A 114,650-nucleotide genomic window follows, 5' to 3' on the forward strand; every position below is an offset into this window, starting at 1 on the left:
TCCGCAAAACCGCAGGTCAGATGGGGTTTCCCGAGGTCTCCCCTGAGGCTCGCAGCAAGATCCATTTAGAGGCGTCATAGCAGTAGATTGGGGTTGCCACTGCCGGTACCGCCGCTGACCAGGAAGGACAGCCGTGCCCGCAGCAGGTCGCGCAGCACCTGGTCACCGCCCGGCGGCACCGTGCCCGCGGTCACCAGTTCGTCGAGCGTGAACGCTCGTGGCCGGACCACCCGCAGCGCCAGGCAGGTGCAGCCGACGGCGACCGGGGGCAGCACCGCGTGCAGGCGCGTTCCGTCGGGCAGCCGGGCATCGGCCCACGGACGGGCGTCGTCCAGGCGTCGTCCGGCCACCGCGGCCAGGCGCTGCGCGAGGCGTCGTACGGCTGCCGCGTCCGGGAAGGAGACCGTGGTCAGCTCCAGGCCCCCGCCGCGGTCGACCCACACCCGGTCCGGGGCGGACACCAGCACGTCGGTCACCGACGGGTCGGCGAGCAGCGGTTCCAGGGGTCCGCTGCCGACCAGTTCCGACCGCAGTTGCTCGGCCGCGCCGAGGACCTCCGCGTCCCCGAGGACCCGGCCCTGCTCCCTGAGCGCCTGCGCCACGCGCGCGGGGGTCGGCTCGGCGCCGCTCTCGGCGAGCCACTGCCGTACGCCGTCGAGCAGGGTTCCCGTGCCCTGCGGCCGTTCGGGTCCGGGCACCGTGCTCATGCGGCACCCGCCTCGGCCAGCGCACGCTCCCAGAAGGCCGTGCAGAACCGGGCGAGGGGTCCGCGCGGGGCCGCGCCGGGCGGCGCCTTGCCGCCGTCCGGGCGCAGCAGTGCCGACTCGACGGGCACCTCGCCGACCAGCGGGAGCCCGAGGAGGCGGGCCACCTCGCGGTCGTCGAGTCCGGGCGCGTACGGACCGCGCACCGCCACCCGCAGGTCGGGCAGGACCATGCCGACGGCGGAGGCCACCCGTCCGGCCGCCGCGACGGCGCGCAGTTCGGCGGGGACGACGAGGAGGCCGACGTCGATCTGGACGAGTGCCTCGGCGACGCCGTCGTCGATGCGGCGCGGCAGGTCGACGACGACCGTGCCGCCTCGGCGGCGTGCGGCGGCGAGCACCGCGCGCACCGCCTGGGGCGGGACGGCGACGCAGTCGCCGCGGTCCCAGCTGAGCACCCGCAACTGGTGCAGCTCGGGCAGTGACTCCTCCAGCGCACCGCCCCCGACCCTGCCGCGCGAGGCGGCGAAGGCGGGCCAGCGCAGCCCTCCGGCGGTCTCACCGCCGAGGAGTACGTCGAGACCGCCGCCCAGCGGATCCGCGTCCACGAGGAGCGTGCGCAACCCCTCACGCGCGGAGGTGACGGCGAGGGCGCACGCGAGCGTGGACGCTCCGGCCCCGCCGCGCCCGCCGACGACGCCGACGGTGAGGGCGGGCCGGCCGACGCCCTCCACGACGTCGGCGATGCGGTCCACGAGCCACTGCTCGCCGTCGGGCAGCACCAGCACGTGGTCGGCGCCGATCTCGACGGCCCTGCGCCACACCCCGGAGTCGTCCTGGTCGCATCCGACGAGGACCACTCCGCGTCGGCGGGCCACCCCACGGACACGGCGCGCGGCGTCGTCCCCGACCAGGACGAGGGGCGCCGACTCCCATCCGCCCCGGTGCTCCGGCACCGACGGGTGCACCTCCGGTGTGGCGCCCGCCGCGGCGCACAGCCTCAGCAGGTCGTCGAGGAGCTCGGCGTTCTCGGTGACGATCAGCGGCCTGCCCCGCCCTCCTCCGGCGGCGGGCGGCGGGTCGTGTGTGACGGCTCCGGTCACGGTTTCCATCCCCCTTCGCTTGCGTGGCGCGCACCCTCTCGGCGGCCCCGCGATTCCTCTGCGTGTGAAGAACCGGCGAGCGGTCTCCATATGAACGGCCGGCGGAAACCGGCCTCCGCGTGCGGCAAACGCAACCGGTCATGAACTCGGCCCCGAGCGGACGCGTGGGAATCACGGTGCAGCGAACCCGGAAATCGTGTGGATCTTGGTGGATAACTGTGGACGAGCCGGTGGTTGTGAATATCGCCTTCACCCGTCCCGGTGACCGTCCCACCACTCCCTGTGCTACTTCCGCAGAGGAGTCCGACAACTACGCACCGTGATGAACGGCGGGCACGCGAAGAGGGCGGCCGCAGCCGCCTCGGCACGGCGCCACGGCCGCTGGAAGGGGAGAAAAACCCACCCGGACATGCGACGACCCCCGCCGGGGGGGAGAGCGGGGGTCGTCTCCACGGCCGACTCGGGGGGGGAGGAGCCGGACCGGGTTAGCACGGTCGCGAACGATCCGTGACTTCCATGGTGTACCCGAGAGCCCTCTCAGGCAAACCCACGCGCCCACCTTACGCCGAATGGGCTGCCCCTATGCTCTCCGTTGTGGAAAACCACTCCTTGCCCCGCACAGCGGCCTTCTTTGACCTGGACAAGACGGTCATTGCGAAGTCGAGCACGCTCACCTTCAGCAAGTCCTTCTACCAGGGCGGTCTGATCAACCGCAGGGCGGCCTTGCGCACCGCATACGCCCAGTTCGTCTTCCTCGTGGGCGGTATGGACCACGACCAGATGGAGCGGACGCGCGAGTACCTGTCCGCGCTCGTGCGCGGCTGGAACGTCCAGCAGGTGAAGGAGATCGTGGCCGAGACCCTGCACGACCTGATCGACCCGCTCATCTACGACGAAGCCGCCTCCCTGATCGAGGAGCACCACACCGCCGGGCGCGACGTCGTGATCGTGTCGACCTCGGGTGCCGAGGTGGTCGAGCCGATCGGCGAGCTGCTCGGCGCGGACCGCGTGGTGGCCACCCGCATGGTCGTGGGCGAGGACGGCTGCTTCACCGGCGAGGTGGAGTACTACGCCTACGGCCCGACCAAGGCGGAGGCGATCAAGGGGCTGGCGGAGTCGGAGGGGTACGACCTCGCGCGGTGTTACGCCTACAGCGATTCGGCCACCGACCTGCCGATGCTCGAGGCGGTGGGTCATCCGCACGCCGTGAACCCGGACCGCGCCCTGCGCCGCGAGGCCCTCGCGCGCGGGTGGCCGATCCTCGACTTCCACCGGCCGGTGCGGCTGAAGAAGCGCATCCCGTCGTTCAGGGTCCCGCCCCGCCCGGCCCTGGTCGCCGCGGCCGCCGTAGGGGCCGCGGCCGCCACCGCCGGCCTCGTCTGGTACGCCAGTCGGCGCAGAGCGGCGACGGCCGCCTGACCCCTCCGCGACCACCCTCGCCAGGGGTGTCCGTTTCGCTCCTGTTTGAGAGTGAAAGTAAAGAAGTGGCGGCAGGACTTCCGCTTGCCGGGGTCCTGGAGTACAAAGGACTCAACGGCCCGCGAGACCAAGGACATCCGAGAGGATCACCTTAATAACGCATTTGGCCCCACGGACCGACGCATGAACACCGGGCACCCACGCGACGTCGACCCGTCGATTACGGGCCAGCCGCACCAGGAGACGGGCAAAGAACCCGACCTGATGGGCGACACATCGAGGACGCCTGGTAACTCGGTGAGCATGCCAGCGGCGGTACGAGCACTCGTACCGCCGCATTTTCGTGCGGACCGCCGGACGGGACCCCGCCCGTCACGCCGCCCCGCGCTGCAACGCCTCGCACACCGCCGTCGACTCGCGGGCGCCCAGTTCGACCGCCCGGCCGCAGTGCGCGATCCAGGCCCCCATGCCCTCCGGGGTCCCGGAGACGTAACCGTCCAGCGCGGCCAGGTAGGCCGCCCGGCCCAGCTCGGCGTGACCCACCTCGGCCGGGCAGACCGACTTCGGGTCGAGACCGCTGCCGATCAGGACGATGCGCTCGGCCGCGCGCGCGACCAGGCCGTTGTGGGAGGCGAAGGGGCGCAGCGCGAGCAGTTCACCGTGCACGACGGCGGCCGTCACCAGGGCGGGAGCGGAGCTGCCCGCCACGATCAGTCCGGACAGGCCCTCCAGCCGGCCGGAGACCTCGTCCGCGCTCGGCAGCGGCAGTTCGACCAGCGGCTCGTCGACGGGTTCGCCGGCCTGCCGCGGGCGCCCGACCTCGTCCCCCTGGCTCGCCGCGGCCACCAGGTGCAGCCGCGCCAGCACCCGCAGGGGCGACTGCCGCCAGATGGACAGCAACTGGCCCGCCTCGGCGGTCAGCCGCAGCGCGGCACCGACGACGCGCGCCTCGTCGTCGACGCCGAAGTCACTGCGCCGGCGCACCTCCTCCAAGGCCCAGTCGGCGCCGGACAGCGCCGCCGAGCCGCGGGACCCGCGCAGGGCCGCCTCGGAGGTGATCTCGGTGCTGCGGCGTCGCATGACGCGGTGGCCGTAGACCCGGTCCACGGCCTTGCGGACGGTCTCCACGGACTCGGCCACGCCGGGCAGCGAACCCAGGGCCGCGAGCGGATCGGCGGTAGCGCCTGTCGTACTCATGAGTACGAGGCTACGCAACCAGGGCGCCCGCCCCTCGAAGGAGTGGTCTTCTTCACGCACCCTGCCACTCCCGGTCACCGGGACACTACGCTTGGTGAACATGAAAATTGCTTTCGTCGGGAAGGGCGGCAGCGGCAAGACCACCCTGTCCTCCCTGTTCATCCGCCATCTCGCGGCCACCGGCGCACCCGTCATCGCGATCGACGCGGACATCAACCAGCATCTGGCAGCCGCGCTGGGCCTCGACGAGGCGGAGGCCGCCGCGCTGCCCGCGATGGGTGACCGACTGCCGCTGATCAAGGACTATCTGCGCGGTTCCAACCCCCGCATCGCCTCGGCCGAGAGGATGATCAAGACCACCCCGCCCGGCGACGGCTCCCGACTGCTGCGGGTGCGCGAGGACAACCCGGTGTACGACGCCTGTGCGACAGCCGTGGAACTCGACGGCGGCGCCGTCCGTCTGATGGTCACGGGCCCCTTCACGGACGCCGACCTGGGGGTCGCCTGCTACCACTCCAAGACGGGAGCGGTGGAGCTGTGCCTGAACCACCTGGTGGACGGCCGTGACGAGTACGTCGTGGTCGACATGACGGCGGGCTCGGACTCCTTCGCCTCCGGCATGTTCACCCGCTTCGACATGACGTTCCTCGTCGCCGAGCCGACCCGGAAGGGGGTCTCCGTCTATCGCCAGTACAAGGAGTACGCCCGTGACTTCGGCGTCGAGCTGAGGGTCGTCGGCAACAAGGTGCAGGGCCGGGACGACCTCGACTTCCTCCGCGCCGAGGTCGGGGACGACCTGCTCGTGACCGTCGGGCACTCGGACTGGGTGCGCTCCATGGAGAAGGGCCGGCCGCCCCGGTTCGACCTCCTGGAGGACGTCAACCGCCACGCCCTGGACCGCCTGCGGACGGCCGTCGACTCGGCGTACGAGCGGCGCGACTGGAAGCACTACACGCGCCAGATGGTGCACTTCCACTTGAAGAACGCCCAGTCGTGGGGCAACGAGCGGACCGGGGCCGACCTGGCCGCGCAGGTCGACCCCGGCTTCGTCCTCGGCGAGAGCGTCACCGCCTCCGTGTGACCGTACCGGAACGGCCGCCCGGGGCGGGTGTCCGCCGCCGGCCGGCCCTCCACCCCTACCTCCGGGCCGCCGGCGCGCCGGGCACGCCCTTCGGGGCCGGGGCGGGACGTCCGGAGAGGAAGGACGTCCAGCCCTGCTTCGGGGCCTCGCCGACCTCGAGGGTGCGCAGCTTGTCCAGCGTCTTCGGGTCCTGGGCGTCCAGCCAGTCGGCGAGTTGCCGGAAGGACACGCAGCGCACGTCTTCCTTGGTGCAGACCCGCTCGATGACCTCCTCGACCGCGCGCATGTAGGTGCCGCCGTTCCAGGACTCGAAGTGGTTGCCGATGATCAGTGGCGCGCGGTTGCCGTCATAGGCCCGCTGGAAGCCCCGGAGCAGGCCGTCGCGCATCTGGTCGCCCCAGTACCCGTGCTGGGCGGGATCCCCCTGGGTGGCGGTGCCGGACTGGTTGACCATGAAGTTGTAGTCCATGGTGAGCTGCTCGTAGGAGTGCCCGGGGAAGGGCACGAGCTGCATGGACAGGTCCCACAGGCCCTCCTTGCGCGTGGGCCAGACCTGGTTGTTGACGCCGCTGGTGTCGTAGCGGAAGCCGAGTTCACGGGCGGCCTTGGTGAAGTTGTCCCGTCCCTCGAGGCAGGGGGTGCGGGCGCCGATGAGCTCCTTGTCGTAGTCGAAGGGCAGCGGGGCCGCCTCCCGCGTTCCGGTGTTGGTCTTCCAGGTCTTCACGAACTGCTTGGCCTGGACGATCTCGTCCTTCCATTCCTCCACCGACCACTCGCCGACACCGCCGCCCTTGCCGCAGAAGTGACCGTTGAAGTGGGTGCCGATCTCGTTGCCCTCCAGCCACGCCAGGCGCAGTTGCCTCACGGTGGCGGTGATGCCCTCCACGTCGTTGAAGCCGATGTCGGAGCGTCCCGGTGAGTGCTGCGGCGGCTTGTAGAGGTCGCGCTTCTCCTCCGGCAGCAGGTACACACCGCTGAGGAAGTACGTCATCGTGGCGTTGTTGGCCTTGGCCACCTCGCGGAAGTGGGAGAACAGCCGCTGGCTGTCCTCGCCGGCGCCGTCCCAGGAGAAGACGACGAACTGCGGGGGTTTTCGGCCCGGTTCGAGGCGTTCGGGGCGGGGCAGGTGCGGCTGGGGGCCGGTGAAGGCGGTGGAGCCGTCGCCGATCAGGCGGATCGCGCTCTCGGGAGCCGGGGCCGGCTTCCCCTTCTGCGGACCCGGTGCCCCTTGCCCGGCACCACCGGACCCGTCGGCCCCCGTCGTACAACCCGCGAGCGATGCGGCGACAGCCGCGGCGGCCACGGCGCCCGCGGCGATCCTCTGGGTGGCGGCCATCTTCCGCCCACCTTCTTCCTTCTCTCGGGCCAACGCCGGCAAGGGCGTTGGCGGGTGGCGTGCCGGACGAGCCGACAGCGCCGCCAAGGTCGCACGGGACCGAGAAGGAATTAGTACGACAAGCCGATGAAACGACCGCATCACCCCTATGGGTGATCTATTGACCCATTTGCCCGGAAAATCCAGGCACGGCCTTTACTCTGCATTACGATCCATTTACCGAGCGTTGATTTTTCATCCCGCCGCTGCACGCCGTGACCCACGGCCGCGACCACCCCCGCCACCGGCGGGGGACCACCTGTTCCGCGACCGCGCTGCCCCGGAGGAGACGGGAAACATGTCAGCCTGCGTCCCCACCCGCACGTCCGACTCGACACACACCCGACGCGTCCACCCGCCCCACAGCCCACCGCCGTCCCGCCGCCGCTTCCATGTCGCGGGCGCCGACGTGTCCGCCGCCGTCGCGGTCTTCCTGATCGCCCTGCCCCTGTCCCTCGGCATCGCCCTCGCCACGGGCGCGCCCCTCCAGGCCGGCCTCGTCGCCGCCGCCGTCGGCGGGATCGTCGTCGGACGGCTCGGCGGCTCACCGCTCCAGGTCAGCGGCCCCGCCGCCGGGCTGACCGTCGTCACCGCCGACCTCATCCACCGCTACGGCTGGCGGACGACGTGTGCCATCACCGTCCTCGCCGGACTCGCCCAACTCGGACTCGGCTGCCTGCGCGTGGCACGCAACGCGCTCGCCGTCAGCCCCGCCATCGTGCACGGCATGCTCGCCGGTATCGGCGTCACCATCGCCGTCGCCCAGCTGCACATCGTCCTCGGCGGCAGCCCGCAGAGCTCCGTCCTCGACAACCTCCGCGCCCTGCCCGCCCAGTTGGCGGCAGTGCACCCCGCCGCCGTGGCGGTGAGCGCACTGACCCTCTTCCTGTTGCTGCTCTGGCCCCGCCTGCCCGGCCGGGTGGGCCGTCTGTTGCGCACGGTGCCCGCGGCGCTCGTCGCCGTCGCCGGAGCCACCGCGATCGCCACGCTGGCCGGCCTGACCCAGCCCAAGGTCGAGCTGCCGTCCTGGAGCAGTCACGCCCTGGCCGGATTGCCGGAGGGGCCGGCGCTCGGCCTCGCCGCGGCCGTGCTCACCACCACGCTGGTGTGCAGCGTGCAGTCGCTGCTCGGCGCCGTCGCCGTGGACAAGCTGATCGCCTCCCGGCCCGGCCTGCCCGCCCGCGTCGGACGCTCCGACCTGGACCGCGAGCTGCTCGGACAGGGGGCCGCCAACATCGCCTCGGGAGCGCTCGGCGGACTGCCCGTCGCGGGGGTGGCCGTGCGCAGTTCCGCGAATGTGCAAGCGGGTGCCGTCAGCCGGAACTCCACGATGCTGCACGGCGTTCTCGTAGTGGTCGCCGCGCTGCTGATGGTCCCGGTCCTGGAGTTCATCCCGCTCGCCTCACTCGCGGCCCTGGTGATGGCCGTCGGGATCCAGATGGTGTCCCTGCACCACATTCGCACGGTGACCCGCCACCGCGAGGTGCTGGTGTACGCCGTCACCACCCTCGGCGTGGTGTTGTTCGGCGTCCTCGAGGGCGTGGCCCTGGGGATCGCCGTGGCCGTCGCCGTCTCCCTGCGCCGCCTCACCCGTACCCGCATCACCCACACGGAGCAGAAAGGAGTCCATCACGTACGTGTACGAGGACAGTTGACGTTCCTCGCGGTGCCGCGGCTCAGCCGCGCCCTGCACCTCGTACCCCAGGGCACCTCGGTCGTGGTCGAGTTGGACGGTTCCTTCATGGACCACGCGGCGTACGAGACCTTGCAGGACTGGCAGAAGACGCACACCGCGCAGGGCGGCTCCGTCGAGCTGACCGGCCGGTGCTCCGGTACCGGGGTCAGGACCGACGAACCCACCGCCATCACCGCTCCCGACCCCACCCAGGAGCCGGGCGCCTCCCTCGCCGGCTGCCGCTGCGGTCCCTGGACGCCTTGGCGCAACCACCGGTGCGGGGGCCCGCGATCGGCGCCTCCGTCCGCCGGTGCCCACGCCGACGGACCCCCCCGGGGCGGGCTGTCCACCGGAGAGCCGGGCGGGGAGCCGGGCGAGCCTGCTGCCGGGCCCGCCGGAGACCGGAGGCCTGCCGGATCCGACCGGCTCGGCGAAGCCGACGGGACCGTCGGGTTCGGCGGGGCCCACAGGGATCTGCCAGGCCGAACCAGCGAGCCCAACGGGTCCAGCGGGTCGAGCAGGGCCCACGCGTCCAGCAGGGCCCACTCGTCCGGTGGCGCCGACGGGTCCGGTGGTGCCGGTGAGTCCGGCGCGTCCGGGAGACCAGGCCCGCTCCCCCTGGCTGTCGAGTCAGGCGGGCCCGCCGGTCCGGTCGGCGCGGCTGACCCGGTCGGTGCTGCCGGCTCGGCCGACTCGCCGGACTCGGGCTCGGCGAGCTCGGCAAAGTCGACGGACCCTGCCCACTCACCCGGCTCCGCCCACTCACCCGGCTCCGCCCGCCCGACGGACTCTGCCCACCCGACCGCCTTTGCCCACTCGGCGGGCCCGGCCCGTTCGGCCGGCCCCGCGGACCCAGTCGGCCGGTCCGACTCGCCCCGCTCGGCCGTCCCCGGCGGATCCCCTGGCACCGAGCCCAGCGCCCGCCAGCTCGTCCGTGGGATCAGCGCGTTCCAGCGCAACACCGCGCCGCTGGTGCGGGGTGAGCTGGCGCGGTTGGCCAGGGAGGGACAGCAGCCCTCCCAGCTCTTCCTCACCTGCGCCGACTCACGGCTGGTGACGTCGATGATCACCTCCAGTGGTCCCGGCGACCTGTTCGTGGTGCGCAACGTCGGCAACCTCGTGCCGCCCCCCGGTGTGGAGAGCGGGGACGACTCGGTGGCGGCCGCCATCGAGTACGCGGTGGACGTGTTGCGGGTCCGGTCCATCACGGTGTGCGGACACTCCGGGTGCGGGGCCATGCAGGCGCTGCTCAGTTCCGAACCCGGTGGCACGCAGACCCCGCTCAAGCGGTGGCTGCGGCACGGCCTGCCGAGCCTGGAGCGGATGGCCGACGACGGCCGCCCGTGGACGCGGCTGGCCGGGCGGGCGCCGGCGGACGCGGCCGAGCAGCTCTGCCTGACCAACGTCGTCCAGCAGCTCGACCATCTGCGCGCCCACGAGTCGGTGGCCCGGGCGCTGCGGGCCGGGGCCTTGGAGCTGCACGGGATGTACTTCCACGTGGGCGAGGCGCAGGCGTACCTGCTGGGCGAGGCGAGCGGGGAGGACGGCGAGGTGTTCGACCACATCGGGGTGGCGGACGTGCCGGCCTGAGCCGGATGCCGGTGCGGGTCCCGTCGGGACGGGTCCCCGCACCGGCGCCGTCCCGGCGGGCTCGGGGAACGAGGCGACCCGCGAGCCCGCGCAGCCCCCTCTCGTCGTCCCTCTCCGTCGCTCTTCGCCGGTGCCCACGTGGGGATCGGCACCGACCCGGGAAGATCCCGGCGTCCGCGTCACTCCCCTGGATCCCCCGGGCTCCCCCGGTCCCCATGGACTCCCCCGATCCCCACGGGCTTCCCTCCCCCAAGTGCACCCCACAGGCGCCGCTCCCCGGGCACCGCACCGCAGAAGGCGCTCCGAAGCCCCGCGTTCACGGATGGCGCTCCCCGGGTGGCGCTTCACCTGCGCCCGGGCGGGGATGTGAAAGGCGTGACCAGCGCTGAACTCCACCCGGCCGGCGTCCGTGGGTACGGATGACCGCAGCCGACGGCCGGACGGCGGAAGCGAGCCGGAACAGGGCCCCAACAGGTCTAAACCAATTATCCGTCGCCCCTTGTCACCGGGCCCCCGGGTCTGATGAGCTGTGGCCTGGGACACAACGGACACCCTTCGAGAGGGAGATGTCGTGAGCAACGAGAGCCTGGCCAACCTGCTCAAGGAAGAACGCAGGTTCGCGCCCCCCGCCGACCTGGCCGCGAACGCCAACGTCACGGCGGAGGCGTATGAACAGGCCAAGGCTGACAGGCTCGGCTTCTGGGCCGAGCAGGCCCGCCGACTGACCTGGGCCAAGGAGCCGACGGAGACGCTGGACTGGTCGAACCCGCCGTTCGCCAAGTGGTTCAAGGACGGCGAGCTCAACGTCGCGTACAACTGCGTGGACCGGCACGTGGAGGCCGGGCACGGCGACCGGGTCGCGATCCACTTCGAGGGTGAGCCCGGCGACAGCCGCGCCCTCACCTATGCCGAGCTCAAGGACGAGGTCTCCCGGGCCGCCAACGCCCTGCTGGAGCTCGGCGTCCGCAAGGGCGACCGGGTCGCGGTCTACATGCCGATGATCCCGGAGACGGCGATCGCGATGCTGGCGTGCGCCCGGATCGGCGCCGCGCACTCCGTCGTCTTCGGCGGCTTCTCGGCGGACGCGCTGGCGACACGGATCCAGGACGCCGACGCCAAGGTCGTGATCACCTCCGACGGCGGCTACCGGCGCGGCAAGCCGTCCGCGCTCAAGCCGGCCGTCGACGAGGCGATCGGCAAGGTGGACAACGTCGAGCACGTCCTCGTGGTGCGCCGTACCGGCCAGGACGTCGCCTGGGACGACAGCCGTGACCTCTGGTGGCACGAGACCGTCGGACGGCAGTCCGCCGAGCACACCCCCGAGGCCGTCGACGCCGAGCACCCGCTGTTCATCCTCTACACGTCCGGCACGACGGGGAAGCCGAAGGGCATCCTGCACACCTCCGGCGGCTACCTCACCCAGACCGCCTACACCCACCACGCCGTCTTCGACCTCAAGCCGGAGACGGACGTGTACTGGTGCACGGCCGACGTCGGCTGGGTCACCGGCCACTCCTACATCGTGTACGGGCCGCTGGCGAACGGCGCGACCCAGGTCATGTACGAGGGCACGCCCGACACCCCGCACCAGGGCCGGTTCTGGGAGATCGTGCAGAAGTACGGGGTGACGATCCTCTACACCGCCCCGACCGCGATCCGCACGTTCATGAAGTGGGGCGACGACATCCCCGCCAAGTTCGACCTCAGCAGCCTGCGGATCCTCGGATCCGTGGGCGAGCCGATCAATCCCGAGGCCTGGGTCTGGTACCGCAAGCACATCGGGGCGGACCGCACCCCCGTCGTCGACACCTGGTGGCAGACCGAGACCGGCGCGATGATGATCTCCCCGCTGCCGGGGGTCACCGAGACCAAGCCGGGGTCGGCCCAGCGCCCACTGCCCGGCATCTCGGCCACCGTCGTCGACGACGAGGCGAACGAGGTCCCCGACGGCGGTGGCGGCTACCTGGTCCTCACCGAGCCGTGGCCGTCGATGCTGCGCACCATCTGGGGCGACGACCAGCGCTTCATCGACACGTACTGGTCGCGCTTCGAGGGCAGGTACTTCGCCGGCGACGGCGCGAAGAAGGACGACGACGGGGACATCTGGCTGCTGGGCCGGGTCGACGACGTGATGCTCGTGTCGGGCCACAACATCTCCACCACCGAGGTGGAGTCGGCGCTCGTGTCGCACCCGTCCGTCGCCGAGGCGGCGGTCGTCGGCGCGGCGGACGAGACGACGGGCCAGGCGATCGTCGCCTTCGTCATCCTGCGGGGCACGGCGGCCGAGAGCGAGGACCTGGTGGCCGAGCTGCGAGGCCACGTGGGCGCCACCCTCGGCCCGATCGCCAAGCCCCAGCGGATCCTTCCGGTGGCCGAGCTGCCGAAGACCCGCTCCGGCAAGATCATGCGCCGGCTGCTGCGGGACGTCGCCGAGAACCGCCAGCTCGGTGACGTGACCACGCTGACCGACTCCACGGTCATGGACCTCATCCAGACGAAGCTCCCGTCGTCGCCGGGCGAGGACTGAGCCCGGCCGGTCCCCGGAGGGGGCGCCCGGGGCGAGGACGCGCCGGGCACCCCTCTTGGGTAGGCTCGACACGACAGCGTGACCCTCGAGGTGTGCCGGGAAGTCTGGTCGGCGAAGAGTTCCGTCCTGCCCACCGACCGGAGGTCCCCGCCTTGGCCGCGCCCCGCACCACCCCCGTCCGCAAGGTCCTCGACCGGCTCAGCCTCCCCGAGCGGACCTACGTGGCGGACGCGCTGCGCACCGAGACCGTCGGCGGGGTCCTGCTGCTCGTGGCCGCCGTCGCCGCTCTGGTCTGGGCGAACGTACCCGGGCTGCACGACAGCTACGAGACCGTCGGCCACTACCACCTCGGCCCCGAGGCGCTCGGCCTGAACCTGTCGATCGAGCACTGGGCCGCCGACGGCCTCCTCGCCGTCTTCTTCTTCGTCGCCGGCATCGAACTCAAGCGGGAGCTGGTCGCCGGGGACCTCCGGGACCCCAGGGCCGCCGTCCTGCCCGTGGTGGCCGCCCTGTGCGGCATGGCCGTACCGGCGCTCGTCTACACGCTCACCTCCCTCTCCGGCGGCGGCTCCACGGCCGGCTGGGCCGTGCCCACCGCCACCGACATCGCCTTCGCGCTCGCCGTGCTCGCCGTCATCGGCACCTCCCTGCCGAGCGCCCTGCGCGCCTTCCTGCTCACGCTCGCCGTCGTCGACGACCTGTGCGCGATCCTGATCATCGCCGTCTTCTTCACCGACACCCTGAACTTCGCCGCGCTCGGCGGCGCCGCCGCCGGCCTCGCCGTGTTCTGGCTGCTGCTGCGCAAGGGCGTCCGCGGCTGGTACGTGTACGTGCCGCTCGCGGTCGTCGTCTGGGCGCTGATGTACAACAGCGGCGTCCACGCCACCATCGCCGGCGTCGCGATGGGCCTGATGCTGCGCTGCACCACCCGGGCGGACGAGGAGCACTCCCCCGGCGAGCGCATCGAGCACCTCGTGCGCCCCCTGTCGGCGGGCCTCGCGGTGCCGCTGTTCGCCCTCTTCAGCGCCGGGGTGGCGATCTCGGGCGGCGCGCTCGCGGACGTGTTCACCCGGCCGGAGACCCTCGGCATCGTCCTCGGCCTGATCGTCGGCAAGACGATCGGCATCTTCGGCGGGACCTGGCTGACCGTCCGCTTCACCCGCGCCTCGCTCAGCGACGACCTCGCCTGGGCGGACGTCTTCGCCGTCGCGACGCTGGCCGGCATCGGCTTCACCGTCTCGCTGCTCATCGGGGAACTGGCCTTCGAGGGCGACCCGGCCCTCACCGACGAGGTCAAGGCCGCCGTGCTCACGGGTTCGCTGATCGCGGCGATCCTGGCGACCGTCCTGCTCAAGCTGCGCAACGCCGAGTACCGGCGGCTGTGGGAGGCCGAGGAGCGCGACGAGGACCTCGACGGCATCCCGGACGTCTACGAGCAGGACGACCCGGAGTACCACCTGCGCATGGCCGCGATCCACGACGGCAAGGCCGCCGAGCACCGGCGGATCGCCGCGGAGAAGGCCGCCGCGCGGCACGGCCGGACCGAAGTGGCGGGCGGGGCGGGCGAGGAGGGCGACCGTCCGGCATGATCTGACGGGACGGTACAAAAGACGGGACCGTACGCAGTCAGGCAGAAGACGGCGGAACCGTACGACACGAGGGAGACCGCGATGAGCGCACCCGACGGCAGCCCGGTCGGCGCCGAACGCAGCATCGGCCAGTTGTTCGCCTCGGCGACGACCGAGATGTCGGCGCTGGTGCACGACGAGATCGCGCTGGCGAAGGCGCAGCTCAAGCAGGACGTCAAGCGCGGCGCGACGAGCGGCGGCGCGTTCACGCTGGCCGGCGCCGTCCTGATCTTCTCCCTGCCGATGCTGAACTTCGCCCTCGCGTACGGCATCCGCACCTGGAGCGGCTGGAACCTCGCGATCTGCTTCCTGCTGTCCTTCGCGGCGAACGTCCTCGTCGCGCTCGTCCTCGTGCTGATCGGCGTCGTCTTCGCGAAGAAGGCCAAGAAGGGCAAGGGCCCGCAGAAGGTCGCCGCCTCCATGAAGGAGTCCGCGGGCGTCCTGCAGAACGCCAAGCCGCACCCGCGGCCCGAGCTCGCGGAGGACCGGGGACCGAAGGCCATCGAGGCTGTGGCACGCTCGTCCTCATGACGGACCCCGCCACGCCTTCGGCGTACCCTGCCTCGGTCGTACGACCCGATCGCGTCGACGGCAGACAGGTGACCCACCGGGAGGTCGCGGCGAACGGCGCGCGCTTCCACATCGCCGAGCTGGGCGACGGCCCCCTGGTCATGCTGGTGCACGGCTTCCCCCAGTTCTGGTGGACCTGGCGGCACCAGCTGACCGCGCTGGCCGACGCGGGCTTCCGGGCCGTCGCGATGGACCTGCGGGGCGTCGGCGGCAGCGACCGCACGCCCCGCGGCTACGACCCGGCCAACCTCGCCCTCGACATCACCGGCGTGATCCGCTCCCTCGGCGAGCCGGACGCCGCCCTGGTCGGCCACGACCTGGGCGGCTACCTGGCGTGGACGGCGGCCGTCATGCGCCCCAAGCTGGTACGGCGGCTCGCGGTCGCCTCGATGCCGCACCCCCGGCGCTGGCGTTCGGCGATGCTCACCGACGTCCGGCAGACCGGCGCCGGCTCCCACATCTGGGGCTTCCAGCGGCCCTGGATCCCGGAACGGCAGCTGACCGCCGACGACGGGCACCTCGTGGGCCGGCTGATCCAGGAGTGGTCGGGGCCGCGTCCGCCGCGGGACGAGGTGCTGGAGACGTACCGGCGCGCGATGTGCATCCCGTCCACCGCGCACTGCTCGGTGGAGCCGTACCGGTGGCTGGTGCGGTCGCTGGCCCGGCCGGACGGCATCCAGTTCTACCGGCGCATGAAGCGGCCCGTGCGCGTGCCGACGCTGCACCTGCACGGCTCCCTCGACCCGGTCATGCGCACCCGCAGCGCGGCCGGTTCGGGCCAGTACGTGGAAGCGCCGTACCGCTGGCGGCTGTTCGACGGGCTCGGGCACTTCCCGCACGAAGAGGATCCGGCCGCCTTCTCCACCGAACTGGTCAACTGGCTGAAGGATCCCGAACCCGATCGGTGACCGAGCCATCGCGCCCGGTATCCGGAGACTGAACACCTGTACTACGAACAGCCAATTGCCCGGCGCATAGGCCAATTGGCGGGCCCGAGGGCGGTTATCGACCTTGGGGCAGGGGCAGACGTCGGGGTATGGGCTGGACGCACGACTACAGTGACGTAGCACGCAACCGCCGCTCGGCCGCCGGGCCGGGCTCCCGCCAACGAGGGACCGCGCCGCAAGCCGGCAGCGACCTCCGGGTGGGCATTCCGCGCATCCTGCGCCGCCGCGCCCGCTGGGTCTCGGTACGCCTGCGTCACCCGCGCGGCTGACCCGCTCCCCTTCTCCCCCCGGCGCGTCCACCCGGAGCAGCACCTGCGCACGTCACAGCGCGCAGGTGTCGCTGTCCACTTCCTGGTTCGCGGTGCGGCCGCGGGTGATGTCCTGTCGGATCTCGTCCGCGGTGAGCGCGTAGCCGGTGTCGGCGTCGTCGAGGGACTTCGCGAAGACCACGCCGTACACCTTGCCGTCGGGCGTGAGCAGCGGGCCGCCGGAGTTGCCCTGGCGGACCGTCGTGTACAGCGAGTAGACGTCACGGCGGACGGTGCCCCGGTGGTAGATGTCCGGACCGTTGGCCGTGATGCGCCCGCGCACGCGCGCGGCGCGCACGTCGTACGCCCCGTTCTCCGGGAAGCCCGCGACGATCGCGCTGTCGCCGCTCGCGGCGTCCTCGGTGGTGAACCGCAGGACGGGCGCGTCGAGATCCGGTACGTCGAGGACGGCGATGTCGCGCTTCCAGTCGTACAGCACGACGGTGGCGTCGTACTTGCGGCCCTCGCCGCCTATCTGGACGACGGGCTCGTCGACGCCGCCCACGACGTGCGCGTTGGTCATGACGCGGCGCTCGCCGAAGACGAACCCGGTGCCCTCCAGGACCTTGCCGCAACTCTCCGCGGTGCCCGTGACCTTGACGATGGAGCGCTGCGCGCGGGTGGCGACCGCGCTGCCCGCGAGGGCGGGGTCGGGTGGCCGGACGTCGGTGATGGGCTCGTTGGAGAACGGGCTGAAGACCTGCGGGAAGCCGTTCTGGGCGAGCACGGAGGAGAAGTCGGCGAACCAGGTGTCGGCCTGGTCGGGCAGGGCCCGGGACACCCCTTGCAGCACCTCGGAGTTACGGACCTCCTTGCCCAGGGTGGGCAGGGTGGTGCCGGCGAGGGCGGATCCGATCAGCCACGCCACGAGCAGCATGGCGACGACGTTGACCAGGGCGCCGCCCGTCGCGTCCAGGGCGCGCGCCGGGGACCAGGTGATGTACCGGCGCAGTTTGTTGCCGAGATGGGTGGTGAGGGCCTGGCCGACGGAGGCACAGACGATCACGACGACGACCGCGACGACGGCGGCCGTCGTGCTCACCTCCGAGTTGTCGGTCAGGACGTCCCAGAGCACGGGCAGCAGATAGACGGCCACCAGGCCGCCGCCCAGGAACCCGATCACCGACAGGATGCCGACGACGAAGCCCTGTCGGTAACCCACCACCGCGAACCAGACGGCCGCGAGCAGCAACAGGATGTCCAGCACGTTCACCGTTTCAGGCCTCGCCTCTTTCTTCCCCGGCCGGGGCAGGCCGGTCGGGGGGCCGGGGGGTGTGCCCCGGACAGTCGCAGCACGAAGGACACCCTGTCATGACCGCCAGTCGAGCGGGACCTGCTTCTCCCGGTCCCAGGGGCGCTCCCAGCCCGCGTAGTGCAGCAGGCGGTCGATGAGGCCGGCGGTGAAACCCCACACGAGGGCGGATTCGACCAGGAATGCCGGGCCCTTGTGGCCACTGGGGTGGACGGCCATGGCGCGGTTGCGGGGGTCCGTGAGATCCGCCACGGGGACCGTGAAGACGCGTGCCGTCTCGTTCGGGTCGACCACGCCGACCGGGCTGGGGTCGCGCCACCAGCCGAGGACGGGGGTCACGACGAAACCGCTGACCGGGATGTACAGCTTGGGCAGGACGCCGAAGAGCTGGACGCCGCGGGGGTCGAGCCCGGTCTCCTCCTCCGCCTCGCGCAGGGCGGCCCACAGCGGCCCGTCGCCGTGCGGATCGCCGTCCTCCGGGTCGAGGGCGCCGCCCGGGAAGGAGGGCTGCCCGGCGTGCGAGCGCAGCGAGCCGGCCCGCTCCATGAGCAGGAGCTGCGGCCCCCGCTCGCTCTCACCGAAGAGGATCAGCACGGCCGACTGCCGCCCCGCGCCGTCCTCCGGCGGCAGGAAGCGGCTCAGCTGGACCGGCTCGACCGTCTCCACGGCCCGCACGACCGGCTCCAGCCACCCCGGCAGCCCCTCCCTGCTGAGCGTCACCGAACCGCGCTGTGCCCCACTCGTTCGCGTCACCGCCGCACCACCCCCCGTTCTGCCGAGTCCAACGCCCGGGGGACGGCGGATCGTTCCGCGGTGGTCCGTCCGCCGGTCCGCCCCGTGTCCCACCGGGTCCTCCCCCCTGTCACCCGGCCCCCAGCGGCGGAGCCGGGCGGCCGCCGGCGTCCAGGTAGGACTGCGGGGGGTTGAGGCGCTGGCCGGGGAACCCGCCCTTCTCGTACTTGAGGAGCTTCTTCGCCTTCTCCGGGTCCGTCTCGCCCTCGCCGTACGCCGGGCAGAGCGGGGCGATGGGGCAGGCGCCGCAGGCCGGCTTGCGGGCGTGGCAGATGCGGCGGCCGTGCCAGATCACGTGGTGGGAGAGGTCCGTCCAGTCGCCCTTGGGGAAGAGCGCGCCGACCTCGGCCTCGATCTTGTCCGGGTCGGTCGCCTCGGTCCACTTCCAGCGCCGGACGAGCCGCTGGAAGTGCGTGTCCACGGTGATCCCGGGCCGGCCGAACGCGTTGCCCAGGACCACGAACGCGGTCTTGCGGCCGACGCCCGGCAGCTTGACCAGGTCCTCCAGCCGCCCGGGTACCTCCCCGCCGAACTCCTCGACGAGGGTCTTGGAGAGGCCTATGACCGACCGGGTCTTGGCCCGGAAGAAGCCGCAGGGGCGCAGGATCTCCTCGACCTTCTCCGGGTCGGCGGCCGCCAGGTCCTCGGGGGTGGGGTACTCGGCGAAGAGGCCGGGGGTCGTCTGGTTCACCCTCAGATCGGTGGTCTGGGCGGAGAGGACCGTGGCGACCAGCAACTGGAAGGAGTTCTCGAAGTCCAGCTCGGGGTGCGCGTACGGGTACACCTCGGCGAGCTCGCGGTTGATCCGGCGGGCGCGGCGGACGAGGCCGGTACGGGTCTCGGGCTTCCTGGCCGCGGCGGTCCGCTTCCCGGCCGTCCCGTTCCCCGCGGCCTCTTCCCCGGCCGTCGCCTTCACCGGAGCCGTCTTCGCGGACGCCGTCTTCGCGGGCGTCTTCTTCGTCACCTTCGCCGCCTTGTCAGCCGTTTCCTCACCCCTGCCGAAGTCCTGTTCGCCCACAGCGGAATCGCGACGTACAACCACCCGCCCAGCCCCCTTGGCCTGTGCTCTCACCGGCGATTTGGACACCCGGCCAGCCTAAAGCCCTGTACCGGCATCCGCGTCGGAGGCGGAAGATCAGCCCCCGATTGGACCCCTGCCGCTTACCCCGGGACACCTGTGCGGCATCCTTGTGACAGATCACACTGTTCGGACCGTCCGGCAAAATGGGGAACACGGTCCCCCGGCACACGGGGGAGCACGATCCCCTGAGCAGGTCGACAAGGAGAGAACTCGTGGACGACGTTCTGCGGCGCAACCCGCTCTTCGCGGCTCTCGACGACGAGCAGGCCGCAGAGCTGCGCGCCTCCATGAGTGAGGTGACCCTCGCGCGTGGCGACTCCCTGTTCCACGAGGGAGATCCCGGCGACCGGCTCTACGTCGTCACCGAGGGCAAGGTCAAGCTCCACCGGACGTCCCCCGACGGCCGCGAGAACATGCTGGCCGTGGTCGGCCCCGGCGAGCTCATCGGCGAACTGTCGCTCTTCGACCCGGGCCCGCGTACGGCGACGGCGACCGCGCTGACCGAGGTCAAGCTGCTCGGCCTGGGCCACGGCGACCTCCAGCCCTGGCTGAACGCCCGCCCCGAGGTGGCCGCCGCGCTCCTGCGCGCCGTCGCCCGGCGCCTGCGCAAGACCAACGACGCCATGTCCGACCTGGTCTTCTCGGACGTCCCCGGCCGTGTCGCCCGCGCCCTGCTGGATCTCTCCCGCCGCTTCGGCGTGCAGTCCGAGGAGGGCATCCACGTCGTCCACGACCTCACGCAGGAGGAGCTCGCGCAGCTCGTCGGCGCCTCGCGCGAGACGGTCAACAAGGCGCTCGCCGACTTCGCCCAGCGCGGGTGGCTGCGCCTGGAGGCACGGGCGGTCATCCTGCTGGACGTGGAGCGGCTGGCGAAGCGGTCCCGCTGACGCCCGGCCCTGGCCGCACGGCGCGTGCGGGTGTCCGCCCTGGGGGCCGCCGCCCCCGGCCCCGCTCCTGCCCGGCTCCTGCCTGAACGGCCTCGTCCTCGAACGCCCCACCGGCTGCCGCCGGTGCGCCGACCACGGGGCTGAAACGGTTCTGCCGCGAGGTTCCCGACCTTCGGGACCTTCGGGGTCGTACCGCCCCCGAAGGCTCCCCGTACCCGGCCGCGTCGACGGCCTCGGGCCGCGGCTCGCGGGCGAGTGCGCGTACGCGCGCGGCTGCGGGGTTCCGGAGCGTCCGGGGCCGCTCAGGGACGCTTCAGGGGCGTCGGCCCGGGGGACGCCCGGGCCGCCCGGCCCCGGGGCGCCTATATGAGCCCGTGCTCCTCCAGGTACTCCATCTGCGCCCGCACGGACAGCTCCGCCGCCGGCCACAGGGAGCGGTCCACGTCGGCGTAGACGTGGGCGACGACCTCGGCGGGGGTGCGGTAGCCGTCCTCGACGGCCGTCTCGACCTGCGCGAGGCGGTGGGCGCGGTGGGCGAGGTAGAACTCGACGGCGCCCTGGGCGTCCTCCAGGACGGGGCCGTGGCCCGGCAGGACCGTGTGGACGCCGTCGTCGACCGTGAGGGACCTCAGCCGCCGCAGGGAGTCCAGGTAGTCGCCCAGACGGCCGTCGGGATGCGCCACGACCGTCGTACCGCGGCCCAGGATCGTGTCGCCGGTCAGGACCGCTCGGTCGGCCGGGAGGTGGAAGCACAGGGAGTCGCCGGTGTGGCCGGGCGTCGGGACGACCCTCAGTTCCAGACCGCCGACGGTGATCACGGCCCCGCCGGCCAGTCCCTCGTCGCCCAGCCGCAGCGCCGGGTCCAGGGCGCGCACCTCGGTGCCGGTCAGCTCGGCGAAGCGGACGGCGCCCTCGGCGTGGTCGGGATGGCCGTGCGTGAGGAGGGTCAGGGCGACGCGCTTGCCGGCCTGCTCGGCGGTGTCGACGACCGAGCGCAGGTGGCCGTCGTCCAGCGGGCCCGGATCGATCACGACGGCCAGCTCGGAGTCGGGCTCCGAGACGATCCAGGTGTTCGTGCCGTCCAGGGTCATCGCGGAGGCGTTGGGCGCGAGGACGTTGACCGCCCTGGCCGTGGCGGGGCCGGAGAGGACCCCGCCGCGGGGCTGGCCGGGAAGGGCTGCTGCGTCCGTCATGCGGGGGCTCCACCGGTGGGGACGTGCCGGGTGAACTCGTCGTGGCCCGGCCAGGACAGCACGACCTCGCCGTCCTCGACGCGCGCCCGCGCCAGGACCGGCGTGAGGTCGCGCGCGGGAGCGGCGGCCAGGGCCTCGGCGGCCGTGCCGCAGGGGACCAGCTGGCGCAGGGTCGCGATCGTGGGCGGCATCATCAGCAGCTCGCCCTTGTCGTACGAGGCGGCCGCGTCCGCCGGGCGGATCCACACCGTGCGGTCGGCCTCCGTGGAGGCGTTGCGGGTGCGCTGGCCCTCGGGGAGCGCGGCGACGAAGAACCAGGTGTCGTAGCGGCGCTGCTCGAACTCCGGCGTGATCCAGCGCGTCCAGGCGCCCAGCAGGTCGGAGCGCAGCACCAGGCCCCGGCGGTCGAGGAACTCCGCGAACGACGTCTCACGGGCGACCAGGGCCGCCCGGTCGGCCTCCCAGCCGGCGCCGGTGGTGTCCCCCACGACGGAGTCGGGCGTCGGCCCGGCCAGCAGGACGCCCGCCTCCTCGTACGTCTCCCGCACGGCCGCGCAGACGATCGCCTGGGCCCCCGCCTCGTCCACGCCGAGCCTCTCGGCCCACCACGCGCGCGTGGGCCCGGCCCAGCGCACGTTCCGGTCGTCGTCGCGCGGGTCCACGCCACCACCCGGATAGGCGTAGGCGCCGCCCGCGAAGGCCATGGAGGCCCGTCTGCGCAGCATGTGGACGAGCGGACCGTCCGCGGTGTCCCTCAGGAGCATGACGGTGGCCGCGCGTTTCGGCGTGACCGGCTCGAGGGTGCCGTCCGCGAGCGCGCGGATACGGTCCGGCCAGTCCGCTGGAAACCACTGCCCATTCGCCATGGCCGGAGGCTATCCCCTGGTGCGCGAATGTTCGAGAGGGGCCGGTGAGGAGCGCGCCGGTCCGGACCGGTGCGTTCGGGCAGGCGGGGGGCGTGGCGCACGGGTAGCGAGGCCGGGGCGGGGGGTCGCGGGCACAGGGGGAGGCGGTGGCGCGCAGCGCTGCCGCGGTCGCCGCCCGCCCGCGCGGCGAGGACGCGGACGGCGGGGAGGGGTGGGAGGACGGACGCGGAAGGGCGCCACAGCCGTCGGGGCGGCGGGTTCCCGGGGGCCGCGGAGGACGTGCCGGCCCTGGTCACCGAGGAGCCGCCGGACGCGCACTGCCGGGCGGGCGCCAGGCGCGCACCGCCGGACGGCCCGCCCCCGGGGGCGCGCCACCAGCACGTACGCCCCGCTCCCGAGCGCCGGCCTTCCGCCCCGGTGTCCGAGGTCGGAGGGACCTTCCCGAGCGGGCACGGGCGGCTGCGCGGCCCCGCGCGGGTGTCGCCCCGCAGGGCTTCCGCTCCGGCGTGGCCGCGGGCGGGCCGAGCGGCAGCCGCGGCGCCGGCCGGGCGCGGCGCCGTCACGACCGGCGTCGTGGCGGACGGGGTGCTCGCGGGGCGGGTCGGGCAGCCGGGCGGCCGCCCGTGGTGCCCTACGCCAACTCCACCTGGATCTCGACCTCGACCGGCGCGTCGAGGGGCAGCACGGCGACGCCCACCGCGCTGCGGGCGTGGACGCCCTTGTCGCCGAGGACCTCACCGAGGAGTTCGCTCGCGCCGTTGAGGACGGCGGGCTGGCCGGTGAAGTCGGAGGCGGAGGCGACGAAGCCGACGACCTTCACCACGCGCGCGACGCGGTCCAGGTCGCCCGCGACCGACTTGACGGCGGCCAGGGCGTTCAGCGCGCAGATGCGCGCGAGGTCCTTGGCCTCCTCGGGGGTGACCTCCGCGCCGACCTTGCCGGTGACCGGCAGCTTGCCGTCCACCATGGGCAGCTGGCCGGCCGTGAACACGTACGGACCGGACTGGACGGCGGGCTGGTAGGCCGCCAGCGGAGGCACGACCCCGGGCAGGCTCAGGCCCAGCTCGGCGAGCCTCGCCTCGACCGCGCTCACGCCTTCTCCCGCTTCAGGTAGGCCACGAGCTGCTCGGGGTTGTTCGGCCCGGGCACGACCTGGACGAGCTCCCAGCCGTCCTCGCCCCAGGTGTCCAGGATCTGCTTCGTGGCGTGGACGAGCAGCGGCACGGTTGCGTATTCCCACTTGGTCATGGGCCGACTGTATCCGCTGCGGGCCGCACGGCCCGTCCCAGGCCGTACGGCCGGTCGCGGCCCGCCCGGTGCGGGCGGGTTCGTGCCGCCGGCCCCGTGGTGTCCACCCGTTCGCCCTCCCGGTCGCCCACTCCTGTGGATCCGCCGGCCCTCACCCTGTGGATCCCCCGATGTCCACCCTGACGGCCCCCTGATGTCCGCCCCGCCGGACCCCCGTTGTCCACAGCCTCCCGATTGGCTCGGGCGCCGACTGGTTACGCTCGAAGACGTGAGCAGGCTCCAGGTCGTCAGCGGCAAGGGCGGGACCGGAAAGACGACGGTCGCCGCCGCACTCGCGCTCGCCCTCGCGACCGAGGGGAAGCGGACGCTTCTCGTCGAGGTCGAGGGCCGGCAGGGGATCGCGCAGCTCTTCGAGGCGGAGGCACTTCCGTACGAGGAGCGCAAGATCGCCGTAGCACCCGGGGGCGGGGAGGTGTACGCCCTGGCCATCGACCCCGAACTGGCCCTTCTGGACTACCTCCAGATGTTCTACAAGCTGGGCGGCGCCGGCCGGGCCCTGAAGAAGCTCGGCGCGATCGACTTCGCCACCACCATCGCGCCCGGCCTCAGGGACGTGCTCCTCACGGGCAAGGCCTGCGAGGCGGTGCGCCGCAAGGACCGCGGCGGGCGGTTCGTGTACGACTACGTCGTCATGGACGCCCCGCCCACGGGCCGCGTCACCCGCTTCCTGAACGTCAACGACGAGGTGGCGGGACTCGCCAAGATCGGCCCGATACACAATCAGGCGCAGGCGGTGATGCGGGTGCTGAAGTCGTCGGAGACGGCCGTGCACCTGGTGACGCTGCTCGAGGAGATGCCGGTCCAGGAGACCGCGGACGGCATCGCCGAGCTGCGGGCGGCGAAGCTGCCGGTGGGCCGGATCATCGTCAACATGGTCCGGCCGGAGGTGCTGGACGGGAACGAGCTGGAACTCCTGCGGACGCTGGGGCGTTCTTCCGTCGCGCGCTCGCTGTCCGCCGCGGGGCTGGGCGGGGCGCGGCGCGGCGGGCACGCCGAGCGGCTGGTGGACCCGCTCCTGGAGCAGGCCGAGGAGTACGCCGAGCGGCACGCGCTGGAGCACGAGCAGCGGTCCGTCCTGGCCGAGCTGGGCCTGCCCCTGCACGAACTGCCGTTGCTCGCCGAGGGCATGGACCTCGCGGGCCTGTACGAACTCGCCACCGAGCTGCGGAAGCAGGGGATGTCATGAGTCCGGACCAGACTCACGACCAGAAGAGCACCCGTCACCGCCTGTCCCCCGCGCGCGTGCTGGACCTCGACCCCCTGCTCGACGATCCGGCCACCCGCATCGTGGTGTGCTGCGGCTCGGGCGGGGTCGGCAAGACGACGACGGCGGCCGCGCTGGGCCTCCGGGCGGCCGAGCGGGGCCGCAAGGTGGTCGTCCTGACCATCGACCCGGCGCGCCGGCTCGCGCAGTCCATGGGCATCGACTCGCTCGACAACACCCCGCGCCGGGTGAAGGGGGTCGAGGGGGACGGCGAGCTGCACGCGATGATGCTCGACATGAAGCGCACCTTCGACGAGATCGTCGAGGCGCACGCGGACCCCGATCGGGCGGCCGCGATCCTGGGCAACCCCTTCTACCAGTCGCTCTCGGCGGGCTTCGCGGGCACGCAGGAGTACATGGCGATGGAGAAGCTGGGGCAGCTGCGGTCCCGGGACGAGTGGGACCTGATCGTCGTCGACACGCCGCCGTCCCGTTCGGCGCTGGACTTCCTGGACGCGCCCAAGCGGCTCGGCTCGTTCCTGGACGGCCGGCTGATCCGGCTGCTGACGGCCCCGGCCAAGCTGGGCGGGCGCGCCGGGATGAAGTTCCTGAACGTCGGGATGTCGATGATGACCGGCACGCTCGGCAAGCTGCTCGGCGGTCAGCTGCTGAAGGACGTCCAGACGTTCGTGGCCGCGATGGACACGACCTTCGGCGGCTTCCGCACCCGCGCGGACGCGACGTACAAGCTGCTCCAGGCGCCCGGGACGGCGTTCCTGGTGGTGGCGGCGCCCGAGCGGGACGCGCTGCGGGAGGCCGCGTACTTCGTGGAGCGGCTGGCCGCCGAGAACATGCCGCTGGCCGGTCTGGTGCTCAACCGGGTCCATGGCAGCGGCGCCGCCCAGTTGTCCGCCGAGCGTGCGCTCGCCGCCGCCGAAAATCTTGAAGAGCCCCGCATTGTGGATCAGGACGGCGGGAAAGCTGGTCTTCGTAACTCTCCCGACACGTACGGCAGTTCAGAATCCTCCGCCCCCGGCACCGAGCCCGACTCCCCCAGCACCGGCCAGGACTCCGGCACCGGTCGCAGCGCCGGCGGCGACGGCGACCCGGGTGCCGACCGGCTCACGGCAGGCCTGCTGAGGCTGCACGCCGAGCGGATGCACCTGCTCTCCCGCGAGCGGCGCACGCGGGACCGCTTCACCGCGCTCCATCCCGAGGTGGCGGTCGCCGAAGTGGCCGCGCTGCCCGGCGACGTCCACGACCTCGCGGGGTTGCGCGACATCGGGGACCGGCTCGCGGCCAGCCGGCCGGAGCTGCCCGAGAGCTGAGCCGGCCGCGCCGGAGGCGCGCCCTCAGCTCACCGCCGCGTAGTTCTCGTACACCTGGTCGTCGTCGAGCGACACGATGCCCGCGCCGCGCTCGTACTCCGAGCGCGCCGTCTCCAGCAGTCGGCGCCAGGACGTGACGGTCGGCCGCCTGCGCAGCAGTGCGCGGCGCTCGCGCTCCGTCATGCCTCCCCACACACCGAACTCCACGCGGTTGTCGAGCGCGTCCGCCAGGCATTCGGTGCGTACCGGACATCCGGTGCACACCGCCTTGGCCCTGTTCTGCGCTGCTCCCTGAACGAACAGTTCATCCGGATCGGTAGTGCGGCAGGCAGCCTGCGCACTCCAGTCGGTTACCCAGCCCATACCGGCGCCGTCCTCTCCCGAATCGAGGCTCCCCCACGGCGGCAGCGGCATATTCACCGCCGCCAGTTGAGGACGTTACGGAAGGTGGGCACAGCGCAACACCCCCTTCGGGCCCAATCTTGAATGGCCCGAACGGACTATGGGTAAGCGGCAGATCACCCGGGGGAGTGAGCCTGCGACATATGCGACCATCCCGGCAGAACGGGACGGTTTCCTTGCGTCACAACGGACGCCGGATGACACACAAGGCGGATTCGGACACGCCCCCACCAAGAAAGTGAGGAACCTCCGGAACGATTCGGGGTCGCCGGACGTATTGATACGTAGCCCTGCTGCTGTGACAGTCGAGAGCAGCTTAGGCCAAGGCATATACGCGTGTCCGGCGAATGAGAACGTAGGCTGCCCTCATGCCAAAGAAGCGCTCGGGCGGTGGTCTGTCCGCCACGCAGCAGGCCGCCAAGTTCCTCGGTGTCAGTGTGCTCTCGGGAGCCGTGCTGGCAGGTATCGCACTGCCCGCGTTCGGCGCGCTGGGCCTGGCCGCCAAGGGGTCGGTGGAGTCCTTCGACGAACTCCCGGCCAACCTGAAGACGCCGCCGCTGAGCCAGCGCACCACGATCCTCGACGCCGAGGGCCGGCAGATCGCCACGGTCTACTCCCGTGACCGCACGGTCGTCGACCTCGAGGACATCTCGCCGTACATGCAGAAGGCGATCGTCGCGATCGAGGACTCGCGCTTCTACGAGCACGGCGCCGTCGACCTGAAGGGCGTCCTGCGCGCGCTGAACAAGAACGCGCAGAGCGGCGGGGTGGCTCAGGGCGCCTCGACGCTCACCCAGCAGTACGTGAAGAACGTCTTCGTCGAGGAGGCCGGCGACGACCCGACGAAGGTCGCGCAGGCCACCCAGCAGACCCTCGGCCGCAAGATCCGCGAACTGAAGTACGCGATCCAGGTCGAGGAGGAGCTCGGCAAGAAGAAGATCCTCGAGAACTACCTGAACATCACGTTCTTCGGCCAGCAGGCCTACGGCGTCGAGGCCGCCTCCCAGCGGTACTTCTCCAAGCACGCCAAGGACCTCACCCTGCCCGAGTCGGCCCTGCTGGCCGGCATCGTCCAGTCCCCGAGCCGCTACGACCCGGTCAACGACGAGGCCGAGGCCACCAAGCGCCGCAACACCGTGCTGGAGCGCATGGCCGAGGTCGGCGACATCTCGCAGGCCGAGGCCGCCCGGGCGACGAAGGCCCCGCTGGGCCTGAAGGTCACCCAGCCGAAGAACGGCTGCATCACCGCCGTGCAGGGCGCCAGCTTCTTCTGCAAGTACGTCGAGCGGGTCTTCAAGAGCGACCCGGTCTTCGGCAAGACCAAGGAGGAGCGCGCCAAGGTCTGGAACCAGGGCGGCCTCACCATCCGCACGACGCTCGACCCGCAGGCCCAGAAGTCCGTGCAGGACTCGCTGAAGGACCACGTCTACCAGTCGGACAAGGTCGCCGCGGCCGCCACGCTCGTCGAGCCCGGCACCGGCAAGATCCTCGCGATGGGCCAGTCGAAGCCGTACGGCTACGGCAAGAACGAGACCGAGTACAACTACTCGGTCAACTCGGCGATGGGCGGCTCGAACTTCGGCTTCCCGACCGGTTCGACGTTCAAGCCGTTCGTGGCCGCGGCCGCCCTGGAGCAGGGCCGGCCGGTGACGCAGACGTACCCCGCGCCGTACGAGATGCAGTACCCGGACACGGTCCAGACGTGCAGCGGCAAGCCGTGGGTCAACGACGGCAGGCCGAAGTACAAGCTGGAGAACGAGTCGGAGTCCGAGGTCGGGCCGTACGCGCTCAAGAAGGCCATGGAGCTGTCGGTCAACACCTACTTCGTGCAGATGCTCGCCGACATCGGCATGTGCCCGGTGGTGAAGATGACCGACGCCCTCGGCGTGGTCCAGGGCAACGGCGACAAGGTCCCCGAGGTGCCGTCGTCGATGACCCTCGGTTCGACCGGTCTGTCGCCGCTGACGATGGCGAGCGCGTACGCCGCCTTCGCCAGCCGTGGCATGTACTGCACGCCGGTCGCCATCGAGTCGATCACCCAGACCGTGGACGGGAAGAAGAAGTCGCTGGAGGTGCCGAAGTCGACCTGCTCGCGCGCGATGAGCGAGAAGACCGCCGACGGCATCAACACGCTGCTGAGCGGTGTGACCGACTCCGGTACGGGCAAGCAGGCCGGTCTGTCCGGCCGGGACAACGCCGGCAAGACGGGTACGACGGACGAGCGCAAGAACGCCTGGTTCGTCGGCTACACCCCGAACCTCTCGGGCGCGGTGTGGGTCGGCAGCGCCACCCAGAAGGTCAAGATGACCAACATCACCATCGGCGGCGTCTACCACGGCGAGGTCTACGGCGGTGACACTCCCGGCCCGATCTGGCGGGACGCCATGACCGGCGCCCTCGAGGGCAAGGAAGCGCCCAGCTTCAACCTCGTCGACATCCCGAACCCGGACCAGGGCCGTGGCGACGGCGACCAGGACGGGGACAACGGCCGCGGCAACGACGACGGGGACAACGGCAACGAGGGCTTCATCGGCGGCCTCTTCGACGGCGGCACGACCGACGGCGGCAACACCGGCGGCGTCACCCTCCCCGGCAACCTGTTCCAGGGCCAGACCAGCAACGGGAACGGGGGCCGCGGGCGGGGCTGAGCCCCGGACCGCAGGGCCTGGAGAACGGCGGACGGCCCCTGCCTCCGCACGGAGATCTCCTACGTACGCACGTACGTGTAGGGAGATCCCGTGCGGAAGGCAGGGGCCGTCCGCCGTCTGGAGCACCGCCGCCCGGGCGGGCCGGAGGGGAGCCGGCGGGCCGGAGCCGTGCGGGCACCCCGGACCGGCGCGGGTGCGCCGATCAGGTCCGCCCGGGTGCGTCGATCAGCCGGCGAGGAGCTTCTTGACCGCGGCGGCGACGCGGCCGCCCTCGGCCTGACCGGCCACCTTCGGGTTCACGATCTTCATCACGGCGCCCATGGCACGCGGCCCCTCGGCACCGGCCGCCTTCGCCTCCTCGACGGCCTGGGCGACGATGTCGTTCAGCTCGTCGTCGCTGAGCTGCTTGGGCAGGTACGCGGCGAGCACCTCGCCCTCCGCCTTCTCCCGCTCGGCGGACTCGGCGCGACCACCCTGCGCGAAGGCCTCGGCCGCCTCGCGCCGCTTCTTCGCCTCCCGGGTGATCACCTTCTGCACCTCGTCGTCGGAGAGCTCGCGCTTCTCCTTGCCCGCGACCTCCTCCTTGGTGATCGCGGCGAGCGTCAGCCGGAGCGTCGAGGAGCGGAGCTCGTCGCGCTCCTTGATCGCGGCGTTGAGGTCTTCCTGCAGCTTCGACTTGAGCGTGGTCATGCGTCTGATTGTCGCAGGTACGCGGAGCCCGACGCCCGTTCATTTACGGGGCGGTGGGTCTGACACGATGGACGTATGCGCGCGCGTTACGGAGTACCCGTAGGAATCGCGGCGGTCGGTGCCGCCGGTCTGTTGTACGCGGCGGGCTTCGAGGCCCGCTCCTTCCGATTGCGACGGGTGACCGTCCCCGTCCTCCCCGCCGGGATGCGCCCCCTGCGCGTGTTGCAGGTCTCCGACATCCACATGGTCGGCGGCCAGCGCAAGAAGCAGCGCTGGCTGCGCTCCCTGGCCGGTCTGCGCCCCGACTTCGTGATCAACACGGGCGACAACCTCTCCGACCCGGAGGGCGTCCCGGAGGTCCTCGACGCGCTCGGCCCGCTGATGGAGTTCCCGGGCGCGTACGTCTTCGGCTCCAACGACTACTACGGCCCCAGGCCGCGCAACCCCGCCCGCTACCTGCTGGAGAAGGTCCAGGGCAAGCACGGCCTGAACGGCAACCCGCCCGTGGTCGGCGTCATCCACAACCCGTGGGAGGACCTGCGCGACGGTTTCGACGGCGCGGGCTGGCTCAACCTCACGAACACGCGCGGCACCCTCAAGCTCGAGGGCGCGTCGGTGGAGCTCACGGGCCTGGACGACCCGCACATCAAGCGGGACCGGTACGCGCAGGTCTCCGGCGGCCCCTCGGGCTCGGCGGACTTCTCGATGGGCGTGGTGCACGCGCCGTACCTGCGGACGCTGGACGCGTTCACGGCGGACGGCTACCCCCTGATCCTCGCCGGCCACACCCACGGCGGCCAGATCTGCATCCCCTTCTACGGCGCCCTGGTCACCAACTGCGACCTGGACACGGACCGCGTGAAGGGCCTGTCCACGCACACGGCGGAGGGCCGTACGGCGTACCTCCACGTGTCGGCGGGCTGCGGCGCGAACCGCTACACGCCGGTACGTTTCGCCTGCCCCCCGGAGGCGACGCTGCTGACGCTGGTGGAGAAGGAACAGGGGAGGTAAGCGAGGCGGAGGGACCGGGCGGGCGGCCGAGGGGAAGGCGGGCGAGGCCGAGGAGGCGACGGGCGAGACGGTCGAGGAGGGAGGCGGGCGAGGCCGGGAGGCAGCCGCGCCTCACCCGCACGGGCCCACCCGCATGGCCCCCTTCACCCCCTCTGCCTAGCGTGAGGGCATGACCGCCCCGATGCCCAGGGACCTCCCGGACCTGCCGCCGATCCCGCGGACCCACGCCCTCATCCCCTTCTCCGTCCCCACCACGGCGGTGGCCTCCCCCGTACGCCGTCGGCCGGCCGCGGCGCTCCGCCTGCTGATCGCCGTGACGGCGGCGGCCGGCGTCGCCCTGGCCCTCCTGCTGGGCAGCCCGCTCCAGGCGCTGAGCCACTTCGCCGTCCAGAGCGGCATCCTGCTGGCCGTGGTCACGGCCCTGTCGGCCCGCCGCGCCTGGACGGCCCGTCCCCCTCTCTCCTCGGCCTGGACCGGCGCGGCCCTGCTCTACGTCGTGTTCAGCGGCCTGGTGTACCACCTGCTCCTCGCGGACTCGGCGAACCCGTTCCCGGTGACGGGCGCGAGCGGCCGCCCCACGGGCCTGCTCGCGGTCGCGGCCCACCTCCTGCACACGGTGGTCCCGGTCGCCGCCGTCCTGGACTGGCTGCTGCTGACACCCCCCGGCCGGCTGCGCCTGCGCCAGACGGCCCCGTGGCTGCTGTACCCCTTGGCCTACCTGGGCTTCTCCCTGATCCGCGCGGAACTGATCATCCCGGGCACCCCCGGCCGCCACCCCTACCCGTTCCTCGACCCGGCCACCCACGGCTACCAGCGCACCCTCGCCGCCGCCCTCCTGCTGGGCCTCTCCCTCCACGCCCTGAGCCTCCTCCTGGTGGCCCTCGACCACGCCCGCCCCGACCCGGTCCCCCGCCGCGGCAAAACCGGATTTCGCCTACAGCCACCGGTGGGCTAAAGTAAACGACGTCGCCGCGACAAGCAGGAACAGCAGCGACATCGGGGTGTAGCGCAGCTTGGCAGCGCGCTTCGTTCGGGACGAAGAGGTCGTGGGTTCAAATCCCGCCACCCCGACACAGGTCAAAGGGCCAATCGCCTGATCGCGATTGGCCCTTTGTCGTGCTCGGGGCCACACGGGGGCCAGACGAAGTGGATCGAGTCCTCCGGTCGGTCCCCTTGTGACATGAGGCGCCTGCCCTTCACGGTCCAGTCGTGTCCGGCTGTGTCGGGGACCGGCTGACCGCGATCCTGACGGACGCTCTCCAGCCTGCGCTGCCGGAGCTCCCGCAGCGTCCACTCGGGCTTCGAGCCGGCCTCCGCACGATGGCTGCCGCCGGCCTCAGGGGGTCTCCCATCCCAGACAGGCGTCCCAGGCTCCCTTGTTTCCGCAGGTGGCCGGGGTGGGATTGTTCCACCGTTGCGGGCCGGGCGGCGGCTGTTGTCCCAAGCCCGCGGGGCGTCCGATGCTACGGATGTCGCACCGGCCGCAGCGGGCCGACCGCCCGGCAGCGCCACGACACCCCGACTCACCCGTCCACCGGGACACCCGGCTCCTCGGGCGCCCGGGACGCAGGGCGCGGACGCTCACGGGGACGCCCGACCGCCTTCGCCCCCGCCACCACGGTCCGGGGAGGAGACGAGTGGTGGCGGCGGCAGCCCCGGCACGCACCTCGATCCGCAGTGCCGGGCCGCGGACTCGTGCGACCTCATGCCGATCAGAAGATCAGAAGATCAGAAAAGGAAAGACGCATATGAACGTGAAGTCCCTCAAGGGCCGCCGTGCGGCCGTGGCCGCGGGTCTCGTCCTGGCTCTCGGATGTGGTGTGTCGGCACAGGCCTCCGCCACCGGGCCGCTGGCGATCGGCGGGAAGGCCGAGGACGCGGTGCCGCACCGCTCGGGCGGCAGTGGCGACAAGGGCACCGTCGCCGCCTGCTCCCAGGAGGTCCTCGGGGTGTCCGCCGTGAAGGAGCCCGCGGACAGCGAGGACGCCAGGCACCTCCTCCTCACCGTCCAGAACGCCGGCGACAAGAAGTGCACCCTCTACCGCTACCCGCTCGTGCGGCTCGGCGACGGCCGGAACACCGCCCGCGTGATCGAGGAGAGCGACCCGCACCCGGGGGTCCCCGTCACCCTCGCTCCGGGTGAGGAGGCGTACGCCGCTCTGCTCGTCAACGGCCCCATGGACGAGTACGAGGCGAAGAGCATCACCCTCAGCCTCCAGGGCCGTCGGCCCGGCAGCAGCGTGGGCAAGCCGATCGACGTCCCCATGCCCGTCGAGACGCTGTACGCCAACGACTACCAGCGTGTCACCTACTGGACGACCGCTCCCGGTTTCGCCCTCGATTTCATCATGTCGAAGTGACGGACCCCGGTCGGGACCGCTTCCCGGCGGCCGGCCAGAACGCTCACACGGCCCGTTGAGAACCGGCTGAAGCCGGCCGCACGGCCCGGCACATGACCGTCCCGGCCGTGCTCCGCCTCGCCCTGTCCGTCACCGCTCGCGGACGGACTCGAACAACCACCGAATCCCAGGAGGTCTGATGAAGCCCCTCGTCCGGAAGGCCGCAAGCTTCGCGGGAGTGAGCGTGGCCGTCGCGGCCATGTCCATGACCGGCGCGTCCGCGGCCCACGCGGAGTCCCCCACCCAGGGCTGCCCGTACCCCTACGTCTGCTTCTACCTGAACAACAGCGACTTGCTCGCCGGCAAGCCGATCTCGAAGTACCGGGACGTCACCAGCACCTACCAGGCGGTCACGCCCCGGCCGCACTACGGCGTCCTGAACACCCGGAACGACGACGTGGTGTACCTGCGGCTCCAGAGCGGGGGCTCGATCTGCCTCCCGCCGAACACCCAGACCCTGTTCGCCGACGCTTACAGCGTCAACGGGATAAGGATCTCCAGCAGCTCCACGTGCTGAATCCGCCGGAACGGCCGGCAGGCGTGCGTGAGCGCGCCCGCCGGGCGACGGGCAGGGCCGCGTGAGGACCGCCGGCGGAGCGGCCCGTGGCTCGTCAGTCGCCGGTTTCCACCTCGTCGTCGGAGGTGGTCATGGGGATCCAGCCGGAGGGGTTGCGGTACCAGTAGTGCGGTAGCCCCTCGATGGTGGTGGTGCGGAACGGACGGCCGTGGTCGTCGATGCGCACCGTGCCGGTCCGCCCCTGTGAGGACCAGTCGAGGTCGACGTACCAGTCGCAGGTGCAGGACTCGGTGCGCGCGGAGAGCAGCAGGACCTCCGGCTCCTGCAGGGACACCCGGTAGGGGAAGCCGACCGCGGGGTCCGGCCTGTCCGGGTCGTTGCCGGGGACCGAACGGGCCAGGGGCCGGTCCGCGTCGAGGTTCACGGAGAAGTGACGGGGGATGAGGACGGCGCCGCAGCCTTCGTACATGGAGTAGGCGATGCCCCGGTGGGCGGCGGGGGTCGTGCGGCTGACCACGCGCACGTGCAGGGCCTCCAGGATGACGGCGGCGGAGCCGCGTCCCTGCACCGAGATCCGCAGGTGGGTGGTGCGCCCGTGCACCGCCCCCAGGGACTCGGCCCACGCCGCGGCGTCCTGCGGCGCCGGCGGCGGCGGGACCTGTTGCGGTGGCTCGGCGATGACGTAGTCATGGTCGCATTCGGGTCGCCAGAGGTGGGAGTCGGCCGTCCAGGTGAGCGGGGCCGGTGGTGGGACCGTGTCGGCGCTCGCCCGGTCCTCCTGCGGGCCGCCGCCGCGCGTGACCGGCGCCGAGGGCTCCGGTGCGGTGGGGGCGGAGGCCGACGGCTCACCGCCGGCGGGGGAAGGTCCGGAAGCGGATCGCGGGCCGCCGCCGCGCGTGGCCGACGCCGAGGGCTCCGGTGCGGTGCCGGCGGAGGCCGACGGCTCACCGCCTGCGGAGAAGGGTCCGGAAGCGGATGTGGTGAGGCCGGCGAGCGCGACGGCGAGCGAGGCCGCCAGTGCCATCGATCGCACGGGCCGTCGTCGAGGGCGCCCGACGTGGGGCCGCCGGCCGGCCGGCGAGGTCGGCCCGGGGCGCGGGTCGGCCGGCGAGGTCGGCCCGGGTGTCTCGTCCGCCGGGCCGCTGTGGCTCGCGGATGCGGCCGATGCCGCGGTGCCCGTGGTGTCGCGGGGCTCCGGTGCCCGCCGGGCAGCGGATCGGCGCGGTCGTTGCCGTGCCGCGACTGCCAGGATCCACCGGCGGTGCAACTCCACGCGTTCCTCGGGGGAGGCTCCGCAGAGTGCGGCGAACCGCTCGACCCCGGTGAAGTCCAGGGGAACCGCTTCTCCGGCGCAGTAGCGGTGCAGCGTGGAGGCGTTCATGCCCAGACGGCGGGCCAGCGCCGCGTAGCTGCGGTCCGTGCGCTCCTTCAGACGCGTCAGCAGTGAGGCGAACTCCGCTACGTCGTCGTGGATTGCGTCCATGTGGTCCGTACTCGCATCCGTTCGTCGGCCTGCGCCGTCGTGCCCCGGTCCTGGACGGCCTCCCAGGCGCTCCCCGTACCTTCACGTCGATACGACCGGGACGGTTCCGGGATCGCGTCGTCCCTTTCGTCGTTCCGCTCGGCCAGGACGGCTCCGACGAGCCGGATCACGGCGGTGCAGCGCGGCCGACCATTGCCGGAGCTCTGGACAAGTGGGAGGCGGATGGGGTGGTCTCGGGAGCCGACAAGGCGAGCAACAAGCCGTATTGGCCCTGCCGGGCTGAGAGGAGCACGCTGACGTGGTCGCCACGACACTGACCGAATGGGCCTATCCCCTCGCCGAGTCGCTGCTCGCCGAGCCGCTGCCGCGTCGGTGGGCGCACTGCCTGGGAGTGGCCGAGCGGGCGCGGATCATCGCACCCGCTCTCGGCGACGACGCGGACCTGTTGGAGGCGGCGGCGGTGCTGCACGACATCGGCTACTCGCCGGACCTGGCCAAGACCGGTTTCCACCCGCTGGACGGGGCTCGGTACCTACGGGACGTCGCCAGGGCGAATGAGCGGGTCGTTCGGCTGGTCGCGCACCATTCCTGCGCTTGGATGGAGGCCGAGGCACGCGGGCTCCGGGAGGACCTGGAGAGCGAGTTCCCCAGGGACCTCCCGCACCTGGACGACGCCCTGTGCTTCTGCGACATGAGCACCACGCCGGACGGGACACCCACCGACCCGGTCGACCGCATCGACGAGATCACCGACCGGTACGGTGCGGACAGCCTGATCGGGAAGTTCATCCGCCGCGCCGAACCGGAGATCCTGGCGTGCACGGCACGCGTCCTCGAACGCATCGCCGCGATCAAGCGTCAGCCGGTGTAGGGCGCCGTGCGCGTTCGGTCCAGCGCGTGCTCGATGCGGACCCGCATGGTCGGGTGGACGTCCAGTTCGGCCAGGCCCTCCGGGGCGACCCGGCGGACCCGGGTCGTCTCGTTGCTCGTCCGCGCCTCACCGACGCCCTCCTGCGCCGGGTCGTCGTTCCTCGGCCGACCGACCTGGCCTTCGGCACACGGACGTCCCTTCCGGACCTGATCCCCGAGATGGAGGCCGCAACCGGGTGCCGCGCCGTCCTCGAACACGCAGCCGACCGCATCGGGACGTCCCTCATTCGCAGGCCGACGATGCGCGACTGCGTGCGCTCTTCCCGGCGATCAGGCCCACTCCCCTACGGGAAGGGACAGCTGTCACCACCAACTGGTCACGTGCTGATCGCACGGGCCCCTGAGCTGAACCGCTGTCGCCAAGCGGCCTCGGTCGTGATCTCGTCGCGCACCGAAGGTGGGACAACCGCCATCCCGCAGGGTCACCAGGGCCGTCGCAGACGCCGACGAGCGCTACGCCTCCGGTGTCCCGTCCGGCGAGATCCGGCGGAAGCCGAGGTACGGGGCGAGGGGTTCGGGCAGGAGGATGGAGCCGTCCTGCTGCTGGCACTGCTCGAGGAGGGCGGCCAAGGTGCGGCCGATGGGAAGGCCGGAGCCGTTGAGGGTGGCGACGAGGGTGGGTTTGCCGTCCTCGCCCCGGGTCCGGATGTTCGCCCGACGGGCCTGGAACGTGCCGAAGTGGGAGACCGAGGAGATCTCGCGGTACGTGTTCTGGCTCGGGATCCAGACCTCGATGTCATAGGTGAGCTGGGCGGAGAAGCCCGTGTCGCCGGCGGCCAGCTTGATGACGCGGTAGGCGAGGCCGAGTTCCTCCAGGCACGCCTCGGCATGGCCGATCATCTTCTCCAGCTCGGCGTCGGCGTCGGCCGGGTCGACGATGCGGACCATCTCGACCTTGGCGAACTGGTGCTGGCGGATCAGGCCGCGGGTGTCGCGGCCGTACGAGCCCGCCTCGGACCGGAAGCACGGGGTGTGGGCGGTGAGCGCGAGCGGCAGCTCCGCCGGGGGGATGATCTCGTCGGCGTAGAGGTTGGTCAGCGGGACCTCGGCCGTCGGGACGAGGAACAGGTCGCGGTCGGCGACGCCGGTCCTGAACAGGTCCTCCTCGAACTTCGGGAGCTGTCCGGTACCGGTCATGGTCTTGCGGGTGACCAGGTAGGGGACCGAGTACTCGACGTAGCCGTGCCGACGGGTGTGGAGGTCGAGGAAGAGCGCGGCCAGGGCGCGTTCCAGGGCGGCGCCGGCGCCGCGGGAGACCGCGAAGCGCGGGCCGGACAGCTTCGTCGCCCTGCCGAAGTCGAGGATGCCGGTGGCCTCGCCGAGGTCGACGTGGTCCTTCGGTGCGAACGGGAAGGCGGGCGGCGTGCCGACCCGCCGGATCTCGACGGCGAACTCCTCGGAGTCGCCGTCGGGGGCCGAGTCGTCCGGCAGGTTCGGGATGCCCAGGAGCAGTTCGCGCAGCTGGGTCTCGGTCTCTGCCTGGCCGGCCTCGATCTCGCGGATCCGCTCCTTCAGCTCGCGGGCGCGCTCCTTGAGGTGGGTGAGGTCACCGCCCTGCTTCGCGGTCCGCTGGACCTCGCTCGCCACTCGCTTGGACTCCGCCCGCAGCTCGTCGGCCGAGCGAACGCTCTCCTTGCGCCGGGAGTGGAGGGACTCCAGCTCGGACAGGTCGAGGGTGTAGCCGCGACGAGCGAGCCGACGGACCGCTTCGGCACCCATGTCGATCAGAGCGCGGGCATCATGCATGAGGAAGATCCTTCTGATCCTGCGAGGGGGACGGGAATGCGGAATCGACGGTAGCAACCGCCGAACCGTTCCCGTTTCGGGAAATCCTCCCGCCGCGGGCGCCGGCGGCACGGCCCCGAGCACCGGTTTCACGATCGCCTTCGCTCTGCGACTCGCTGCTGCCGGGGGCGCTGCGAGCCCTGCGAAGCCTCCGCCGGCGCGGACACGGCTCCTGGACCCGGCCGACGGCCAGGACGCGCACCCGTCCTAGGAGTCGACGGGCACCCACCGGCGTGCACCGGCGTCGTCGGTGCCGTACCAGTAGTGGGGCAGGCCCGCGATGCCGCTGGTGCGGAACGGGTGGCCGTGGTCGTCGACGCGGACCGTGCCGGTGCGGCCCTGGGAGGACCAGTCGAGTTCCAGGTACCAGGCGCAGTCGTGGGCCTCGGTCGTCGCGGTGACCAGCAGCACCTCCGGGTCCTCGGCGGAGACGCGGTAGGGCAGCCGCGCCGCGGGGAGGGGCTTTCCGGTGTCGCTGCCGGGCCGGGCGCGGGCGATCGGGCGGTCGGCGTCCAGGTTCACGGAGAACTCACGGGGCCTCAGGTCGCCGCCGCAGCCCTGGTCCATGGCGTACGCGGTGCCGGTGAGCGGAGTGCCGCGGCTGACGACACGGACCCGGAGGGCCTCCAGGACCACGGCCGTGGACGACGTGCCCTGCACCGAGATCTGCACCATCGTCCGCCGTCCGTGCACCGCCCCCTGCGTCGCCGCCCACACCCCGGCGTCCTGCTGATCCGGTGGCGGGGGCACCTGGGCCGGCTTCTTCCCGATGACGTAGTCGTGCCCGCAGCCGCCCTCCCAGACCTGCGAGTCGGCGGTCCAGGCGAGCGGCACGCCGGTCGACACCGCGGTGTCGCCCCCCATGCCCTTCTCGTCCTTCTCGTCCTTCTCGCCCTTCGGGTCCGGCGACGGTCCGTTCTTCGACCCGGGGCTTCCCGAAGCCCGTGCTCCTGCGGAGGGCGAGGCCGGTGAACGGCCGGCGGAGGGGCCGGTCGCGGTGGCCGAGGGGTGGTGCGACGCGCCGGCCCCTGTCGTACGGGACCGGCCGGGTGCCTCGGCGGAGTCGTCGTGGGGCCGATCGGCCGACAGCGCCGGCAGACTGCCCAGCGTCACCAGCAGGACGGTCGCCGCGGCGGCGCCGACGGCGGCGCGGCGACGGCGGTACCAGGGCCGTCCGGTCGAGCGGGCCGCGTCCCGCTGGACCGTCGGCCCGGGACCGCCCGGTCCGGGACCGCCCGGTCCGGGAGCGTCGGGAGCGGGCAGCCCGGCACCGGGAGCGGGCAGCCCGGCGTCGGGTGCGCCCGCGTCGAGTCGCGGCGGCGCACCGCTCGTGCCGCCCCCGTCACCACCGACGCCGTCCGCGCCGCCGCCCGTGCCCCGCGACGTCCGGCTGTCCGGACCCGGAGTCCGCTCGTCCCCTGTCGGCTCCGGCGCTTCCTCGGCCTCTGCCGGTCCCGCTGTCTCCTCGGTCCTCGTCGGCTCCGCCGCCTCTTGGATCCTCGTCGGCTCCGCCGCCCCCTCACCCGCCCTCGGCCGCTGCCGTGCCGTCACCGCGAGCAGCCACAGGCGGTGCAGTTCGAGGCGTTCCTCCGGTGTCGCCCCGCAAAAGGCGGCCAGGCGCTCCACCGGGGCGTAGTCCTGCGGGGTCGCCTCGCCCGTGCAGTAGCGGTGCAGCGTGGAGGTGTTCATGGTGAGGCGCCGGGCCAGGGAGCCGTAGCTCCGGCCCGTGCGGTCCTTCAGCCGACGCAGCAGCGCCGCGAACTGCTCGACGTCGTCTCCGGTCGACACCGTTCCCCCGTCCTCCCCGTGTCCCCGTGTCCCAGGCGGTCATGTACCTGCACGTCAGACGGGCTGGGATGGTTCCACTCACGCCGGACGGGCGTCCGGCGTTGCGCCGGGCCGCCGTGACGGCTGAAGCTCTTGGTGTCGCACCGACCAGGGCCGGACCGACCAGTCGGCGGCGGGCGGCGGACGACACCCATGCACTCATCCACAGGGGGACAGCCATGCCCGAGCGCACCCGAGCAGACGCGCTCCTCACACTCGCCGCCACGGGCCTCGCCCCCGGCGCGACGCTCGCCACACCGGCGAAGGCCACAGCCGAGGCCTGCGACTCCTTCGGCGCTTCTCGCGGCTGAACGAGGACAGCAGGTCCGGCACGGCACGCGGCCTTCGCGGGGACGCCCGTCACGGTGCGCACGAGCCGCACCGACCGCACGACCGGGCCGCCCTCCGCCACGGGGGTGGGGAGGGCGGCCATCGCCACCGACAGCGCCGTCCGGCGCCACAGCGCCGTCCGGCGCGATTCGACACGACTCGGAAAACGGAGAACACCCATGAGCAGCAAGACCCGCACCGCTGTGACGGCCGGCGTCCTCGCCGTCGCCCTCGGCCTCGGCGCCACCGCCCAGGCCTCCGCCGGCGCCCCGCGCAGCGTCAGCGGCAAGCCGTCCGACGACATCACCCGCATCGCCGACTTCTACGGCACCTACATCGACGCGGTGCTCGGCGAGGACCGCGGCACCCTCGGACAGGCCCTGCGCGGCCACTACCTCACCCCCGCCTTCCAGGAGGAGCTGGCGGCCTGGGAGGACCAGGAGCACGCCGACGGCGTCCTGCGCGCCCAGAACGTCCCGCTCGCCTGGAAGGTCACCGACAACGGCACCGTCGGCACCCACACGGAGGCCGTCGTCACCCTCACCTGGGGCGGCGGCACCACCACCAAGCTGGTCGTCGACATGACCCGCGACAGCCACCGGATCTTCCACATCGGCGACAAGGGCGTGGGCCGCAAGTAGTCGCCCCGGACGCGGCCGCAGCCGCGGCGTGAGGACCCGGAACGGTCGCAGCCCGAAGGCCACGTCGCCTTCGCGCAGCGGCCGTTCCGGCAGGTCCGTCACCTCGTCCCGGCCCCGGGAATCCGGGCGTCCCCGTGAGGGATCCCCTTCGGCGCCCTCGCCCTCGCCCTCGCGGAGAGGGGAGCACACGTCTCCGAGCCGATCGTGCCGCCGGACGGGTCGCTCTCGTCCCGGCGGCGATGGACAGGGCGCATGCGGTCACGGGCCGGGGCCGCAGACGTCCTTTGGTGGGGCGCCCCGGCCGGGCAGCAGGGGAACGCCGTGTTTTCGGTGGCCTGTGGGGGTCAGGCGGGAGAGGATCGGGGGAACGCACCGCGGAGAGGGCCGGCAGAGTGATCATTTTCGGGACCAAGGGGTACCTGTACCAGCTCGCGATACTGACACTGGTGTGCGACCGCTGCGGGAATCCCGCCGCGCACACGCTCAGGAAGCGCGTCACCAAGTTCACTTTGTTCTTCGTGCCGCTGTTCCCGGTGTCCACCAAGTACTTCACGCAGTGCACCTTCTGCGGTGCGGAGCAGAAGGTGGACAGGGAACAGGCGGAGCGGCTGCTGGCGCAGGGCGCCGGCGGCGCGGGGGGTCAGGGCGGCGAGCCGTACGGGCAGCCGGACGGGCAGCGGTACCGGTAGTGACCAGCGACCGCGGGTGAGCGGGGGCTCGCCCGTCGGCCTCAGCGGCGCTCTTCCTTCGTCTTGCGTTCGGACGGGAGGAACGCGTCCGGGTTGACGTAGCGGACGCGGCGCAGCCACAGGGCACCGCCGCCGACGCTGGCCATGACGAAGCCGGCGAGGGTCAGCAGCAACAGGAGGCTGCGCAGGAGCGTGGCGTCGATGCGTTGGTACGCCGCCCAGCCCCCGGTGCACAGGACGGTCCCGGCGCCGAAGAGGGCGAGTGAGCGCCAGGACATCCAGGTCTTCAGTGCCTCGACAGGGTCGCCGTCGACCCACAGCAGTTGTGAACGGCGGTTCCGCACAGCTGTCTTGGCGGAGGTGACGGCGCCCTCCGGCTCGCCTTCCGGGGTGAGGTCCAGGTACTCCCAGAGGTCGGCCAGGGCCTCGTAGGCCTGCTGGTCGTCGTAGTGGACCGGCTCGACGGGCGTGCCGTCTCCGAGGGCGGTCTCCTCGTCGGCGCGGCGCTGGAACTCCTTGTTGATGACGTCGGTCGGCACGGGGGCCGTACCGGCGAGGATCTGCCGCAGGTGCCGGCAGAAGGCGCCGATGACGGGCTTCTGCCGGACGGAGTGCACCGCTTCTTTGAGGTCGGCCATGCCGCTCTCCCCGTAGGAGAGGTAGTCGCGCATGACAACGGCGAGCGCATGGGCGGGGGGTGCGGGGGGCGGCTGTTCGGTCACGGGGTTTCCCTTCCCAGTCAGTGCCGTCATCACATGCCCTGTGCGGTGCCGACGTTGACGCCGCCGTCGATGCCGTCATACCCAAGGAGATTGAAGAGTATAGACACTTGCTCGTAGGGTATAGACACACAAGCATCCTGACGGGTGCGGCCAACGGGGGGCACACCGACCAGTGGACAAGAAGACCCTCATAGTCATCCTCGCCGCCTGCGCATTTCTCTTCAGCGGTTGTGGAGTGATTTTCGTGGGCGGAGCGGCCGTCATGGGGGCGGGCAGCGTTCTCAATTCCGCGCTCGGCGCCGACGGCGGCGAGGACGGAGAGGGCGACGGCGTCCCCGGCGGGACGGTCTGCGACCCCGGTGGGGAGAAGATCCACACCCACGTCCCCGGCGTCGGCGCGTACACGGTGACCGAGGAGCAGATGGGCAACGCGGCCATCATCGTGCATGTCGGCGAGAGGACCAAGGTGCCCGACGACGGCCTGGTGATCGCCATCATGACGGCCCTTCAGGAAAGCCAGCTGCGCAACATCAACTACGGCGACCGCGACAGTGTCGGTCTCTTCCAGCAGCGGCCTTCGGCGGGTTGGGGAAGCGTCGAAGAGATCATGGACCCGAACTACTCCGCCAAGGCCTTCTACGGCGGCCCCAACCACCCCAGCCCGCCCAACCCCCGCGGTCTGCTCGGCGTCCCCGACTGGCAGCAGATGGACAAGGGAGCGGCCGCCCAGGCCGTGCAGGTCTCGGCCTTCCCCGACGCCTACTCCAAGTGGGAGGGCGTCGCGGGTCAGATCGTCGGCCGGGCCAAGAACATCAAGTGCGACGACGTCGGCCTCAGCGGGGACGTCGGCAAGGTGATCCGGGCGGCGAAGGCACAGATCGGCATCGACTACTGCTGGGCGGGCGGCGACGCCAAGGGCCCCACCTACACCGAGTACTGCCCCTCGGGCGTCTCCAAGGGCTTCGACTGCTCGGGGCTCACCCTCTACGCGTACGCCCAGGTCGGCATCACCCTGGGCCACTACACCGGCGACCAGTGGAACTCCGGGACCCGGGTGGCCTCGTACGGGGCTCTCAAGCCGGGAGACCTGATGTTCTGGTCGAACACCGGCACGGTGGGCGGCATCCACCATGTGAGCATGTACCTGGGCAACGACCAGATGATCCACGCGCCGCGCACCGGGAAGACCGTGGAGATCGTCGAGCACGTCAGCAAGAACCGCTACTGGATGGACCAGTGGATCGGCGGCTCGCGGCTGCTGAAGAACTCGTCGAGTGGCAGCGGCGCCGCCGACCAGGTCAGCGACGGGACCAATGACTAGGCCGGGCCCGGCCCCACGCTTCGCGAGGAGGACCCTGTGACCGCAATGCCCCGCCGCGCGGCGGCCCTGTGCCTGGCGGCGCTGGCCGTCGCCGTACTCGGCGGCTGCACCGAGGACGAGGAACCGGAGGCCGCACCCTCGTCCTCCGGGCCGTCGGTGAGCGCCGCTCCCGGTTCCGGCCGGCAGTCGGCGTCGCCGGCCGGGGACGCCACGGCCGGCCCCGGCGCCACGGCGGTCGACCGCGGCGATCCCGAGACGGTGGCGGCCGCCTTCGTCGACGCCTACGTCCGGCAGGACTGGACGGTCGACGGCCCCCGCGCCTACCTGGAGCGGATCGAGCCGTACGCCACCGCCGCGTACCTGGAGAAGCTACGGGACACCAGCAGCGACCGCTGTGACGTCACCTGCGCGGCCGCCAAGAAGGGCGGGGTCTCCGTCAGCGCGGACGCCATCGAGACGGTGATCCCGGACGAGGCCCCGCGCACCCCGACCGAGGTGTGGGTGCAGGTCACGTATGTGGAGCGGACCAGCTGGAGCAACGGGGGCGACGGCAACGACACCGGCATGAACCTGAAGCTGGTCAAGTCCGACGGGACATGGCTGGTGGACGCGCGGATGGGCAGCGAGTAGTCAGGCGGCGCGGGCACGGATCGGCAGGGGGCCGGCGGGCGGGTGCGGCTCAGCGGGCGGGCGGTACGGCGGCGAAGCCGTCCGCCAGGATGGCGGCCAGATCCATGTACCCACCGCGCGTGGCCGACGAGACCTGGTCGTAGTGGATCGTGCCGCCCATGTACAGCTGCTGGTCGTAGGGAATGCGGATCACGTGGGTGCACAGCTGACGGAAGTAGTCCACCAGCGTGTTCATGTTGATCCCGACGGCCTTGGGCGAGTCCATCGTGATCACGACGACGGCGTCCCGTACGAGGTGCGGGTACCCCTGCGCGTGGACCTCGTCGAGGGTCTTGGCGGCGCGACGGGCCGCGTCGAAGCGCGGCGCGGCCACCACGACCAGCCGGTCGGTGGTGGCGAGCGTGCCCTTCATCGCGGAGTGCTTCATTCCGGTGCCGCTGTCGGTGATCACGATGTCAAAGGCACGGGTGAGGATGTCCTGCGCGGTGCGGTACTGCTCCTCGTCGAACAACTCGCTGATTTCCGGGTTCTGTTCGCTCGCCGCCACCATCAGCCGGTCGGCCTGGCCGAGGTACTGGTGGATCTGCAACGGATCGGTCAGCCCCGGGCCGCCCGTCTCACGGCGGCGGCGGTCCGCGGTGACCAGGTCCCGGACGGTCGGCATGACCCGCTCGCCGAGCAACCGGTCCGCGAGGGTTCCGGCATGCGGATTCGCGTCGATCACGACCGTACGGTCGGCCCGGTACCGGGAGAAGGTCAGCCCGAGCATGGCCGAGGTCGTCGTCTTGCCGACACCGCCCTTGATGCTGGTGACGCTGATCCGGTAAGGCCGCGGCACCGGTGTCTGCAACCGGACGAGCCGCTGCTGCTCGGGTCCGGAGACCCGGCCGCCCCTGCGGCGCAGGAAACCACGCCGGGCGTCGGCGGTCTCGGCGCCTGCTGCCGGGGCGTACTGACCGAGGTACGGGTGGGGCGTGACGTAGGGATTGACGGAGGTCGAGGGCGCCGGGGAGACGGCTCCGTCGGGCAGCGGTGCGGGAGCCTGCTGCGGCACGGGAGGCGTTCCGCCGGACGGCGGGGCAGCGGCCCGGGACGTGACGGAGGTGCCGTACGGCAGGGGCGTCCCGTCGGGCGACCAGGCACCGGTCGCGGTGCCGGGCGGCAACGGAGCGGGAGTCACCGCCCCGGAGCCGGTGCCGTTCGGCAGCGGATCCATGGTCCGCGGGGCCGAGCCGGCGGTGTTCGGCCCGGGTACCGGGGACGAAGCGGGTGACGCGGGCCGTGGCGGGAGGGTACGAGCGTGGCTCGGGGGCAGTTCGTCCTCGTCGACATCCGCGCGCGACGACGCCCCGAAGGCGTTGTTCTCGGACACCCTGTTCTCCCCCACCGTTCAGTGCCCGCCGGCTCCTCAGGCCGTCAACCGATCCACCGCACTAGTCCTTCGGAGTGTACAAGGACAGCAGTCGGCGGCTGACGGTCTGCGGCCGGGTGGGCTTGCCCGTCGCATACTTGACCAGCATCTCTTCCAGGATCGCCGTGAGGTTGGTCCCCTCCACCTCGGCTCGTGCGTGGGCCATGGCCAGATAACGCGCCGGGAAGCGGTTGACGACCGGCACCTTGCGGGCGTTCTCCGGCGGCAGCTCCGTCGGGATCTCCGGGCGTTTGGCGCCCTGGCGCTTGGGTGCCTGGCTCAGCTCGTTGCGCCGGCGCCTGCGCAGGACACCGAGTGCTTCCTCCTCGGTGATGGGACCGCGGTTCGACGTCCACTCGAGGGGCTCGAGTTCCCCGGGCAGCGCCACTTCCTCATCCACGCCTTCCGGGCGGCGGGTCATCGCGGCCTTCGACGTCACCATCCGCCGGCGATGGGACCGCCGGGGAATTTCCGAAGTGCTCATCGCCTCTCCAGCAAATGATCGACGACTCGGGGCAGACGCTCACTGCACCGAGCGCCATATCACTGTGTACAGACACTACAGCATGCCTTTCGGTACAGCCATGCCATGGGTTCCTCACAGCCCCATTTCGACATCGACCTGCCCCAAAACCGCCTTTCCCGAGTCGAGTTCCGACCAAAAACGATCCTCGGCGTCCGGTTCCCCCAGGTTCACGTCGAAGCAGATACCCAGCAGACACGAGGTTCCGGATCCGAGAGCGGCCCATTTCTCCGGCACGTCCCAAGACCTGCCGCCCAGCAGCCACGGGTATCCCGCCAGATCCACGGCCACCCCCCGCTCGCCCAGCCGCACGCTGACGTGCGGCACCTCGGCGATCTCCGCCATCTCGCCCCTGTGAAGGCGGGTGAATCCCCACACCCCCGACAGGTAGTCCAGGTCGCTCTCCATCGCCGGACCGCCACAGGCACCCGCGCGGCACATCTCCCTGTCGTGCGCCACGAACAGTCCTCGGGGCAGAGACAGCAACAGCGTCGGCTCGAGCGGATCGATGACGTCGGATATTCGCGCGGACCATTCGTGTTCCGGTACATCCAGGGTGAGAGATCCCCAGATCTTTCCGCGCACGGCATTCTCTTGCTTCACTGGTCGCTCCCCCGAACAACGCCTCGGAGTCATGCAGCAGTTACAGCTGCAACTCCCTTTTCAGGGAAACATCATGTCAGCCCGAGCGGTCCCGGCGAGTCACCGTTCCGACACAAGCCGATGCTGACTGTGCATCAACAAGCCTGCGAGGTAGGGGATCGAGCCGGTTCCGGGGGTCCCGGTCCCGGCAGGCCGCCGAGCGCGGCACGTCAGGCGCCGGCACCGCGGGGGGCGAGTGAGGCCCGGCGCCTGAGCCCGTCCCGGTGTCGCCGCGCCGCGTCCAACTGCCGCGCCGCTCCCGGCACCTTCAGCCACATCCGGACCACCGCCTCACCGATCCGCTCGCTGTCCTCCGGGTCGGCGACCAGCCTCCAGCAGTAGTGGGCATTGCCGGCGTTCAGGAGAAGCTGGGCGCTTCGCCCGCCGGACGCGTCCAGCCAGGCGGCGGCGAGGTCCAGGTACAGGTCGGCCGCGCGTGACCAGTCGTGGGCGAGGGTGCTGATGTGCGCACGCACCGCGCGGGCCTGGAGAACGTGCGGATGCGAAGAACCGAACAGCAGCGCGACCTCACGCTCCAGGTCCACGGTCAGTGACATGGCGGCCTCGATCCGGCCCGCGTTCCCCGCCTCGGCGATCCGGACCAATCGGTCACGGAACCGGTCCGGCGGCTGGGGCGTCTGGACGATGTCCGACCAGCCCGGATTGAGCACGATGGTCTCGGTACGCGGCCCACGGGACGAGGAGGGCGTGGCCCGCAGCGAGAGGGTCGCGGCCCCTCTTCCGGAGGGTCCTCCCGGAGGGCTCCCGGACGTACCGCCCGACGTGTCCGGCGGAGGCTCCTCCGCCTCGGCGTCCTCCTCGACCAGTCCGTTCGGATGGACGACCAACGGCCAGACGGAGCCGTCCGGCTCGAACGCCAGGGCGCGCAGCGGGCCGCCCCGGTCCGCCGCCATGCCGACGGCGGTCCGGATCGCGGCTCCGCGCACGGCGGACGGGTCGGTCGCGTCGGTCACGGTCACGGGGATGCCGCCCACGCTCGCCCGGCCGTTCTCGTACACCACGATCGCCAGCGGCGGAGGCTCTTCCGCGGCGCGGGATCCCGCGCCCGAGTCGCTCATCGAGAACCCCCTTCGTGGCTCGTCCCGCCGAGGCGGGCGTACGGGCATGGGCGGTCGGAAACGGGGCCCTGAATGACAGTCCCCACCATGGTAGAGCGACCGTTCGACAGTACACTGTGTATTGACACTAGCGAGGGGGACGGATGAGCAACGCAAGTGCTGTGGGCATGACCCCATGGGTCAGCCTGGCCGTTCAGGCCGTCGGTCCGACGGGGGACCGTCCGTACGACGCCTGGCTCGCCGAGGTCGAGCGGACCGCTGTCGATCTCTGGCTGATGTCGGCCCCGGGCGGCTCGACCGCCCTCCAGGCGGAGGCGCTCTCCTCCTGCCTGCCGGTCGCCGGTGTGCTCACACAGGCACACGTCGACGGCGGACAGGGCAGGGCCCGGCTCGTGCTGCGGGTTCCCGACGGCGAGGGCGACGACAGCCGCGAACACACTTTTCTCACCGAGGGGCTCGCGCACCGCCGGGCGCGTGACGTGCTGGAGCGGGCGCAGTCGCTCATCGGCAAGGGCGTGCGCCTGTTGCTGACCGCGGGCGGATCCGGTGAGCAGCGGGTGCTGCACATCAGCGACTCGGGCGAGCGGGAGCGCAACGGCGGGCCGTGGAGCGAGCAGGGCGCGACGACGGCGTCGGTGCAGCAGGCCACCGCACCCGTACAGGAGCACCAGCGCCCCGCCGCGCCGACCCCTGCTCCCGTGGCGCCCGTGGCACCCGCGTCGCCCCCGGCGCCCGTCGAGACGCCGACGCCGCCCACCGCGGGCGGGGTCACCTGGGAGGAGGGCTCGGTGTCGGTGTGGCGGAACATCGACCGCAGCTGGCCCAAGGAGTACCGCACCTCGTGCCTGCTCTCGCTGCGCGAGCGGGTGCGGGTCGACGACCGGGGCCTGGTGATCAACCTCGACCAGCTGATCGACCTGGCCCACCAGCTGCCCGACCCCGACACACCCCGCGGCAAGGACATCGCCGCCCGGCACCCGGCCTGACAGCTGTTCCGGGGTTCACGTACGGCGCGCCTGCCGCACCCGGCGTACGGCGCGCCGACCGCGTTCCTCGGCCCTCGCCCACAGCACCAGCGCCCCGCCGAACAGCGCGCCGAGCAGCCCGGCCCGGCCGCCCAGGGCGGCGTAGACCAGGGCGCCGCTCAGCGAGGAGGCCAGGAAGGCCCAGGCGACGGTGCGCCAGCGCGCCGTGCGCGGCGGGTACATGTACACGACCATGACACTGCCGACGGCGAGCGCCGCGCAGGCGACCAGCGCCTGGGCGTAGTACAGCCGCCAGTCCACCATCAGCGAGGCCTGCTGGCGGATGAGTGTCACCCAGATCAAGAACGAGAACAGCACCTTCAGGTGTGCCATGACGCGCAGGGATCCGGCGGAGGCCGTCCGGCCCCACCGCCGGCCCGTCCCCGTCCCGGCCACAGCCTTGCCGGAGCCACCGGCCGGCCCCCTGTTCCTGCCCTTGCCGCCGCCCGTGCTCGGGCCCGGGCCGGTGTCCTTGTCCTTCTTCCTGTCCGCGCCCTTGCCCTTGCTCACGCCTTGGCCCCGGCCCGCGGCCACGGTCTTCGTCCGGCTCCTGCCGGCCCCGGGATTCGTCCTCGCCGTCGCTGCCACGACCGTCCTCACTCCCCCTCCAGCGTCACCGAGGTGACGACCCAGCCGATCTCGTCCTGCTCCAGTGCCAGGTTCATCCGCAGCGGACCGGAGTCCTCGCCGGTGTTCATGACCACGCTGACCTCGGCGGTGCCGTCCTCCTCCGCGGCCGGGTCGGGATCGCTGACGGACGTCACGGTGACCTCTCCGCCGATCTTCGACAGATGCTGCTCCCAGTCGTCCGGCAGCCGTCCGCCCACTCGGGACGCGGCGTCGGAGCCGAGCCGCGGCAGTCCGGAGACGAAGGAGTCGGGCGAGGTCTGCTGGGGGTCGTACTTGACGTACGCTCCCGCGAAAGCCCGCGCCACGTCCTGCGGAGTCGACTCGACGCTCAGCGCGCCCGCGTACCCGCTGTCGATCATCGACGCGGGACGGGGGACGTAGAGCGGGGACAGGGGGCGGGCCACCGGGGCGGTGGGGTCGGCCCCGGCGCCGGACGCCTGCTGTGCGGCGCGCGTCCGGCTGGAGATGTTGTTGAGGACGAGTCCGAGGACGAGCAGCGTGATGAAGAGCGCGGCGAGCTTCCTGCCCCGGTGGCTCATGCGGCACCGCCCCCGCTCCCGTTCCGCGCCCCGGCGTCGATGCCGGCCGCCAGGCGTACGTTCTGCAGCGCCTGTTCGACCTGCTCGGCGGGTGCCTTCATGTTGGCCAGGACTCCACGGAGCTCGTTGAGCGCCGTGGACATCGTGGTGGCCACCGGGATGTCCTGGGCCAGTGACTCGACACGCTGGAGGAACTCCATGCGGTCACGCGGCGCGTTCAGGTCCTGCGGCACGGACGACAGCTCGCCGGCCACCCGCGAGACCACCTCGACCCGGATCGGCGTGTTGGCGGGCAGGCCGACGGCGTCGATCCGGTCCGGCAGACCGTGCTGCTGGACCAGGTTCGCGGCGGTCATGCGGGCCGCCTCGGTGTGCGGGCCTCCCGAGTCGATCTGCACCTGGAGCGCCCGCAGGGCGACACCGGCGGCGTGGTGCTGGTCGATGTTCTGCGCTCCGTCGTACATGCCGAGGACACGGTCCAGGTTGGCGGCCGCGCTCTGGTGGTTCAGGCCGCCCTCGCGCATCAGGTCGGTGCCGCTGGACACCGGGCGGACCCGGCGTTCGGGGTCCACGCCGCCGTTCGGGCTGCGGCGCAGGTTGTTCGGGTGCAGCGGGTCGTCCGGGTGCCGGATCCCGCGCGGGTCGCGGATCGACTCGAAGTACTCACGCTCCATGCTGTCCGCCCGCTCCGTGTTGCCCAGGCGGCGCTCCTCCTTGATCGCGCTCATCGCGGCCTCGTGCGCGGGCTTGACGGCCTTGTGGGCGCGCTGCATCCGCAGGCCCTGGCGGACCGCCTCGCTCTGCTCGGCCACCCGGCTGCGCTCCCTCTCCTCCACGCGCTCCTGGCGGTTCTCGAAGCCCTCCTTGCCCGCCGCCTTGGCGTCACCGAACCTGCCGGCCGCCGCGCGGGTGCGCCGCCCGAGACCCGGCGCGTTCTTGAGCACGCCCTGGCCCGCGCCACGCATGCGCATCCCGAACGTGGCCTTCTGCCCGGCCGCCGCGGCGGCCGAGGAGGCGCCCGCGGCACCCGCGACCGCGCTGGCCCCGCCGGTGGCGACGGCCAGGCCGGCCGCGCCGGCCAGTTGGGCCGTCTGCTTGGCGAGGTTGGATCCGACGCCGACGATGGCGTCGCCCGCGTTCTTGTCGCCCACGGCCATGCCGGACAGGGCGCGCATCGCCGGCTTGGCGTAGACGCCGAGCAGCACCGTCATGAGCGCGCAGGTGAGGATCTTCAGCAGCCAGCCCTGGTCTCCGCCCGGGGCGAGGATGAGGGTGTCCATGTAGGTCACGATCACCAGGCCAAGACCCCAGCCGACCTGACGGAACAGGTTGGTCAGGAACAGCTCGCCGAGCTTGATGGCCGCGACCCTGGAGGGGCCGGGGAAGATGCCCAGCAGCAGGTAGAACGGCGCGAAGATCATCAGGGTGAAGACGCCGAGCTTGGCGGCCAGCAGCATCGCGCAGATGAAGTACACCGACGAGTTGATGATGATGCCGCCCATCACGCTCATCGCGGCGGCGGAGAGGCGGGCGGTGAAGTCGTTGCCGCTGGCGATGTTGATGACGTTCTCGTCCTCGGGCTTGACCTGCCGCGTGTCCTTGCCCCACGGCCAGACCTGGCTGTCCTCGCCGCCGAAGCACATGCGGAAGTTGTGGTCGCTGTTCTCGTGGCAGAGGTCGTTGGCCCACAGCTTCAGGTACGGCACCTTGTCGACGTAGTGCTTGTTCCAGGCCATGGCGCCGGACTTGGAGTCCTCGCCGACCTCGTCGCTGTTGCCGTTCCACTGGACGATGCCGCTGAGGACCTTCATGCCGTCCTCGTCGATCTTGCCCTCGGCGGTCAGACCGATGAACTGGGCGTTCAGCATCGCCGGACCCCACTTGTTCGCCGCATCGGAGTCGTTGCCCACCTGGCCGTACAGCCACGGCGTGTACACCAGCGGAACCCACAGGGCGTCCTGGACACAGGACGCCGCGTCGGCCTCCTTCTGGTTGTTGCACAGACTGGTGTTGTCGGCGCCCCCGGTGGAGGGCAGTTCGGCAAGGGACTCGTAGCCGGTGGCCGTCACCTCGCCGACGATGCTGTTGATCTTCGATCCGGCCGCGGTGGGATTGGCCTCGAACCAGAAGAAGAGACCGGCGATCAGGAGCATCCAGCCGAAGCCCTTGAAGACGGCGGTGACTCTGCTGTTCGGCCCGAGGTTCTTCATGCCCAGGTAGATCCCGCCGAGGGCGCCGACCAGGCCGAGGAACGGAGCCGCCACGTCCGACATGGCGCCGGCGACGTTGGCGATGGGTTCCTGGAGGAAGCTGAACGGGTCCTCGCCGAAGGACCAGCCGACCAGCGCCATCGTGAAGAGCGCGAAGATCTTGGAGAGGTTGAAGATGCTGTTCGGCAGGAAGTTGGCCAGGCGGTTCATGGAGAAGCAGCCCGGCTTCCAGCCGAACGCGTGCCACTCCAGACCGGCCATGCCGTAGCGGTGGTACGAGGGCTTCGGTCCCTTGTAGGGCCACTCGTCGGACTTCGGTATGTACGTGGCCATGTCCGACGCCTTGACGCTCGTGTCCACCTGGTCGGTGCCCAGGAACGACTCGAGGCCGCCGCCGCGGACCTGCGGCGCCGGTACGTCGAAGGGCCCGCACATGGCGGCGATGTCGTCGGCGATGGCGTACGAGGGGGTGGCCATCGTGAACCACAGGGTGAACGTCGACAGCAGTGCCAGCAGCACTCCGGCCACGCGTCGCCTCACGACCCTCATCCGCGCACGTCGCGCACGCCCGGGCCGAGGGCTCTTCGAAGCCGGTACGTCACGGAAGGACGTCAGCCTGGAGCGGGCCTCAGCAGTCGAGGCGATAGCCATGAGGATCCCCCGTGGTTCCTAGGACTTTCACTCGATGTGTATATACGCTAGAGACGGTAGCACGCGGGTCGGACACAACTGGCGTGGTTTCAGGCTCGTATGAGGCACACGTGGGCGCAGGGGGCAGAGGATGGGGCACGACCGCGGCGGGCGCGGAGGGACGCCGTCGATCCACCGGAGCGCGCTCGACAACCTGCGCCGCGGTGCCAGGCCCGTCCTTCTCTTCCTCGCCGGGGTGTTCGGCCTGATGGCGCTGTTCGTCGGCGGAGGCATGTTCCTGACCTGGCGCAGCATGCCGACGGTGCCGACGGGCACCGGCGAGCCGACCGGTGTCGGGGCCTCCGCCACTCCGGGGGCGCCGGCCTCCGACGCCCGGCGAGCCGGACTGGTCGCCTTTCTGACCGACGCGGTGCGCGAGGACGGCACCCGCTGGTTCCCGGGTTCCTCCGCCGACACCGACGGTCTGACCTACACCCCGCTGTCCCCCGGCGACCCCGGAGGCGGCCGTCCCGACGGCCTCGCCCGCGTCTCGTACCACGACCTGCCCGCGACCGACGTGCGCACGGTGCTGGCGGCCGTGTCCCGCAACGGCGGAATCGACCCCTCCGGCCTCACCGTCGTCTCGGCCGACGGCGCGGACGAGCAGTGGACGCTCCGTTTCACCGTCCCGGTGCGCGGCGGCGGTGACCCCCTCGCGGGCGAGGCGGAGGGCTACACCACCTCGTCCGGAGCCTCGGTGATCCTGCGCCTCGTCTACCCGCGGGCCTAGTCGGAGTCCACGGGCCGCCCCCCTGCCCGTACGAACGAATCCCGAACGCGAAACGGAGACAACGTGCTGAAGGCAAGGCACACCAAGGCTGCGGTCATCGCCGCCACGGCGGCGCTGGCCCTGGCCGGCTGCGGAAGCGGCGACGACGGCGGATCCGGCAAGGAGGACAAGCCGTCCGCCTCTCCGTCCGTGCCGGCCGACCCGTACCAGAAGGCGCCCTGGCGCCTCCAGGTGGTCAACCTCCTCACCGCTCTGCGCACGCCGGAGGACGGCACGTACCGTTCCTGGATGCGGGACGACCCCGAGCTGTGGACCCAGGACTTCATCTACACGCCCCGCGACGCGACCGCCCCGGGATGGTCCAACCGCGGCTCCGACGGGGCCTCGGTCGTCTACCCCGGCAAGATGGACCCGGCCGAGAAGAAGGCGTTCTTCAACGGCATCACGCTGGACAACACGGTTCTGCCGGACACGCTCACGGTCGTCGACGCCGGGGACGAGACCGTCGCGGGTGACAACCAATTCCAGTTCACCTTCAAGGTCGAGACCACTCAGGGCAAGTGGGTCACGGGCATGGCCATCGGCAGCCCCGGCACGGAGGCCGCCAAGGGCCACATCACGCGCCTCAGCTACGACCCGGGGCAGTAGCCAGGACCTCGGCCGCCCCCGGCACCCCGGGGGCGGCCCCGCTCACACCCCGAGCAGCGCCTCCGGCGGCACCGGGTCGTCGTCCTCGTTCACCGCGCCCTCACCGCCGGCCGCCCCCTTCTTCGCCTCGATCTCCCGGCGCGCCCCCGCCGCCTCCTCGCCGAAGATCTCGGCGATGATGCGGGTCATCTTCTCCGGGTCCTTCTCCGGGTTGGTGTCGAAGATGTCGAGGACGAAGTCGTGGATGAACTCGACCTTGACGCGGGCGAGTTTGCCCGCCCGGTCCTTGAAGACGCACACGCCCTTGCCGGCCCCGCTCAGCGACAGGACCGCGTTGACGTTGGCGTCGTTGACCTCGACGCCGAGGAACTCGCAGGTCTTGACCGCCTCCTCCTTCGACGTGGTGCCGAAGGCCCAGACACCGGTGACGAAGCTGGAGTCGAAGTCGCCCGCGGACTGCGAGATCAGCCGCAGGAAGGTGTTGCGGGAGCGGCCCAGGCGCTTGATGCGGTCCACCAGGGTGCGGGCGCGCGGGTTGTCCTTGCTGGTGTGCCACTCGTCCCAGGTGATCGACTTGGGGATCGCCGGGTCGAGGGTCGCCATGATGTTCCAGGTGTTGTCCGCCATCAGGCCCGAGATCACGTCCGAGAGCAGCTCGCGCTCGGACATCATCTCCGGCGGCTTGCCGGGGTCCGGCAGCTGGAGGCCCAGCGTGCAGAAGATCACCGTGTAGCCGACGGGGATGCGGAACGGCCGCGGGGCCCGGCCGAACACCAGCTGGCCGAGCTTGGTCCGGGACACCTCCCGGTAGCGGCGGGCGGGCGGGCCGGAGAACTGGCGGCAGCGCTCCTGGTTGATGTTGGACGGCGAGGGCGGCAGCTTCTCCCAGGCCTCCAGGATCTCCACCACCCGCATCAGGTACGTGGAGCCGCCGCCCTCGTTGACGGCGGCGCCCACGGCCTGCCGGATCACGTCGCCGAAGTCGCTTCCGTGCTGGCCCGCCAGCAGGTCGGGGACGAGGCGCAGCAGCGTCTCGCGCATCAGCTGCGCGGCGTCCTCGGGCGTCTCCGCCTGCGAGGCCGGGTCCAGCATGCCGGGGTCGGCGTCGTAGACGTTGACACAGATGATCTTGTCGGGGTTGAGGCCCAGGTCGGCGGCGTACTTCTTCAGCACCAGGTAGTCGCCCTTGGGGTCCCACACCACCTGGGTGATGCCGCGCAGCGCGTCCTCCCAGACCGGCTTGAGGCCGCGGCTGACGGTCTTGCCGCCGCCGGGGTCGCCGGGCACGCCCTCGGTCGGGGCGACCTGCGACTGCGTCGCGTACAGCATGTGGTCGACGAAGACGGGCTCCGCGGGCTGGCCGCCGGCGCCGATCGTGTACCCCTGGTACAGGCCCTCGCCGTCGCCCACCGAGGGCGAGATGTGGGGCATGCCCGCGGCCACGTAGTCCAGCGGCACGCGCCGGATGTAGTCGCTGTCGAGCGGGCGGCCGCCGGGCAGCGACTCGTAGAAGAAGAACTTCTGGTGCGTGGGCGGCGCGTCCATGGTGTACCCGGCCTCGCGCATCGCCCGCACGAAGTCACGGGCGTTCTCCCGCAGCCGTTCCTTGTCGGTGTCGGCGACGCCGAACAGCGCCCGCATCCGGACGAACGGGGTGCGGTGGTGGTCGACCATGTACTTCATCTGCGTGGCCAGCTCACGCTTCTGATGGTACGTCAGGTCGGTGGCGACGCCCGCTTCCTTGTCGTTGAAGAACTGTTCCTCGACGTTGCGCAGCGCCTTGTCCGCGTCCTTGCGGGTGTCGTTCAGCTCCTGGATCTCGAAGCCGATCGACTGCACGACGGGGAACGGCAGCGCGTCGGCGCGGTGCAGCCACAGCGTGCCCGGGAAGCTGACCTCCTCGGGTCCGAGCGAGAAGGCGAACCAGATCTGGTACGAGGTGCCGGTGACGGTCTCGTGCCGCAGGCACTTGTACTCGTACTTGCCGATCCGGCCGAGCGGCTCGCGCGTCACCTCGCCGCCGCACAGCGCCTGGAGCTCGCCGGGACCGTAGCGCTGCGGCGGCACGGCGGACGGGTCGGGCGCGTGCAGGCCCGGATGCGTCAGGTGCAGCAGGAGCAGCTCCGCCTCCTGGCGGCCCACCGGCCGGCAGCGCAGCGGGGACCCGGCCAGGGTGTTGCGGACGTCGCCGGCCATGTCGTGCCAGACCTCGATCTCGTCGAGGGGCGGCATCTCGTCGTCGAGGTCCAGCGGCTTGCGCATCTGCTCCCACATGCGCTGCACGCGGCCCCAGGCCCCGTTGTACGCCGCCCGGTCGCCGAGCCGGACGACGAGGTAGACCCGCTTGATCGGCCAGACGGCGTCGTTGATCCGGTCACGGGTGTCGGCCAGCAGACCGGGCCAGCCCGGCGCCGGGATGCCCTGGCGCTGGGTGCGCTCGTCCAGCCGCTGCGCCCAGGTGTCGGCGTTGAAGGGGAACTCGGTGGTGATCAGCCGGGTCTGGTGGGCCACGCCCCGGGGCAGCCCGGACAGCCCGGCGTACACCTGGGCCAGGCCCGCCCTCTTGTCGAGCGGGCTCATCAGCTCCCAGCTGCGGGTGGGCACGCTCACCAGGGTGTACGCCCCGTCGGCGTCCAGCAGGATCCGGTCGTCGAGGTACCGGTAGCCGATGCGGGACGGCGCCTGGTAGCCGTCCGGGAGGAGCCGGGAGACGACGTTCTTCACCTGTCAGGCCTTCCGTGTGCTGGTCGACTGCCGCTGTTCCTCGGGGGGTCCCGCGGGCGGTGCGGTCCGCCACCCGTTCGGCAGGGGGATCCGGGGCGCGAGGCCCGGCAGCAGGTCCGGCCGGGCGCGCCAGAGGACGATGCGGTACGCCGCGGGGCCGTGGCCCTTGCGCACCGGCACCCCCCTGCGGTGCACGGGGTCGTCCATCCAGTCCCTGACCTGCGCCCGCACCAGCCCGAAGATGCCGAGGTTGTGCCGGATCGGGCGGCGGGAGGCGGCCACCGCGAAGACCGGCGGCACGAACAGCACGAAGAGGTACGGGATGCCCTTCGGGGCGCCGGCCCCGAACAGGTGGGCCACGACCTTGATCGGCGGCGCGAGGATCATGTTGTAGGCCATGACCCACACGAAGAGGGTGAGCGCGAAGATCTTGATGTCGTCGACGAACAGCCCTTCCTTCAGCGGGATGTTCGCCTTGCCGACCTTGCGCAGCGCCTTCTTGACCTTGAACGCCTCGGTGTAGTCCCGCAGGGTCACGGCCTCGTCGCCCATCGCACCTCCCCCTCCCGTCGGTTCACCGCGCGACACTGCGCCGGGCGGCCCGCGGGCCGCCCGGCGGATGGATCAGGAACTCAGGATCGGGTCCCAGACGTTGTCCTTGATGAAGCCGCCGCCGTCCTCCAGCAGAGCGGTCGGACTGTCGACGATCATGAAGGTGAAGCTGCCGATCAGCAGGATCGTGACGACGACCATCCACTTGCGCTGGGCCTGGGTGAAGAAGGCCGCGACGACGGCGAAGACCACCGTGGCGGCCAGGATGGCCTTGCCGATGTTGCTCGTCTTGGTCGTGATCTGGTTGGCGTCCGCGAGGTAGACCATGTCGGCCGCGTTGGCCATGAGCGCGTGGCTGAGCATTTGGATGTCCTGTTCCTCTTCTGCTTGGCGCGCAGGAAGCTACGTACTCGCGCGAGTCGATCGTATAGACACAAGTTGGATGCGGCATCCGGATTCCCCCGTCGGGAACGCCATCCCCCGCGTTCACTCACTATGTATAGACGACACTCAAGAGGACGTGGATGCACTGGCGTTCGGCTGTTGCACGCCTGTTGATGTTGTTGCACTCGGGTAAGGAGCGGGACTCTGCGAGTACATGCCGCCCGTGCCCTCGGAGGGCTGGACGTCCGGCAGCAGGTCACCGCCGACCGACCCGACCGTGGGCGCCGGGTCCGAGGCGAAGTACCACTGGTTGTTCCGCTTGACGATCTCGACCCGGTACATCGAGGTCTGCGACGCCTTGCCGTCGACGCTGAGCAGCGTCGTGGTGAAGGTGACCGTACGGCGGTCGGCGTTCTGGCCCTTGCCCGCCACCGGCACGTAGACCGTCTCGACCGTCGGCCGGCCGCCCTCGCCGGCACCGGTGTACGCGCCGCCGAGGCCGAACGAGACCGCGCCGGGGAGCAGGTAGCGGTCGAGGTTCACCGTGTCGCTCTGCGCCCAGGCGGCGAGGAACGGCGGCAGCAGCTCCGTCTTGAGGGTCGTCGCCAGCGCGGAGTCGTTGGACGCCTGGTCGCCGGCGTCCTTCGGCGGCGACGTCAGCCCCGCGCACGGCACGTAGACCGGCGCCGCGGTCAGCCCGAAGGCGGTCGATCCGCCGCGCCGCACCGTGTACACCGGCACCGCCACGCACCGCCAGGAACCGTCCTGCACCTGCACGGTGCCGCGGACGACTCCCCGGTCCTTGCCGGACACCTCGACGTCCTCGCTCATCACCAGGTCGATGACCGTCTGCCGGCCCTGGCCGTTCCAGCCGAGCTGCTGGTCCAGCCCGTTGATGGCGTACGGCTGGAGGGCGCGGGAGCGCTCCTCGGCGTGCTCGGTGTCGTAGTCGGCGAAGATCTTGACGAGCGGCGCCGCCCACAGGACGGCCGCGCCCCGCGGGAAGTTCTCCGCCGAGGCCTTCACCCGCGCGTCCACCGCGGCGTCGACCTGCGCCTTGCTCGCCTTGCCGTTGACCTTCACGAACAGGAACAGCAGCAGGAGGATCCCGAACAGGCCCAGCAGGCGCCGCACCAGGATGCCGCGGCGCGGGCCCGCCCACATCTGGGCGGAGGAGACGTTCGAGCGGTCGGCGGCCGACGAGGACGTCCTGGGCTTGGCGAAGGGGTTGTGGAACCAGCCGTTGCCGGCCGGGGCCTCGGACCGGCCGCCCTTCTTGCCCTTGCCTGAGGCGCCGCCGCCACCGCCCGTGTCGCCGCCGTTCCCGGCGGCGGGTCCGGACTGTTCGGCGGCCGCTCCCGCCGTCAGCTGACGTTCCGTCATGACGACCTGGGACGAGGGCAGGTGGGACGCCGGGGCGCCGTCGCCCGCCGGCCCCTGGGCCGGACCGCCCGCGGCGAGCCACGGGTTGGGCGGGGCGGGCGGCTGAGCGGGCTTCTTGCGGCGGAACGGGCCGCGCGAACGGCCGCCCCCGCCGCCACCGCCCCGGAGCAGCATCTCCTCCGTCAGCGCCGGCACCTGCCGGCCGCCCTGCGCCTGTCCGCCGGGCTGCTGCCCGGCGGCTCCGCCGTACTGCGGAGCGTCACCCTGAGGCGGCACTGCCACGGCTCCCCCTTCCGCTGCCACCGATGCCCGGGCCGGACGGCGGGACAGGTCTCCACCGGCCTCTGTCCCTGCGCAAGCCGACCCGCCCTACTAGTGTATAGACAAGTAATACACGGGGACGACGGTTTCACCAACTGTATAGACACAACTGCTACAGTCACGGGGTCCGGCCAGGTCGTACGACGGGGGAGGTGTCGTCTGGTGGGTGATCGCAGCGACGTGGTGACGGTGGACGAGCCCCTCGTCGCGGGGGACTTCGAGCCGCCGCCACCGCCGTCCGTGCGGGAGGTCCTGTACCGCGTCAGCCTGGGGCAGCCCCTCGCCGCGGACAGCGTCCGGCGGGCGATGCTGGACCTGTTCACCGTGCCCGTCCGCACCTCCCGCGACACCCTGCTGGCCGCCCTGCTGAGCGGACTCATGGCCCGCGGTCCCTCGGAGGACGAGGTCGTCGAGGCGCTGACCGCGGCCCTGTCGCTCGACGGCGACGGCACCACGCACCTGCCCCCACCGCCCGGCTCACGGCTGCTGCTCCTCGCGGGCAGCGGCAAGAAGGGCATCAAGTCCTTCAACATCTCGACCTCGAGCGCCCTGGTGGCGGCGGCCGCGGGCGCCTCCGTCGTCAAGATCGGGTCACGGGCCACCTCGTCCGTCATGGGTTCCAGGGACCTCGTGGAGAGCCTCGGCCTGCCCCAGAGCCGCACGGACGAGGAGATCCGCGAAGCGGTCGGGCGCACCGGCATGGCGTTCGTGCCCGTCGAGGACCGCATCCCCGTGTTCGACTCGGTCTACGGAGGACGGTTCCACGTCCTCAACCCGCTCAGCTTCGGCCTGGCCGCCCTCGCGCCCCGGCTGCGCGGCGGAGTGCTGGTCTACGGCCTGGCCCACCCCGCGGTCGACCTCTCCGCGCGCGTGCTGCGCCGCTTCGGCGTGCGGGAGGCGCTCGTGGTCGCCTCGGGCAACGCCGACGGCTACTTCGGCGACGAGTTCGGCCTCGGCGAGCAGTCGCTGAGCTGCCGGGTGACCCGCGGCGAGGTGGGCGAGGTGGAGGTCGCCGGCCCGCGGGACCTGGCGTCCCGGGGACTGCCCGCCCCCGGCCACCCCGTCCGCGCCCCCCGCTCCTCCGCGGAGGCGGTCCGCTGGGTCCTCGACGCCCTCGCCGGCGAGGGCAGCTCCGAGCACCGGCACCTCATCGCCCTGAACAGCGCCCTGCTGCTGACCACGGCCGGTGTCGCCCGCGACCTGTCCGACGGATACCAGCTGGCCCTGGACGTGCTCCGCAGCGGACGCGCCTGGGCCAAGGTCGAAGAACTCCGGAAGGAATCCCTGTGCCGACAGACGGTGTAGCCGTTCACCCGACCGCTGAGCCCGCGCTGGACCCCGAGGCGTACTTCCTGCCCCTGGGCTACCGGCAGCACTCCGTCCCCGAGTACTTCGACGACGTCACCGACGACGGCATCGTCTGGCAGCCCGACGTCTACCCGTTCGCGGCCGGTGTCGCCGCCGCGCACGGCTGCGACACCGTCATCGACCTCGGCTGCGGCCGCGGCGGCAAGCTGGCCGCGCTCCACGCCGAGCAGCCCGCGTGGACGTACGTGGGCGTCGACATCGGCTCCAACATCGCCTGGTGCCGGGACCACCTCGGCTTCGGCGAGTGGCTCGAGGCCGACCTGGAGACGTGCGACGCGCTCCCGCTCCCGGACGAACTGCTGGCGCGGTCGGTGGTGATCTGCTCGGACGTGCTGGAGCACCTGGTGCGTCCCGAGGTCGCCGCGGACCTCATCGGCTCGATGCTGCGCCGCGGCGCCCCGGCGGCCGTGCTGTCCACGCCCGCCCGCGAACTGCGCGCCGGCGCCGCCCACCCCGGGCCGCCGCGCAACACCTCGCACGTCCGCGAATGGGCGAGCCGGGAGTTCCGCGCGTTCCTGGAGTCCCGTGGCCTGGCGATCACCGAACAGTCCCTCACCCGCAGCGACGACGGCGGCGGCGGCGGGCTGACCACCCAGCTGGTCCTGCTCGGCCCCGCGGCCGGGTCCGCCGCCGCACCGGCCTCCGGGACGGTGCGGTGACGCCCGTGCGCCGGCCCCGCGTGCTCTGGATCCCCTACGCCCAGCGCGGCAGCCTCTACCCGGTCGTCCCCGCGGTACGGGCGCTCGGCGCACTCGGCGCCGAGACCATGCTGCTCGGCCTGCCCCGCCTGGCGGACCTCGCCGCGGACCTGGGCACCGGCTTCATGCCGTACGAGGCGGAGTCCGGGATCAGCTACGACTGGTCGCGCCCCGACGGCCGGGACCGGCACGGCCTGGGCCCCGACAACGGCGCGGACTGGTTCCACGACCGGGTCGCGGCGGAGTACGCGCAGGCCGAGCGCGCCGTCCGGGACTTCCGGCCCGACGTCGTGCTGACCGACTCGTTCGTGATCGGCGCGGGCCTCGCCGCCGAGGGACTCGGCGTGCCCTGGGCGTCGTACGTCCACTACCTGTTCGACGAGGGCGCCGAGACGGACGACATGCACCGCGTCTGGTGGGAGCGGCCCGGGACGCCCGCGCTGGACGCCTACTGCGCCTGGTGGGACGGCGTGCGCGCCGCGGTCGGACTGGGCCCCGAACCGCGCGACCGCGCCGAGGCCCCCTGGTTCCGCATGTCGCCCCGCCTGACCTTCCTCCTCGGCCACCCGGGTCTGCGGCGCGGCGACCGCGCCCTGCCCGGCTTCGTCACCCGCACCTCGCTCCCCCCGTGGGACGAGGCCCCGCGGGACGCGGACGGCGGCACCGGCTCCCTCGCCGTGCCGGCGGACCGCCGCCGGGTGCTGGTGGCCAACAGCAGCGCCTGGCAGGACGACATCGCCCTCGTCAGCGCGGCGCTCGAGGGCCTCGCGGACACGGACGTCGAGATCGTGGCGACCGTCTCGGCCGACCACCGGCTCGGGATGCCGCTGCCCGCCAACGCCACCGTGCTGGGCTACCACCCGCACACGCGGCTGGTGCCGGCGGTGGACGCCGTGATCACGACGTCCGGGTACGGCATCGTCAGCAAGGCGCTGTGGTTCGGCAAGCCGCTGGTCACCGTCTCCCACGCGCGGGACCAGCACTACGTGGCCCAGGCGGTGCGCCGCCAGGGCTGCGGCATCGCCCTGGACTGGCCGCCCCGTCCCGAGGCGCTGGCCCGCGCGGTCCGGGAGGTCCTCGCCGACACCGCCCTGCACGAGCGGCTGCGCCGGCTGTCCGGCCCGCTCGCCGGCCACCCGTCCGCCAAGGACGTCGCGGCCGACCTGCTGTCCCTGGCCGGCGGGGACGGCCGGTGAGCGCCGCCCTCAGGGTGGTGCACGCGCCCGCCCGCACGCCGTACGCCCGCAAGCTCACCAACGACCGGATCGCGCTCGTCAACGGCACGGCGCCGCGCGGCGGCGAGGCCGTGCCCCGGGACATGAGCCTGACCTGGCTGCTCGCGCACCGGCCCTTCGACTGGTTCGACGTGCTGCACCTGCACCACGTGGAATTCGACGACCCGGCCACGCTGCGGTCGGTCCTTGCGGAGTGCTCCCGGGCGGGCCGGCGCGTGGTCTTCACCGCGCACGACGTCGGTCCCGTCTTCGGCGACCCGGGTGGCTACCACCGCAAGCTGCGCACGCTCGTCGACGCCCGGGTGCCGTTCGTCTGCCTGACCGAGACCTCCCGCGACGAGCTGCGCCGGCGCTTCGGCACCCGCGTCCGCACGTCCGTCCTCCCGCACGGCTACGTGGTCCCGCCGGACGCCGTCCCGGCGCCGCGTCCGGGCGACCCGGGCGTGCCCCGCTACTTCCTGTTCGGGTCCCTGCGCGAGAACCGGGACATCGCGACCGTCCTCTACAACTGGCGGTTCGGCCGCGCCCAGCGCGACACCTCGCTGTCGGTGCTGCTGCGCGCGCCCGGACCGGTGAACCTGCGGCAGGAGCGGGAGCGCTGGGACCTCCTCGGGCGCACCGCCGCGGCCGACCCGCGGCTGCGCGTCGACGTCCTGCCCTTCCCGTCGGACGACGACGTGGTCGAGGCGGCCCTCGGCTGCGACGCGCTGATCCTGCCGTACCTGTGGGGCTCGCACTCCGGGCAGCTGGAGCTCGCCTTCGACCTCGGGCTGACGCCGGTCGCCTCCGCGGTCGGCCACCTGCGCGAACAGTACCGCCGGCACGCCGGCGTCCTCGACGAGCCGATCTGGTTCGACTGGTCCGACGGCGACGAGTACGCCTACGGCGCACGCTTCCTCGCCGCGCTCGACGAGGCCGCGGCGCGCCTGCGGGCGGGCCGGCGCCCCCGGCGGGCGCGGGAGTTCGCCGAGCACCGCGCCCTGGAGCACGAGGCCGTGCTGGCCGGTCACGAGGAGGTGTACGCCCGCCGATGGACGTAGCCGCCACCGCGCCGCCCCGCATCTCGCTGTGCGTGCTCAACCACAACTACGCCCACTACCTCGGGCGGGCCGTGGAGAGCTGCCTCGCCCAGGAACCCGGCGCCTACCACCTGCAGGAGATCGTGGTCCTGGACGACGGCTCCACCGACGGCTCCCTCGACGTCTGCGCCCGCTACGGCGACCGCGTCCGGGTGGTCGCCCTGCCCCACGGAGGGTTCGGGGCGACCCTCAGCGAGGCCGTCCGGCGGTGCACCGGGGACTGGGTCGCCTTCCTGGACGCCGACGACTGGTTCGCCCCGGACAAGCTGCGCGTCGCCGCCGCGGGCCTGCGGCCCGGCGTCCGCTTCCTCCAGCACTGGGAGTACGTCGTCGACGGCGCGGGCGAGGCACTGGTGCCCGAGCCGCACCCCGGGGGGAACACGAGCACCCTCCTGGTGCACCGGGCCAGCGCGCTGAGCCTGCTGCCGGTGACGAACGAGAAGTTCTTCCACGTGCTCGACGACCTCGGCCTGGGCGCCCGGCTGCCCGAGCCGCTCACCCACTACCGGGTGCACGCGTCCAACATGACCGACCGCGCCACGCCCGGCTCCCACCAGGACTACATGGCCGGCGTCTGCCGCGCGCTGTCGGCACGGCTCACCGAGCTGGCCGCGGCCCCGCCCGACTGGGCTTCCGCGCACGCGCTGCGCCGGCTCGCCCTGCACTACCGGGCCGAGGCGCACGCCCACACCGTGGAGGCCGCCCTGCAGCGCGGGCGCCGGCCCGCGGCGTGGCGCCCGCTGCTGGCGGAGCTGCTGCTGACCGCCCGGGCCGGACGGGGCTGGCGCAGCAGGCTGCCCAGCGTCCGCAGCGTGCTCACCGGCCGTCCCTGCGTCCGTCTGGCCCCCGCGGCCGGCGAGGGGGCGTCATGACCCGCGCCGGGACCGGCCCCCTCCCGCGGGCCGTGGTGTTCGACCTGTTCGGCACCCTGGTCGACGCGCCGGCCCCCGAGGACCGCCGGACGGCGTCCCGGACGCTGGCGCGGCTGACCGGTGCCGGGACGGACACCGTCGAGCGGATCCTCCTGGACAGCTGGTCCGAACGCCACGACGGCCGGCTGCCCACCCTCCGGGCCCTGGCCGACCACCTGTGGCAGGCCTGCGGCGCGCCGCCCCCGGCGCCCTCCCCGGTGCGCTCGGCCCTCCTGCGGCTCGCCGCGGCCCGGCTGGTGCCGGCGCCCGGGGTGCGGGCGGTCCTGGAGGAGTTCCGCGCGCTGGGCGTCCGCGTCGGCCTGCTCAGCGACGCGTCCGCCGACATCGCCGAGGCGTGGCCCGCCGGCCCGCTCGCGCCCCTGGTCGACGTGGCCGTCTTCAGCTGCCGGGCCGGCGCCCTGAAACCCGAGCCCGGGCTGTACCGCGAGGTGCTGGAGCGCCTGGGGGTCCCGGCCCGGTCCGCCGTGTACTGCGGTGACGGCGGCGGCGACGAACTGCGCGGAGCGGCCGAGGCCGGCCTGACCGCGGTGCGCGTCGCCCGCCGCGGCGGTCCCGCGACCCTGTCCTTCGGCGCCGTCCCGTGGGCCGGCCCGTTCCTCGGCTCGGTCGAGGACCTGCCGGGCTTCCTGGGGGTCCCGAAGGGCGCCCGCCCGGTGCGGACGGGCGCGGACGGCGGCCCCCCGGCGGCCTCCCCGGGCGCCGTCGGTGCCGCAGGCGCCCCCGCCGGCGGCACCATGACGGCCTGGGAGGCGGACGGCGGCGCGCTCCGCCGGGTCCGCGTGCCGCGGCCGGTGCCGAAGGACGGCGAGGTCGTGGTCGACGTCGGGTTCTCGGGGCTGTGCGGAAGCGACCTGGCCAAGCTCGGGCGGTCGCCGGTGGCGGCGCCGCCCTGGGCCTGGCGGCCGGGGCACGAGATCGTCGGGCGGCGGACGGGGTCCGGCGCCGGGGACTGGGTGGTGGTCGACCCGCTGCTGCCGTGCGGGCGCTGCGCGGTGTGCGCGGCGGGCGACATCCACCTCTGCCCCGCGCTGCGCCGCCTCGGCTGGGACGTGCCCGGCGGCTTCGCCGAGCAGGTCGTCGCCCCTCGGGCGAACGTGCTCCCGCTCCCGGCCGGCGTCGACCCGGCGGCCGGTGTGCTGGCGGACGGCCTCGCCGTCGCCGTGCACGGCGTGCGCTGCGGTCTGCGCGGCCGTCCGCCCGCGGCCCTGGCCGTCGTCGGCTCGGGCCCGCTGGCCCTGGGCACCGCGGCCTGGGCGGCCGCGCACGGCTGGTCGGTCACCGTGGTGGCGCGTGACCCGGAACGGGTCGCCGACGTCACCGGCCGGCTCGACGCGGCCCTCGTGACGGCCGACCGGGCCCCGGAGGGCGGCTTCGACGCCGTCGTGGACGCGGCCAGCGGACACGACGACGCACCGCTGCGCACCGCCCTGCGCCTGGTGCGCGACGGCGGTGCCGTCGTGGTGCAGAACGCCTACGCCCCCGGGGTGCGCCTCGGCCACGACCTGCGTGACCTGTTCCGCCGCTCGGTCACGCTGGTGGGCTCGTTCAGCTACTGCCGCCGGCACGGCGAGGGCGACCTGCCTGAGGCCCTCGCGTTCCTGGCCCGGCACCCCGGCTGGACGAAACCGCTGGTGCACCACAGATTCCCGCTCCGCTCCCTGCCCGAGGCCGTCGCCGCGACGGCGGGCGCCCGGGACCCCAGGCCGATCAAGGCCGTACTCACTGCCGAGGAGGTATGAGCCGCGTGACCGAGCTGACGACGGACCCCCGGACCGGGGAGACCGGACCGGCCCAGCCCGTCCTGTTCTCCGAGGACTACTACCGCAGGATCATCAAGGAGTTCGACTACAGCCCCTTCGACCTCCGCCGATTCGACTTCTCACTGGCCGGGCTCGGGCAGGAGGAACTGAATCTGCGGTACCTCTGCCATCACGCGGCCGACCGCTATGTCGCGACACCCGTCGACCGCCGGATCGTCACGACCGGTTTCGGGATGTCGGGCGCCCCGCACATGGCGACCGCCTCCCACATCATGAAGATGGTCCGGCTCCAGGCCGGCGGCGAGAACTGCCAGATCGTGCTGGGCGACCTGGACGCCTACAACGGACGCGGCCGTTCGTACGGTTTCACGGAGGACCTCGCCGAGCGCTTCTGCGTATTCTCCGAACGCCTCGGCTTCGACGCCGTGCGGGGTGTGTTGCGGAACCAGCGGGACCATGCCGAGGCGCTGACCAACATGTACCTGCTCGGCCGGTACACCCAGGAGTCCGATTTCCAGGGCGCGGAGGAGGACAATCACGCCTACTACGCGTCCCGGGGCATCGTCGACGAGACGATGACCTTCCGCCGCCGCCTCTCGCTCGCCCTGATGGCGTCCGACTTCGTCACCCTGGGCCAGACCCACGAGGCCGTCCTGGTGCTGCTCGGCGTCGACGAACACAAATACGTACGGTTCGCGCAGGAGGTGGCCCGGCGTTTCGACGGGGACGCGCCGCTGCGCGGCGACTTCGCGCTGTCGGCGCTGTACGCCCGCCTCAACACCGGTTTCAACGGTCATCCGAAATTCTCGAAGAGCATTCCCGGATCGGGCATCAGCGTGGAGACCCCGGCCGCGGAGATCCGCTCCCTGGTGGAGAACGACGAAAGCCGCGACCCCGCGCATTCGCCGGTCTTCCAGCTCATGCACCAGATGACGTACTGTTCGCACGAGGAATTGGTGCGCATCAACCAGGACTGCCTGGAGAACAACTCCCGGTGGCGGGCCGAGAAGAAGAATTTCGCGGAATACCTGGTGACCGTCAAGGAAATGTGGCCGAGTGGGGAATGAATAGCACGGCGGACGACACAGCGGCTCGGGTAGACTCCGTTCGTTCTATGAGAAGAGCCTCGATCAATACAGGAACCCCATGACACGCCTCAGCGAGTCCGTAGCGCGCACCCTTGAGCTCCTCGCCCAGGACCTCTCCTCCGACAAGGTCGTGGAGGACCTGCTGGCCGAGACGAGCGCCAGGCGTCAGCTCGACATGTCCGACCTCTCCCCCGAGGAGCAGGCCCGGCTGATCGCCAGCCGTACGGTCGGCGTCCTGCCGTCGGCCGACGCGCTGGCCTCGGCCATCGCCGACGCCCGGGCCGAGGGCCGGCCGCTGCGGGTGAAGCTCGGAATCGACCCCACCGCCGCCGACATCCACCTCGGCCACACGGTTCCGATGATCATCCTCAGCCGCTTCCAGCGGATGGGGCACCAGGTGGTTCTGATCATCGGCGACATCACCGCGAAGATCGGCGACCCCTCGGGGCGCTCCGACGAGCGGCCGCCGCTGACGGACGAGGACATCGCCCGGAACCTGTCCACCTACCGGGACCAGGTCAAGCCGTACTTCGACTTCGAGAAGGCCGAGTTCCGTCACAACAGCGAGTGGCTGTCGGAGGTCCGGCTGCCGGAGCTGATCGGCGTGCTGTCCCAGATCCCGGTGTCGATGTCCCTCCAGCGGGAGGACTTCCGCACCCGCCTGGCCGCCGGACACGGACTGGCGATGTCGGAGTTCATCTACGCCGTGGTGATGGCGCTGGACTCCGTGAAGATCGACGCCGACGTCGAGCTGGGCGGCGTGGACCAGCTGCTGAACATGCAGATGGGCCGGAAGGTCATGGAGATCTCGGGGCAGAAGCCGCAGCTCGTCGTCAGCATGCCGCTGATCGAGGGCACCGACGGCACCGGCGCCAAGATGAGCAAGAGCAAGGGCAACTACATCGCCCTGACGGCGACCCCGGACGACATCTACGGCAAGATCATGTCGATCCCGGACCGGCTGACCGTGCAGTACCTCAAGGCGTGGACCGAGTGGACCGACGACGAGGTGGACGCCGCGGTCGCGCGGATCGAGGACAAGTCGCTGCACCCGATGGACCTGAAGAAGGTCGTGGCCGGCGAGGCCGTCGCGGCCCTGCACGGCACCGAGGCCGCGGCCGCCGCCCGCCACCACTTCACCTCCCAGTTCTCCAAGAGGACGTTCGCCGAGGTGGACTCCCTGCCGGTGGTGGACGAGGCGCAGGGCACCGAGTCCGTCGGCGCCGTGCTGACCCAGGTCCTGGGCTTCACGCCGAGCACCTCCGCCGCCCGCCGGCTCGCCAAGCAGAACGCCCTGCGCGTGGTGCTGGAGACCGACGCGGGGCAGCAGATGGCGAACCTGGCCGAGGGCGACGTCATGCGTCCCCTGCACGACGCCGTCAAGGACGCGCTCGCCGCCGCGGGCCTGACCCCGACCCCGGACAACGTCTACCTCAAGGCAGGCCGCAAGGTGGCCCGGGTCGACGGCGTGTAACCCCCGTCGACCCGGCGGGGCGCACGCCTCCTGAACCGCACGGCACCGACGGCCCAGTACAGAACGCACACCAGGTGCGAGACACCGGCGGGGCTCGTCGGCGCGGCCTCTTCCGCCGCGCCGGCGAGCCCCGTTCCCGTTTCCATTCGCATGACGGAGAGGACACAGCCAAGTGCTGGTATTCGCGCTCAAGCCGGGCCATGACGGCACCATCGCCGTACTGCGTGATCGGCGACTGCTGTACTCGCTGGAGTCGGAGAAGGACTCCTTCGGGCGCTACACCACCGTGAACGTGAACACCGTCCTGGAGATCGCCGAACACGTCGACGCCCTGCCGGACGTCGTGGCCCTCGGCGGCTGGCGGGAGCAGGGGACCATGCGCCACCGCTCCATCGGAGCCGGCTACGACGGACTCGACACCTTCCTCGAGCGCCCCGCCCGCTTCTTCGGCAAGGAGGTGCGCTTCTTCAGCTCCTCCCACGAGCGCTCCCACGTGATGATGGCGCTCGGGATGGCGCCGCGGGGCGAGCACCCCCTGCAGACGGTCCTCGTCTGGGAGGGCGACACCGGCGCCTTCTACCTCGTCGACGACGCGTTCCGGATCGTGCGGACGATACCCGTGCTCTCCGAACCGGGCGGGCGCTTCTCCTTCCTGTTCGGCCTGGCCGACCCGACCTTCCCCGACGAGGGCGCGCTGCCCCGGCTGAACGACGCCGGCAAGCTGATGGCGCTCGCCGCGTTCGGCGACGCCGACGACGCGGACGCCGATGTCGTCGCCGCGGTGGACCGGCTGCTGAGCGCCGACACCGTCTACCCGGCGCCGAAGAAGGACTTCCGGGACAGCGTCCTGTACAACGCGGGCGTCGAGTCCCAGGTGACCAAGACGGCCGCGGCCCTGCTCAGCCGGCGCATCTTCGACCTGTTCGCGGCGACGGCCCGGGAACACCTGCCGCAGGGCACGCCGCTGCGCATCTCGGGAGGGTGCGGGCTGAACTGCGACTGGAACGCCGCCTGGGCCGAGTTCGACCACTTCTCCTCGGTGTTCGTCCCGCCCTGCACCAACGACTCCGGTTCCGCCATCGGCACCGCCGTCGACGCGCTGCACCGGCTGACCGGCGACCCCCACATCGACTGGGACGTCTACAGCGGGCTGGAGTTCGTGCACGACACCGAGCCGGACCCCGCCCGCTGGCAGAGCGCCCCGGTGGACGACACCGCCCTGGCCGGCGCCCTCGCGCAGGGCCGGGTGGTGGCCTGGGTGCAGGGGCGCTGGGAGATCGGCCCGCGCGCCCTCGGCAACCGCTCGCTGCTGGCCGAGCCGTTCCGCGAGGAGACCCGGGACCTGCTCAACACCATCAAGCAGCGGGAGGGCTACCGGCCCATCGCGCCGGTCTGCCGCCTGGAGGACACCGCACGGGTCTTCGACAAGGACTTCGAGGACCCGTACATGCTGTACTTCCGCCGGGTGCTCCCCTCCGCGGGGATCGCGGCGGTCACCCACGTGGACGGTTCCGCCCGCGTCCAGACCGTCAGCCCCTCCACCAACGCCCGGCTGCACACCCTGCTGTCGGCGTTCGCCGCCGAGCGCGGGGTGGGCGTGCTGTGCAACACGTCGCTCAACTTCAACGGGCACGGCTTCATCAACCGGATGTCCGACCTCGTGCGCTACTGCGAGTCCCGGGGCGTCCGCGACATGGTCGTCGGCGAGCGGTGGTACCGGGCACGCGCCCACGGCTGACGCTCCGGCACCGGCCTCGGCGCCCGGGCCCGTCCGGGACGCCCGTGTCCTGCCTCCGCGCCGTCCGGCCGCACGGTCCGGCCCGCCCACGGCACTTGTGGAACCACCCGTCCCGGTGGGGCAGTCCTTCCCCTCGTGGGGAGCGTTCCGAATCAGAGTGCGCCGGCGGGTGACACCGCCGGGCACATGGTGGTGTGCGGTGACGACGGGCTCGCGCACCGGCTGGCGGCCGAGCTGCGGCACGTGTACGGGGAGCAGGTCACGCTCGTCGTGCCGCCCGCCGAGCGCACGGTACGGCCGCCGGTCGTCGGGCGGGCCCGCGCGGTGTCGGCGGCGCTGCTGGACCGGGTGGTGAGCGCGGCCGTCAACCGGGCCTCCGGCAGCGGCGGCAACGGCCCGGCGGGGGCCGCCGCCGGGAACGGCGACCACGCGCCGGCCGTACCGCCGTCGGAGGCCGCCGAGCCCACCGAGGCGGTGCTCACCGAGGCCGGGGTGGAACGGGCCGCCGCGCTGGCGCTCGTGTACGACGACGACGAGACGAACATCCGCGCCGCCCTCACCGCCCGCCGGATCAACCCCCGGCTGCGGCTCGTCCTGCGCCTGTACAACCGCAGGCTGGGGCAGCACATCGAAGAACTCCTCGACCAGGCGGCCGCGCTGGCGGTGGGCGGCGCGGCGGGGGACGCGGCCCCGGGCGACGCGTCGACGACGGTGCTGTCCGACGCCGACACCGCCGCGCCCGCGCTGGCCGCGACCGCCGTCGCCGGGACCACCAAGGTCGTCCAGACGGACGGGCTGCTGCTGCGGGCCGTCGAGCGTCCGCCGCCCGGGTCCGGGCGGGCCGCCGACCCCGGCCTGGCCACCCTCGCCCTGCTGTCCTCCACGAGCAACGACCCCTCCTTCGCGGACGGTTCCGACACCAGCGGGGAGCAGGGACCGCGGCTGCTGCCGGACGCGGCGACGGTGGCCGCCGCGACCGGGCGGGGCAGCGTCGTCCTGGAGCAGGTGGCGTACGCGGCCGGGACCGCGCTGCCGTCGGGGCGGGGCGTCGGGGTCGTGGCGCCCTTCGCCTCGCTGTTCTCGCGGCGGCTGCGGTGGTCGCTGGCCGGCCTGGTGGGGTGTGTGATCGCCCTGGCGGTGGCGTTGTGGCTGGTGACCGGCGTCCACCCGCTGGGCGCGGTGTACCAGACGCTGCTGGACCTGTTCGCGATCAACGATCCGGCGGTGGGGGCGTCGACCCAGCGGCAGGTGCTGCAGCTCCTGTCCGGCCTGGTCGGGCTGCTGCTCCTGCCGGTGCTGCTGGCGGCGGTGCTCGAGGCGCTGGGGACGTTCCGCGGGGCGGGCACCCTGCGCAGGCCGCCGCGCGGGCTGGGCGGGCACGTCGTGCTGCTCGGGCTCGGGAAGATCGGGACGCGGGTGCTGACGCGCCTGCGCGAGCTGGACATCCCCGTGGTGTGCGTCGAGGCCGCGCCCGAGGCGCGGGGGGTCGCGGTGGCACGGCGGCTGCGGGTGCCGGTGGTGCTCGGGGACGTCACCCAGGAGGGGGTCCTCGAGGCCGCCAGGATCCGCCGGGCGCACGCCCTGCTCGCGGTGACCAGCTCCGACACGACGAATCTGGAGGCCGCGCTGTACGCGCGGTCCCTGCGGCCCGACCTCCGGGTGGTGCTGCGGCTGTACGACGACGACTTCGCGACCGCCGTGTACCGCACGCTGCGGGCCGCCCACCCGCACGCGCTCACCCGGAGCCGGAGCGTGTCGCACCTGTCGGCGCCGTCCTTCGCCGGGGCGATGATGGGCCGGCAGATCCTGGGGGCGATCCCGGTGGAGCGGCGGGTGCTGCTGTTCGCCGCGCTGGAGGTCGGGGGGCACGCGCAGCTGGCCGGGAAGACGGTCGGGGAGGCGTTCCGGGCGGGGTACTGGCGGGTGCTGGCGCTGGACACGGGCCGGGAGGGGCAGGGCGGGTCCGGACTGGTGTGGGACCTCCCCGACACGTACGTCCTGCGGGACTCGGACCGGGTGGTGCTGGCGGCCACCCGCAAGGGGCTGGCGGAGCTGCTGGGACGCAGGCGCAGGGCCCCGGGGACGTAGGGGTCCGGTCGTGCGGGGGCCCGGTGGTGCGGGGCGGGCCGGGGCGGGGCGGGCGCACGACCCGGCCCGCCCCGGCGCCGGCCCGGCGCCGACGGGGTGCCGCCGCGACCGCCCGTGCCGCCCGGGGTCCCCCGGGCCCTTGCCCAGGCCCTCGCTCGGGTCCTGGAGGCACCGGGGGGGGGAGGCACGACCGCCCGCGGCCGAGCGCGCCGCGCGACGGCACCCTCGTCGGCTAGCCCACGTACCGCTCCGCGAACTCCAGCTCCAGTCTCACCTGCTTGATCCGCTCGTCGACCACCAGGGAGCCGTGTCCCGCGTCGTAGCGGTACACCTCGTGGACGGCGCCGCGGGACTCCAGGCGCTTGACGTAGTTGTCGATCTGGCGGATGGGGCAACGGGGGTCGTTCACCCCCGCGGAGATGTAGACGGGAGCCTTGACCCGGTCGACGTAGGTCAGGGGCGAGGACGCCTCGAAGCGCTCCGGGACCTCCTCCGGGGTGCCGCCCAGGAGGGTGCGGTCCATGGCCTTCAGAGCCTCCATCTCGTCGTGGTAGGCCGTGACGTAGTCGGCGACGGGCACCGCCGCGATGCCCACGGTCCACGCGTCGGGCTGGACGCCGAGGCCGAGGAGGGTGAGGTAGCCGCCCCAGGAGCCGCCGGTGAGGACCAGCCGCTCGGGGTCGGCCAGGCCCGACTCGACCGCCCACGCGCGGACCGCGGCGATGTCCTCCAGCTCGATCAGGCCCACCCGGTGCTTCAGGGCGTCCGTCCAGGCGCGGCCGTAGCCCGTCGAACCGCGGTAGTTGACGCGGACGACCGCGTAGCCGTGGTCCACCCAGGCCGCCGGGGCCGCCGCGAAGGAGTCGCTGTCGTGCCAGGTGGGACCGCCGTGGATGTCGAACACGGTGGGCAGGGGGCCGCTCGCGCCCCGCGGCCGCTGCACCAGGGCGTGGATGCGGCCGCCGGGGCCCTCCACCCACACGTCCTCCACCGGGACCGAGCCGGGGGACTTCATGCCGGGCGGGTCCAGGACCACCTCGCCCGTCGTCGAGCGGACCACCGGCGGCCGGGCGGCGGAGGACCACAGGTACTCCACGCTGCCGTCGGGGCGGGCCGTCGCCCCGGACACCGTGCCCGGCGGGGTCGCCACCCTCACCAGCTCGCGGGTCGCCAGGTCGTAGCGGAACAGCTCGCTGCGGGCCTCGAAGCCGTGCGCGACCAGCAGGCCCGAGCCGTCCGGGTACCACTCGGCGCTGACGTCGCCCGGCAGGTCCAGCGCCAGGTCCGTCTCCTCGCCGGTCGCCACGTCCCACACCAGCGGCTCCCAGCGGCCGCGGCGCTGGTGGCCGACGAGCAGCCGGCTGTCGCCCTCGACGGGGGCGAAGCCGAGCACCTCCAGGCCCAGTTCCTCGGTGCCGCCCTTGGTGTCGTCGAGCTCGGCGACCGTGGTGCCGTCGGGGCGCAGGACGCGCAGCGCGGAGTGCATCGCGTCGCCGTGCTCGGTGTGCTCGATCGCGATGAGGGTGCCGTCGTGGGAGAGGTCGCCCACGCCCGCCGACTCGCGGTGGCGGTACAGCTCGAACGGGGGTTCGCCGGCCCGGGTCACGTGGATGGTCGTGCCCTCCTCGTCGGTGGAGCGGCCGACCACCGCCGTGCGGCCGTCGCGGCCCAGCGCGAGACCCGCCGGGTAGGACGGGCCCAGGCCGGGTGTCGCCGGCTCGTCCTCACCGCCCCGGAACGGCTGGCGGCGCCAGACGCCGAACTCGTCGCCGTCCTTGTCGTCGAACCACCAGATCCACGCGCCGTCCGGGGAGAGCACGCCGTCCGTCGTGCCGTTCGCCCGGTTCGTCACCTGGCGCTGGGTGCCGGTCGCCCGGTCCCAGGCGTACAGCTCGTACGTCCCCGTCGCGTTGGAGACGAACAGGGAGTGGTCCGGGGCGTCCTCCGCCCAGTCCGGCAGCGACACCCGGGGTGCCCGGAAGCGCTTCTCCCAGTCCGGCATCTCCTCGTACCGCTGCGGTGCGGCGGACCCGTTGCTCTCAGTCATGGCCCCATACTGCCCGCCCACAGTGACGACACAGCACCGAGGTCCCCAGCCTGTGGATAACTCTGCACGCACCCCGCCCCGTCCCCTCACCCCCGCCTCCCCCGGCCGGCCCCCGCCCCCGACCGGCCCCCGGCCGACCCCCACCGCCGTCCCGCGGCCCCGCGCCCCCGGCCTCGCGAGCCGCGAGCCGCGAGCCACCGAACCCTCCCCCGCGGACCGCTCCCCCGTCCGCGCCCCGTACCGTGGAGGCGTGTACCGGTTTCTGCTGACGCCCCGCTGGTGGGGGATCAACGTCTTCGTCCTGCTGGCCATCCCGTTCTGCGTGTTCATGGGGTCCTGGCAGCTGAGCCGGTTCGAGGCGCGGGTCGACGACCACCACAGCGCGCAGGAGCAGGCCTCGTCGGCGCGGACCGAGGCGGCGCGCCCGCTCTCCGAGATGCTGCCCGTCGACAAGTCCACCTCCGGCAGGCACGTCACCGCGACCGGCCGGTACGGCGAACAGCTGCTGGTCCCGGACCGCGAGGTCGACGGCAGGAACGGCTTCTACGTGCTGACCCTGCTGCGCACGGACGCCGGCAAGGCCCTGCCCGTCGTCCGCGGCTGGCTGCCCGGCACGGCCGACGCGGCGAAGGCCCCGGCCCCGCCCGCCGGCGAGGTCACCGTCACCGGCGCGCTCCAGGCCTCCGAGACGCCCGGTGACAACGGCGTGCGCGCGCAGGGCGGCCTGCCCGCCGGCCAGACCGCCGCGATCAGCTCGGCCTCCCTGGTGAACCTGGTCTCCTACGACCTCTACGACGCCTGGGTCACGCTCGACACCGCCGACCCGGGGATGACGGCGGTGCCCGCGAGCGCGCCGACCGGCACCGGGCTGGACCTGAAGGCGTTCCAGAACCTCGGCTACACCGGCGAGTGGTTCGTCTTCGCCGGGTTCGTGGTGTTCATGTGGTTCCGGCTGCTGCGCCGCGAGGTGGAGTTCGTGCGGGACGCGGAGCTGGGGATCGCCCCGGAGGGCACGGTCCCCTCCCCCGCGACGGACGCCGGGGCTCACGACGAGGCCAGCACGCCCGTCCGGTAGATCGTGCCCGCGCACGCGTCCGGCACCGTCGCCGACGCGCTGGGGGAACCGCCCTCCGCGGTGTACGTCACCACGACGCTGCCGTCGGCCGTGCCGTCCTCGACGAGCAGCTGGGTGGCGGCGCCGTCGGTCCCGGCGGACGTGGAGCCGGGGGCGCCGGACTGCTCGCTGGGGGACGGGTCGGGGGAAGCCGAGCTGCCGCCGTCGCCGCCGCCGCTGCCGCTGCCGCTGTCGGTGGGACAGGTCTCCGAGGGCACCCAGGCGAACTTCACGTCGTAGGCCGAGCCCGGGGCGAGGGACAGCCGGGAGACGTACAGGGAGGGGTCGGACAGGGCCGCCGCCGCGTCGCCGGAGGTGTGCTCCACCACGCTGATCTTCGAGGCGTCCGCGGCGCCCTGCGCGGTGGGCGTCACCGAGACGCTCCCGCCGACGGTGCAGGCGCTCGCGGAGACGTTGACGACACGGAAGGTGCCGTAGACGATGCCGGCCGCGTCGGGGACCTCGACCCCCGCGGTGGCCTCGCCGAGCTGGGACGCCGTGCAGGCGGGGGCGTCCGACGGGGTGCCGGCGGAGGGGTCGCCGCTGCCGGCGGAGCCGGTGGCGGCGCCGGGGTCCTTGTCCGGACCGGTGCCCTGGGTGCCGTCCTCGCCCCGCTCACCGGTCCGGTCCGCCGAGTCGCCGGTCCTGCCGCCGACGCCGCCGTCGGGGACCTTGCCCTCCCCGCCGCCCTGGGTCTGCGAGGCCTGGCCGGCGATGGCCGGGTCGGCGTCGGGGCCGCCGGCGCCCGACACGTGCAGGAGGGCGGGGACGGCGGTGCCGACGAAGAGCGCCGCGGCCGCCATGCCGACGGCCGCCTGCCGCTTGCGGGCCCGGCGGGCCGGGACGGCCCGCCGCAGGTGCTCCAGCGTCCCGTCGCGCGGCTCCATCTCCTGGACCGCGCTGTGCAGCATCCGGCGCAGTGCCAGCTCGTCCGAGTCGAGCCCCTCGGGGCCCTGGTCGTCGAGGTGGTGGTTCACGGTTCCGTTCCCAGCGTGCGATTGCTTCGGCTCTTGCTCGTGCGGCTGTGCGCCCGTCGGCCCGCGCTCCGCGTCGGGGCCGCGCCGCCCGCGCTCCCGCCCTTCACGTGGGTCTCCGCCCTCCGCCCGCCCGCTCACTGCCGCGCCTCCATGGCGACGCGCAGGGCGGCGATGCCGCGGGAGCCGTACGCCTTGACCGAGCCGAGCGAGACGCCGAGGGTCTCGGCGACCTGGGCCTCGGTCATGTCGGCGAAGTACCGCAGGACGAGGACCTCGCGCTGGCGGCGCTGCAGGCCCTTCATCGCCTTGATGAGGGAGTCGCGCTCCAGCTGGTCGTAGGCGCCCTCCTCCGCGCTGGCCATGTCCGGCATCGGCTTGGACAGCAGCTTCAGTCCGAGGATGCGGCGGCGCAGGGCGGAGCGGGAGAGGTTGACGACCGTCTGGCGCAGGTAGGCGAGGGTCTTCTCGGGGTCGCGGACGCGCTTGCGCGCGGAGTGGACGCGGATGAAGGCCTCCTGGACGACGTCCTCGCAGGAGGCGGTGTCGTCGAGGAGCAGGGCGGCGAGACCGAGCAGCGAGCGGTAGTGGGCCCGGTAGGTCTCGGTGAGGTGGTCGACAGTGGTGCCGGCCGCCACCGCTTCCTGTGCGTACTCGGCGGTGTCGGCGCCGTCACGCTGGCTGGGTATGCGGGTCGGCCGCGCTGCGGGCATGGGCGCGATCACCGGCATGCCGCCGGGCGCCCCGGCCGGACGGCGGGGACGAGGGGCGCTGCGGGGCGGCCGCAGGGCCGTGCCGCGGGCCGCCGCGGGGAAGTCGAGTACCTCTGCCACGCCAGTTGGACACACGTCCCCCCGTGGGGGTTGTACGCGCCGGGCATCGCATTCCCGCCGTACGGCGAAAGGCGCGCCCGCCGGACGCCGGACGGTCTCCCGTGCGACGCCCGTCCCGCCGGCTCCCCGGACGCCCGTCCCGCGCCGGCCGGCACCACCACTGACGGCGTCTCACATGCCCTCATGTGTTCCGCTCTTCCCCTATGTCCCATATGAACGGGCGCCCCCACGCCCCGATCACGGCGTCCCCTGTGCGCCGGGATCACCTCTCCGCGCGCCCCCGGAGGGCGACCGCAAAGACGCTCCCCGCACTCCGCGTGGTTGCGGGGTGCGGGGAGGAAATCTTCGGATCATCTTCGAATGTCAAAGGTGTCCGATACAAGTGGTAAGACCGGTCGACCGGCTCACATCCACTTCACAGATCTTACGAACCGTGCCCGTCCCGGCCAGGGTTTTTTCCGGCCGGGAGCCCTCTTCCCCTCCAGCGCCGCGCGGGCCGCCGGCGTCACACCCGCTCGGCCGCGACCAGCTCGGCGATCTGCGCGGCGTTGAGGGCGGCTCCCTTGCGCAGGTTGTCCCCGCACACGAAGAGCTCCAGCGCGGTGGGGTCGTCCAGGGCCCGGCGCACCCGGCCCACCCAGGTCGGGTCGGTGCCGACGACGTCGGCGGGCGTGGGGAACTCCCCGGCGGCCGGGTCGTCGCACAGCACGACGCCGGGGGCGGTGGCCAGGATCTCGCGGGCCCGGTCCACGGTGACCTCGTCCTGGAAGCGGGCGTGCACGGTGAGGGAGTGCCCGGTGATCACCGGCACCCGGACGCAGGTCACCGCGACGGGCAGCTTCGGCAGGCCGAGGATCTTGCGGGACTCGTCCCGCACCTTCATCTCCTCCGACGACCAGCCGTCCTCGCGCAGCGACCCGGCCCACGGCACCACGTTCAGCGCGACCGGTTCCGGGAACGGCCCGGTGCCGTCGCCCACGGCCCGCCGTACGTCACCGGGGCCCGTCCCCAGCTCCGTGCCGGCCACCAGGGACAACTGCTGCCGCAGCGTCTCCACGCCGGCCCGGCCCGCTCCGCTGACGGCCTGGTACGAGGACACCACCAGCTCGCGCAGCCCGAACTCGGCGTGCAGCGCGCCCAGGGCGACGATCGACGTCAGGGTCGTGCAGCCGGGGACGGCGACGATCCCGCGCGGGCGGCTGCGCACCGTGTGCGGATTGACCTCGGGGACGACCAGGGGGACCTCCGGGTCCGTCCGGAAGGCGCCGGAGTTGTCGACCACGACCACGCCCCTGGCCGCGGCGACGGGCGCCCACCGCCCGGCGACCTCGTCCGGCACGTCGAACATCGCGATGTCGACGCCGTCGAAGGCCTCCTCGGTGAGCGCCACCACCTCGACCTGTTCGCCGCGCACGGCCAGCTTGCGGCCGGCCGAGCGCGGCGAGGCGATCAGGCGGATCTCGCCCCAGACGTCGGCGCGCTGGGACAGGATCTGCAGCATGACCGTGCCGACCGCCCCGGTCGCCCCCACGACCGCGAGCGTCGGTCGACGGGTCATCGCCCGGTGCCTCCGTAGACGACGGCCTCGTCGCTGTCGGAGTCGAGGCCGAAGGCGCTGTGCACCGCGCGCACGGCCTCCGGGACGTCGTCGGCGCGGGTGACCACCGAGATGCGGATCTCGGAGGTCGAGATCAGCTCGATGTTGACGCCCGCGTCGGAGAGGGCCTTGAAGAAGTCGGCCGTGACGCCGGGGTTGGTCTTCATGCCGGCGCCGACCAGGGAGATCTTGCCGATCTGGTCGTCGTAGCGCAGCGAATCGAAGCCGATGCCGCCCTTGTTCTTCTCCAGGGCGTCGATGGCCTTGCGGCCCTCGGCCTTCGGCAGCGTGAAGGAGATGTCCGTCAGGCCGGTGGAGGCCGCGGACACGTTCTGCACGATCATGTCGATGTTGATCTCGGCGTCGGAGATCGTGCGGAAGATCGCGGCCGCCTCGCCCGGCTTGTCCGGCACGCCGACGACCGTGATCTTGGCCTCGGAGGTGTCGTGCGCGACACCGGAGATGATGGCCTGCTCCACCTGCTTGTCCCCTTGCTGCTGTGTCTTGCGGACGACTGGCTCGCTGCTGACCCACGTGCCCTGGAGTCCGCTGAAGGACGAGCGGACGTGGATCGGGATGTTGTACCGGCGCGCGTACTCCACACAGCGGTGGAGCAGCACCTTGGATCCGGACGCGGCCAGTTCGAGCATGTCCTCGAACGCGATCCAGTCGATCTTCCGGGCCTTCTTCACCACGCGCGGGTCGGCGGTGAACACGCCGTCGACGTCGGTGTAGATCTCGCACACCTCGGCGTCGAGGGCGGCCGCGAGGGCCACCGCCGTGGTGTCGGAACCACCGCGCCCGAGGGTGGTGATGTCCTTGGTGTCCTGGCTCACGCCCTGGAACCCGGCGACGATGGCGATGTTGCCCTCGTCGAGCGAGTCACGGATCCGGCCCGGCGACACGTCGATGATCCGGGCTTTGTTGTGGACCGAGTCGGTGATGACACCTGCCTGGCTGCCGGTGAAGCTCTGGGCCGAGTGGCCCAGGTTCTTGATCGCCATCGCCAGCAGGGCCATGGAGATCCGCTCTCCGGCGGTCAGCAGCATGTCGAGCTCGCGCCCGGCAGGCATCGGGGAAACCTGCTCGGCGAGATCGATCAGCTCGTCCGTCGTGTCGCCCATCGCGGAAACCACGGCGACCACCTGGTGGCCGTTCTTCTTGGCTTCCACGATCCGCTTGGCGACGCGCTTGATGCCCTCGGCATCGGCTACGGAGGAGCCTCCGTACTTCTGCACGACAAGGCCCACGTGCGCTCCTCGCTCAGTTTGTCACTTTCCGCACATACGCCCTTGTACTGCGGGTCGGCTCAGTCTATCGAGCGTCCGTATTCCGCCCCCGAGGTATCGCATGGTGAGATCCCTCGGGGACCGCTCCGCGAGACCGCCTCGGAAACGGGTGCGGCGCCCGTACAGGGGACTCCCTGCCCACTTCGGCCGGGCTGATAGCTGCGTATGAAGTTTCAAGCACCGTGGCGCGGCCGGCCGCGGGACGGCGTTCCGCCGTACGGGCGGCCGGCGGCCTATCCGGCCGGGCGTCCCAGGCCCAGCTGGTCGGCGATCTCGTCCGCCATCACCCTGCCCGCCTCGAACTCCAGGGTGTCGTCGCCCATGCCCTGGTCGGTGTCCAGGCCGTCGAGCTCCTCCAGGGGCTGGTTCAGCCGGACGTGCGCGAGGACCGAGTGCAGGGCGCGCAGGGTGGCGGAGGCGGTGGAGCCCCAGTTGGAGAAGTAGGAGAACTGCCACCACCACAGGGCCTCCGAGGTGCGGCCGGCGCGGTAGTGGGCCATGCCGTGGCGGAGGTCGGTGATGACGTCGGCGAGGTCGTCGGAGATGCGGGCGGGGACGGGCGCCTTGCGCGGCTCGTAGGGGTCGAAGACCTCCGAGTAGATGTCCACCGGGTCCAGCAGGCGGGCGAGGTTCTCGCGGAGTTCGTCCACGTCCGCGTCCGGGCCCGTGTCGGGCTCGTAGCGCTCGTCGGGGACGATGTCCTCGTGGGCGCCGAGGCGGCCGCCGGCCAGCAGGAGCTGGGAGACCTCGAGGAGGAGGAAGGGGACGGCCGAGTCGGGCTCGTCGCCCTTGGCGACCTCGGTGACGGCGACCAGGAAGCTCTCGACCTGGTCCGCGATCTGGACCACGAAGTCGTCCGGGTTCCGGTGGGTCGCGTGCAGCGTGGCGTCAGACATCTAGGAGTCGTCTCCCCTCGAAGGCACGGCCGAGGGTGACCTCGTCCGCGTATTCCAGGTCGCCGCCCACAGGGAGGCCGCTGGCCAGGCGGGTGACCTTCAGGCCCATGGGCTTGATCATGCGAGCGAGGTACGTGGCCGTCGCCTCGCCTTCGAGATTGGGGTCCGTGGCGAGGATCAGTTCGGTGACCTCGCCGTCCGCCAGGCGTGCGAGCAGCTCGCGGATGCGCAGGTCGTCCGGGCCGACCCCCTCGATCGGGCTGATCGCTCCGCCCAGGACGTGGTAACGGCCCCGGAACTCACGGGTGCGCTCGATGGCCACCACGTCCTTGGGCTCCTCCACCACGCAGATCACCGAGGGGTCGCGGCGGGTGTCGCGGCAGATGGCGCAGTGTTCCTCCTGCGCCACGTTGCCGCAGATCGCGCAGAAGCGGACCTTCGCCTTGACCTCCATCAGGGCCTGCGCGAGGCGCCGCACGTCGGTCGGTTCCGCCTGGAGGATGTGGAAGGCGATCCGCTGCGCGCTCTTGGGACCGACGCCGGGCAGCCGCCCCAGCTCGTCGATGAGGTCCTGGACCACGCCTTCGTACAACGGACTGCCGTCCTTCCCGGGGTTCCTTGCAGTACGTACGGTAGATGGCCGCCACCCGTCCTAGGAAGGCGGTGCGGACGTCGCGCGGGCGACGAACGTGAGAACGATCAGTACGGTCAGAAGGGCAGGCCCGGGATGCCGCCGCCCAGGCCCTGGGCCAGCGGGCCCAGCTTCTGCTGCTGGAGGCTCTGGGCGTTCTCGTTGGCCGCCTGGACGGCCGCGACGATCAGGTCGGCGAGGGTCTCGGTGTCCTCCGGGTCCACCGCCTTGGGGTCGATCCTCAGCGCGCGCAGTTCGCCGGAGCCGGTGACCGTCGCCCGCACCAGGCCGCCGCCCGCCTGGCCGTCGACCTCCGTGTTCGCCAGCTCCTCCTGGGCGCGGGCCAGGTCCTGCTGCATCTTCTGGGCCTGCTGGAGCAGCTGCTGCATGTTGGGCTGGCCACCACCGGGAATCACGATCAGCTCCTCTTCCGTGCCTGGGTCGGCTCGGTCGGTACGGGTTTTTCCACTCGGCACGAGCCTACGTGGTCCGTGCGGGTGTCGCCCCGCCACTCTTTCGAGTGACTCTCCCGCGACGCCTGCGGCTGATCAAGGCCCACTTCCGGGCGTAAAGGCGACGAAACCTTCCTCTCCGCCACTCCCGGGGAGGTAGGAAAGGTGCGGCGCGTCAGGCGTCATCACCTGTCACGCAGCGTGACCGGGTCGTCGGTCGGGTGCCGGTTCGGATCAGTAGGGAGTGCCGGGTGGGTCAGCAGCCGGAGATGCAGCCCGAGGGTCCGCCCCAGGACGGGCGGGGCGAGGGCGCGGCCGGGCTGCGGCCGGGCGATCTGACCGGGCGGGTGTTCCCGCTCGGGGACTGGGGTGAGCCCGCGGAGCGGCTGGACGAGCTGTACCGGTGGGTGGAACGGGGGGCGCTGGAGACGGCGGCGTGGTATCTCGCCGACCGGGTGTGGAAGCGGCGGGGGGCGCGGGCGTTGCGGGCCGGGGCGGCGGCGGGGGCGGTGTCGGGGGCCGCGCTGCCGTTGCTGGACCTCACCGGGGTGATGAGCGGGGTGGCTCCCTGGGGGTACCTCGCGCTGCTGCTCGCGGTGGCGTGCGTGGGCGTCGACCGGTTCTTCGGGGTGACGTCCGGGTGGATGAGGGACGTGGCGACCGCGCAGGCCGTGCAGCGGCGGTTGCAGGTGCTGCAGTTCGACTGGGCGTCGGAGAGCGTGCGGGAGGTGCTGGGCCCCGCGGAGGGCACGGCGAGCGAGGCCGCGGAGCGGTGCCTGGGGGTGCTCCGGCGGTTCTCCGACGACGTGACGGGGCTGGTGCGGGCGGAGACGGCGGACTGGATGGTGGAGTTCCGGACGGGGTCCGCGCCGATGGGGATGCAGGGGGCGATGGCCTCCGGCGGGGGGCGGGGGGAGGGCGCGGGACCGTCGGGGCGGTTCCCGTCGCCTCCGGGGGCGGCGAGCCGGCCGAACATGCCCCGTCAGCGGCCGCCCGAGCCGCGGTGACGACGCGACGGCGTCCGCCGGGCGCCCGGTGCCGACGGACGCGGCCCGGCGTCGGCGGGGTGCCGCCCGGGGCGGCCGGCACCCCCGCGGCCGGAGGGCGTCAGTCCGGGCCCCGCGACCGGCTCTCCTGCGCGCACAGCCTCAGCCCCTCCGACGTCCAGCACGGCAGGTGGCCGTGGGTGCGGATGACGTCCTGGCCGTTGCCCCGGGTGAGGTAGGTCAGGAAGCTCGAGGCCAGGGAGTCGGCCGGAGGGCGTCCGTAGGTGTAGGCGTACTCGATCTCGCGGTACGGGTAGTCGCTCGTGCCGTTCTCGATGGCGTCGACGGACGCGGGGGCGCCGTCGAGGTCCAGCGGGTGCAGGCCCTTCGCGCGGTCGGCGGCGTTGAGCTCGCTGTAGCCGATCGCGCCGGGGGTGGCGGCGACCGTGGACAGCACCTGCTCGGTGGAGTCGAGTTCGCAGCGCACGACGGAGGCCGTCGGGTCGTCCTTGCTCCGGCAGTCGACGGAGGAGTTGGCGATCTCGCCCCGGCCCAGCACGCGGCGCTGGAACACCTGCCGGGTCCCGGAGTTGGCGTCCCTGCTGACCAGGATCACCGGCAGGTTCGGGCCGCCGAGCTCCCGCCAGTTGGCGATCTGCCCGAGGTAGAGGCGGCGGACGTCGGCCGTGGCGAGGCCGGTCAGCCGGACGTCGTCGTTGACGACCAGCGCGAACACCGACACCGCCACCCGGTTCTCGCGCAGCTCCTCCAGGCCGGACGGCTTGGGGCCGTCGGAGAGGGCCACGAGGGGCGGGGAGCCCCGCTCGGCCCGGGCTCCCGCCGCGGTGAGTTCGCGGATGCCGGCCGTCGAGCCGTGCGGATCGACGGTGAGGCGGGCGCCCGCGCAGTCGCTCTCGTACTTGCGGGCCACCTCGCGGATCACCGGGGCGAAGGCCGTCGACCCGGTGAGGGTCAGGGCGCCGCGCTCGCAGCCGATGGGGGGCGGGGTGTCGTCGCCGACGACGACCATCGTCGCGAGGGTGATCACGCAGACGGTCAGGAGCACGGAGATCAGCCGGGCGGCCCGGCTGAACAGCGGCGGGGTGTCGTCGGGGGTGGCGCTGCGGTTGGGGTGGACCTCGCCGTCGCGGATGCCGCCGTAGAGGCGTATGCCGCGGCCGACGTCGCCGCCCGACAGCAGGACCAGCAGCTTGAAGTGCTCGCGCGGGTTGAGGGGGACGCGCGGGATGCGCAGGGTGTTGTCCTCGTAGCCGAAGCCGCGGTCCGCGGTGAAGTGGTCCATGAGGTGGTCGGTGTCGGTCGGCTGGGTGACCGACACCCCGCGGATGGTGCGGTCGGTGAACACGGCGGTCAGGCCGTGGCGTTCGGGACCGGTGTAGTCGTCGCGGGCGACGCCCAGCGAGCCGTCGTTCTCGATGCGCAGCAGGACGAGGGTGGCGTCCGCCATGCCGGGGGCCTCGTCGAAGAGGCCGAGGCGGCGGTTGGGGCGGCCGGATCTGACGTCGTCGCCGATCGGGTTGTCCATCTGCACGCGGTAGCCGATGCTCCCCCACTGCCTTGAAGGCGTGGGAGGTGCCCCCAGCGGCGCGGCACCCGGCGCTCGTACCAGACCATGGCACCGGACGCGACGATGCCCAGGACGGCCGTCCCCACGGCCACGAGGTTCTCGGCGTTCAGCCAGTCCATGTGGGTGCCCCCGCCACTCCCGCCGGCCTGATCGTGGGGTCACCGTACGTCCGTCCGGGGGGACATCGCGGACCGGCGGACGGAAGTTCGCCGGACGTTCACCGCCGGGTGTAGGTGAGCTTCTCTCCGGTGGAGGGGTTGACCCGTTGCAGCCTGCCGTCGGAGAGCAGGGTGACCTCGGTGGCGGCCCCGGGGGTGCAGGAGCTGAGGGGCTCGCCGGTGGTCACCGTGGACGGACCGATCCGCAACGGCGCCTGTCCGGTGGGGCGCTGGGCGAGCGTGGCCGTGAACTCGCAGTGGTAGCCGTCGCCGTCGGCGACGAGCGTGAGGACCGTGTCGCCCACCTCGCCCTGGGCGAGGGTGAGCCGGCGGCTGTTCGTGCCGCTCGCGTTGTCGATGGTCGTGGTCCAGGTGCCGAGGTAGTCCTCGGGTACGGCGCCGGACGTCTCCTCGCCGGCGGACGGGGACGGCGACGGCTCCGCGGACGCGGTGGGGTCGGCGGCCCGGGTGGCGGCGGCGGTCGGCGTCGGGTCGGGCCGCGCCTCCTGGTCGCCGTCACCGCCGTTCATCACCGCGTACACCGAGCCGCCCGCCGCCAGCGCGACGACCGCGGCGACCGCGACGAGCAGCGCGGTGGAGCGGCGGCCGCGGCGGGGCGGCTCCTGCGGCTCGTTCCCGTAGGGGGCGTGCGGGCCGCCGGGGGCGGGCTCGGGCGGTCCGTACGCCGGGGCCGCGCCGGGGGCGGGCTCGGGCGGTCCGTACGCCGGGGCCGCGCCGGGGCCGGCCGCGTACGGGTTGTACGGGGGGTACGGCCCCGGCGGCTGCGGGTGGCCGTGGGCGGCGGGCGCGGGCCGCGGGTGCTGCTGGGGGCCGCCGTAGGCGGGGTGGGCGGGGGCCGCCACCGGCGGGATGCCCGCGACGAGCGTGGCGGCCTGGTCCGGCGGCGGGCCCCCGGCCCGCGGACCGGAGTGCTCGGGGAGGACGTCGCCGGCCCCGGCCCCTTCCGGGTCCTCCGTCTCCAGCAGCCGGACCGCGTGCCGACCCAGCTGGGCCACGAGGGTGGTCGGCAGCCAGGGGTCGCGGGAGCGTCCCTCGGCGACGCTCTCCTGCACCCCGGTGCGCTCCAGGATCCACTCCAGCGACGGCCGGGCCGCCGGGTCCTTGCGCAGGCAGGCGCGGACCAGGTCGGCGATGCCCTCGGAGAGGCCCGACAGGTCGGGTTCCTCCTCGGCGATGCGGTACATCAGGGCGTGCACACCGCTGTCGTGGGACCCGAAGGGGAGGGTGCCGGTGGCGGCGTAGGCGAGGACGGAGCCGAGGCAGAAGACGTCGCACGCGGGGGTGATCCGGCCGCCGCGCACCTGCTCGGGCGCCATGAAGCCGGGCGAGCCGATCACCGCGCCGGTCCGGGTCGGACCGCTGTCGCCGGGCAGCGTCTCCAGGGCCCGCGCGACGCCGAAGTCGATGACGCGGGGGCCCTCGATGGTGACCATGACGTTGGACGGCTTGAGGTCGCGGTGGACGATCCCGGCGGCGTGGATGTTGGTGAGCGCGTGGGCGAGCCCGGCGGCGAGGACGCGCACCGACCGCTCGGGCAGCGGGCCGTGGTCGTGGCCCACGACCTGCTGGAGGCTCGGTCCGGCGACGTAGCCGGTGGCGACCCAGGGCACCGCGGCCTCGGTGTCGGCGTCGAGGACGGGTGCGGTCCAGAATCCGCCGACCCGCTGGGCGTTGCGCACCTCCTGCCGGAACCGCGCCCGGAACTCCTCGCGCGCCGCCAGCTCCGGCCTGACCAGCTTCACGGCGACGGTCCGCCCGCGGTCCGAGCGGGCGAGGTAGACCCGCCCCATCCCGCCGACCCCCAGCCGCGCGAGCAGCCGGTAGCCGCCGATGCGCTGCGGATCGTCCGCGCCCAGCTTCTCCATGGCTGCTCCGCCCTTCCCCCACACGTGTGATCAGGCCGAGAATAATCCGGCCGTTCGGGGAGTCGAGCGGAGTGGTGTCTACGGTTCCATAACGGGGGCCGCTGCCGCAGGGCGGGCGGTACGACTCCGTGGCGGGGCCGCGGCACCCGCCGCCCGTCCGCCCCTCACGCCCGACAACCTGTCGCGGAAACCCCCGGTCCGCAGACAGGACGCCCATGTCGGTTCCGCGGGGCGGGCCTCTACCCTCACCGGCATGACCCCTCAGACCGACCCCCAGGCCGGCGCCGCCGTGAAGGCCGCGGACCGCGCGCACGTCTTCCACTCCTGGTCAGCGCAGGAGCTCATCGACCCGCTCGCCGTGGCCGGCGCCGAGGGGTCGTACTTCTGGGACTACGACGGCAAGCGGTACCTCGACCTCACCAGCGGGCTCGTCTACACCAACATCGGCTACCAGCACCCGAAGGTCGTCGCCGCGATCCAGGAGCAGGCCGCGCACCTGACCACGTTCGCGCCCGCCTTCGCGATCGAGGCCCGCTCCGAGGCGGCCCGGCTGATCGCCGAGCGCACCCCCGGCGACCTCGACAAGATCTTCTTCACCAACGGCGGCGCGGACGCCGTCGAGCACGCGGTGCGCATGGCCCGGCTGCACACCGGCCGCGCCAAGGTCCTGTCGGCCTACCGCTCGTACCACGGCGGCACCCAGCAGGCCGTGAACATCACCGGCGACCCGCGCCGCTGGGCCTCCGACGGCGCCGCGGCGGGCGTCGTGCACTTCTGGGCGCCGTTCCTGTACCGCTCCCGCTTCTACTCCGAGACCGAGGAGCAGGAGTGCGCGCGGGCGCTGGAGCACCTGGAGACGACCATCGCCTTCGAGGGGCCGGGGACGATCGCCGCGATCGTCCTGGAGACCGTCCCCGGCACGGCCGGGATCATGGTCCCGCCGCCCGGCTACCTCGCCGGGGTGCGGGAGCTCTGCGACAGGTACGGGATCGTCTTCGTCCTGGACGAGGTCATGGCCGGGTTCGGGCGCACCGGTGAGTGGTTCGCGGCCGACCTGTTCGGGGTCGTACCGGACCTGATGACCTTCGCCAAGGGCGTGAACAGCGGATACGTGCCGCTGGGCGGTGTGGCGATCTCCGGGGCCATCGCGGAGACCTTCGGCAAGCGGCCGTACCCCGGCGGTCTGACGTACTCGGGGCACCCGCTGGCCTGCGCCGCGGCCGTCGCCACGATCAACGTGATGGCGGAGGAGGGCGTCGTCGACAACGCGAAGGACCTCGGCGAGTCCGTCGTCGGACCGGGGCTGCGCGAACTGGCGGAGCGCCACCCGAGCGTCGGCGAGGTGCGCGGCGTCGGCATGTTCTGGGCCGTCGAGCTGGTGAAGAACCGCGAGACGCGCGAGCCGCTGGTGCCGTACAACGCGGCCGGTGAGGCGAACGCGCCGATGGCGGCCTTCGGCGCCGCCGCCAGGAAGGCCGGCGTCTGGCCGTTCGTGAACATGAACCGCACCCACTTCGTGCCGCCGTGCAACGCGAGCGAGTCCGAGGTGAAGGAGGGTCTGGCGGCGCTGGACGCGGCGCTGTCGGTGGCCGACGAGTACACCGAGGGGTGAGCGTCCCGCCGGGGCGGACGGACGCGTGACGCGGACGCTCCGCGCGACGAATCCCGGCATCGTCGAACGCGTAAGGTGGCGTGCTCGTAAAGGAGTATGAGCGAGGCGTACGAGCACGCCATCGCACCGCGACGAGGGAGACGCCCCGACCATGCCCGGCAGCAGCGGCGCCGTGACCCGCAGCACCCTGCGGCAGCAGATCGCCGACGCGCTTCGCGACGAGGTGCTGGCGGGACGGCTCCAGCCGGGCCAGGAGTTCACGGTGAAGGAGATCGCCGAGCAGTACGGCGTCTCCGCGACCCCGGTCCGCGAGGCCCTCGTGGACCTGTCGGCGCAGGGCCTCCTCGAGGCCGACCAGCACCGCGGCTTCCGCGTCCACGAGTACTCGGTCCAGGACTTCCGCGGCATGATCGAGGCGCGCAGCCTGGTCGTCGAGGGCATGTTCCTCGCCCTGGACGCGGGCCGCGAGGGGTTCGAGAACTCCGCGGACCCCCGGTTCGCCGCCGCCGTGGCCGGCGTGCGCCGGCGCGCGGAGGAGGCCCAGCGCGCCGCCGCCGCCGGCGACCTCACCGTCCTCATCGGCTACGACCTGCGGTTCTGGCGCGAGCTGAGCGCGCTGTTCGGCAACCCCTACCTCGTGGACTTCCTGCACCGGCTGCGCGTGCAGTCCTGGGTGTGCCTGGTGCAGCATCTGCGGCGGCTGAGCGAGCTGCGCGGCCACCTGTGGTCCGGGCACACCGAACTGGTCGACGCCCTCCATCGGCACGACACCACCGCCGCCCGCTCCCTCCTCGACGCCTACAACGCCCACTCGATCGCGCTGATCGAGCGGCTGACGGCGGAATGACCCGGACGGACCCGGACGGCACGCGAACGGCGGACACCTCGCGGACGGTCGTCGACCTCTCGGTCGTCATCCCCGCCTACAACGAGGAGGACCGTCTCGGCCCCACCCTCGACGCCGTCACCCGCCACCTCGAACAGAGCGGATCGCGCTGGGCCGCATGGGAGATCGTGGTCGCCGACGACGGCTCCACCGACGCCACCCGCGAGGTCGTCACCCGGCGCCGCGACCCCCGGCTGCGGCTCGTCACCGGTCCCCGCAACCGCGGCAAGGGCCACGCCCTGCGCCTGGGCGTCGCCGCCAGCCGGGGACGGCGCGTCCTCGTCACCGACGCCGATCTCGCCACGCCCGTCGGCGAGCTGGACCGGCTGGACCGGGCGCTCGCCGAGGGACACGCGGCGGCCGTGGGCTCGCGCGCGGTACCGGGGGCGACCGTCGGCGACCGTCAGCACCGGGTGCGCGAACTCCTCGGCCGCGCGGGCAGCCTGGTCATCCGCGCGACGGCCGTCCGGGGGATACGGGACACCCAGTGCGGGTTCAAGCTGTTCGACGGGGAGCGGGCCCGGGCCGCGTTCGCCGCGTCCCGGCTGGACGGCTGGGCCATCGACGTGGAGGTGCTGCGCCACTTCCAGCGGGCCGGCTGGCCGGTCGCCGAGGTGCCCGTGCACTGGTCGCACCGGCGGGGCTCGAAGCTGCGGCCGCTGGACCACCCGCGTTTCCTGTGGGACCTGGTCCGTCTGCGCGTCCCGGTCCCGCGGCCCGCCGACGCCGTCGCCGCCGCCCTGTTCCTGGTGTTCGCCGTCGCGCTGTACTCCGGCCGCTTCTTCGACCCGGCCGGCCGCCGCCTCACCGACTCCCTCCAGGACCAGAACCAGTGGGAGTGGTTCTTCGCGGTGACCGCGGACAACGTCGCCCACCTGCGCAACCCGCTCTTCAGCGACCTCCAGGGCGTCCCCGGCGGTGTGAACCTGATGGCGAACACGGCCATGCTCGGCCTGTCCGTCCCGTTCACCCCGGTGACCCTGCTGGCCGGCCCGGCCGTCGCCCTCAGCCTGGTCATGACGCTCGGCCTGGCCGCCACCGCCACCGCCTGGTACCGGCTGATCGTGCGGTGGATCGAGCCGCGGCGCGGGGCGGCCTTCGCCGGGGCCGCGCTCGCCGCCTTCGCCCCGCCCATGGTCAGCCACGCCAACGCGCACCCGAACCTCGTCGTCCTGTTCATGATCCCGCCGATCGTCGACCGGACCCTGCGCCTGTGCACGGGTGCCCGGAACACCCGGCCCACCCGGGATGCCGTGGTCCTGGGCCTGATGGCGGCCTACCAGCTCTTCCTGGGCGAGGAGGCCCTGCTGCTGGCGGCGCTGGGCCTGCTGCTGTTCGCCGCCGCCCACGCGGCCGTCCGCCCCCGGGCGGCCCGGGAGGCCGCACGGCCCCTGCTGCGCGGCCTGGCGGTCGCCGCGGCCGTCTGCCTCCCGCTCGTCGTCTACCCGCTGGCCTGGCAGTTCTCCGGCCCGCAGAGCTACACGCACATCGACCACGGTCCGGGCGCCGCCAACCCCGTGCGCGCCCTGTTCACCTTCGCCGAACGCTCCCTGCTCGCGGGCGACGCCGACCGCGCGGACGCCCTCTCCCTCAACCGCACCGAGCAGAACGCCTTCTACGGCTGGCCCCTGCTCCTCCTCGCCCTCGCGGTCGCCGTACGGCTGTGGCGGCGGCCGGCCGTCAGGGCGCTGGCCGTCACCGCGGCCGGGGCGGCCGTCCTCTCCCTGGGCGCGCGCGTCCACGTCCCCCTCACCGGCGTCACGGTCCCCGGCCCCTGGGCCCTGCTCGCCGGCCTGCCCCTGTTCGAGTCGGTCGTCGAGAGCCGCGTCGCGATGATCTGTGCCCCCGCCCTGGGCATGCTGCTCGCCCCGGCCGTCGGCCGGCTCGCGGCGGCCCGCTCCCCGGGCGTGCGGTGCGCCGGCCTGCTGGCCGTCGGCCTCGCCCTGCTGCCCCTCGTCCCGGCCCCGCTGAGGTCCGAGCCGCGCGCCGAGGTGCCCGCCTTCTTCACGGACGGCGCCTGGACGGCGTACGTCCGTCCAGGGGAGTCCCTGGTGCCGGTGCCGCTGCCCGAGCCGGCCGCCGCCGAGGCCCTGCGCTGGCAGGCCGCCGCGGGTCTCGGCTTCCCGATGCCCGGCGGCTACTTCAACGGCCCCTACGGCGACGGCGACCGCAGCGGCGTCTACGGCGTTCCGCTGCGCTTCACGGCGAGCCTGCTCCAGGACGTGCGGGCCACGGGCGTCGCGCCGGTGGTCGACGAGCGGGCGCGGGCCGCGGCGCGCGCGGACCTCGCGTACTGGCGGGCGGGCGCGCTGGTCCTCGTCCCGCAGCCGCGGGACGCGGTGCTGCGCAGGACCGTGGACGAGCTGGTGGGCCGCCCCGGGAGGTGGGTGGGCGGCGTGTGGGTATGGGACCTGCACCGGGGAACGCACGAGGGGAGCTGAGCGGTGCCGCACCGACTACCCTTCCCTGACCGGGCAATAGCCGACGAACGCGCTGAGTGAGGAGCTCTCTTTGGCCTGTGACCTGTGGCTGGTACCGCTCGTCGACGTCCTGTGCCACACCCCGGACAATCCGTTCGCCGAGGAACTCGCGCAGTACGACAAGGTGCTCGCCGAGTCGGGACTCCCGCCCGTGCCCGTGTACCAGTACATGCCCGGCCTGTCCGGTGACGTCGCCCCCGTGGCCGGCTTCGACTACGACGCGCTGCACTTCCTGCGGCGTGCCTACCTGCTACAGGTGTGCGGTCTGCCCGTCACCCCGGTCGACGAGCTCGGCGGCGACTACGAGCAGCTGCTGGAGATGTTCGAGGCGACGGCCCAGCAGTCCCACCTGGTCTGGCACTACGACCACGCGGGCGCGTACGTCCCCGTCGACTTCCCGCAACCGCTGGCCAACGACGAGCTCCTCGCCGGGGGCGGCCCGCTGGGCTCCTCGCAGTCGCTGCTGCGCGAGCTCGAGCACGTCGCCCCGTCGATCGGCATCGACCCGGCGAACCCCCCGGCGGCTCCCCGGCCCCCCGTCGCGCCGACGGAGCTGGAGGAGCCGGCGGTCCCGGCGCCGTACGACCCGAGCCCCTTCGCCCGCGAGCGGCACGTCTGGCTGGGGCTGCACGCGGCGGCGACGCGGAGCCTGGCCCAGGGGTCGATGATCGTGTTCAGCTGACGGCGGGAACGGACGGCGCGGTCCGGACCGGACCGCGCCGTCCTCCCGGCGGACGACGCGCGGGTGCGCCCGCGGGCCCTCGGCCGAGGAACCCGCCGCGCACCCGCGCCCCGCCGTCGTGCCTACAGGAACGAGTTGATCTCGATCGTCTCGTCCCGGCCCGGGCCCACGCCGATCGCGGAGATCGGGGCGCCGGACATCTCCTCCAGCGCCTTGACGTAGTTCTGGGCGTTCTTCGGCAGGTCCTCGAAGGTCTTGGCCTTCGTGATGTCCTCGGACCAGCCCGGGAGGGTCTCGTAGACCGGCTTCGCGTGGTGGAAGTCGGACTGCGAGTACGGGAGTTCCTCGACGCGCCTGCCGTCGATCTCGTACGCCACGCAGACCGGGATCTGCTCCCAGCCGGTCAGGACGTCGAGCTTGGTGAGGAAGAAGTCGGTCAGGCCGTTCACGCGGGTCGCGTAGCGGGCGATGACCGCGTCGAACCAGCCGCAGCGGCGGTCACGGCCGGTGGTGACGCCCCGCTCGCCGCCGATGCGGCGCAGCGCCTCGCCGTCCTCGTCGAACAGCTCGGTCGGGAACGGGCCGGCGCCGACGCGGGTCGTGTAGGCCTTGAGGATGCCGATGACCCGGCTGATCTTCGTCGGGCCGACGCCGGCGCCGGTGCAGGCGCCGCCCGCGGTCGGGTTCGAGGAGGTGACGAAGGGGTACGTGCCGTGGTCGATGTCCAGCAGCGTGCCCTGGCCGCCCTCGAAGAGGACGACCTTGTCGTCCTCCAGGGCCTGGTTGAGGATCAGGACCGTGTCGGCGACGTACGGCCGCAGCTTCTCGGCGTAGCCGAGCAGCTCCTCCACGACCTGGTCGGCGGTGATCGCGCGACGGTTGTAGAGCTTGGTCAGCAGCTGGTTCTTGACGTCGAGCGCCGCCTCGACCTTCTGCTGGAGGATCGACTCGTCGTACAGGTCCTGGACGCGGATGCCGACGCGGTTGATCTTGTCGGCGTAGGTCGGGCCGATGCCGCGGCCGGTGGTGCCGATCTTCCGCTTTCCGAGGAAGCGTTCCGTCACCTTGTCGACAGTGACGTTGTACGGGGTGATGATGTGCGCGTTGCCGCTGATGAGCAGCTTCGACGTGTCGACGCCGCGCTCGTTCAGACCGCTCAGCTCGGAGAGCAGGACCGACGGGTCGACCACGACGCCGTTGCCGATGACGGGCGTACATCCGGGCGAGAGGATTCCGGAGGGGAGGAGGTGGAGTGCGTACTTCTGGTCGCCCACGACGACCGTGTGGCCGGCGTTGTTGCCGCCCTGATAGCGCACTACGTAGTCCACGGAGCCGCCGAGCAGGTCGGTGGCCTTCCCTTTGCCCTCGTCACCCCACTGAGCACCGAGCAGCACAAGTGCGGGCACGCGCGTACACCCCTTCCGGGTGGGGCATGTCCAGGATCAGGGGCGTACGCGGGGGCGCTTTGCACCACCACGTGCACCGCGACCGTCGTTGGTCGCACCGCGACCGGTTTCGGCCGCACACCGTCGGACCCGGATGCCCCGGAATAGACGAAGCCCCTGGCGCAATAGCGCAAGGGGCTCTTGCACAAAGATGCTACCCGAGGAAGCGAGGCAGGACCGAGGTGGCGACTTCCGCGACGCCGGACCAGCTGCTGGTGATCATCGATCCGGTCGCCCGGAGGACGGACGGGGAGTCCGTGCGGATCGCGAAAGACGTGCTCAGCGCGGGTGCGGCCGCGAAGGTGTGTCTGCCGGAGGGACCCGAGGAATTCGCCCGGGTGCTGGCCCGGCGGGGGGCGCGGCGGCCGGTGGTGGTCGGCGACGACCGCGCGCTGATACGGGCGGTGTCCCTGCTGCACCGGCAGCGCGCGCTGGCCGGATGCGTCCTGTCCGTGGTGCCGGTCGGCAGCGCGCTGGGCGTCGCGCAGGCCCTGGGGGTGCCCCTGGGGACCGTGGCGGCGGCGCGGGCCGTGCTCGACGGCGCCGAACGGCGGCTGGACCTGCTGGTCGACGACAGCGACGGGGTGGTCCTGGGGGCGCTGCGGATACCGCCGCTGCCGCTGGCCGCACGGGCCGACGCGGCGCTCGAGGGAGGGGCCCGGCCCTGGCTGCGCACCTGCCAGTCCGTCATACGGACGCTGGTGCCGTCGTCCCGGCCGTCCCGGACCGCCGCCGCGCCTCCCCCGCCGGGGCCGGCGCGCCTGCGGGTCGAGGTGGACGGGGCGACCCTGGTCGACCTCGACCAGCCGGTCGAGGCGGTCTCGGTGACCCCGGACGCCTCCGGCACGGCCGCGGTGGAGGTGCGCCCGCTGTCCCTGGGCGCGGAGGCCTCACCGCTGCGGGCCCGGGGCCGCACGGTGACCGTGTCGGGCGCCGACTTCCGCTACCGGGCGGACGCGGCGGTGGCGGGACCGGTGCGCAGGCGGACGTGGGTGGTGCGGGAGGGGGCGTTGGGGCTGGTGCTGCCGGCGACGGGATGAGTCGGGCCCGGTCCGGCTCCGGGACGCCGAAACCCCTGGTGCCGAGCGTGCGGCCGAACGGGCCCTGGGGGGACCAGGGGGCTACCGGCCTCCGAACACCCGCTCCCGGTGCACCCGCCAGCGTTCCATCATCTCCGCCAGCTCCCCCTCGACGAACTCGAAGAAGGCCAGCGTCTCGGCCATGCGGCGGCCGGCCGGGGTGTCGGGGCCGAGACTGGCGACGCCCTCGCGCAGGGCGCCCTCCCAGCGCCTGATGACGGCCTCGCGGTTGGTCAGGGCCTCGTACCACTGGTCGCCGTGCACCCGGTAGCGCTCCCGGCGCGAGCCGGGCTCGCGCTCGCGGGAGACCATGTGCGCCTGGGCCAGGTAGCGGACCGCGCCGGAGACCGCGGCCGGACTGATCCGCAGCTGTTCACCCAGCTCGGCGGAGGTCATCACGCCCTCGTCGGAGGCGAGCAGCGCGGCGAAGACCCGGGCCGCCATGCGCTGCATCCCGGCCTCGACGAGCTGCGCCGCGAAGGACTCGACGAACTTCGACACGGCCTCCGCGTCACGCTCGGCTCCGGCTGCTTGCGACATGACCTCATCCTATCGGCGTTTCCCGTGCTTCCTTACCTTCACAAATTTCTGAAAGAAGCGTAGGTTCTGGAGCATGACCAAGGCCATCAGCGTCTCGGGACTGCACAAGTCCTTCGGCCGTACGCACGCGCTCGACGGGCTCGACCTGGAGGTCGAGACGGGCGAGGTCCACGGCTTCCTCGGCCCCAACGGGGCCGGCAAGTCCACCGCCATCCGGGTCCTGCTCGGCCTGCTGCGCGCCGACTCCGGCACCGCCCGGGTCCTCGGCCGCGACCCGTGGAAGGACGCGGTGGAGGTGCACCGCCGGATCGCCTACGTCCCCGGTGACGTGACGCTGTGGCGGAACCTGTCCGGCGGCGAGGTCATCGACCTGCTCGGCCGGCTGCGCGGAGGCCTGGACGCCCGGCGCCGCGCCGAGCTGGTGGAACGCTTCGAGCTGGACCCCACCAAGAAGGGCCGCGCCTACTCCAAGGGCAACCGGCAGAAGGTCGCCCTGGTCGCCGCGTTCGCCTCGGACGTCGACCTGATCGTCCTGGACGAGCCGACCTCGGGCCTGGACCCGCTGATGGAGGAGGTCTTCCAGCGGTGCGTGCGGGAGGAGCGCGACCGGGGGCGCACGGTCCTGCTGTCCTCGCACCTCCTGAGCGAGGTCGAGGAGCTCTGCGACCGGGTCAGCATCGTCCGCAAGGGCCGCACGGTGGAGACGGGCTCCCTGGCCGACCTGCGCCACCTCACCCGCACCAGCGTCACCGCCGAACTCGCGGCCGCCCCGAACGGGCTGGCGCGGCTGCCCGGCGTCCACGACGTCGACATCCGGGGCAGACGGGTCCGGCTCCAGGTCGACACCGACGAACTCGACGCCGTGCTGCGGTCCCTGAGCGAGTCCGGCGTGCGGTCGCTGACCTCGACGCCGCCGACCCTGGAGGAGCTGTTCCTGCGCCACTACCAGGACGAGACCACCGAGGGGGCGCGATGACGGCCCTCGCCACCCGCGGATCCGGCCACCTGACCGGCACCGGCACCCTGGTGCGCTTCGCGCTGCGCCGCGACCGGGTGACGATCCCCCTGTGGACCGCGGTCAACGCCCTCATGGTCCTGTCCATGCCGAACACGTTGAAGAGCCTGTACGGCACGGACGCCGAACGGGCCGACCTCATGCGGCAGATGACGACCAATTCCTCGCTGCGCGCCCTGGTCGGACCCGTCTTCGACGACTCCCTCGGCGCCCTCACCGCCTGGCGCGTCGGCGTCTACGCGGGCGCGCTCGCCGCGGTGACGAGCCTGCTGGTCGTCGTGCGGCACACCCGTGACGAGGAGGAGAGCGGCCGTCAGGAGCTCATCGCCTCCGGCACGGTGGGCCGGCGCGCCTCCCTGACGTCGGCCCTGCTGACGGCGGCCGTCGCCGACGCGGTCCTGGCGGTGGTGGTGACGGCCGGACTGGCCGGTCACGGAGTCGGCGGCGCGCTCGCCCTCGGGCTGGGCCTCGCGGCCGTGGGGATGCTCTTCGCCACGACGGCGGCGATCGCCGCGCAGTTCACGCAGAGCGCGCGGCTCGCCCGGGGCCTGACCGCCGCCGTGCTCGGCGCCGCGTTCGTGCTGCGCGCGGCGGGCGACTCCGCGACGGACGGGGGCGCGTCGGTGCTGACGTGGCTGTCGCCGCTGGGCTGGCTGGAGAACCTGCGGGCGTTCGCCGGCGAACGGTGGTGGGTGCTCGGCCTGTTCGCGGCCGCGATCCTCGTGCAGGGCCTGGTGGCGTACGCGCTGGCGGGCCGCCGGGACGTCGGCATGAGCTTCCTGCCCGCCCTCCCGGGACCCGCCGCCGGCCGGCTCGGCACGCCCGGGGCACTGGCCTGGCGGCTGCAGCGCGGCGGCGTGCTCGGCTGGGGCCTCGGCTTCTTCCTCGCCGGGGTCGTCTACGGAGGGGTGACCGAGGGCGCGACCGAACTGGTCGGGGGCAACGACAGGGCCCGCGAGATCTTCGAGCGGATGGGCGGCCGGGCCGCCCTCACGGACTCCTTCCTCGCGGCGACGGTCGGCATGCTCGGCCTGGTCGCGGCCCTCTACGTCGTCGCGTCGGTGCTGCGCCTGCACGGCGAGGAGACGTCCGGCCGGGCCGAACCGGTGCTGGCGAACGCCGTCGGCCGGCTGCGCTGGGCCGCGGGACACCTGGCCGTCGCCTTCGGCGGCGCCGCCCTGATCATGCTCCTCGCGGCCCTCGGCTTCGCCGCCGGCCACGGCGGGGACCTCGGCCCGCTGCTGGCCGCCGCGGCCGTCCAGCTCCCGGCGATCTGGGTGATCGGCGGAACGGCGGTCCTGCTCCACGGCCTGAGCCCGCGCCTGGCCCCCGCCGCGTGGGCCGTGGCCGGCGCGGTCCTCCTGCTGGGCTGGGTCGGCCCGGCGCTGAACGTCCCCCAGGCGGTGCTGGACCTCTCCCCGTACGGCCATCTGCCGAAGCTGCCGGGCGGCGAGATGCGGTGGGGCCCGGTGGCCGCGCTGACCGCGCTGGCGGCGCTGCTGGTGACGGCCGGGCTGGCGGGCCTGCGACGGCGGGACGTGGCCGGCGGGTGAGCCGGGGGGACGTGAGCAGCGGCTCAAGGGGGACACCCGCTTCGGGCGGGCGCTCCCCTGAGCCGACGGGCGAGCGGGCGGCGAGCGGCCGGCGGCGGAACACCGGGTGGGAACCCGCCTCCCGCCCGTCGGCGTCCCCGCGGGCATGGGACAACGCACGCAGGCCGCCGCCGGATGCCTGACCGCGGCCCTCGGCGCGGGCGCGGGCCTGGCCGTGTGGGCCACCGGCGTGCGCGCCCGCCTCTGGCGCTTCGAGCAGGCCCCCGACTGGAGCGTCCTCTACGCCGAACTGCCCCTGGCCGTCCTCGGCGGCACCGCCGCCGCGCTCGCCCTCTGGGCCCTCGTGACGCGGATCAGGTCCGGACGCTGAGCCCCTCCAGGCCGCGGATCACGAAGTTCGGCTTGCGGTGCGGCTCCGCCGCCAGGCTCAGGGCCGGGGCGCGTTCCAGGAGTGCCGTCATGGACGCCGCCAGCTCGATGCGGGCCAGCGGGGCGCCGATGCAGTAGTGGATGCCGGCGCTGAAGGAGATGTGCGGGTTCTCCGTGCGGGTCAGGTCGAGGCGCTCGGGGTGGCGGAACACCTCGGGGTCGTGGTTGGCGGAGCCGAAGAGCAGGGCGACCTCCGCGCCGCGGGGGATGACGGTCCCGTCGACCTCGATCTCGTCCAGGACCCAGCGTTCGAAGAGCTGGAGCGGGGTGTCGTACCGCATGAGCTCCTCGACGGCGGCGGGGACGAGGGAGTGGTCGGCGCGCAGGGCGTCGAGCTGCGCGGGGTCGCGGAAGAGGGCGTACCAGCCGTTGACCGTGGCGTTGACGGTCGCCTCGTGGCCCGCGTTCAGCAGGAGCACGGCCGTCGAGATCATCTCCTGTTCGGTGAGCCGGTCGCCCTCGTCGTGGGCCGCGATGAGCCCGGAGATCAGGTCGTCGCCGGGGGTCTCGCGCCGCTCGGCGATCAGCTCCCGCAGGTACGCGGAGAACTCGACGGACGCGCGGACCGCCTTCGCCGCCGTCTCCTGCGACGGGTTCAGCTCGTACATCCCGCAGATGTCCGCCGACCAGGGGCGCAGCGGCGCGCGGTCCGGTTCCGGGATCCCCAGCATCTCGGCGATGACGGCCACCGGAAGCGGCTCGGCGACGTCGGTGAGCAGGTCCCCGCCGCCCGCGTCGACGAGCCGGTCCACCAGCTCGCCCGCCAGCTTCGCCACGTACGGCTTGAGCCGCTCGACCGTGCGCGGCGTGAACGCCTTCGACACCAGCCGCCGGATCCGGGTGTGGTCCGGCGGCTCCAGGTCGAGCATCCCGTGGTCGTTGAGCGTGTGGAACGGCTCGTGCTCCGCCGGTGGCGCCGTGCGCCCGAACTCCTCGTGCGTGAACCGGTGCCGGTACGTCCGCCCCAGCCGCCGGTCGCGCAGCAGCGCGGACACGTCGGCGTGGTGCGGGACGAGCCACTGGTTCGTGGGCTCGTAGTAGTGCACGCGGCCCCGGGCGCGCAGGTCGGCGTAGGCGGGGTACGGGTCGGCCAGGAAGGCCGCGTCCCACGGGTCGAAGGCTGCCATGCACGGACGTTAGACCGTCGCTCCCCGTCCTGACCAGGGGGGACGTCCGCACCGTGGCCGTCGGCGACCGGACGCGCGAGCGCGAGGGGCCGGTGCTGATCCGTCCGGCGGAGGCGGCCTAACCCGGCGTCACCAGGCGGGCCTCGTAGGCGAACACCGCTGCCTGGGTGCGGTCCCGGAGGCCGAGTTTCACCAGGATGCGGCTGACGTGCGTCTTGATCGTCGACTCGGCCACCACGAGGCGCTCGGCGATCTCCGCGTTCGACAGGCCCTGCGCGATGAGGACCAGCACCTCCGTCTCCCGCTCGGTCAGACCGCCGTACGCCGCCTGCGCCGAGGGCAGGGGGCGCGGGGCCCCGGCCAGCTTCGAGAACTCGGTGATCAGGCGCTTGGTGACGGAGGGCGCGAGCAGGGCCTCGCCGGAGGCCACCACGCGGACGCCCTCCGCCAGCCGGCGGGCCGAGGCGTCCTTCAGCAGGAAGCCCGACGCTCCCGCGCGCAGCGCCTGGTACACGTACTCGTCGAGGTCGAAGGTGGTCAGCACCAGCACCTTGGCCGTGCCGTCCGAGGCGACGATCTCCCGCGTCGCCTCGATGCCGTTCAGCTCGGGCATGCGGATGTCCATCAGGACGACGTCCGGGGACAGCTCCCGGACGCGCCGCACCGCTTCCCGCCCGTTGACCGCCTCGCCGACGACCTCGATGTCCGGCATCGCGTTGAGCAGGACGGAGAAGCCCTCGCGGACCATCATCTGGTCGTCCGCGATCAGTACCCGGATCGTCATGCTCCACCCTCACCCGCGGAGGACGGCGCCACCGGCAGGAAGACCGTCACCTCGTAACCGCCGTCCGGCGTCGCGTCCGCCGTCATCTCGCCGTTCAGCATGGTCACCCGTTCCCGCATGCCGGTGATGCCGTGCCCGGCGCCGGGCGAGGGCTTCAGCAGGGCGGGGTGGGGCGGCGGGCCGTTGACCACGCGCAGGCCCAGTCCTCCCAGGACGTAGCCGATCTCGACACGGGCGCTCGCCCCGGGGGCGTGCCGCAGGGTGTTGCTCAGCGCCTCCTGCACGATCCGGTACGCCGACAGCTCCACCCCCTGCGGGAGCTCGCGCACCGCGCCGGTCACCGCCTTCTCCACCTCCAGGCCGGCCTCCCGCACATTGGCCAGCAGGGAGTCCAGCTCGGCCAGGGTGGGCTGCGGGGTGTCCGGGGCCTCGTAGTCCTCGGCGCGGACCACGCCCAGCACCCGGCGCAGCTCCGTCAGGGCCGCCACCGCGTTCTCCCGGATCGTGACGAACGCCTTCTCCAGCTCCGGCGGCGGGTTCTCCACCCGGTAGGGCGCGGCCTCGGCCTGGATGGCGACCACCGACATGTGGTGGGCGACCACGTCGTGCAGCTCGCGGGCGATGGTGGTGCGCTCCTCCAGCAGGGTGCGCCGGGAGCGCTCGTGCTCGGTCACCGTCTGCTGAGCCGTCACCTCCTGCTGGGCCTGCCGACGTATGTGCCAGACGGTCACGGCGAGCAGGGCCAGCGCGGAGAGGACCAGCATCGTGCCGACGTCGTTGCTGTAGTGGCCCCAGCTGAAGGCGCTCTCCGCGACGAAGCCGTAGGCGGCGGTCAGCAGCCACATCCAGGCCGCCGTCCGCGGCCGGGTGCGCACGGCGACGACCACCAGCACCGTCAGGTGGGAGACGAAACTGCCGGGCAGCCACGGCCAGTTCTCCCACTCCTCCGGGCCTACCGCGGCGACGACCGTGGTCGACGCGAGCGACAGCCAGAACGCGCCGACCGGGCGGACCAGCGTCAGCAGCACCGGCGCGAGGGCGAGCAGGCCGCAGACGACGCCCCTGGCGTCACCGCCGTCGCGTGACCAGGCGGTCGCCAGCGCGATCACGCCGGCCGCGCCGACCAGCGCGTGCGACCGCCAGGCCGCGAACTCCCGCTTGCGGCCCGTCAGCCGGCGGGTCAGGGGGCCGGCGGGCTCCCGGCGGGCCAGCGGGCGGTAGGCGAAGGCGTCGTGGAACAGGTCCTCGCGCAGCCCGCGCAGGGCGTCCATGGCCGCCCGGAACTCCGGGCTGCGCGGCCGGTAGGCGCCGTGCGGGTCGTCCGGGGGCGTCATGTGCGTCTGCGTCGTCTCCTCGGTCACGTTCGAAACGGTAGGCGGCGGCGGGGGTCGCGGTCGTCACCAGTGAGAGGGGTTCCTCGGCGTCCGTCTCAAGTACTACGGGTCACCGGACGCCGCCCTCCGGGGCAGGACGGGACCGGCCGGCCCCGGTCAGTACCCGGACGGTCTGACCAGTCCCGACTCGTACGCGAACACCGCCGCCTGGGTGCGGTCCCTGAGGCCCAGCTTCACCAGGATGCGGCCCACGTGCGTCTTCACGGTCTGCTCGGCGACCACGAGGTGCCGGGCGATCTCCGCGTTCGACAGGCCCTGCGCGATGAGCGTGAGGACCTCCGTCTCGCGTTCGGTGAGGTCGCCGACGCGTTCCTTCAGCGGGGCGCGGGGCGTGCCGTTCAGACGGGAGAACTCGGCGATCAGCTTGCGGGTGATGCCGGGCGCGAGCAGGGCGTCGCCGGCGGCCACCACCCGGACCGCCTCCGCGAGCTGGTCGGCGGAGGCGTCCTTCAGCAGGAACCCGGACGCCCCGGCGCGCAGCGCCTCGTACACGTACTCGTCGAGGTCGAAGGTGGTGAGGACGAGGACCTTGATGTGCGGGGTCGCGGTGGTGATGCGGCGGGTGGCCTCGATGCCGCCGAGCTCGGGCATGCGGATGTCCATCAGGACGACGTCCGGGGACAGCTCGGCGACCCGGGCGACGGCGTCGAGGCCGTCGACGGCCTGCCCGACCACCTCGATGCCCGGGTGGGCGTTGAGCAGCACGGTGAAGCCCTGCCGGACCATCTGCTGGTCGTCGGCGATCAGTACGCGGATGGTGCCGCTCGTCATCGGGTTCCTTCGTCGGTCGTGGGCGAGGCGTCGCCCGTCTTCGTCCTCGGCGGCTCGCTCCCTCTCCCCGGGAGTCCGGCTCCCGGGGCCGTGCCCGCCGCCGGGGGCGGGTCGTCCGGGAAGACCAGCTCGAGTCCCTCGGGGGTTCCGGGGTCCTGGTCGGGCGGGGCCGCGACGCCGTCCTTCGGCAGGAACGCCGAGACCATGAAGCCGCCGTGCAGCGTCGGGTGCGCGGTGACGTGCCCGCCCAGCATCGCGGCCCGCTCGCGCATGCCCAGCAGGCCGTGACCCGCGCCCGGGGACGCCCTCACGGGCCCCCGCGGACGGGAGTTGGCGACCTCCAGGTGCACACCGTGCGCGGCGTGGGTGATGCCGACGCGCACCTGCGAACCCGGCGCGTGCCGCAGGGCGTTGCTGAGGGCCTCCTGCACGATCCGGTACGCCGACAGCTGCACGCCCGGCGGATACCCGGGGGCCTCGCCGCGGACCTCGGCGACGACGTGCAGCCCGGCGGCACGGGTGTTGTCGATGAGGGCGTCGAGGCGGTCCAGGGTGGGCTGGGGGGTGTCCGGGGCGGTGCCGCTGCCGGCCGCGCCGAGGCCGTAGGGGTCCTCGGGGTTCTCGGAGCGCAGCACGCCGAGGACCCGGCGCAGTTCGGCGAGCGCCTCCAGCGCGTTCTCCCGGATGCCGGCGAGGTTCTCCTTGAGCTCCTCGGACGGGTCGTCCACCAGGTGGGGCGCCACCTGGGCCTGGATGGAGATCACCGACATGTGGTGGGCGACCACGTCGTGCAGCTCGCGCGCGATGCGGTTGCGTTCCTCCAGCACCGTGCGGCGGGCACGCTCCTCGGCGGTGAGGGTCTCCTGCTCGACGAGTTGGGTACGGGCCTCGCCCAGGCCGCGGAAGGCCGTGCCGACCAGGACGACCGCCCCGAAGATCGCGACCGCCGCCATCCCCGTCGAGGTGTAGGTCGCCCCGCCGATCAGGCCCTGGACCACCCAGGTCGTGAACGCCGTGCCGCCCAGCGCCGCCAGGGACAGCCGGCCGCGCACGCGGAGCGCGACGGTCAGCAGCACGAGCGCGTGCGCGAGGACCGCGGCGGTGGGCCAGGGCCAGTTCGGCCCCGGAAGCGGGTGGCCCTGCAGGGCCGGTCGGGCGGCCACCGCGGCGACGACGGTCCCGGCCAGGGACAACGTCCACGCGGGGACCGGCCGCCACAGGGCGAGCACGACGGCCGCGCCCTGCGCGAACCCCGTCAGCACGGCCAGTTCGGTGCCGAGGTCGTAACGGCCCATCTGCTCCGTGCCGGCCAACGCGATCCCGAGAGCGATCCAGCACAGGACCGCGTAGCCCGGCACCCGCAGCCAGCGCAGAACGCGCCGGCGCGGGGCCTTCCGGGGGGAGGCCCCGCCGAGGACCGCGCGGAGCCGCTGCAGAGGGCCGGGACGAGGAGGCGCGGGATCCGACGACGGCCGGCCCGGCGGCACGGGATCCGGCGGTGCGGCATCCCGCAGTACGGAACCCGGCGGTACGGGACCCCGCGGCAAGGCGTCCCGCGGTACGGAACCCGGCGGTAAGGCGTCCCGCGCGGCGTCCCGCGGCGGGGGCGCGGCGCTCGCGGACGGTGTGCTGCTCTCCTCGCCGTTCACGGGCCCCACCCTAGGCATCGCGCGCCGCCTCGGCTTCCGTCCGCCCGGAACGGTGGTGGACCCGGACCACCCGCGACCCGCGGCCGCCGGACCCGCCGGCCGCCCGCTCGTACGAGTGGAACGCCGTCCAGCACACCGCCAGCACCGCCGCGAACACCGGCAGCCAGAGCAGCCGGGCCGCGACCCAGTCCAGCCCGTCGGGCACCGTGTGCAGGCCCGGCAGGCGGCCCGCCACCAGGCCCGTCGCGGTGGTCGCCATCAGCGCCGTCTGGTGCCAGAGGAAGACCGTCATCGCGGAGAGGTTCACCAGCGCCACCGCCGCCCAGGCGAGCGGACGGCGCATCGCCGCGCGCAGACGGTCACGCAGCAGCAGGGCCGCACCGCACTGGGCCACGCCGAAGGTGACGGCCGCCAGCGTCGGCGGGTCGAGGTTCGAGACGGTCTCGCCGGGCACGCCCACCATCGACGCCGGGTAACCCGCCCACGCCACCAGCGCCGCCGTCGCCACCGCGCCGCCGGTGAACAGCACCCCACCCGCGCGCGGACGCTCCAGCTCGCCCCGGGTCCAGGCCGCGCCCAGGCCGTACGGCACCAGCCAGCCGGCCGCCAGGTTCACCCAGCCCAGCCAGGAGGGGCCGCCCAGGCCGAAGCGGACCAGGTCCACGTGCAGGACGACGGCCAGCGGCCACAGCGGGTTGACGCGGGCCAGCCAGGGCGTCGCCGCCGTCAGCGCCGCGTACACCAGCAGGAACCACAGGGGGGACAGCGCCAGCTTCACCAGCGTGTGCACGGTGACGAACGAGGCGCCGCCGAGCAGGAGACAGAGCGCGGCCGCCGTCCACAGGGCGAGGAGGGCCGCCACGGGCCCGAACAGCCGGGACAGACGTCCCCGGAGCCACGTGGTGTACCCGTCGCCCCGTGCGCGGGCCGAGGCGTGGCTCCTCGTCGCCACGTGCCCGCCCACCATGAAGAACACCGCGAGCGTCTGGAACGCCCAGGACACGGGCGCGAGCCAGGTCATGTGCGCCAGGGGGCTCGCCGTGCGGAGCGTCCCCCCGTCCGCGACCAGGGCCGTGACCAGCCAGTGGCCGAGGACGACGCCGAGGATCGCGCAGGCCCTGAGGGCGTCCACCGCCCGGTCCCGGTGGACGGGGGTCGCGTCGTCCAGGGCGCGGACCGTCCGGCGTACGACGCCTGCCGTGGTGCCCGGTGCGGCCGCTGCCCGGGGGCGGGCGGCCCGCTCCGGGACCGGCCGGCCGGCCCGGTCCCCGGCCGCGGCGAGGGACCTCTTACGCACGGGTGACCTCCCCGGTCTCGCCCAGGACGATCCGGCTGAGGTTGGTCAGGGAGACCGAACCCGGGCGGTAGTAGTCGCTGTGGCCGGCGTCGCCGGCGGTGAAGACCCGGGCGCCGAAGGAGGCGGAGACCGGGTCGGCGCCGAAGCCGACCGTCGTGCCGAACAGGTCGACGCCGACGTGCGGCACCTCGGCGACCCAGTCGTCGCCGCCCCGGGCCGCCCAGACCCGCGCGCGGGTGCGCAGGTCCGTGACCGAGTCCGCGCCCGTGCCCGGGCTGCCGAGCAGGACCAGGTCGTCCACGTCCAGGCCGGCCGCGGCGCGCCCGCACACCACCGAGCCGTAGGAGTGGCACAGCACGGTGATCCGGGCGTCCGGACGGCCGGTGAGGGCGCGCAGCCCGTGCAGGAACTCCCGCAGGGCCGGGGCCGCTCCGTCGGCGCGGTCCGTGGTGACGGCCGTGGCGCTGACCGTGCCCGGGGTGGTGTAGCCGAGCCAGGCGACCACCGCGCCGGAACCGCCGGCGGGGGCCTGCCCGTCGACCCGTCGGTACAGGGACGCTGCGTCCGTGCGGAAGCGCTCGTAGGTGTCCAGCGAGGTGTCGGAGCCGGGGACGAGGACCGCGACGCGGTCGGCGTGCGCGAGGTCGCCGAGGACCTCCGTCACGCGTCCGGCTCCGCGGCCGTCGAAGGTGAGGAGTCCGCGGGAGGGCGCCGCGAGCGCGCGGTCCGCCGTCGCGCGGTGGGCGTCCCCATGGGCGGCGGCCATCCGGGACGCCAGCTCGGCGTTGGCCCGGTTCGCCGCGTACGCCCGCTCCAGCGTCGTCGCCGTCACGGGCGGGATCTCGGCCGGCGGCGGGGCCGGGACGGCGGGCCGGGCCGCGGCCGTCAGCGGAACGGCCACGGCGGCGGTGAGGAGGACGGCGAGAAGGGCGCGGACCGCTCGGCGGAGGGAGAGCCGGCACCCCCCGCGGCCCCGTCCGTCCGCGTCCCCACGGCGTCGCCGTACCCGACGGTCCTGCCCCGCGCCGACCCCCATCGCCCCGTCCCTCCCCTGCCGGTCCGCCCGGTCTTCGGGCGTCGTCGGCAAGGAAGTTACGGATCAGCGGTCGTCGCTCGCGTCCCGCCGCAGAGCTGTCCTCGCACGTGGCTCTCAGGTACTACGGGTATGACCGGGCACGGCCCCCGCACCCCTCACCACGCCAGCTGCGCGATCTCCTCCGCCGCCACCGCGCACGCGTCCGCCGCCGGGTCGATCAGGGGGAAGTGGCCGACGTCCTCCAGCAGCGTCAGGCCCACCACCTCGCCCGCCCTCGCCGCCGCGTCCGCGTACGCGTCGGCCACCGCCTGCGGGACGACCGGGTCGGTCCGGCCCTGGACCAGGGTCGTGGCGATCCCGGTCGGCAGCAGGAGCGCGGGGTCGGCGTACGGCCGACGCTCGGTGAAGTGCTCCTCGCCGCCGAGGAGCTGGCGGGCCGCGCCCCCGCAGACGTCCAGCTTCTCGGCGACCTCGAAGTCCGCGATCGGAGCGAGCGCGACCACGCCCCGCAGATCGGCGGGGCCGCCGGTGCGCCAGGGCGCGTCGGCGGGCAGCACGTGCCGGGCCGCGGCCCACAGGGCGAGGTGGCCGCCGGCCGAGTGGCCGGTGAGCACCGTGCGGCGCTGGTCGGCCTGCGGCAGGGCCGCGCGGGCGAGGGCCGGGAGGGCGTCCAGCGCGGCGGCGACGTCGTCGAAGGTGTCGGGCCAGCGGCCCGCGGCCGGGGACGGCCCCGAGGACCCGTCCCGGACGCCCCGCCGGTACTCCACGTTGGCCACGGCGAACCCCCGCCGCGCCAGGAAGGCGGCGAACGGCGTGATGTGCCGCCGGTCGTACGGCGCCCGCCAGGCGCCTCCGTGCAGGACGACGACCAGCGGCGCCGGGTCGCCCGGGCCGGCCGCCCCCGCCGTTCCCCCGGGCCCGCGCGGCGCGTAGAAGTCGATCACCTGGTCGGGGTGGTCGCCGTACGCGGCGGTGGCGTCGGGGTCGACCGCCGGGTGCGAGAAGGCCGACTCCTCCTCGGCTGCGGCCCGGGCTGCGACGACGTCGTCCGGCATGCTCCAACCTCTCAGCGACGAAACGCGTTGGGGACGGCACGGGTGTGGGGGCCCGGATGGGGACTCGGCCGTTGGCGGGGACGGTACCAGGCCCGTGACGTGCGCCGACACGGGGATGTTCACGCTCGGTGAGGGCGGGACGGTTCCGTGGTTCCGTCACGCCGTCGACGCGCCCGTCGGGAGCGCCCCCGAGTGCGGACGGGACGCCCCCGCACGCGCCACCGGGGCCGCCCGCCGTCCCCCCGGTCCGTCCCGAGGAGGCCGTCGTGCCCGGCCCGGCCCGGCACCCCGCGTCCCGTCGGACGCACGGGACGGGCCCGTGCGGCGGCTCCCCCACCGCCGCACGCACCCCACCGCCGCACGCACCGCCGCCGCACGCACCGCCACCGCCGCACGCACCGCCGCCGCACGCACCGCCGCCGGCGGCCGCACCGGTCGGCGGCGTCCGCCCCGGTCAGCCGGAGGCCGCCGTGCCCCGCAGCACCTCCCCGAGGACCCGAGCCGCCCGTTCCACGTCCGCGAACCCGACGTACAGCGGGGTGAAGCCGAAGCGCAGGACGTCCGGGTGGCGGAAGTCGCCGACGACACCGCGCTCGATCAGGCGCCTCATGACCTTCCCCGCGTCGTCACAGCGCAGCGCCACCTGGCTGCCGCGCTCCTCGTGGGCCACCGGGGTGAGCGACTCGACCCGGCCCTCGGGGACGTACTCCGCGACGCACTCCAGGAAGAAGTCCGTCAGGGCCAGGGACTTGGCGCGGACGGCCTCGACCGGCACGCCCTCCCAGACGTCGAGCGCCGCCTCCAGGGCGAGCATGGACAGGATGTCCGGGGTGCCGACGCGCCCCCGCAGGGCGCCCGGGGCCGGCTCGTAGGCGGGCCGCATCCCGAAGGGCTCGGCGTGCGAGTTCCAGCCGGGCAGCGGGGAGTCGAAACGGTCCTGGAGGCCGCGGCGCACGTACAGGTACGCCGGTGAACCGGGGCCGCCGTTCAGGTACTTGTAGGTGCAGCCGACCGCGAGGTCCACGCCGTGCTCGTCGAGGCCCACCGGCAGGGCGCCCGCGCTGTGGCACAGGTCCCAGACGGCGACGGCGCCCGCCGCGTGCACGGCGGCCGTGAGCGACGGCAGGTCGTGCAGCCGCCCGGTGCGGTAGTCGACGTGGTTCAGCAGCACCGCGGCCGTACGGTCCGACAGGGCCGCCGGCACCCGGTCCGGCGGCACGGGCCGCAGGGTGCGGCCGGTCAGCCGGGCCGCCGACTCGGCGATGTACCCGTCCGTCGGGAAGGTGGTCGCGTCGACGAGGATCTCGTCCCGGCCCTCCCCCGCCAGCCGCACCGCGCCCACCAGCGCCTTGAAGACGTTGACGCTGGTGGAGTCGCCGACGACGATCTGGCCGGCGTCCGCGCCCACCAGCGGGGCGATCCGGTCGCCGATCCGCTCGGGCGCCGTCCACCAGCCGCTCTCCTCCCAGGAGCGGATGCGCAGCTCGCCCCACTGGCGGCGGACGACGTCCTCGACCCGGCCGGGAACGGCGGCCGGGAGCGCGCCCAGCGAGTTGCCGTCGAGGTAGACCGCCTCGTCGAGGACGAACGCGGCGCGCCGCTGTGCGAGCGGGTCGCCGAGGTCCAGCTCGCGGGCCTTGAAGGCGAGGTCAGACATGGGACCTCGCCGTCCACAGCTCCGGGAACACGTTGTTGCGCGCGCGCTTCTCCAGCCAGGCCACCCCGGCCGAGCCGCCCGTGCCCGTCTTCGCGCCCATCGCGCGGCGGGTGGCGACGAGGTGGTCGTTGCGCCAGCGCCACACCAGCTCCGCGACATCGGTCAACGCCTCGCCGAGACGGGCGAGTTCGTCGCTCTCGTCACCCGAGTAGAGCGCGGTCCACACCGCCTCCACCTCCGGCGACGGCTCGTAGCGCCGCGAGACGTCCCGCCGCAGGACGGACGCGGGGACCGCGTGCCCGCGCCGGGCCAGCAGCCGCAGCACCTCGTCGTACAGGCTCGGCTCGTGCAGCGCCTTCTCCAGCTCGGCGTGGACCCGCGGCGCGCCCCGGTGCGGGACCAGCATGGACGCGGACTTCTCGCCGAGCAGGAACTCCATCCGCCGGTACATCGCCGACTGGAAGCCGGAGCCCTCACCGAGGGCGGAGCGGTAGGCGTTGAACTGGGCCGGGGTGAGCTGGCCGAGCGGCTTCCAGGAGGCGTTCAGCGCCTCCAGCTCCCGCACCGAGCGCTTCAGCGCGGCGATCGCCACCGGCACCCGGTCCTCGCGCAGGGCCTGCGCGGCCGTCTCCCACTCGTGCACGACGACCGTGAACCACAGCTCCATCACCTGGGTCGTGACCAGGAAGACCATCTCTCCGGGATCGTCGGACAGGGTCTGCTGGAGGTGGGTGAGCACGTCCGCCTTGACGTAGTCCTCGTACGGCGTCGTGCCGGCGAAGTCGAGATGCGGGGTCTCGGGCTCGTGAGCGTCCTGAGCCTCATGGGACATCGCTGTCTCCTGTTGTGTACTCCGGGTAGCGGTCCGCCCCTGCCGTTACCGACACGGGGGCCCCGGTCCCCACGGGCATCCTCCGCAATCGTCGCCCGAAAGTGCAAGGCCCGCCCGGTCGCACCGGGCGGGCCTCGTCGTCACGACCGGCCGGCCGCTAGCCCAGCGTCCGGGCCGCCGTCGGCGAGGAGTCCTCGAGGAACTGCGAGCAGCGCTCGTACTCCTCCTGCTCGCCGATGGACCGCGCGGCGCGGGCGAGAGCGTGCAGGGCGCGCAGGAAGCCGCGGTTCGCCTCGTGCTCCCAGGGGACCGGGCCGTGGCCCTTCCAGCCGTTGCGGCGCAGGGCGTCCAGACCACGGTGGTAGCCCGTACGGGCGTACGCGTAGGACTCCACGACGCTGCCGCGCTCGAACGCGTCGTCGGCGAGCTGGGCCCAGGCGAGCGAGGAGGTCGGGTACTTGGCGGCGACGTCGGCGGGCGCCGTACCCGTCGCCAGGAGCTCCCGGGGCTCCGGGTCGTCGGGGAGGTGGGTCGGGGGCGGACCCCCGAGGAGGTTCTCGTGAATGGACATGGATCCAGTCTGGAGGATGCGCGCGGGTACGGCGGCCGCGGGGCGGTCCGGCGCGTGCCGCGCGAACGGCGGGCCCGGTGCCGGGGCACCGGGCCCGCCGGGAGCGGTCCCGTGCGGAGGCCGCGCCCGCGGCCTCCGCGAAGGGGCTACTTGATCCTCGTACCGGCCGACCGCAGGTTCCGCGTGGCCTCGACGACGCGCGCGGCCATGCCCGCCTCGGCCAGCTTGCCCCAGGTCCGCGGGTCGTAGGTCTTCTTGGAGCCGACCTCGCCGTCGACCTTGAGGACGCCGTCGTAGTTCTTGAACATGTGGTCGGCGACGGGACGCGTGAAGGCGTACTGCGTGTCCGTGTCGAGGTTCATCTTGACGACGCCGTTCTCCAGCGCGGTCGCGATCTCCTCCTCGGTGGAGCCGGAGCCGCCGTGGAAGACGAAGTCGAACGGCTGCGAGCCCGCCGGCTTGCCGTACTTCGCGGCCACGCCGTCGTTCAGCTCCTTGAGCAGGTCGGGACGCAGGACCACGTTGCCCGGCTTGTACACGCCGTGGACGTTGCCGAAGGAGGCGGCCAGCAGGTAGCGGCCCTTCTCGCCGAGACCGAGGGCCTCGGCCGTGCGGATGGCGTCCTCGACGGTGGTGTAGAGGGAGTCGTTGATCTCGTGGGAGACGCCGTCCTCCTCGCCGCCGGTCGGGGTGATCTCGACCTCGAGGACGATCTTCGCGGCGGCGGCGCGGGCGAGCAGCTCCTGCGCGATCTCCAGGTTGTCGGCGAGGGTCTCGGCGGAGCCGTCCCACATGTGCGACTGGAACAGCGGGTTGCCGCCGGCCTTCACGCGCTCCTCGGAGACCGCGAGCAGCGGACGGACGTACCCGTCGAGCTTGTCCTTCGGGCAGTGGTCCGTGTGCAGGGCGACCGTGACGGGGTACTTCTCGGCGACGATGTGCGCGAACTCGGCGAGGGCGACCGCGCCCGACACCATGTCCTTGCTGTACTGGCCGCCCAGGAACTCGGCACCACCGGTCGAGATCTGGATGATGCCGTCGCTCTCCGCCTCCGCGAAGCCGCGCAGAGCCGCGTGCAGGGTCTGGGTCGAGGTGACGTTGATGGCCGGGTAGGCGAACTTGCCTGCCTTCGCCCGGTCGAGCATCTCGTTGTAGGCCTCGGGGGTTGCGATGGGCATTCGTCCGCTCCTTGAGTGTGCGGGTTGGCGTACTGCGTGATTACGGCCCTGACCTAGACCTGGGGTGCGACGTCATCGTCGGCCCCATCTTTCCAGAGGTGCGCGGATGGTCGACGCCCAGCACGGGGACGGTCGTCGCGCCGGACAAGTCCAGATCACGGCGGGCCGTCAGTCCAGACCCAGTTCATCCTTCGAGAAGGCGAACAGGTACGGCACCCCCGCACCCTCCTGGATCTTCTCCGCGGCGCCGGTCGCCCGGTCCACGATCGTCGCGACGGCCACGACCTCGGCGCCCGCCTCCCGCACCGCCTCCACGGCGGTCAGCGGCGAACCGCCGGTGGTGGAGGTGTCCTCGACCACCAGCACCCGCCGGCCCTTGATCTCCGGGCCCTCGACGCGGCGCTGCAGCCCGTGCGCCTTCGCCGCCTTCCGCACGACGAAGGCGTCCAGCCTGCGGCCCCGCGCGGCGGCGGCGTGCAGCATCGCGGCCGCGACCGGGTCGGCGCCCATGGTCAGGCCGCCCACCGCGTCGAAGTCCAGCTCGGCGGTCAGGTCCAGCAGCACCTGTCCGACCAGCGGGGCGGCCTCGCCGTCGAGGGTGATCCGGCGGAGGTCGACGTAGTAGTCCGCCTCCAGACCCGACGACAGGGTCACCTTGCCGTGCACCACGGCCTTGTCCTTGATCTGCTGCAGCAGCGCGCCGCGTGTGTCCGTCATGCCCCTCAGCTTAGAGGCGGGTCCACCGCCAGGTCGTACCGGCTTCCAGCGGCTCCAGCGGCGTGACCAGGCGCGGGAGGGTGTTCAGGCCGTCGGGCGGGCCGGTCTGCGGCTCCACGCACACGGCGGCCTCCTGCTCGTCGTAGACCACGACCCACTCCTGCGGACTGGTCACCTCGACCCGCAGCTGCCCGGGCCAGGTCAGCGCCACGGACACCCCGCCGGGCATGCCGAAGCAGTCGTCCCACGGTCCGGGCCTCGGCTCGACGCGGTTGCCGGTCGGCAGGTGGTCCTCGCCGCGCTCCTCCTGCCAGGCCGGGTCGAAGGCGATCTCCACCTCCCGGCCGCCGCCGAGGGTGCGGTTGAACCAGGGGTGCCAGCCGATCTGGGCCGGGAACGACGAGCCGTGCGTCTCCACGCCCATGGTGAGCGTGAGGGCGTCCTCGGCCAGCGAGACGATCTGGGTGACCCGGCCGGGGTAGGGCCAGGGCTCGACGAGGTCGTACGTCAGGACGGCCTCGTCCGCCGTCACGCGCGCGACCCGCCAGGCGCCGTCGCGGACGGTGCCGTGGATGGCGTGGGGCGCGGCGTTCAGCGGCATCTGGTGGACGGTCGCGCCGTCCCGGAAGCGGCCGTCGCGGATCCGCCCGCACCAGGGGACCATCGGGAAGCAGCCGAACCGTTCCCCCTGTCGCAGCAGCTCCGTACCGCCGACGCGCAGCCCTCCGATCCGGCCGCCGTTGCCGGGCTGCACGGTCACCTCCGCGTCACCCGCGGTCAGCGTGATGTCTTCGTCGCTCACGGGACGACCCTACCCAGGCGATCAAGAGGGCACCCGGCTCATCGCCGGCGGCGCAGCGCCCGGCCCACCACGATCGCCGACGCCACCACCAGCGCGGCCGCCGGGCCGGCCCAGCGCAGGGTGCTGTGCGGGACGGCCGTCTGCGGGGCCGGGACCGGCGCGTACCGGCCGCGCGGCGGCGCGTGGTCGACCTCCTCCGCGCTGCGCCCGATCATCGTGCGGCGCGCGTGCGCCGCCTCGGCGGGGGGCTCGCCCTCGTCGACGCCGTCCAGGTCGTCCAGGTCCTCCGCGTCGTCCGGGCCGTCGACGCCGTCCAGGTCGTCCAGGTCGTCCACGCCGTCGATCTCGTCGAAGTCGCCGAGTTCGTCGAGGCCCGGCGGCGGGACCTCGGTCTCGGAGACGGCCGACGGCTCGCCGGCGGGCTCCGGCGTCTGTCGTACGGCGTCCGGGGCAGCCTCGTCCGCGGCCGCCTTCTCCGCGTCCTTCTCCTCCGGGGCCGTCTCCCCCGGAGTCGCCCCGGCCGGAGTGCCGGCTCCGGCTCCCGCTCCCGTCCCCGCCGCCGTTCCGGCCCCCGCGCCCGCCCCCGTGCCCAGGCGC

At 72.9% G+C, this 114,650-nt stretch carries 99 protein-coding genes, 1 tRNA gene and 2 pseudogenes (1 of these 102 running past the window's edge); 46 read left to right on the forward strand and 56 right to left on the reverse strand.

Features of this window, described 5'->3' with window-relative positions:
- Window positions 1-80: 80 nt before the first annotated feature.
- Together ACH4F6_RS21410 and ssd are read right to left on the reverse strand one after the other, a co-directional pair.
- Window positions 81-707, reverse strand: a pseudogene (locus ACH4F6_RS21410) (ATPase, T2SS/T4P/T4SS family); the annotation flags it as partial.
- Complete coding sequence (gene ssd / locus ACH4F6_RS21415; protein ID WP_397961856.1) at window positions 704-1,816, reverse strand: septum site-determining protein Ssd; 1,113 nt, start codon at window positions 1,814-1,816, stop codon at window positions 704-706. The gene ssd and the pseudogene ACH4F6_RS21410, both read right to left, overlap by 4 nt.
- A 573-nt stretch (window positions 1,817-2,389) precedes the next feature.
- Between ssd and ACH4F6_RS21420 the strand changes: the two genes are divergently transcribed.
- Entirely contained in the window at window positions 2,390-3,226 is an 837-nt protein-coding gene (locus tag ACH4F6_RS21420; protein ID WP_397961857.1) for an HAD family hydrolase, read from the forward strand.
- A 372-nt stretch (window positions 3,227-3,598) separates the two neighbouring features.
- Here ACH4F6_RS21420 and ACH4F6_RS21425 read toward each other — a convergent pair whose 3' ends face one another.
- Entirely contained in the window at window positions 3,599-4,423 is an 825-nt protein-coding gene (locus tag ACH4F6_RS21425) for an oxidoreductase (protein ID WP_397961858.1), read from the reverse strand.
- A 100-nt stretch (window positions 4,424-4,523) separates the two neighbouring features.
- Between ACH4F6_RS21425 and ACH4F6_RS21430 the strand changes: the two genes are divergently transcribed.
- Complete coding sequence (locus ACH4F6_RS21430; RefSeq protein WP_397961859.1) at window positions 4,524-5,504, forward strand: ATP-binding protein; 981 nt, start codon at window positions 4,524-4,526, stop codon at window positions 5,502-5,504.
- A gap of 55 nt (window positions 5,505-5,559) precedes the next feature.
- Here the strand turns inward: ACH4F6_RS21430 and ACH4F6_RS21435 are convergent, their stop codons facing one another.
- Window positions 5,560-6,840 (reverse strand): hypothetical protein, encoded by a 1,281-nt coding sequence (locus tag ACH4F6_RS21435; protein WP_397961860.1) that lies wholly within the window; start codon window positions 6,838-6,840, stop codon window positions 5,560-5,562.
- A gap of 337 nt (window positions 6,841-7,177) precedes the next feature.
- On the opposite strand from ACH4F6_RS21435, the gene ACH4F6_RS21440 reads away from it, so the two are divergent.
- From ACH4F6_RS21440 to ACH4F6_RS21465, 6 genes are all read left to right on the forward strand, one after another.
- Window positions 7,178-10,144 carry a SulP family inorganic anion transporter gene (locus tag ACH4F6_RS21440; protein ID WP_397961861.1) on the forward strand — a complete coding sequence of 989 codons (2,967 nt, stop codon included), beginning with the start codon at window positions 7,178-7,180 and terminating at the stop codon, window positions 10,142-10,144.
- Between the two features lie 571 nt (window positions 10,145-10,715).
- Complete coding sequence (gene acs / locus ACH4F6_RS21445; protein WP_397961862.1) at window positions 10,716-12,671, forward strand: acetate--CoA ligase; 1,956 nt, start codon at window positions 10,716-10,718, stop codon at window positions 12,669-12,671.
- A 152-nt stretch (window positions 12,672-12,823) separates the two neighbouring features.
- Window positions 12,824-14,260, forward strand: coding sequence for a Na+/H+ antiporter NhaA (gene nhaA / locus ACH4F6_RS21450; protein WP_397961863.1), 1,437 nt, complete (start codon window positions 12,824-12,826; stop codon window positions 14,258-14,260).
- 81 nt (window positions 14,261-14,341) lie between these two features.
- A complete protein-coding gene (locus ACH4F6_RS21455) occupies window positions 14,342-14,830 on the forward strand; it encodes a phage holin family protein (protein ID WP_397961865.1) in 489 nt (162 codons plus the stop codon).
- Window positions 14,827-15,777, forward strand: a complete 951-nt coding sequence (locus tag ACH4F6_RS21460) for an alpha/beta fold hydrolase (RefSeq protein ID WP_397961866.1) — start codon at window positions 14,827-14,829, stop codon at window positions 15,775-15,777. Before ACH4F6_RS21455 ends, ACH4F6_RS21460 begins: the two co-directional genes overlap by 4 nt.
- A 128-nt stretch (window positions 15,778-15,905) precedes the next feature.
- On the forward strand, window positions 15,906-16,085 hold the full coding sequence (locus ACH4F6_RS21465; protein WP_397961867.1) for a hypothetical protein: 180 nt from the start codon (window positions 15,906-15,908) through the stop codon (window positions 16,083-16,085).
- Window positions 16,086-16,137: 52 nt separating this feature from the next.
- Here ACH4F6_RS21465 and ACH4F6_RS21470 read toward each other — a convergent pair whose 3' ends face one another.
- The 3 genes from ACH4F6_RS21470 to nth all read right to left on the reverse strand — a co-directional run bounded on the left by ACH4F6_RS21470 (window position 16,138) and on the right by nth (window position 19,186).
- The gene (locus tag ACH4F6_RS21470; protein WP_397961868.1) at window positions 16,138-17,337 is read right to left on the reverse strand and encodes a MarP family serine protease; all 1,200 of its coding nucleotides are present in this window, start codon (window positions 17,335-17,337) and stop codon (window positions 16,138-16,140) included.
- A gap of 96 nt (window positions 17,338-17,433) precedes the next feature.
- Window positions 17,434-18,129: an NUDIX hydrolase gene (locus ACH4F6_RS21475; protein ID WP_397961869.1), complete on the reverse strand. Its 696-nt coding sequence runs from the start codon at window positions 18,127-18,129 to the stop codon at window positions 17,434-17,436.
- A 109-nt stretch (window positions 18,130-18,238) separates the two neighbouring features.
- On the reverse strand, window positions 18,239-19,186 hold the full coding sequence (gene nth, locus ACH4F6_RS21480; protein WP_397961870.1) for an endonuclease III: 948 nt from the start codon (window positions 19,184-19,186) through the stop codon (window positions 18,239-18,241).
- Between the two features lie 275 nt (window positions 19,187-19,461).
- Between nth and ACH4F6_RS21485 the strand changes: the two genes are divergently transcribed.
- Entirely contained in the window at window positions 19,462-20,136 is a 675-nt protein-coding gene (locus ACH4F6_RS21485) for a Crp/Fnr family transcriptional regulator (protein WP_029382547.1), read from the forward strand.
- Between the two features lie 362 nt (window positions 20,137-20,498).
- Here the strand turns inward: ACH4F6_RS21485 and ACH4F6_RS21490 are convergent, their stop codons facing one another.
- From ACH4F6_RS21490 to ACH4F6_RS21505, 4 genes are all read right to left on the reverse strand, one after another.
- Window positions 20,499-21,329: an MBL fold metallo-hydrolase gene (locus ACH4F6_RS21490; protein ID WP_397961871.1), complete on the reverse strand. Its 831-nt coding sequence runs from the start codon at window positions 21,327-21,329 to the stop codon at window positions 20,499-20,501.
- Complete coding sequence (locus ACH4F6_RS21495) at window positions 21,326-22,195, reverse strand: NUDIX hydrolase (RefSeq protein ID WP_397961872.1); 870 nt, start codon at window positions 22,193-22,195, stop codon at window positions 21,326-21,328. The genes ACH4F6_RS21490 and ACH4F6_RS21495 overlap by 4 nt, the downstream gene beginning before the upstream one ends.
- Window positions 22,196-22,826: 631 nt before the next feature.
- The gene (locus ACH4F6_RS21500; protein WP_397961873.1) at window positions 22,827-23,288 is read right to left on the reverse strand and encodes a RidA family protein; all 462 of its coding nucleotides are present in this window, start codon (window positions 23,286-23,288) and stop codon (window positions 22,827-22,829) included.
- Window positions 23,285-23,443, reverse strand: coding sequence for a DUF4177 domain-containing protein (locus ACH4F6_RS21505; protein ID WP_003967454.1), 159 nt, complete (start codon window positions 23,441-23,443; stop codon window positions 23,285-23,287). The genes ACH4F6_RS21500 and ACH4F6_RS21505 overlap by 4 nt, the downstream gene beginning before the upstream one ends.
- Window positions 23,444-23,711: 268 nt before the next feature.
- Between ACH4F6_RS21505 and ACH4F6_RS21510 the strand changes: the two genes are divergently transcribed.
- A complete protein-coding gene (locus ACH4F6_RS21510) occupies window positions 23,712-24,689 on the forward strand; it encodes an ArsA family ATPase (protein WP_397961874.1) in 978 nt (325 codons plus the stop codon).
- The gene (locus ACH4F6_RS21515; protein WP_397961875.1) at window positions 24,686-26,035 is read left to right on the forward strand and encodes an ArsA family ATPase; all 1,350 of its coding nucleotides are present in this window, start codon (window positions 24,686-24,688) and stop codon (window positions 26,033-26,035) included. The genes ACH4F6_RS21510 and ACH4F6_RS21515 overlap by 4 nt, the downstream gene beginning before the upstream one ends.
- A 24-nt stretch (window positions 26,036-26,059) precedes the next feature.
- On the opposite strand, the gene wblA is transcribed toward ACH4F6_RS21515, so the two are convergent.
- Window positions 26,060-26,398: a transcriptional regulator WblA gene (gene wblA / locus ACH4F6_RS21520; RefSeq protein ID WP_264925002.1), complete on the reverse strand. Its 339-nt coding sequence runs from the start codon at window positions 26,396-26,398 to the stop codon at window positions 26,060-26,062.
- 407 nt (window positions 26,399-26,805) lie between these two features.
- On the opposite strand from wblA, the gene ACH4F6_RS21525 reads away from it, so the two are divergent.
- Complete coding sequence (locus ACH4F6_RS21525) at window positions 26,806-29,085, forward strand: transglycosylase domain-containing protein (RefSeq protein WP_397961876.1); 2,280 nt, start codon at window positions 26,806-26,808, stop codon at window positions 29,083-29,085.
- A gap of 225 nt (window positions 29,086-29,310) precedes the next feature.
- Here the strand turns inward: ACH4F6_RS21525 and ACH4F6_RS21530 are convergent, their stop codons facing one another.
- Window positions 29,311-29,775 (reverse strand): GatB/YqeY domain-containing protein, encoded by a 465-nt coding sequence (locus tag ACH4F6_RS21530; RefSeq protein ID WP_397961877.1) that lies wholly within the window; start codon window positions 29,773-29,775, stop codon window positions 29,311-29,313.
- A gap of 75 nt (window positions 29,776-29,850) precedes the next feature.
- Between ACH4F6_RS21530 and ACH4F6_RS21535 the strand changes: the two genes are divergently transcribed.
- The 5 genes from ACH4F6_RS21535 (at window position 29,851) to ACH4F6_RS21555 (ending at window position 33,702) form a co-directional block, all read left to right on the forward strand.
- Window positions 29,851-30,786 carry a metallophosphoesterase gene (locus ACH4F6_RS21535; protein ID WP_397961878.1) on the forward strand — a complete coding sequence of 312 codons (936 nt, stop codon included), beginning with the start codon at window positions 29,851-29,853 and terminating at the stop codon, window positions 30,784-30,786.
- A gap of 169 nt (window positions 30,787-30,955) precedes the next feature.
- Window positions 30,956-31,741 (forward strand): Pr6Pr family membrane protein, encoded by a 786-nt coding sequence (locus tag ACH4F6_RS21540; protein ID WP_397961879.1) that lies wholly within the window; start codon window positions 30,956-30,958, stop codon window positions 31,739-31,741.
- Window positions 31,742-31,783: 42 nt separating this feature from the next.
- Window positions 31,784-31,857 (forward strand) — tRNA-Pro (locus ACH4F6_RS21545).
- Between the two features lie 677 nt (window positions 31,858-32,534).
- On the forward strand, window positions 32,535-33,146 hold the full coding sequence (locus tag ACH4F6_RS21550; protein ID WP_397961880.1) for a DUF4232 domain-containing protein: 612 nt from the start codon (window positions 32,535-32,537) through the stop codon (window positions 33,144-33,146).
- A gap of 178 nt (window positions 33,147-33,324) precedes the next feature.
- The gene (locus tag ACH4F6_RS21555; RefSeq protein WP_397961881.1) at window positions 33,325-33,702 is read left to right on the forward strand and encodes a hypothetical protein; all 378 of its coding nucleotides are present in this window, start codon (window positions 33,325-33,327) and stop codon (window positions 33,700-33,702) included.
- A 94-nt stretch (window positions 33,703-33,796) separates the two neighbouring features.
- Here the strand turns inward: ACH4F6_RS21555 and ACH4F6_RS21560 are convergent, their stop codons facing one another.
- Entirely contained in the window at window positions 33,797-35,185 is a 1,389-nt protein-coding gene (locus ACH4F6_RS21560; RefSeq protein WP_397961882.1) for a helix-turn-helix domain-containing protein, read from the reverse strand.
- A gap of 298 nt (window positions 35,186-35,483) precedes the next feature.
- Between ACH4F6_RS21560 and ACH4F6_RS21565 the strand changes: the two genes are divergently transcribed.
- Complete coding sequence (locus ACH4F6_RS21565; protein WP_397961883.1) at window positions 35,484-36,056, forward strand: HD domain-containing protein; 573 nt, start codon at window positions 35,484-35,486, stop codon at window positions 36,054-36,056.
- Here the strand turns inward: ACH4F6_RS21565 and ACH4F6_RS21570 are convergent.
- The 3 genes from ACH4F6_RS21570 to ACH4F6_RS21580 form a co-directional block, all read right to left on the reverse strand.
- Window positions 36,044-36,313 (reverse strand): hypothetical protein, encoded by a 270-nt coding sequence (locus tag ACH4F6_RS21570; protein ID WP_397961884.1) that lies wholly within the window; start codon window positions 36,311-36,313, stop codon window positions 36,044-36,046. The genes ACH4F6_RS21565 and ACH4F6_RS21570 overlap by 13 nt on opposite strands.
- A gap of 255 nt (window positions 36,314-36,568) precedes the next feature.
- Window positions 36,569-37,861, reverse strand: a complete 1,293-nt coding sequence (serS, locus tag ACH4F6_RS21575; protein WP_397961885.1) for a serine--tRNA ligase — start codon at window positions 37,859-37,861, stop codon at window positions 36,569-36,571.
- 246 nt (window positions 37,862-38,107) lie between these two features.
- On the reverse strand, window positions 38,108-39,688 hold the full coding sequence (locus tag ACH4F6_RS21580) for a helix-turn-helix domain-containing protein (RefSeq protein WP_397961886.1): 1,581 nt from the start codon (window positions 39,686-39,688) through the stop codon (window positions 38,108-38,110).
- Window positions 39,689-39,906: 218 nt separating this feature from the next.
- Between ACH4F6_RS21580 and ACH4F6_RS21585 the strand changes: the two genes are divergently transcribed.
- The 3 genes from ACH4F6_RS21585 to ACH4F6_RS21595 all read left to right on the forward strand — a co-directional run bounded on the left by ACH4F6_RS21585 (window position 39,907) and on the right by ACH4F6_RS21595 (window position 41,387).
- Window positions 39,907-40,038, forward strand: coding sequence for a hypothetical protein (locus tag ACH4F6_RS21585; protein ID WP_397961887.1), 132 nt, complete (start codon window positions 39,907-39,909; stop codon window positions 40,036-40,038).
- 198 nt (window positions 40,039-40,236) lie between these two features.
- Window positions 40,237-40,698 (forward strand): hypothetical protein, encoded by a 462-nt coding sequence (locus tag ACH4F6_RS21590; RefSeq protein WP_397961888.1) that lies wholly within the window; start codon window positions 40,237-40,239, stop codon window positions 40,696-40,698.
- A 392-nt stretch (window positions 40,699-41,090) separates the two neighbouring features.
- Window positions 41,091-41,387 carry a zinc-ribbon domain-containing protein gene (locus ACH4F6_RS21595; RefSeq protein WP_397961889.1) on the forward strand — a complete coding sequence of 99 codons (297 nt, stop codon included), beginning with the start codon at window positions 41,091-41,093 and terminating at the stop codon, window positions 41,385-41,387.
- Between the two features lie 41 nt (window positions 41,388-41,428).
- Here ACH4F6_RS21595 and ACH4F6_RS21600 read toward each other — a convergent pair whose 3' ends face one another.
- Complete coding sequence (locus ACH4F6_RS21600; RefSeq protein ID WP_397961890.1) at window positions 41,429-42,109, reverse strand: hypothetical protein; 681 nt, start codon at window positions 42,107-42,109, stop codon at window positions 41,429-41,431.
- A 172-nt stretch (window positions 42,110-42,281) separates the two neighbouring features.
- Here ACH4F6_RS21600 and ACH4F6_RS21605 point away from each other — a divergent pair, with 172 nt between their 5' ends.
- On the forward strand, window positions 42,282-43,430 hold the full coding sequence (locus ACH4F6_RS21605) for a C40 family peptidase (protein WP_397961891.1): 1,149 nt from the start codon (window positions 42,282-42,284) through the stop codon (window positions 43,428-43,430).
- A gap of 36 nt (window positions 43,431-43,466) precedes the next feature.
- Window positions 43,467-44,060 carry a hypothetical protein gene (locus ACH4F6_RS21610; protein WP_397961892.1) on the forward strand — a complete coding sequence of 198 codons (594 nt, stop codon included), beginning with the start codon at window positions 43,467-43,469 and terminating at the stop codon, window positions 44,058-44,060.
- Window positions 44,061-44,109: 49 nt separating this feature from the next.
- On the opposite strand, the gene ACH4F6_RS21615 is transcribed toward ACH4F6_RS21610, so the two are convergent.
- The 4 genes from ACH4F6_RS21615 to ACH4F6_RS21630 form a co-directional block, all read right to left on the reverse strand.
- On the reverse strand, window positions 44,110-45,114 hold the full coding sequence (locus ACH4F6_RS21615; protein ID WP_397961893.1) for a MinD/ParA family protein: 1,005 nt from the start codon (window positions 45,112-45,114) through the stop codon (window positions 44,110-44,112).
- 379 nt (window positions 45,115-45,493) lie between these two features.
- The gene (locus tag ACH4F6_RS21620) at window positions 45,494-45,913 is read right to left on the reverse strand and encodes a hypothetical protein (RefSeq protein ID WP_397961894.1); all 420 of its coding nucleotides are present in this window, start codon (window positions 45,911-45,913) and stop codon (window positions 45,494-45,496) included.
- A gap of 156 nt (window positions 45,914-46,069) precedes the next feature.
- Complete coding sequence (locus ACH4F6_RS21625; protein WP_397961895.1) at window positions 46,070-46,597, reverse strand: hypothetical protein; 528 nt, start codon at window positions 46,595-46,597, stop codon at window positions 46,070-46,072.
- A 209-nt stretch (window positions 46,598-46,806) separates the two neighbouring features.
- Window positions 46,807-47,715 (reverse strand): hypothetical protein, encoded by a 909-nt coding sequence (locus ACH4F6_RS21630; RefSeq protein ID WP_397961896.1) that lies wholly within the window; start codon window positions 47,713-47,715, stop codon window positions 46,807-46,809.
- Window positions 47,716-47,858: 143 nt separating this feature from the next.
- Between ACH4F6_RS21630 and ACH4F6_RS21635 the strand changes: the two genes are divergently transcribed.
- The gene (locus ACH4F6_RS21635) at window positions 47,859-48,701 is read left to right on the forward strand and encodes a hypothetical protein (RefSeq protein ID WP_397961897.1); all 843 of its coding nucleotides are present in this window, start codon (window positions 47,859-47,861) and stop codon (window positions 48,699-48,701) included.
- Between the two features lie 15 nt (window positions 48,702-48,716).
- On the opposite strand, the gene ACH4F6_RS21640 is transcribed toward ACH4F6_RS21635, so the two are convergent.
- The 3 genes from ACH4F6_RS21640 to ACH4F6_RS21650 form a co-directional block, all read right to left on the reverse strand.
- Window positions 48,717-49,250, reverse strand: a complete 534-nt coding sequence (locus tag ACH4F6_RS21640; protein WP_397961898.1) for a hypothetical protein — start codon at window positions 49,248-49,250, stop codon at window positions 48,717-48,719.
- Window positions 49,251-49,336: 86 nt separating this feature from the next.
- Entirely contained in the window at window positions 49,337-49,909 is a 573-nt protein-coding gene (locus tag ACH4F6_RS21645) for a hypothetical protein (RefSeq protein ID WP_397961899.1), read from the reverse strand.
- On the reverse strand, window positions 49,906-52,659 hold the full coding sequence (locus ACH4F6_RS21650) for a hypothetical protein (RefSeq protein ID WP_397961900.1): 2,754 nt from the start codon (window positions 52,657-52,659) through the stop codon (window positions 49,906-49,908). The genes ACH4F6_RS21645 and ACH4F6_RS21650 overlap by 4 nt, the downstream gene beginning before the upstream one ends.
- Before the next feature lie 241 nt (window positions 52,660-52,900).
- Here ACH4F6_RS21650 and ACH4F6_RS21655 point away from each other — a divergent pair, with 241 nt between their 5' ends.
- Window positions 52,901-53,539: a hypothetical protein gene (locus ACH4F6_RS21655; protein WP_397961901.1), complete on the forward strand. Its 639-nt coding sequence runs from the start codon at window positions 52,901-52,903 to the stop codon at window positions 53,537-53,539.
- Window positions 53,540-53,602: 63 nt separating this feature from the next.
- Window positions 53,603-54,187 carry a hypothetical protein gene (locus ACH4F6_RS21660; RefSeq protein WP_397961902.1) on the forward strand — a complete coding sequence of 195 codons (585 nt, stop codon included), beginning with the start codon at window positions 53,603-53,605 and terminating at the stop codon, window positions 54,185-54,187.
- A gap of 42 nt (window positions 54,188-54,229) precedes the next feature.
- Here ACH4F6_RS21660 and ACH4F6_RS21665 read toward each other — a convergent pair whose 3' ends face one another.
- The 4 genes from ACH4F6_RS21665 to ACH4F6_RS21680 all read right to left on the reverse strand — a co-directional run bounded on the left by ACH4F6_RS21665 (window position 54,230) and on the right by ACH4F6_RS21680 (window position 59,512).
- Window positions 54,230-56,911, reverse strand: coding sequence for an ATP-binding protein (locus ACH4F6_RS21665; protein ID WP_397961903.1), 2,682 nt, complete (start codon window positions 56,909-56,911; stop codon window positions 54,230-54,232).
- A 3-nt stretch (window positions 56,912-56,914) separates the two neighbouring features.
- Window positions 56,915-57,463 carry a hypothetical protein gene (locus tag ACH4F6_RS21670; RefSeq protein ID WP_397961904.1) on the reverse strand — a complete coding sequence of 183 codons (549 nt, stop codon included), beginning with the start codon at window positions 57,461-57,463 and terminating at the stop codon, window positions 56,915-56,917.
- A 72-nt stretch (window positions 57,464-57,535) separates the two neighbouring features.
- Entirely contained in the window at window positions 57,536-57,826 is a 291-nt protein-coding gene (locus ACH4F6_RS21675; RefSeq protein WP_397961905.1) for a TcpD family membrane protein, read from the reverse strand.
- Window positions 57,827-57,973: 147 nt separating this feature from the next.
- Window positions 57,974-59,512, reverse strand: coding sequence for a conjugal transfer protein (locus ACH4F6_RS21680; protein ID WP_397961906.1), 1,539 nt, complete (start codon window positions 59,510-59,512; stop codon window positions 57,974-57,976).
- Between the two features lie 201 nt (window positions 59,513-59,713).
- On the opposite strand from ACH4F6_RS21680, the gene ACH4F6_RS21685 reads away from it, so the two are divergent.
- From ACH4F6_RS21685 to ACH4F6_RS21730, 10 genes are all read left to right on the forward strand, one after another.
- Window positions 59,714-60,856: a hypothetical protein gene (locus ACH4F6_RS21685; protein WP_397961907.1), complete on the forward strand. Its 1,143-nt coding sequence runs from the start codon at window positions 59,714-59,716 to the stop codon at window positions 60,854-60,856.
- On the forward strand, window positions 60,838-61,578 hold the full coding sequence (locus ACH4F6_RS21690) for a class I SAM-dependent methyltransferase (protein WP_397961908.1): 741 nt from the start codon (window positions 60,838-60,840) through the stop codon (window positions 61,576-61,578). The genes ACH4F6_RS21685 and ACH4F6_RS21690 overlap by 19 nt, the downstream gene beginning before the upstream one ends.
- A gap of 5 nt (window positions 61,579-61,583) precedes the next feature.
- Complete coding sequence (locus ACH4F6_RS21695; RefSeq protein ID WP_397961909.1) at window positions 61,584-62,813, forward strand: glycosyltransferase; 1,230 nt, start codon at window positions 61,584-61,586, stop codon at window positions 62,811-62,813.
- Window positions 62,810-63,892 (forward strand): hypothetical protein, encoded by a 1,083-nt coding sequence (locus tag ACH4F6_RS21700; protein WP_397961910.1) that lies wholly within the window; start codon window positions 62,810-62,812, stop codon window positions 63,890-63,892. The genes ACH4F6_RS21695 and ACH4F6_RS21700 overlap by 4 nt, the downstream gene beginning before the upstream one ends.
- Window positions 63,883-64,803 (forward strand): glycosyltransferase family 2 protein, encoded by a 921-nt coding sequence (locus ACH4F6_RS21705; RefSeq protein WP_397961911.1) that lies wholly within the window; start codon window positions 63,883-63,885, stop codon window positions 64,801-64,803. Before ACH4F6_RS21700 ends, ACH4F6_RS21705 begins: the two co-directional genes overlap by 10 nt.
- On the forward strand, window positions 64,800-66,602 hold the full coding sequence (locus tag ACH4F6_RS21710; RefSeq protein WP_397961912.1) for an alcohol dehydrogenase catalytic domain-containing protein: 1,803 nt from the start codon (window positions 64,800-64,802) through the stop codon (window positions 66,600-66,602). Before ACH4F6_RS21705 ends, ACH4F6_RS21710 begins: the two co-directional genes overlap by 4 nt.
- Entirely contained in the window at window positions 66,599-67,690 is a 1,092-nt protein-coding gene (locus ACH4F6_RS21715; protein ID WP_397961913.1) for a hypothetical protein, read from the forward strand. The genes ACH4F6_RS21710 and ACH4F6_RS21715 overlap by 4 nt, the downstream gene beginning before the upstream one ends.
- Before the next feature lie 79 nt (window positions 67,691-67,769).
- Complete coding sequence (gene tyrS / locus ACH4F6_RS21720) at window positions 67,770-69,185, forward strand: tyrosine--tRNA ligase (protein WP_397961914.1); 1,416 nt, start codon at window positions 67,770-67,772, stop codon at window positions 69,183-69,185.
- Window positions 69,186-69,357: 172 nt separating this feature from the next.
- The gene (locus tag ACH4F6_RS21725) at window positions 69,358-70,923 is read left to right on the forward strand and encodes a carbamoyltransferase C-terminal domain-containing protein (protein ID WP_397961915.1); all 1,566 of its coding nucleotides are present in this window, start codon (window positions 69,358-69,360) and stop codon (window positions 70,921-70,923) included.
- Window positions 70,924-71,109: 186 nt separating this feature from the next.
- The gene (locus ACH4F6_RS21730; RefSeq protein WP_397961916.1) at window positions 71,110-73,011 is read left to right on the forward strand and encodes an NAD-binding protein; all 1,902 of its coding nucleotides are present in this window, start codon (window positions 71,110-71,112) and stop codon (window positions 73,009-73,011) included.
- Between the two features lie 232 nt (window positions 73,012-73,243).
- Here the strand turns inward: ACH4F6_RS21730 and ACH4F6_RS21735 are convergent, their stop codons facing one another.
- The gene (locus ACH4F6_RS21735; protein ID WP_397961917.1) at window positions 73,244-75,058 is read right to left on the reverse strand and encodes a prolyl oligopeptidase family serine peptidase; all 1,815 of its coding nucleotides are present in this window, start codon (window positions 75,056-75,058) and stop codon (window positions 73,244-73,246) included.
- A gap of 250 nt (window positions 75,059-75,308) precedes the next feature.
- Between ACH4F6_RS21735 and ACH4F6_RS21740 the strand changes: the two genes are divergently transcribed.
- A complete protein-coding gene (locus ACH4F6_RS21740; protein WP_397961918.1) occupies window positions 75,309-76,133 on the forward strand; it encodes an SURF1 family protein in 825 nt (274 codons plus the stop codon).
- On the opposite strand, the gene ACH4F6_RS21745 is transcribed toward ACH4F6_RS21740, so the two are convergent.
- From ACH4F6_RS21745 to ACH4F6_RS21775, 7 genes are all read right to left on the reverse strand, one after another.
- Window positions 76,103-77,149 carry a hypothetical protein gene (locus ACH4F6_RS21745; protein WP_397961919.1) on the reverse strand — a complete coding sequence of 349 codons (1,047 nt, stop codon included), beginning with the start codon at window positions 77,147-77,149 and terminating at the stop codon, window positions 76,103-76,105. The genes ACH4F6_RS21740 and ACH4F6_RS21745 overlap by 31 nt on opposite strands.
- 134 nt (window positions 77,150-77,283) lie before the next feature.
- Window positions 77,284-77,979 carry a SigE family RNA polymerase sigma factor gene (locus tag ACH4F6_RS21750; RefSeq protein ID WP_397961920.1) on the reverse strand — a complete coding sequence of 232 codons (696 nt, stop codon included), beginning with the start codon at window positions 77,977-77,979 and terminating at the stop codon, window positions 77,284-77,286.
- A gap of 505 nt (window positions 77,980-78,484) precedes the next feature.
- Window positions 78,485-79,537: an aspartate-semialdehyde dehydrogenase gene (locus ACH4F6_RS21755; RefSeq protein WP_397961921.1), complete on the reverse strand. Its 1,053-nt coding sequence runs from the start codon at window positions 79,535-79,537 to the stop codon at window positions 78,485-78,487.
- On the reverse strand, window positions 79,534-80,826 hold the full coding sequence (locus ACH4F6_RS21760) for an aspartate kinase (RefSeq protein ID WP_397961922.1): 1,293 nt from the start codon (window positions 80,824-80,826) through the stop codon (window positions 79,534-79,536). The genes ACH4F6_RS21755 and ACH4F6_RS21760 overlap by 4 nt, the downstream gene beginning before the upstream one ends.
- Before the next feature lie 272 nt (window positions 80,827-81,098).
- Entirely contained in the window at window positions 81,099-81,761 is a 663-nt protein-coding gene (locus ACH4F6_RS21765) for a DUF5063 domain-containing protein (protein ID WP_397961923.1), read from the reverse strand.
- Window positions 81,754-82,353: a recombination mediator RecR gene (gene recR, locus ACH4F6_RS21770; protein WP_397961924.1), complete on the reverse strand. Its 600-nt coding sequence runs from the start codon at window positions 82,351-82,353 to the stop codon at window positions 81,754-81,756. Before recR ends, ACH4F6_RS21765 begins: the two co-directional genes overlap by 8 nt.
- 116 nt (window positions 82,354-82,469) lie before the next feature.
- A complete protein-coding gene (locus tag ACH4F6_RS21775; protein WP_397961925.1) occupies window positions 82,470-82,808 on the reverse strand; it encodes a YbaB/EbfC family nucleoid-associated protein in 339 nt (112 codons plus the stop codon).
- Window positions 82,809-83,113: 305 nt separating this feature from the next.
- Between ACH4F6_RS21775 and ACH4F6_RS21780 the strand changes: the two genes are divergently transcribed.
- Complete coding sequence (locus tag ACH4F6_RS21780) at window positions 83,114-83,851, forward strand: SLATT domain-containing protein (RefSeq protein WP_397962147.1); 738 nt, start codon at window positions 83,114-83,116, stop codon at window positions 83,849-83,851.
- 100 nt (window positions 83,852-83,951) lie between these two features.
- Here ACH4F6_RS21780 and ACH4F6_RS21785 read toward each other — a convergent pair.
- Window positions 83,952-85,537, reverse strand: a pseudogene (locus tag ACH4F6_RS21785) (substrate-binding domain-containing protein).
- A gap of 98 nt (window positions 85,538-85,635) precedes the next feature.
- Entirely contained in the window at window positions 85,636-87,462 is a 1,827-nt protein-coding gene (locus ACH4F6_RS21790; protein WP_397961926.1) for a serine/threonine-protein kinase, read from the reverse strand.
- A 253-nt stretch (window positions 87,463-87,715) separates the two neighbouring features.
- Between ACH4F6_RS21790 and ACH4F6_RS21795 the strand changes: the two genes are divergently transcribed.
- The 4 genes from ACH4F6_RS21795 (at window position 87,716) to ACH4F6_RS21810 (ending at window position 93,122) form a co-directional block, all read left to right on the forward strand.
- On the forward strand, window positions 87,716-89,074 hold the full coding sequence (locus tag ACH4F6_RS21795; protein ID WP_397961927.1) for an aspartate aminotransferase family protein: 1,359 nt from the start codon (window positions 87,716-87,718) through the stop codon (window positions 89,072-89,074).
- 151 nt (window positions 89,075-89,225) lie between these two features.
- Window positions 89,226-89,921 (forward strand): GntR family transcriptional regulator, encoded by a 696-nt coding sequence (locus ACH4F6_RS21800; RefSeq protein WP_397961929.1) that lies wholly within the window; start codon window positions 89,226-89,228, stop codon window positions 89,919-89,921.
- Window positions 89,918-92,401 carry a glycosyltransferase gene (locus ACH4F6_RS21805; RefSeq protein ID WP_397961930.1) on the forward strand — a complete coding sequence of 828 codons (2,484 nt, stop codon included), beginning with the start codon at window positions 89,918-89,920 and terminating at the stop codon, window positions 92,399-92,401. The genes ACH4F6_RS21800 and ACH4F6_RS21805 overlap by 4 nt, the downstream gene beginning before the upstream one ends.
- A 70-nt stretch (window positions 92,402-92,471) precedes the next feature.
- Entirely contained in the window at window positions 92,472-93,122 is a 651-nt protein-coding gene (locus ACH4F6_RS21810; RefSeq protein WP_397961931.1) for a hypothetical protein, read from the forward strand.
- A gap of 122 nt (window positions 93,123-93,244) precedes the next feature.
- On the opposite strand, the gene ACH4F6_RS21815 is transcribed toward ACH4F6_RS21810, so the two are convergent.
- Window positions 93,245-94,528 carry an adenylosuccinate synthase gene (locus ACH4F6_RS21815; protein ID WP_397961932.1) on the reverse strand — a complete coding sequence of 428 codons (1,284 nt, stop codon included), beginning with the start codon at window positions 94,526-94,528 and terminating at the stop codon, window positions 93,245-93,247.
- A 221-nt stretch (window positions 94,529-94,749) separates the two neighbouring features.
- On the opposite strand from ACH4F6_RS21815, the gene ACH4F6_RS21820 reads away from it, so the two are divergent.
- The gene (locus tag ACH4F6_RS21820) at window positions 94,750-95,607 is read left to right on the forward strand and encodes a diacylglycerol kinase (RefSeq protein ID WP_397961933.1); all 858 of its coding nucleotides are present in this window, start codon (window positions 94,750-94,752) and stop codon (window positions 95,605-95,607) included.
- 81 nt (window positions 95,608-95,688) lie between these two features.
- Here the strand turns inward: ACH4F6_RS21820 and ACH4F6_RS21825 are convergent, their stop codons facing one another.
- Window positions 95,689-96,186 (reverse strand): GbsR/MarR family transcriptional regulator, encoded by a 498-nt coding sequence (locus tag ACH4F6_RS21825; RefSeq protein ID WP_397961934.1) that lies wholly within the window; start codon window positions 96,184-96,186, stop codon window positions 95,689-95,691.
- Between the two features lie 73 nt (window positions 96,187-96,259).
- Here ACH4F6_RS21825 and ACH4F6_RS21830 point away from each other — a divergent pair, with 73 nt between their 5' ends.
- From ACH4F6_RS21830 to ACH4F6_RS21840, 3 genes are all read left to right on the forward strand, one after another.
- Window positions 96,260-97,162: an ATP-binding cassette domain-containing protein gene (locus tag ACH4F6_RS21830; RefSeq protein ID WP_397961935.1), complete on the forward strand. Its 903-nt coding sequence runs from the start codon at window positions 96,260-96,262 to the stop codon at window positions 97,160-97,162.
- Complete coding sequence (locus tag ACH4F6_RS21835) at window positions 97,159-98,754, forward strand: ABC transporter permease (protein WP_397961936.1); 1,596 nt, start codon at window positions 97,159-97,161, stop codon at window positions 98,752-98,754. The genes ACH4F6_RS21830 and ACH4F6_RS21835 overlap by 4 nt, the downstream gene beginning before the upstream one ends.
- Before the next feature lie 106 nt (window positions 98,755-98,860).
- Window positions 98,861-99,124, forward strand: a complete 264-nt coding sequence (locus ACH4F6_RS21840; protein WP_397961937.1) for a hypothetical protein — start codon at window positions 98,861-98,863, stop codon at window positions 99,122-99,124.
- On the opposite strand, the gene ACH4F6_RS21845 is transcribed toward ACH4F6_RS21840, so the two are convergent.
- The 15 genes from ACH4F6_RS21845 to ACH4F6_RS21915 all read right to left on the reverse strand — a co-directional run.
- The gene (locus tag ACH4F6_RS21845; protein WP_397961938.1) at window positions 99,108-100,310 is read right to left on the reverse strand and encodes a cytochrome P450; all 1,203 of its coding nucleotides are present in this window, start codon (window positions 100,308-100,310) and stop codon (window positions 99,108-99,110) included. The genes ACH4F6_RS21840 and ACH4F6_RS21845 overlap by 17 nt on opposite strands.
- Before the next feature lie 118 nt (window positions 100,311-100,428).
- The gene (locus ACH4F6_RS21850) at window positions 100,429-101,094 is read right to left on the reverse strand and encodes a response regulator (RefSeq protein WP_397961939.1); all 666 of its coding nucleotides are present in this window, start codon (window positions 101,092-101,094) and stop codon (window positions 100,429-100,431) included.
- Window positions 101,091-102,428: a sensor histidine kinase gene (locus tag ACH4F6_RS21855; RefSeq protein WP_397962148.1), complete on the reverse strand. Its 1,338-nt coding sequence runs from the start codon at window positions 102,426-102,428 to the stop codon at window positions 101,091-101,093. The genes ACH4F6_RS21850 and ACH4F6_RS21855 overlap by 4 nt, the downstream gene beginning before the upstream one ends.
- A 156-nt stretch (window positions 102,429-102,584) precedes the next feature.
- Complete coding sequence (locus tag ACH4F6_RS21860) at window positions 102,585-103,259, reverse strand: response regulator (protein WP_397961940.1); 675 nt, start codon at window positions 103,257-103,259, stop codon at window positions 102,585-102,587.
- Complete coding sequence (locus tag ACH4F6_RS21865) at window positions 103,256-104,695, reverse strand: sensor histidine kinase (protein ID WP_397962149.1); 1,440 nt, start codon at window positions 104,693-104,695, stop codon at window positions 103,256-103,258. Before ACH4F6_RS21865 ends, ACH4F6_RS21860 begins: the two co-directional genes overlap by 4 nt.
- Before the next feature lie 223 nt (window positions 104,696-104,918).
- Window positions 104,919-106,205: an acyltransferase gene (locus ACH4F6_RS21870; RefSeq protein WP_397961941.1), complete on the reverse strand. Its 1,287-nt coding sequence runs from the start codon at window positions 106,203-106,205 to the stop codon at window positions 104,919-104,921.
- Complete coding sequence (locus tag ACH4F6_RS21875; RefSeq protein ID WP_397961942.1) at window positions 106,198-107,241, reverse strand: alpha/beta hydrolase; 1,044 nt, start codon at window positions 107,239-107,241, stop codon at window positions 106,198-106,200. The genes ACH4F6_RS21870 and ACH4F6_RS21875 overlap by 8 nt, the downstream gene beginning before the upstream one ends.
- A 155-nt stretch (window positions 107,242-107,396) precedes the next feature.
- Window positions 107,397-108,296 carry an alpha/beta hydrolase gene (locus ACH4F6_RS21880; RefSeq protein ID WP_397961943.1) on the reverse strand — a complete coding sequence of 300 codons (900 nt, stop codon included), beginning with the start codon at window positions 108,294-108,296 and terminating at the stop codon, window positions 107,397-107,399.
- Between the two features lie 454 nt (window positions 108,297-108,750).
- Window positions 108,751-109,953: a kynureninase gene (gene kynU, locus ACH4F6_RS21885; RefSeq protein ID WP_397961944.1), complete on the reverse strand. Its 1,203-nt coding sequence runs from the start codon at window positions 109,951-109,953 to the stop codon at window positions 108,751-108,753.
- Complete coding sequence (locus ACH4F6_RS21890; protein ID WP_397961945.1) at window positions 109,946-110,785, reverse strand: tryptophan 2,3-dioxygenase family protein; 840 nt, start codon at window positions 110,783-110,785, stop codon at window positions 109,946-109,948. Before ACH4F6_RS21890 ends, kynU begins: the two co-directional genes overlap by 8 nt.
- A gap of 157 nt (window positions 110,786-110,942) precedes the next feature.
- Window positions 110,943-111,356: a DUF3151 domain-containing protein gene (locus ACH4F6_RS21895; protein WP_397961946.1), complete on the reverse strand. Its 414-nt coding sequence runs from the start codon at window positions 111,354-111,356 to the stop codon at window positions 110,943-110,945.
- Between the two features lie 146 nt (window positions 111,357-111,502).
- On the reverse strand, window positions 111,503-112,534 hold the full coding sequence (gene fbaA / locus ACH4F6_RS21900; RefSeq protein ID WP_397961947.1) for a class II fructose-bisphosphate aldolase: 1,032 nt from the start codon (window positions 112,532-112,534) through the stop codon (window positions 111,503-111,505).
- A 168-nt stretch (window positions 112,535-112,702) separates the two neighbouring features.
- Window positions 112,703-113,251 carry an orotate phosphoribosyltransferase gene (gene pyrE, locus ACH4F6_RS21905; RefSeq protein ID WP_397961948.1) on the reverse strand — a complete coding sequence of 183 codons (549 nt, stop codon included), beginning with the start codon at window positions 113,249-113,251 and terminating at the stop codon, window positions 112,703-112,705.
- 10 nt (window positions 113,252-113,261) lie between these two features.
- Window positions 113,262-114,053 (reverse strand): aldose 1-epimerase, encoded by a 792-nt coding sequence (locus ACH4F6_RS21910; RefSeq protein ID WP_397961949.1) that lies wholly within the window; start codon window positions 114,051-114,053, stop codon window positions 113,262-113,264.
- A 38-nt stretch (window positions 114,054-114,091) separates the two neighbouring features.
- Window positions 114,092-114,650, reverse strand: partial view of an SRPBCC family protein gene (locus tag ACH4F6_RS21915; RefSeq protein WP_397961950.1) — the 3' portion only. 401 nt of this gene lie beyond the right edge of the window; only the last 559 of its 960 coding nucleotides appear in the window; its start codon lies off the right edge, out of view; it ends in the stop codon at window positions 114,092-114,094.

This window comes from Streptomyces sp. NPDC017936 (assembly GCF_044328485.1).
Classification (GTDB): Bacteria; Actinomycetota; Actinomycetes; order Streptomycetales; family Streptomycetaceae; genus Streptomyces.

Coding starts and splice junctions, on each gene's coding strand:
- ssd (WP_397961856.1), bottom strand. CDS start 1,816: ATGGAAACCGTGACCGGAGCCGTCACACACGACCCGCCGCCCGCCGCC.
- ACH4F6_RS21420 (WP_397961857.1), top strand. CDS start 2,390: ATGCTCTCCGTTGTGGAAAACCACTCCTTGCCCCGCACAGCGGCCTTC.
- ACH4F6_RS21425 (WP_397961858.1), bottom strand. CDS start 4,423: ATGAGTACGACAGGCGCTACCGCCGATCCGCTCGCGGCCCTGGGTTCG.
- ACH4F6_RS21430 (WP_397961859.1), top strand. CDS start 4,524: ATGAAAATTGCTTTCGTCGGGAAGGGCGGCAGCGGCAAGACCACCCTG.
- ACH4F6_RS21435 (WP_397961860.1), bottom strand. CDS start 6,840: ATGGCCGCCACCCAGAGGATCGCCGCGGGCGCCGTGGCCGCCGCGGCT.
- ACH4F6_RS21440 (WP_397961861.1), top strand. CDS start 7,178: ATGTCAGCCTGCGTCCCCACCCGCACGTCCGACTCGACACACACCCGA.
- ACH4F6_RS21455 (WP_397961865.1), top strand. CDS start 14,342: ATGAGCGCACCCGACGGCAGCCCGGTCGGCGCCGAACGCAGCATCGGC.
- ACH4F6_RS21460 (WP_397961866.1), top strand. CDS start 14,827: ATGACGGACCCCGCCACGCCTTCGGCGTACCCTGCCTCGGTCGTACGA.
- ACH4F6_RS21465 (WP_397961867.1), top strand. CDS start 15,906: ATGGGCTGGACGCACGACTACAGTGACGTAGCACGCAACCGCCGCTCG.
- ACH4F6_RS21490 (WP_397961871.1), bottom strand. CDS start 21,329: ATGACGGACGCAGCAGCCCTTCCCGGCCAGCCCCGCGGCGGGGTCCTC.
- ACH4F6_RS21495 (WP_397961872.1), bottom strand. CDS start 22,195: ATGGCGAATGGGCAGTGGTTTCCAGCGGACTGGCCGGACCGTATCCGC.
- ACH4F6_RS21505 (WP_003967454.1), bottom strand. CDS start 23,443: ATGACCAAGTGGGAATACGCAACCGTGCCGCTGCTCGTCCACGCCACG.
- ACH4F6_RS21515 (WP_397961875.1), top strand. CDS start 24,686: ATGAGTCCGGACCAGACTCACGACCAGAAGAGCACCCGTCACCGCCTG.
- wblA (WP_264925002.1), bottom strand. CDS start 26,398: ATGGGCTGGGTAACCGACTGGAGTGCGCAGGCTGCCTGCCGCACTACC.
- ACH4F6_RS21525 (WP_397961876.1), top strand. CDS start 26,806: ATGCCAAAGAAGCGCTCGGGCGGTGGTCTGTCCGCCACGCAGCAGGCC.
- ACH4F6_RS21530 (WP_397961877.1), bottom strand. CDS start 29,775: ATGACCACGCTCAAGTCGAAGCTGCAGGAAGACCTCAACGCCGCGATC.
- ACH4F6_RS21535 (WP_397961878.1), top strand. CDS start 29,851: ATGCGCGCGCGTTACGGAGTACCCGTAGGAATCGCGGCGGTCGGTGCC.
- ACH4F6_RS21540 (WP_397961879.1), top strand. CDS start 30,956: ATGACCGCCCCGATGCCCAGGGACCTCCCGGACCTGCCGCCGATCCCG.
- ACH4F6_RS21550 (WP_397961880.1), top strand. CDS start 32,535: ATGAACGTGAAGTCCCTCAAGGGCCGCCGTGCGGCCGTGGCCGCGGGT.
- ACH4F6_RS21555 (WP_397961881.1), top strand. CDS start 33,325: ATGAAGCCCCTCGTCCGGAAGGCCGCAAGCTTCGCGGGAGTGAGCGTG.
- ACH4F6_RS21560 (WP_397961882.1), bottom strand. CDS start 35,185: ATGGACGCAATCCACGACGACGTAGCGGAGTTCGCCTCACTGCTGACG.
- serS (WP_397961885.1), bottom strand. CDS start 37,861: ATGCATGATGCCCGCGCTCTGATCGACATGGGTGCCGAAGCGGTCCGT.
- ACH4F6_RS21585 (WP_397961887.1), top strand. CDS start 39,907: ATGCCCGAGCGCACCCGAGCAGACGCGCTCCTCACACTCGCCGCCACG.
- ACH4F6_RS21590 (WP_397961888.1), top strand. CDS start 40,237: ATGAGCAGCAAGACCCGCACCGCTGTGACGGCCGGCGTCCTCGCCGTC.
- ACH4F6_RS21620 (WP_397961894.1), bottom strand. CDS start 45,913: ATGGTGACGTCGAAGGCCGCGATGACCCGCCGCCCGGAAGGCGTGGAT.
- ACH4F6_RS21630 (WP_397961896.1), bottom strand. CDS start 47,715: ATGAGCGACTCGGGCGCGGGATCCCGCGCCGCGGAAGAGCCTCCGCCG.
- ACH4F6_RS21635 (WP_397961897.1), top strand. CDS start 47,859: ATGAGCAACGCAAGTGCTGTGGGCATGACCCCATGGGTCAGCCTGGCC.
- ACH4F6_RS21645 (WP_397961899.1), bottom strand. CDS start 49,909: ATGAGCCACCGGGGCAGGAAGCTCGCCGCGCTCTTCATCACGCTGCTC.
- ACH4F6_RS21655 (WP_397961901.1), top strand. CDS start 52,901: ATGGGGCACGACCGCGGCGGGCGCGGAGGGACGCCGTCGATCCACCGG.
- ACH4F6_RS21670 (WP_397961904.1), bottom strand. CDS start 57,463: ATGGGCGACGAGGCCGTGACCCTGCGGGACTACACCGAGGCGTTCAAG.
- ACH4F6_RS21675 (WP_397961905.1), bottom strand. CDS start 57,826: ATGCTCAGCCACGCGCTCATGGCCAACGCGGCCGACATGGTCTACCTC.
- ACH4F6_RS21705 (WP_397961911.1), top strand. CDS start 63,883: ATGGACGTAGCCGCCACCGCGCCGCCCCGCATCTCGCTGTGCGTGCTC.
- ACH4F6_RS21710 (WP_397961912.1), top strand. CDS start 64,800: ATGACCCGCGCCGGGACCGGCCCCCTCCCGCGGGCCGTGGTGTTCGAC.
- ACH4F6_RS21715 (WP_397961913.1), top strand. CDS start 66,599: ATGAGCCGCGTGACCGAGCTGACGACGGACCCCCGGACCGGGGAGACC.
- tyrS (WP_397961914.1), top strand. CDS start 67,770: ATGACACGCCTCAGCGAGTCCGTAGCGCGCACCCTTGAGCTCCTCGCC.
- ACH4F6_RS21730 (WP_397961916.1), top strand. CDS start 71,110: ATGGTGGTGTGCGGTGACGACGGGCTCGCGCACCGGCTGGCGGCCGAG.
- ACH4F6_RS21735 (WP_397961917.1), bottom strand. CDS start 75,058: ATGACTGAGAGCAACGGGTCCGCCGCACCGCAGCGGTACGAGGAGATG.
- ACH4F6_RS21755 (WP_397961921.1), bottom strand. CDS start 79,537: ATGACCCGTCGACCGACGCTCGCGGTCGTGGGGGCGACCGGGGCGGTC.
- ACH4F6_RS21765 (WP_397961923.1), bottom strand. CDS start 81,761: ATGTCTGACGCCACGCTGCACGCGACCCACCGGAACCCGGACGACTTC.
- ACH4F6_RS21780 (WP_397962147.1), top strand. CDS start 83,114: ATGCAGCCCGAGGGTCCGCCCCAGGACGGGCGGGGCGAGGGCGCGGCC.
- ACH4F6_RS21790 (WP_397961926.1), bottom strand. CDS start 87,462: ATGGAGAAGCTGGGCGCGGACGATCCGCAGCGCATCGGCGGCTACCGG.
- ACH4F6_RS21795 (WP_397961927.1), top strand. CDS start 87,716: ATGACCCCTCAGACCGACCCCCAGGCCGGCGCCGCCGTGAAGGCCGCG.
- ACH4F6_RS21800 (WP_397961929.1), top strand. CDS start 89,226: ATGCCCGGCAGCAGCGGCGCCGTGACCCGCAGCACCCTGCGGCAGCAG.
- ACH4F6_RS21805 (WP_397961930.1), top strand. CDS start 89,918: ATGACCCGGACGGACCCGGACGGCACGCGAACGGCGGACACCTCGCGG.
- ACH4F6_RS21825 (WP_397961934.1), bottom strand. CDS start 96,186: ATGTCGCAAGCAGCCGGAGCCGAGCGTGACGCGGAGGCCGTGTCGAAG.
- ACH4F6_RS21830 (WP_397961935.1), top strand. CDS start 96,260: ATGACCAAGGCCATCAGCGTCTCGGGACTGCACAAGTCCTTCGGCCGT.
- ACH4F6_RS21835 (WP_397961936.1), top strand. CDS start 97,159: ATGACGGCCCTCGCCACCCGCGGATCCGGCCACCTGACCGGCACCGGC.
- ACH4F6_RS21845 (WP_397961938.1), bottom strand. CDS start 100,310: ATGGCAGCCTTCGACCCGTGGGACGCGGCCTTCCTGGCCGACCCGTAC.
- ACH4F6_RS21850 (WP_397961939.1), bottom strand. CDS start 101,094: ATGACGATCCGGGTACTGATCGCGGACGACCAGATGATGGTCCGCGAG.
- ACH4F6_RS21855 (WP_397962148.1), bottom strand. CDS start 102,428: ATGACGCCCCCGGACGACCCGCACGGCGCCTACCGGCCGCGCAGCCCG.
- ACH4F6_RS21860 (WP_397961940.1), bottom strand. CDS start 103,259: ATGACGAGCGGCACCATCCGCGTACTGATCGCCGACGACCAGCAGATG.
- ACH4F6_RS21875 (WP_397961942.1), bottom strand. CDS start 107,241: ATGGGGGTCGGCGCGGGGCAGGACCGTCGGGTACGGCGACGCCGTGGG.
- ACH4F6_RS21880 (WP_397961943.1), bottom strand. CDS start 108,296: ATGCCGGACGACGTCGTCGCAGCCCGGGCCGCAGCCGAGGAGGAGTCG.
- kynU (WP_397961944.1), bottom strand. CDS start 109,953: ATGTCTGACCTCGCCTTCAAGGCCCGCGAGCTGGACCTCGGCGACCCG.
- ACH4F6_RS21890 (WP_397961945.1), bottom strand. CDS start 110,785: ATGTCCCATGAGGCTCAGGACGCTCACGAGCCCGAGACCCCGCATCTC.
- ACH4F6_RS21895 (WP_397961946.1), bottom strand. CDS start 111,356: ATGTCCATTCACGAGAACCTCCTCGGGGGTCCGCCCCCGACCCACCTC.
- fbaA (WP_397961947.1), bottom strand. CDS start 112,534: ATGCCCATCGCAACCCCCGAGGCCTACAACGAGATGCTCGACCGGGCG.
- pyrE (WP_397961948.1), bottom strand. CDS start 113,251: ATGACGGACACACGCGGCGCGCTGCTGCAGCAGATCAAGGACAAGGCC.